The organism is Massilia sp. (assembly GCF_031995545.1).
Lineage (GTDB): Bacteria > Pseudomonadota > Gammaproteobacteria > Burkholderiales > Burkholderiaceae_D > Telluria.
This window is the reverse complement of sequence record NZ_DAMAGA010000010.1, coordinates 57317-152410: the sequence shown is the minus strand read 5'-3', so window position 1 is coordinate 152410 and position 95094 is coordinate 57317. Positions and strand designations below refer to the sequence as shown.

The 95094-nt window shown below is 66.3% G+C and carries 89 protein-coding genes, 1 tRNA gene and 1 pseudogene (1 of these 91 running past the window's edge); 47 read left to right on the top strand and 44 right to left on the bottom strand.

Annotated features, from left to right (window positions below):
- Both RTQ83_RS10230 and RTQ83_RS10225 read left to right on the top strand, forming a co-directional pair.
- Window positions 1–1375, top strand: a 1375-nt coding sequence (locus tag RTQ83_RS10230) for an alkaline phosphatase PhoX (RefSeq protein WP_312514022.1), incomplete at its 5' end; no start/stop codon positions are given.
- A 132-nt stretch (window positions 1376–1507) separates the two neighbouring features.
- Window positions 1508–1972 carry a hypothetical protein gene (locus RTQ83_RS10225; RefSeq protein ID WP_312514020.1) on the top strand — a complete coding sequence of 155 codons (465 nt, stop codon included), beginning with the start codon at window positions 1508–1510 and terminating at the stop codon, window positions 1970–1972.
- Here the strand turns inward: RTQ83_RS10225 and RTQ83_RS10220 are convergent.
- On the bottom strand, window positions 1932–2828 hold the full coding sequence (locus RTQ83_RS10220; RefSeq protein WP_312514018.1) for a LysR family transcriptional regulator ArgP: 897 nt from the start codon (window positions 2826–2828) through the stop codon (window positions 1932–1934). The genes RTQ83_RS10225 and RTQ83_RS10220 overlap by 41 nt on opposite strands.
- 94 nt (window positions 2829–2922) lie before the next feature.
- On the opposite strand from RTQ83_RS10220, the gene RTQ83_RS10215 reads away from it, so the two are divergent.
- Window positions 2923–3534 carry a LysE/ArgO family amino acid transporter gene (locus tag RTQ83_RS10215; RefSeq protein WP_312514016.1) on the top strand — a complete coding sequence of 204 codons (612 nt, stop codon included), beginning with the start codon at window positions 2923–2925 and terminating at the stop codon, window positions 3532–3534.
- A 3-nt stretch (window positions 3535–3537) separates the two neighbouring features.
- On the opposite strand, the gene RTQ83_RS10210 is transcribed toward RTQ83_RS10215, so the two are convergent.
- From RTQ83_RS10210 to RTQ83_RS10190, 5 genes are all read right to left on the bottom strand, one after another.
- Window positions 3538–4245 (bottom strand): glycosyltransferase, encoded by a 708-nt coding sequence (locus tag RTQ83_RS10210; RefSeq protein ID WP_312514014.1) that lies wholly within the window; start codon window positions 4243–4245, stop codon window positions 3538–3540.
- Window positions 4242–4835, bottom strand: a complete 594-nt coding sequence (locus tag RTQ83_RS10205) for a class I SAM-dependent methyltransferase (RefSeq protein WP_312514012.1) — start codon at window positions 4833–4835, stop codon at window positions 4242–4244. The genes RTQ83_RS10210 and RTQ83_RS10205 overlap by 4 nt, the downstream gene beginning before the upstream one ends.
- A complete protein-coding gene (locus tag RTQ83_RS10200; RefSeq protein ID WP_312514010.1) occupies window positions 4828–5607 on the bottom strand; it encodes a PIG-L family deacetylase in 780 nt (259 codons plus the stop codon). The genes RTQ83_RS10205 and RTQ83_RS10200 overlap by 8 nt, the downstream gene beginning before the upstream one ends.
- Window positions 5595–6632 (bottom strand): acyl-CoA dehydrogenase family protein, encoded by a 1038-nt coding sequence (locus RTQ83_RS10195; RefSeq protein WP_312514008.1) that lies wholly within the window; start codon window positions 6630–6632, stop codon window positions 5595–5597. The genes RTQ83_RS10200 and RTQ83_RS10195 overlap by 13 nt, the downstream gene beginning before the upstream one ends.
- Before the next feature lie 100 nt (window positions 6633–6732).
- On the bottom strand, window positions 6733–7656 hold the full coding sequence (locus RTQ83_RS10190; RefSeq protein ID WP_312514006.1) for a LysR family transcriptional regulator: 924 nt from the start codon (window positions 7654–7656) through the stop codon (window positions 6733–6735).
- Window positions 7657–7765: 109 nt separating this feature from the next.
- On the opposite strand from RTQ83_RS10190, the gene RTQ83_RS10185 reads away from it, so the two are divergent.
- The 3 genes from RTQ83_RS10185 to RTQ83_RS10175 all read left to right on the top strand — a co-directional run bounded on the left by RTQ83_RS10185 (window position 7766) and on the right by RTQ83_RS10175 (window position 10583).
- The gene (locus RTQ83_RS10185; protein ID WP_312514028.1) at window positions 7766–8773 is read left to right on the top strand and encodes a zinc-binding alcohol dehydrogenase family protein; all 1008 of its coding nucleotides are present in this window, start codon (window positions 7766–7768) and stop codon (window positions 8771–8773) included.
- Window positions 8774–8833: 60 nt separating this feature from the next.
- Complete coding sequence (nfsB, locus tag RTQ83_RS10180) at window positions 8834–9487, top strand: oxygen-insensitive NAD(P)H nitroreductase (protein WP_312514004.1); 654 nt, start codon at window positions 8834–8836, stop codon at window positions 9485–9487.
- A gap of 334 nt (window positions 9488–9821) precedes the next feature.
- Complete coding sequence (locus RTQ83_RS10175) at window positions 9822–10583, top strand: SDR family NAD(P)-dependent oxidoreductase (protein ID WP_312514002.1); 762 nt, start codon at window positions 9822–9824, stop codon at window positions 10581–10583.
- Here RTQ83_RS10175 and RTQ83_RS10170 read toward each other — a convergent pair.
- On the bottom strand, window positions 10543–11067 hold the full coding sequence (locus RTQ83_RS10170) for a GNAT family N-acetyltransferase (RefSeq protein ID WP_312514000.1): 525 nt from the start codon (window positions 11065–11067) through the stop codon (window positions 10543–10545). The genes RTQ83_RS10175 and RTQ83_RS10170 overlap by 41 nt on opposite strands.
- A 110-nt stretch (window positions 11068–11177) precedes the next feature.
- Here RTQ83_RS10170 and RTQ83_RS10165 point away from each other — a divergent pair, with 110 nt between their 5' ends.
- The gene (locus tag RTQ83_RS10165) at window positions 11178–11528 is read left to right on the top strand and encodes a DUF6152 family protein (protein WP_312513998.1); all 351 of its coding nucleotides are present in this window, start codon (window positions 11178–11180) and stop codon (window positions 11526–11528) included.
- Between the two features lie 53 nt (window positions 11529–11581).
- The gene (locus RTQ83_RS10160; protein ID WP_312513996.1) at window positions 11582–12004 is read left to right on the top strand and encodes a DUF6644 family protein; all 423 of its coding nucleotides are present in this window, start codon (window positions 11582–11584) and stop codon (window positions 12002–12004) included.
- An 18-nt stretch (window positions 12005–12022) separates the two neighbouring features.
- Here RTQ83_RS10160 and RTQ83_RS10155 read toward each other — a convergent pair whose 3' ends face one another.
- A complete protein-coding gene (locus RTQ83_RS10155) occupies window positions 12023–13174 on the bottom strand; it encodes a YdcF family protein (RefSeq protein ID WP_312513994.1) in 1152 nt (383 codons plus the stop codon).
- Between the two features lie 5 nt (window positions 13175–13179).
- Complete coding sequence (locus RTQ83_RS10150; RefSeq protein ID WP_312513992.1) at window positions 13180–15699, bottom strand: TonB-dependent receptor domain-containing protein; 2520 nt, start codon at window positions 15697–15699, stop codon at window positions 13180–13182.
- A gap of 117 nt (window positions 15700–15816) precedes the next feature.
- Here RTQ83_RS10150 and RTQ83_RS10145 point away from each other — a divergent pair, with 117 nt between their 5' ends.
- The 3 genes from RTQ83_RS10145 (at window position 15817) to RTQ83_RS10135 (ending at window position 19240) form a co-directional block, all read left to right on the top strand.
- Window positions 15817–16938 carry an ROK family protein gene (locus RTQ83_RS10145; protein WP_312513990.1) on the top strand — a complete coding sequence of 374 codons (1122 nt, stop codon included), beginning with the start codon at window positions 15817–15819 and terminating at the stop codon, window positions 16936–16938.
- Window positions 16939–16984: 46 nt separating this feature from the next.
- Window positions 16985–18358: an MFS transporter gene (locus RTQ83_RS10140; RefSeq protein WP_312513988.1), complete on the top strand. Its 1374-nt coding sequence runs from the start codon at window positions 16985–16987 to the stop codon at window positions 18356–18358.
- Between the two features lie 72 nt (window positions 18359–18430).
- Window positions 18431–19240 (top strand): glutaminyl-peptide cyclotransferase, encoded by an 810-nt coding sequence (locus tag RTQ83_RS10135; protein ID WP_312513986.1) that lies wholly within the window; start codon window positions 18431–18433, stop codon window positions 19238–19240.
- Here the strand turns inward: RTQ83_RS10135 and RTQ83_RS10130 are convergent, their stop codons facing one another.
- Genes RTQ83_RS10130 through RTQ83_RS10120 form a run of 3 tightly spaced genes read right to left on the bottom strand, consistent with a single transcriptional unit; the run spans window position 19241 to window position 22088 of the window.
- Window positions 19241–20263 (bottom strand): NAD(P)-dependent alcohol dehydrogenase, encoded by a 1023-nt coding sequence (locus tag RTQ83_RS10130; protein WP_312513985.1) that lies wholly within the window; start codon window positions 20261–20263, stop codon window positions 19241–19243.
- A gap of 43 nt (window positions 20264–20306) precedes the next feature.
- Window positions 20307–20786 carry a DUF2269 domain-containing protein gene (locus tag RTQ83_RS10125; protein WP_312513983.1) on the bottom strand — a complete coding sequence of 160 codons (480 nt, stop codon included), beginning with the start codon at window positions 20784–20786 and terminating at the stop codon, window positions 20307–20309.
- Window positions 20787–22088 (bottom strand): SDR family oxidoreductase, encoded by a 1302-nt coding sequence (locus RTQ83_RS10120; RefSeq protein ID WP_312513981.1) that lies wholly within the window; start codon window positions 22086–22088, stop codon window positions 20787–20789.
- 35 nt (window positions 22089–22123) lie between these two features.
- Here RTQ83_RS10120 and RTQ83_RS10115 point away from each other — a divergent pair, with 35 nt between their 5' ends.
- Window positions 22124–22597, top strand: coding sequence for a hypothetical protein (locus tag RTQ83_RS10115; RefSeq protein ID WP_312513979.1), 474 nt, complete (start codon window positions 22124–22126; stop codon window positions 22595–22597).
- An 87-nt stretch (window positions 22598–22684) separates the two neighbouring features.
- On the opposite strand, the gene RTQ83_RS10110 is transcribed toward RTQ83_RS10115, so the two are convergent.
- Window positions 22685–23626: a DUF808 domain-containing protein gene (locus tag RTQ83_RS10110; RefSeq protein WP_312513977.1), complete on the bottom strand. Its 942-nt coding sequence runs from the start codon at window positions 23624–23626 to the stop codon at window positions 22685–22687.
- 210 nt (window positions 23627–23836) lie between these two features.
- On the opposite strand from RTQ83_RS10110, the gene RTQ83_RS10105 reads away from it, so the two are divergent.
- The 7 genes from RTQ83_RS10105 to lipA all read left to right on the top strand — a co-directional run bounded on the left by RTQ83_RS10105 (window position 23837) and on the right by lipA (window position 29477).
- Window positions 23837–24073, top strand: coding sequence for a BrnA antitoxin family protein (locus tag RTQ83_RS10105; RefSeq protein ID WP_312513976.1), 237 nt, complete (start codon window positions 23837–23839; stop codon window positions 24071–24073).
- Between the two features lie 89 nt (window positions 24074–24162).
- On the top strand, window positions 24163–24447 hold the full coding sequence (locus RTQ83_RS10100; protein WP_312513974.1) for an HU family DNA-binding protein: 285 nt from the start codon (window positions 24163–24165) through the stop codon (window positions 24445–24447).
- Between the two features lie 127 nt (window positions 24448–24574).
- Window positions 24575–25210 carry a LysE family transporter gene (locus RTQ83_RS10095; protein WP_312513972.1) on the top strand — a complete coding sequence of 212 codons (636 nt, stop codon included), beginning with the start codon at window positions 24575–24577 and terminating at the stop codon, window positions 25208–25210.
- 152 nt (window positions 25211–25362) lie between these two features.
- Window positions 25363–27342, top strand: coding sequence for a DUF6600 domain-containing protein (locus tag RTQ83_RS10090; protein ID WP_312513971.1), 1980 nt, complete (start codon window positions 25363–25365; stop codon window positions 27340–27342).
- Window positions 27343–27401: 59 nt separating this feature from the next.
- Window positions 27402–27668 carry a DUF493 family protein gene (locus tag RTQ83_RS10085; protein ID WP_312513969.1) on the top strand — a complete coding sequence of 89 codons (267 nt, stop codon included), beginning with the start codon at window positions 27402–27404 and terminating at the stop codon, window positions 27666–27668.
- Between the two features lie 91 nt (window positions 27669–27759).
- Window positions 27760–28461, top strand: a complete 702-nt coding sequence (gene lipB / locus RTQ83_RS10080) for a lipoyl(octanoyl) transferase LipB (RefSeq protein WP_312513966.1) — start codon at window positions 27760–27762, stop codon at window positions 28459–28461.
- Between the two features lie 23 nt (window positions 28462–28484).
- A complete protein-coding gene (lipA, locus tag RTQ83_RS10075; protein ID WP_312513964.1) occupies window positions 28485–29477 on the top strand; it encodes a lipoyl synthase in 993 nt (330 codons plus the stop codon).
- Window positions 29478–29971: 494 nt separating this feature from the next.
- On the opposite strand, the gene ftrA is transcribed toward lipA, so the two are convergent.
- Window positions 29972–30961 carry a transcriptional regulator FtrA gene (gene ftrA, locus RTQ83_RS10070; RefSeq protein ID WP_312513962.1) on the bottom strand — a complete coding sequence of 330 codons (990 nt, stop codon included), beginning with the start codon at window positions 30959–30961 and terminating at the stop codon, window positions 29972–29974.
- A gap of 94 nt (window positions 30962–31055) precedes the next feature.
- On the opposite strand from ftrA, the gene RTQ83_RS10065 reads away from it, so the two are divergent.
- The 3 genes from RTQ83_RS10065 (at window position 31056) to RTQ83_RS10055 (ending at window position 34097) form a co-directional block, all read left to right on the top strand.
- Window positions 31056–31460: a rhodanese-like domain-containing protein gene (locus RTQ83_RS10065; RefSeq protein WP_312513958.1), complete on the top strand. Its 405-nt coding sequence runs from the start codon at window positions 31056–31058 to the stop codon at window positions 31458–31460.
- Window positions 31461–31560: 100 nt separating this feature from the next.
- Window positions 31561–33588 carry a helicase-related protein gene (locus RTQ83_RS10060; protein WP_312513956.1) on the top strand — a complete coding sequence of 676 codons (2028 nt, stop codon included), beginning with the start codon at window positions 31561–31563 and terminating at the stop codon, window positions 33586–33588.
- 86 nt (window positions 33589–33674) lie between these two features.
- Entirely contained in the window at window positions 33675–34097 is a 423-nt protein-coding gene (locus RTQ83_RS10055) for a PaaI family thioesterase (RefSeq protein ID WP_312513954.1), read from the top strand.
- A gap of 15 nt (window positions 34098–34112) precedes the next feature.
- Here the strand turns inward: RTQ83_RS10055 and RTQ83_RS10050 are convergent, their stop codons facing one another.
- The 5 genes from RTQ83_RS10050 to RTQ83_RS10030 all read right to left on the bottom strand — a co-directional run bounded on the left by RTQ83_RS10050 (window position 34113) and on the right by RTQ83_RS10030 (window position 37648).
- Complete coding sequence (locus RTQ83_RS10050; RefSeq protein WP_312513952.1) at window positions 34113–34628, bottom strand: TlpA disulfide reductase family protein; 516 nt, start codon at window positions 34626–34628, stop codon at window positions 34113–34115.
- 76 nt (window positions 34629–34704) lie between these two features.
- A complete protein-coding gene (locus tag RTQ83_RS10045) occupies window positions 34705–35340 on the bottom strand; it encodes a BON domain-containing protein (RefSeq protein WP_312513950.1) in 636 nt (211 codons plus the stop codon).
- On the bottom strand, window positions 35333–35929 hold the full coding sequence (locus RTQ83_RS10040; RefSeq protein ID WP_312513949.1) for a phosphoheptose isomerase: 597 nt from the start codon (window positions 35927–35929) through the stop codon (window positions 35333–35335). The genes RTQ83_RS10045 and RTQ83_RS10040 overlap by 8 nt, the downstream gene beginning before the upstream one ends.
- Before the next feature lie 56 nt (window positions 35930–35985).
- Entirely contained in the window at window positions 35986–36345 is a 360-nt protein-coding gene (locus tag RTQ83_RS10035) for a YraN family protein (protein ID WP_312513947.1), read from the bottom strand.
- A gap of 1 nt (window position 36346) precedes the next feature.
- Window positions 36347–37648, bottom strand: a complete 1302-nt coding sequence (locus RTQ83_RS10030; protein ID WP_312513945.1) for a penicillin-binding protein activator — start codon at window positions 37646–37648, stop codon at window positions 36347–36349.
- 11 nt (window positions 37649–37659) lie between these two features.
- Between RTQ83_RS10030 and rsmI the strand changes: the two genes are divergently transcribed.
- Both rsmI and RTQ83_RS10020 read left to right on the top strand, forming a co-directional pair.
- Window positions 37660–38565, top strand: coding sequence for a 16S rRNA (cytidine(1402)-2'-O)-methyltransferase (gene rsmI, locus RTQ83_RS10025; protein WP_312513943.1), 906 nt, complete (start codon window positions 37660–37662; stop codon window positions 38563–38565).
- Window positions 38566–38655: 90 nt separating this feature from the next.
- Window positions 38656–38732, top strand: a tRNA-Pro gene (locus RTQ83_RS10020).
- 101 nt (window positions 38733–38833) lie between these two features.
- Here RTQ83_RS10020 and RTQ83_RS10015 read toward each other — a convergent pair.
- The 10 genes from RTQ83_RS10015 to RTQ83_RS09970 form a co-directional block, all read right to left on the bottom strand.
- A complete protein-coding gene (locus RTQ83_RS10015) occupies window positions 38834–39754 on the bottom strand; it encodes a hydroxymethylglutaryl-CoA lyase (RefSeq protein ID WP_312513941.1) in 921 nt (306 codons plus the stop codon).
- Window position 39755: 1 nt separating this feature from the next.
- Entirely contained in the window at window positions 39756–40685 is a 930-nt protein-coding gene (locus RTQ83_RS10010) for a glyoxylate/hydroxypyruvate reductase A (RefSeq protein WP_312513939.1), read from the bottom strand.
- A 45-nt stretch (window positions 40686–40730) separates the two neighbouring features.
- Window positions 40731–42764, bottom strand: coding sequence for an acetyl/propionyl/methylcrotonyl-CoA carboxylase subunit alpha (locus RTQ83_RS10005; RefSeq protein WP_312513937.1), 2034 nt, complete (start codon window positions 42762–42764; stop codon window positions 40731–40733).
- 82 nt (window positions 42765–42846) lie between these two features.
- Entirely contained in the window at window positions 42847–43881 is a 1035-nt protein-coding gene (gene bioB, locus RTQ83_RS10000; RefSeq protein WP_409456099.1) for a biotin synthase BioB, read from the bottom strand.
- 12 nt (window positions 43882–43893) lie between these two features.
- Window positions 43894–44721 (bottom strand): dethiobiotin synthase, encoded by an 828-nt coding sequence (bioD, locus tag RTQ83_RS09995; protein ID WP_312513936.1) that lies wholly within the window; start codon window positions 44719–44721, stop codon window positions 43894–43896.
- A complete protein-coding gene (gene bioF, locus RTQ83_RS09990; protein ID WP_312513934.1) occupies window positions 44718–45920 on the bottom strand; it encodes an 8-amino-7-oxononanoate synthase in 1203 nt (400 codons plus the stop codon). Before bioF ends, bioD begins: the two co-directional genes overlap by 4 nt.
- Window positions 45921–45922: 2 nt before the next feature.
- Complete coding sequence (gene bioA / locus RTQ83_RS09985; RefSeq protein WP_409456098.1) at window positions 45923–47263, bottom strand: adenosylmethionine--8-amino-7-oxononanoate transaminase; 1341 nt, start codon at window positions 47261–47263, stop codon at window positions 45923–45925.
- A gap of 26 nt (window positions 47264–47289) precedes the next feature.
- A complete protein-coding gene (locus RTQ83_RS09980) occupies window positions 47290–48078 on the bottom strand; it encodes an enoyl-CoA hydratase/isomerase family protein (protein ID WP_312513932.1) in 789 nt (262 codons plus the stop codon).
- A gap of 14 nt (window positions 48079–48092) precedes the next feature.
- Complete coding sequence (locus RTQ83_RS09975; protein ID WP_312513930.1) at window positions 48093–49700, bottom strand: carboxyl transferase domain-containing protein; 1608 nt, start codon at window positions 49698–49700, stop codon at window positions 48093–48095.
- A 17-nt stretch (window positions 49701–49717) separates the two neighbouring features.
- Complete coding sequence (locus RTQ83_RS09970; RefSeq protein ID WP_312513928.1) at window positions 49718–50188, bottom strand: YchJ family metal-binding protein; 471 nt, start codon at window positions 50186–50188, stop codon at window positions 49718–49720.
- 162 nt (window positions 50189–50350) lie between these two features.
- Between RTQ83_RS09970 and RTQ83_RS09965 the strand changes: the two genes are divergently transcribed.
- The gene (locus RTQ83_RS09965; RefSeq protein WP_312513926.1) at window positions 50351–50659 is read left to right on the top strand and encodes a HigA family addiction module antitoxin; all 309 of its coding nucleotides are present in this window, start codon (window positions 50351–50353) and stop codon (window positions 50657–50659) included.
- 24 nt (window positions 50660–50683) lie between these two features.
- Here RTQ83_RS09965 and RTQ83_RS09960 read toward each other — a convergent pair whose 3' ends face one another.
- Window positions 50684–52000 (bottom strand): D-amino acid dehydrogenase, encoded by a 1317-nt coding sequence (locus RTQ83_RS09960; RefSeq protein WP_312513924.1) that lies wholly within the window; start codon window positions 51998–52000, stop codon window positions 50684–50686.
- Between the two features lie 51 nt (window positions 52001–52051).
- Between RTQ83_RS09960 and RTQ83_RS09955 the strand changes: the two genes are divergently transcribed.
- The 8 genes and pseudogenes from RTQ83_RS09955 to RTQ83_RS09920 all read left to right on the top strand — a co-directional run bounded on the left by RTQ83_RS09955 (window position 52052) and on the right by RTQ83_RS09920 (window position 60350).
- Window positions 52052–52786: a GntR family transcriptional regulator gene (locus tag RTQ83_RS09955; RefSeq protein ID WP_312513921.1), complete on the top strand. Its 735-nt coding sequence runs from the start codon at window positions 52052–52054 to the stop codon at window positions 52784–52786.
- Window positions 52787–52891: 105 nt separating this feature from the next.
- On the top strand, window positions 52892–53824 hold the full coding sequence (murQ, locus tag RTQ83_RS09950) for an N-acetylmuramic acid 6-phosphate etherase (RefSeq protein WP_312513919.1): 933 nt from the start codon (window positions 52892–52894) through the stop codon (window positions 53822–53824).
- 59 nt (window positions 53825–53883) lie between these two features.
- Entirely contained in the window at window positions 53884–55149 is a 1266-nt protein-coding gene (locus RTQ83_RS09945) for an MFS transporter (RefSeq protein WP_312513917.1), read from the top strand.
- 43 nt (window positions 55150–55192) lie between these two features.
- Window positions 55193–56779, top strand: a complete 1587-nt coding sequence (locus RTQ83_RS09940; protein WP_312513915.1) for a family 10 glycosylhydrolase — start codon at window positions 55193–55195, stop codon at window positions 56777–56779.
- 23 nt (window positions 56780–56802) lie between these two features.
- Complete coding sequence (locus RTQ83_RS09935; protein WP_312513913.1) at window positions 56803–57732, top strand: BadF/BadG/BcrA/BcrD ATPase family protein; 930 nt, start codon at window positions 56803–56805, stop codon at window positions 57730–57732.
- A gap of 19 nt (window positions 57733–57751) precedes the next feature.
- Window positions 57752–58522: pseudogene (locus RTQ83_RS09930) on the top strand (N-acetylmuramoyl-L-alanine amidase); the annotation flags it as partial.
- A gap of 314 nt (window positions 58523–58836) precedes the next feature.
- Complete coding sequence (locus RTQ83_RS09925; RefSeq protein WP_312513910.1) at window positions 58837–59742, top strand: LysR substrate-binding domain-containing protein; 906 nt, start codon at window positions 58837–58839, stop codon at window positions 59740–59742.
- Window positions 59739–60350 (top strand): M15 family metallopeptidase, encoded by a 612-nt coding sequence (locus tag RTQ83_RS09920; protein ID WP_312513908.1) that lies wholly within the window; start codon window positions 59739–59741, stop codon window positions 60348–60350. The genes RTQ83_RS09925 and RTQ83_RS09920 overlap by 4 nt, the downstream gene beginning before the upstream one ends.
- 12 nt (window positions 60351–60362) lie before the next feature.
- Here RTQ83_RS09920 and RTQ83_RS09915 read toward each other — a convergent pair whose 3' ends face one another.
- The 3 genes from RTQ83_RS09915 to RTQ83_RS09905 all read right to left on the bottom strand — a co-directional run bounded on the left by RTQ83_RS09915 (window position 60363) and on the right by RTQ83_RS09905 (window position 64456).
- Entirely contained in the window at window positions 60363–61496 is a 1134-nt protein-coding gene (locus RTQ83_RS09915) for a GGDEF domain-containing protein (RefSeq protein ID WP_312513906.1), read from the bottom strand.
- Window positions 61497–61705: 209 nt separating this feature from the next.
- Window positions 61706–63199: a D-alanyl-D-alanine carboxypeptidase/D-alanyl-D-alanine-endopeptidase gene (dacB, locus tag RTQ83_RS09910; protein WP_312513904.1), complete on the bottom strand. Its 1494-nt coding sequence runs from the start codon at window positions 63197–63199 to the stop codon at window positions 61706–61708.
- A gap of 18 nt (window positions 63200–63217) precedes the next feature.
- Window positions 63218–64456: a nucleoside recognition domain-containing protein gene (locus RTQ83_RS09905; protein ID WP_312513901.1), complete on the bottom strand. Its 1239-nt coding sequence runs from the start codon at window positions 64454–64456 to the stop codon at window positions 63218–63220.
- Between the two features lie 172 nt (window positions 64457–64628).
- Here RTQ83_RS09905 and RTQ83_RS09900 point away from each other — a divergent pair, with 172 nt between their 5' ends.
- The 3 genes from RTQ83_RS09900 to RTQ83_RS09890 all read left to right on the top strand — a co-directional run bounded on the left by RTQ83_RS09900 (window position 64629) and on the right by RTQ83_RS09890 (window position 70532).
- Window positions 64629–66365 (top strand): ABC transporter substrate-binding protein, encoded by a 1737-nt coding sequence (locus RTQ83_RS09900; protein WP_312513898.1) that lies wholly within the window; start codon window positions 64629–64631, stop codon window positions 66363–66365.
- Window positions 66366–66565: 200 nt separating this feature from the next.
- A complete protein-coding gene (locus tag RTQ83_RS09895; RefSeq protein ID WP_312513896.1) occupies window positions 66566–69412 on the top strand; it encodes a TonB-dependent receptor domain-containing protein in 2847 nt (948 codons plus the stop codon).
- A gap of 163 nt (window positions 69413–69575) precedes the next feature.
- Window positions 69576–70532: an LD-carboxypeptidase gene (locus RTQ83_RS09890; protein WP_312513894.1), complete on the top strand. Its 957-nt coding sequence runs from the start codon at window positions 69576–69578 to the stop codon at window positions 70530–70532.
- Between the two features lie 4 nt (window positions 70533–70536).
- Here the strand turns inward: RTQ83_RS09890 and RTQ83_RS09885 are convergent, their stop codons facing one another.
- The 6 genes from RTQ83_RS09885 to RTQ83_RS09860 form a co-directional block, all read right to left on the bottom strand.
- On the bottom strand, window positions 70537–71088 hold the full coding sequence (locus RTQ83_RS09885) for a GNAT family N-acetyltransferase (RefSeq protein ID WP_312513892.1): 552 nt from the start codon (window positions 71086–71088) through the stop codon (window positions 70537–70539).
- Window positions 71085–72212, bottom strand: coding sequence for an acyl-CoA dehydrogenase family protein (locus RTQ83_RS09880; RefSeq protein ID WP_312513890.1), 1128 nt, complete (start codon window positions 72210–72212; stop codon window positions 71085–71087). Before RTQ83_RS09880 ends, RTQ83_RS09885 begins: the two co-directional genes overlap by 4 nt.
- Before the next feature lie 77 nt (window positions 72213–72289).
- A complete protein-coding gene (locus RTQ83_RS09875) occupies window positions 72290–72958 on the bottom strand; it encodes an SDR family oxidoreductase (protein WP_312513887.1) in 669 nt (222 codons plus the stop codon).
- A gap of 82 nt (window positions 72959–73040) precedes the next feature.
- Window positions 73041–74240 (bottom strand): acetyl-CoA C-acyltransferase, encoded by a 1200-nt coding sequence (locus tag RTQ83_RS09870; protein WP_312513884.1) that lies wholly within the window; start codon window positions 74238–74240, stop codon window positions 73041–73043.
- 24 nt (window positions 74241–74264) lie between these two features.
- Complete coding sequence (locus tag RTQ83_RS09865) at window positions 74265–75449, bottom strand: isovaleryl-CoA dehydrogenase (RefSeq protein WP_312513882.1); 1185 nt, start codon at window positions 75447–75449, stop codon at window positions 74265–74267.
- Window positions 75450–75565: 116 nt separating this feature from the next.
- On the bottom strand, window positions 75566–75967 hold the full coding sequence (locus RTQ83_RS09860; protein WP_312513879.1) for a MerR family DNA-binding transcriptional regulator: 402 nt from the start codon (window positions 75965–75967) through the stop codon (window positions 75566–75568).
- A 128-nt stretch (window positions 75968–76095) separates the two neighbouring features.
- On the opposite strand from RTQ83_RS09860, the gene RTQ83_RS09855 reads away from it, so the two are divergent.
- The 3 genes from RTQ83_RS09855 to RTQ83_RS09845 all read left to right on the top strand — a co-directional run bounded on the left by RTQ83_RS09855 (window position 76096) and on the right by RTQ83_RS09845 (window position 78129).
- Window positions 76096–77160 (top strand): MBL fold metallo-hydrolase, encoded by a 1065-nt coding sequence (locus tag RTQ83_RS09855; RefSeq protein ID WP_312513877.1) that lies wholly within the window; start codon window positions 76096–76098, stop codon window positions 77158–77160.
- Between the two features lie 253 nt (window positions 77161–77413).
- On the top strand, window positions 77414–77830 hold the full coding sequence (locus RTQ83_RS09850; RefSeq protein ID WP_312513875.1) for a hypothetical protein: 417 nt from the start codon (window positions 77414–77416) through the stop codon (window positions 77828–77830).
- Window positions 77831–77955: 125 nt separating this feature from the next.
- Window positions 77956–78129, top strand: coding sequence for a hypothetical protein (locus tag RTQ83_RS09845; RefSeq protein WP_312513873.1), 174 nt, complete (start codon window positions 77956–77958; stop codon window positions 78127–78129).
- A 21-nt stretch (window positions 78130–78150) separates the two neighbouring features.
- On the opposite strand, the gene RTQ83_RS09840 is transcribed toward RTQ83_RS09845, so the two are convergent.
- Entirely contained in the window at window positions 78151–78759 is a 609-nt protein-coding gene (locus RTQ83_RS09840; protein ID WP_312513871.1) for a UbiX family flavin prenyltransferase, read from the bottom strand.
- Between the two features lie 6 nt (window positions 78760–78765).
- A complete protein-coding gene (grxD, locus tag RTQ83_RS09835) occupies window positions 78766–79080 on the bottom strand; it encodes a Grx4 family monothiol glutaredoxin (protein ID WP_312513869.1) in 315 nt (104 codons plus the stop codon).
- A gap of 140 nt (window positions 79081–79220) precedes the next feature.
- On the opposite strand from grxD, the gene RTQ83_RS09830 reads away from it, so the two are divergent.
- Window positions 79221–79526 carry a hypothetical protein gene (locus RTQ83_RS09830; protein ID WP_312513867.1) on the top strand — a complete coding sequence of 102 codons (306 nt, stop codon included), beginning with the start codon at window positions 79221–79223 and terminating at the stop codon, window positions 79524–79526.
- A 70-nt stretch (window positions 79527–79596) separates the two neighbouring features.
- On the top strand, window positions 79597–79884 hold the full coding sequence (locus RTQ83_RS09825) for a hypothetical protein (protein WP_312513865.1): 288 nt from the start codon (window positions 79597–79599) through the stop codon (window positions 79882–79884).
- On the opposite strand, the gene RTQ83_RS09820 is transcribed toward RTQ83_RS09825, so the two are convergent.
- Both RTQ83_RS09820 and RTQ83_RS09815 read right to left on the bottom strand, forming a co-directional pair.
- Window positions 79881–80342: a GNAT family N-acetyltransferase gene (locus RTQ83_RS09820; RefSeq protein ID WP_312513862.1), complete on the bottom strand. Its 462-nt coding sequence runs from the start codon at window positions 80340–80342 to the stop codon at window positions 79881–79883. The two genes, RTQ83_RS09825 and RTQ83_RS09820, sit on opposite strands and share 4 nt — an antisense overlap.
- A gap of 4 nt (window positions 80343–80346) precedes the next feature.
- Window positions 80347–82701: a Tex family protein gene (locus tag RTQ83_RS09815; RefSeq protein ID WP_312513859.1), complete on the bottom strand. Its 2355-nt coding sequence runs from the start codon at window positions 82699–82701 to the stop codon at window positions 80347–80349.
- Between the two features lie 332 nt (window positions 82702–83033).
- Here RTQ83_RS09815 and RTQ83_RS09810 point away from each other — a divergent pair, with 332 nt between their 5' ends.
- Window positions 83034–86150 (top strand): DEAD/DEAH box helicase, encoded by a 3117-nt coding sequence (locus tag RTQ83_RS09810; RefSeq protein ID WP_312513857.1) that lies wholly within the window; start codon window positions 83034–83036, stop codon window positions 86148–86150.
- Between the two features lie 65 nt (window positions 86151–86215).
- On the opposite strand, the gene RTQ83_RS09805 is transcribed toward RTQ83_RS09810, so the two are convergent.
- Window positions 86216–86464: a DUF3297 family protein gene (locus tag RTQ83_RS09805; protein ID WP_290417760.1), complete on the bottom strand. Its 249-nt coding sequence runs from the start codon at window positions 86462–86464 to the stop codon at window positions 86216–86218.
- A gap of 168 nt (window positions 86465–86632) precedes the next feature.
- Here RTQ83_RS09805 and RTQ83_RS09800 point away from each other — a divergent pair, with 168 nt between their 5' ends.
- From RTQ83_RS09800 to RTQ83_RS09780, 5 genes are all read left to right on the top strand, one after another.
- The gene (locus RTQ83_RS09800; RefSeq protein ID WP_312513855.1) at window positions 86633–87814 is read left to right on the top strand and encodes a HAMP domain-containing sensor histidine kinase; all 1182 of its coding nucleotides are present in this window, start codon (window positions 86633–86635) and stop codon (window positions 87812–87814) included.
- Between the two features lie 102 nt (window positions 87815–87916).
- Window positions 87917–88597 (top strand): response regulator transcription factor, encoded by a 681-nt coding sequence (locus tag RTQ83_RS09795; RefSeq protein ID WP_290417758.1) that lies wholly within the window; start codon window positions 87917–87919, stop codon window positions 88595–88597.
- A 290-nt stretch (window positions 88598–88887) separates the two neighbouring features.
- Window positions 88888–89598: a transposase gene (locus tag RTQ83_RS09790; RefSeq protein ID WP_312513853.1), complete on the top strand. Its 711-nt coding sequence runs from the start codon at window positions 88888–88890 to the stop codon at window positions 89596–89598.
- Between the two features lie 252 nt (window positions 89599–89850).
- On the top strand, window positions 89851–94566 hold the full coding sequence (locus RTQ83_RS09785) for a glutamate synthase-related protein (RefSeq protein WP_312513850.1): 4716 nt from the start codon (window positions 89851–89853) through the stop codon (window positions 94564–94566).
- 38 nt (window positions 94567–94604) lie between these two features.
- Window positions 94605–95094 carry the start of a glutamate synthase subunit beta gene (locus RTQ83_RS09780; RefSeq protein ID WP_312513847.1) on the top strand. It continues 974 nt past the right edge of the window, so 490 of the gene's 1464 nt are visible here — the first part of the coding sequence; it begins with the start codon at window positions 94605–94607; the stop codon falls past the right edge of the window.

Sequence of the window (95094 nt, the reverse complement as noted above, 5' to 3'; positions counted from 1 at the left end):
CAACGCCGCGCGCGGCGACAAGAGCGTCACCTCGCTCAACCGCTACGGCGTGTCGCAGGGCGCGGCCTCGCGCCACGGCTGGGAAACCGGCGGCGCCGACGACAAGTACCAGCGCTGGAACATCAGCAAAAAAGGCACCTCCACCGACGGTACCGACGACTACCGCAACGAACTCAATGGTGAAGGCTACATCGTCGAGATGGACGCCTACGACAAGACCCGTCCGCTGAAAAAACGCACCGCGCTGGGCCGCTTCGCCCACGAAAGCGCCTCGTTCGGCAAACTCGTCGCCGGCCAGCCGCTGGCCGTGTACATGGGTGACGATTCGCGCGGCGAATACATCTACAAGTTCGTCTCGACCGCAGTCTGGAACGCGGCCGACGCCACCGCCGCCGACCGCATCGCCACCGGCGACAAATACCTCGACAGCGGCAAGCTGTACGTCGCCAGGTTCAACGCCGACGGCAAGGGCCAGTGGATCGAGCTGAACATCGCCAACGCCGCCATCGCCGCCTACGCCAACTACAAGTTCGCCGACCAGGCCGACGTGCTGGTCAACGCCCGCCTGGCGGCCGACGCCGTCGGCGCGACCAAGATGGACCGTCCGGAATGGTGCGCGGTGAACCCGGCCAACGGCGAGATCTACTACACGCTGACCAACAACAGCAACCGCCGCGTCGAGCCGAGCAGCTCGAGCCAGGTCGCTCCGGACGCCGCCAATCCGCGCTCGTACACCGACATGAAGGGCTCGACCGCGCAGCTGGGCAACTCGAACGGCCACATCATCCGTGTGGCGGAAGACGCCGCCGGTTCGACCGCCACCAGCTTCTCATGGGACGTCTACCTGTTCGGCGCCGAAGCCGCGGCCGATGCCTCGCGCATCAACCTGTCGGGTCTCACCAACGACCAGGACTTCTCGAGCCCGGACGGCCTGGCCTTCAGCACCTCGACCGGCATCTGCTGGTTCCAGACCGACGACGGCGCCTACACCGACGTCACCAACTGCATGATGGTGGCCGGCCTGCCGGGCAAGGTCGGCGACGGCAAGAAAGTCACGCTGAGCTATCCGAAGACCGACGGCTCGACCCTCTCTGTCGATACCTTTGTCGGCAAGGCCGCCAGCGCCGACACGCTCAAGCGCTTCCTCGTCGGCCCGGTCGGCTGCGAACTGACCGGCATCACCGAAACCCCGGACGGCAAGGCGCTGTTCGTCAACATCCAGCACCCGGGCGAAACCACCGCCGCCGCCAACATCGGCGACGTGTCGAAGTACACCAGCCAGTGGCCGGCCAACGCCGGTTACGGCGCCGGCAAGCGTCCGCGTTCGGCGACCCTGGTCATCACCAAGAACGACGGCGGCCGCATCGGGTCTTGATGTAAAAGCTCTCTCCCGGCCGCAAGGCTGAACGGGCCGGTTGCGCAAGCAGCTGGCCCGTTTTTTCATTGGCGCGCAAGACGGCCGGTGCCGGATCGTGCCAGCATCGGGCATGCCCACCGAGGATCCATCATGCCCCTGCCCGCGCTGCCCCACACCAGCTACCTGCGCCTGATCCGCGCCAGCGCCATCCATGACATGGTCCAGATCCTGCCGTTCGCCACGCCCTGGACCTTCGCCCTGCTGTATGCCCAGCTCTCGCGCCTGAACGTCTGGTTCGGCGCGGCGCCGCTGCCGGCATTCCAGACCGTGCACCTGCTGCTGGCCACCCTGCTCGGCACCCTGGTGCTGACCTGGACCTCATGCCGCCTGTGGGCACCCAGCCTGCGCCTGGGACGCTTCGATGCCGGCGCGCGCCTGATCTTCGCGGTCTGGATCGGCTGGGCGATGCTGGTTGCGGACATGCCGATGCTGTGGGTGTTCCTGATGCCGGAGATTTTCTGGGGCTGCGCGCAGTGCTGGCCGGTGGCGCTACCCTCCGCGCCACGCGCCGCTGTTACCCGCCAATCGGCAGCAGCACCGCACGCGCAGCCTTGACCAGCGCCGCACCCATGCGCTCCAGGCGTGGCGGCTGGATGCGCCAGGCGTGCCAGTACAGCGGCACGTCGACGTGCAGGTGCGGCGTCAGGTCGACCAGTTCGCCGTCCGCCAGCAAATCGCCGCACTGCTCCTGCGGCAGCAGGCCGTAGCCCAGGCCAAGGCGGATCGCATTCACATACGGGTCGCTCGCCGGCACGTAGTGGAACGGATAAGCGCCCTCTGGCAGGTCGAAGTGGCGCAGCAGGAAGTGCGATTGCAGCGCATCCTTGCGGTTGAAGACCATCACTGGCGCATGGCGCGCCGCCTCGCGCGTCATGCCGCCGGCAAACCAGCGCTGGCGGAACGCGGGCGAGGCCACCAGGCGGTAGCGCATCACGCCCAGCGCGCTGGCGCTGCAGCCGTGCATCGGCTCCGGCTCGCCGGAGATGCCGGCCAGCGCCTGGCCGGCCTCCAGCAGGGCGAAGGTGTGGCCCTGGTCGTCGAGGATGAATTCGGCCAGCAGGCCTTCGGCTTCCAGGATCGGTCCCAGCACCGGCAGCAGCCAGGTAGCCAGCGTGTCATTGGTGACCGCCAGCGTGACCCGCGCCGGGCCGCTGTCCATGCCCATCTCGTTCAGGAACTCCGACTCCAGCAGGCTGGAACGGCGCAGGTACTGCAGCAGGCGCGTGCCGGGCACGGTCGGACGGCAGGGACGGCTGCGTACCAGCAGCGGCGTGCCCAGGTCCTGCTCCAGCGCCGAGATGCGCTGCGACACCGCGGATGGCGTGATCTTCAGTTGGGCGGCGGCCAGCTCCAGGCTGCCGGCATCGACGGCGGCGAGAAAGGCGGCGCTGCGGCGCGGGTCGAGTTTCATGGATTAGCGCGGCTTAAGTGGGCTGAATAATCATGAATATAATTGAAGATATCTCCATCCGCTGGGATAGTGGCGTCTTTCCACGGAGGGGCGCATGTTCTCGCATCAGGTTTTTCTTCAGGGGCTCGGGCTTGGCGCCAGCCTGATCATGGCGATCGGCGCCCAGAACGCGCACGTGCTGCGCACCGCCGTGCGCGGGCAGCACGTACTGCCGACGGTGGCGGCGTGCATCGTCATCGACGTGATCCTGATCGTGCTCGGCATGAGTGGACTGGGCGCGCTGGTCGAGGCCTCGCCGGTGCTGCTGGCGCTGGCGCGCTACGGCGGCGCCGTGTTCCTGGTCTGGTATGGCCTGCGCTGCTGGAAGAGCAGCCTGCGCGGCGGCGCGCTGCTGGCACTCGATGCCGGCGGCCAGGCGCAGACGCTGGGCGCGGCGCTGGCGACCGTGATCGCGCTGTCGCTGCTCAATCCGCACGTGTACCTGGACACCGTGGTGCTGCTGGGCGCGGTCGGCAGCAGCCTGGCCGAAGGCAGCCGCACCTCGTTCGCGCTGGGCGCGATGAGCGCCTCGGTGCTGTGGTTCACGGCGCTCGGCCTGGGTGCGCGCCGCTGCGCCTCGGTGCTGGCGCGGCCCACCGTCTGGCGCGTGATCGAGGCGCTGACCGGCACCATGATGCTGGTGCTGGCGGCGCTGCTGGTCATGTAGGTCTCAGAGCGCTGCCGCCTCCAGGCCGACCGTCATGGCCAGCAGCGTGTCGCCGAAGCCGCCCCTGGCGCGCGCATCGACGCGGGCGCTGGTGAACACGCGCGGCAGCGCGCTCCAGGCAAAACGCGCCCCAATCCTTTCCAGCGTGCGCACCAGCAGCACGTCTTCGTGGCAGGCCACGGCGGCGAATCCGCCCGCCGCCTGGTAGGCCGCCGCGCACACGCCCAGGTTGGCGCCGTGGATGTGGCGGTGGCCGTCGCGGTCCTGGTAATGGCCGGCGAAGTGGGCGCGCAGCGGCGCCGCGTTGCCGCCATGCGGCGACCAGTCGTCCACCGCCACCGAGCCGCACACCACGTCGACGCCGAGCGCCAGCTGGGCCGCCAGCCATTGCGGCGAGACGCGGGTATCGGCATCGGTAAAGGCGAGCCAGCGTGCGCCGCGCGCCAGCAATTGACGGGCGCCGGCCGCGCGTGCGGCGCCGACCTGGCGCGCGCGGATCTCGATGCCCTCGAGCGTGCAGCCGGCGGCCGCGAACAGGGCGGCATGACGGCGCACGATGGCATGCGAGCCGTCGTCGCAGGCATCGAGTACCACGCACACCGCCACCGCTTCGCCCTGCAGCTGCGGGTGCAGGCAGGCCGCCAGCAGCGCGCGCAGGCAGGCGTCGAGGCAGGCCTGCTCGTTATGGGCGGGAATCGCGACGCCGATCATGGCCGCTCTCCATCGGCGCGCCAGATATCCAGCACGAAGTCTTCGTCCAGGTGATGTACGGTGCGGCGCATGCCGGGCAGGCGCGCGGCGATCGCGTGCACCTCGGCGGTCGGCGTGACGCGGTCGTCGAAATCGCGCAGGTAATGGCACAGCACCAGTTCGCCGCCCGGGACCAGGCCGGCGCGGGCGCCGGCCAGCATCGATGCGACCACGCCTGGATCGAAGTAGTAGGCCAGTTCGCTGATGACGACCAGGTCGAAGGTCTGGTCGCGCGGCCATTCCTGCGGCAGGCGGCGCTGTTCGAAACGCACCCTGCCTTCGTGGGCATCGGGCAGCCGGCGCGCCGCCGCCAGCAGGGCGTTGGCGGCGCCGTCGCAGGCCAGCAGTTGCTCGCAGCGCTGCGCCAGCGCGGCGCTCATCTCGCCGTTGCCGCAGCCCGGCTCGAAGGCGCTGCGGTAGTGCGGCTGGCCGAGGCTGGCCAACAGGATGGCGCGCTTGCGCTGCTCGTACCAGGCGCCGCGCACGTCCCAGGGATCGTCGCTGGCGGCATACAGGGTCTCGAAATGCGCCAGGCCGTGGGAATCACTCATGATCGGCTCCGATGAAGTACAGTTCGAACGGATGCAGCACGCGCTCGATCGCGAAGGCGGGCAGGATCGGCGCCGCGCCGGTGCCGGCATCGGCTTCGATCTGGCTGTGGAAGCACCCCAGGGCGGCGCGCTTGCGCGCCAGCGCAGCCGCCGGAAGCAAGAGCTTGCGCGCCTGCGCCAGCGGCAGCGCGCCATCGCCCGGCGCGCTCCAGTGCCAGCCCCACACCGGCGCCTGCAGCAGGCGTGCACCGCTGCGCCGCGCGGCTTCGATGCAGGCGCGCGCGGTGGCTTCGTGATCAGGATGCCCGTCGAAACGCCAGGTGGTGATCACCACGTCGCCCGGCTGCAGGATGTCGGCCAGGCGCTGCGTGAGTCCGGCTTCGGCCGCCGTCACGCCGCCGTCTGGAATGGCAAGCCGCTGCACGCGCTCGCTGCCGATGCCGAGGCAGGCCAGGGCGGATTCGGTTTCGCGAGCACGCTCGTGGCGCAGGCGTTCGGGCGGCCATGCCTGCGAACCGGGATGACTGGCTTCGCCGTCGGTCACCGCCACGACCAGGGGCGCAGCGCCCTGCTGCGCCACCAGGTGCAGCAGGGCGCCGCAGGTGAGAATTTCGTCGTCCGGGTGCGGCGCCACCACCACCACGCGCGACCCTGGCGGCACCAGGGCGTCGAGCGCGATCGCCGGCACCGCCGCCAGCGCCGCATCCCCGGCCCAGGCCTGGGCCGACGGGCCGCTGCCGGAGATATGACGCGAACGGTTCACAGCGTCCATGGCGCGCGCTCCTGTGTGGCGACCAGGCTGCCCACCGCCTGCTGATCGCGTTCGGCGTGGCTCTGGCGCAGGAACACCGGCAGGTCGGCATACATCCGCGCCAGCGCCGCATCCTTGCACAAGGGACCGGCGCCGAGCGCGCGGCCGACCGCGTTCAGGACCACGTTGGCGCCCGCCTCCACGCCAAGTCGCACCGACAGCGCCGCCAGCATGGCGTCGTCGTCCGGCGCCCGGTCGATGGCGCTTGCCGTTTCGCGCAGCATGGCGGCGCATCCCTGCAGCGCGACCGTGACTTCACCCAGCTGCGCCAGGCGATGCGGATCGGCGCGTCCGCCCGATCGTTCGCGCAAGGCATTGGCCAGGCGCGTGGCGGCGCCGAACCAGCAAGCCGCGACGCCGGCGCCGCCGTGCCAGAAGCCGGCGCGCTGCACGTAGAAATCGGGGCCGCCAAGCGGCGTCGCAGGCACGTCGTCGAAATGCACGTCGACACTGAGCGTGGCCGCCATCCCGACCGCATGCCAGCCATCGTCCGTGACGCTCACGCCGGGCTGGCGCAGGTCGACCGCGGCGAGCAGCGCCGCGCCATCGGGACTCCAGCAGCTCACCACCGCATGCGACACGTCGCGCGCGCCCGAGCACCAGGCCTTGCGTCCACGCAGCACCGGCTTGCCGCCCGCGCCTTTCGCCATCAGCAGACGCGCATCGGGCGGCTCGGCGCACCAGGTGGCCCACAACGCCGCTTTTGCCGCAGCCAGCTGCACCGCGCCGGCTTCGTGCAGGATCGCCAGCGCATCGGTATGCCCTTCGAACAGCTTGGCCAGGCTCAGGTCACGGGCGCCGACCGCGGCCAGCGCGCGCCAGCGTTCGAGCGTGGCGCCGTGGCCGGGCAGCGGCAGGCGATCCAGGCCGTTGGCCACGAGCGCGCGCAGCGTGTCGGCGGGAGCGGCGGGAGTGGCATGGGCATGCGCAGCCAGGCCGGCGCGCAGCGCAACGAGAGAGGCGGTGTCGGCGACTTGGTGCGTCATGGGCAGGATCGGTGAGTGCGAAAATGTGATCCTAGCTTTTAATGCTGAGCTCTCATGTACGGCATTCAACACAGCCGGAGCGCAACGCGTCAATGGCGTGTCATAGCCGGGACAAGCCGGCCAGCTGCTCCAGCAGCGGTGCGCAGCGCGCGCTCACCAGCGCATGCAGCAGCTTCACCGCCGGCGAGAACTGCTTGCGGTGTGGGCACACCAGGTTGAGCGGCGTGCTCTGGCCTTCAACCGCGGGCAGCAGCACTTCGAGCCGGCCGGCCAGCACGTCGCCGCACACGTCGAGCCAGGATTTGTAGGCGATGCCCTCGCCCGCCAGCGCCCAGCGCCGCACCACGTCGGCATCGTCGCTCACCAGCGGGCCGGCGATCTGCACCAGCCGCTCGCCATCCTCGGTCGGGAAGCACCAGCGGTCGTAGACCCGGCCGCGCAGGCGGTAGGCCAGACAGCGGTGCGCGGCCAGCGCGTCGAGCGATGCCGGCCGGCCGTGGCGCGCGAGGTAATCGGGCGAGGCCACCAGCACGCGCCGGTTGGCCGGCGCCACCGGCAGCGCGATGAAGCTGGCGTCGTCGATCTGGCCGTAGCGCAGCGCGATGTCGACCGGATCGCGGAACACGTCGGTCACCTGGTCCGACACCAGCAGCTGGATGTCCAGGCTCGGATGGTCATGGCGGAATTCGGCGATCCACGGCAGCAGCACGTTGCGCCCGAAGTCGGACGGCGCCGCGATCTGCAGGGTGCCGGTGAGTTCGGTGCCGGGGCCGCGCAAGCCTTCGTGGCCGGCGCGCAGCGCCTGCAGCGCTTCCTCGGCGAACGGCAGGTAGCGTTTGCCTTCTTCGGTCAGGCGCAGGCTGCGCGTGGAGCGCGCGAACAGGCGGATGTCGAGTTCGCGCTCGAGCCGCTGGATCGCGGCGCTGGCCTGGCCGGGCAGCAGGTTGACTTCGCGCGCGGCCTGCGAAAAGCTGCCCAGGGCGGCGCTGCGCACGAACAGCGCCAGGTCGTCGAGGCGGATCATTTTCTTCGCAGCCGTGAAAGTGAAACTCTGCCGTGGCGCTGTTTCGGCGCGGCGCGGGTCACTAGAATCGTCGCCAGACTCAATTCACGCATACGTTCAGGAGAAAATGATGAAAGCGATAGTGTATACGCAACACGGTTTGCCGATCGACGACCCCAAGGCGCTGGCCGAGATCGACCTGCCGATGCCGCTGGCCGGCCCGCACGACCTCTTGGTCGAAGTGCGCGCGGTGTCGGTCAATCCGGTCGACACCAAGATCCGGCGCGGCGTGGCGGTGACCGAGCCGCGCGTGCTGGGCTGGGACGCCAGCGGCATCGTGCGCGCCGTGGGCAGCGAGGTGACGCTGTTCGCGCCGGGCGACGAAGTGTTCTATGCGGGCGACCTGACCCGTCCCGGCTCGAACAGCGAGTATCAGACCGTGGACGAGCGCATCGTCGGGCGCAAGCCGGCCAGTCTCGGTTTCGCCGAGGCGGCGGCCCTGCCCCTGACCTCGATCACCGCATGGGAACTGCTGTTCGACCGCCTTCGCGTGGAAGAACATGGCGGCGCCGGTAAATCGCTGCTGGTGATCGGCGCCGGTGGCGGCGTCGGCTCGATCCTGGTGCAGCTGGCGCGCACACTGACGGGCCTCACCATCATCGGCACCGCCTCGCGCGACGTCACCCGCGACTGGGTGCGCGAGCTGGGCGCGCATCATACGGTCGACCACACGCAGCCGCTGCAGCCGCAGTTGAAGGCGCTGGGCTTCGACAACGTCGACATCGTGATCAGCCTGACCCACACCGACCAGCACTTTGCGCAGATCGTCGAGGTGCTGGCGCCGCAAGGCCAGCTGGCGCTGATCGACGACCCCGCAACGCTGGACGTGGTGCCGCTCAAGCGCAAGTCGATCTCGCTGCACTGGGAACTGATGTTCACGCGCTCGATGTACCAGACCGCCGACATGGTGGCCCAGCACCACTTGCTCAACCGCGTAGCCGGGATGATCGAGGCCGGCACGCTGAAGAGCACGCTGAGCGAGCATGCCGGCGCGCTGAACGCCGAGAACCTGCGCCGCGTGCACGCGCTGATCGAAAGCGGCCGCGCCCACGGCAAAATCGTGCTCGAGTACGAATAAGGCCGGGATCGCTTAACATCGAAGATTGCATCCGACCTCTAACAACCTGAAAGGACCAGCATGGATATTCTGTCGGCCGCCAAGAAGCGCCACACCGCCAAAGCCTACGATGCCGAGCGCCGCATCCCCGAGGAAGTGATGCAGCAGGTGTACGACCTGCTGCGCAACAGCCCGTCGTCGGTCAACTCGCAACCGTGGCACTTCATCGTCGCCAACACGCCGGAAGGCCGGGCGCGCGTCGCCAAGGCGGCGCAGGGCGGCTATGCCTACAACGCGGCCAAGATCAACGACGCCTCGCACGTGATCGTGCTGTGCTCGCGCATCGACATGGACGACGCACACCTGAACGCGCTGCTGGAACAGGAAGCGCGCGACGGCCGCTTCCGCGACGACGCTGCGCGCGCCGGCCAGGACGCGGCGCGCCGCGGTTACGTCAGGCAGCACCGCTTCGGCGGCAAGGACGTGGCGCAGTGGCTCGAGAAGCAGGTCTACCTGGCACTCGGCACCGCGATGCTGGGCGCGTCGGCGCTGGAGATCGATGCCACGCCGATGGAAGGCTTCGACCAGCAGATCCTGGATGCCGAATTCGGCCTCAATGAAAAGGGGCTGGCCAGCCTGGTGCTGCTGAGCCTTGGCTACTCGTCGCAGGCCGACTTCAACAAGGCGCTGCCGAAGTCGCGCCTGTCGCAAGAGGCGACCTTCACCTTCATCTGATCCGGCCGCCATCGACCATGATGGCGAACGAATCCAGCCACGGCGTGCAGCAATGCACGCCGTTTCCGTTCCCGGCGCCTTTGCCGGATTATTCGTTTATATCTTTTATTCTGTTTATTTCATATATTTCGTTTGTTTCTTTTGTTGTGAATTCATGCACTTTGCATGAAACTATTGATTACAACGGCCGAAAAATGCCCGCCTTGCACCCGATACATGTATTTCCAGCCACGTTCATGATGTCTTAAAACGAGGGAAATACGACCAACAAGCCATGCCCTGCCTCCGTAGACTGTTCACATCGACAAGGCACCACGAACCCAAGGAGAGCATCATGCAAATGACCGACAACACCATCCTCATCACCGGCGGCACTTCGGGCATCGGCCGTGGCCTGGCACAAGCCTTCCACAAGCTGGGCAATACCGTGATCGTCGCCGGCCGCCGCAAGGCCCTGCTCGACGACGTGGTGAAGGCCAATCCCGGCATGCACGCCGTCGAACTCGACATCGCCGACCCGGATAGCATCAAGCAGGCCGCCGCCCAGCTGATCCGCGACTTCCCGACCCTGAACGTACTGATCAACAACGCCGGCATCATGCCGTTCGACGATGCCGCCGGTGCGATCGACGAAGCCACCATGCTGTCGACCGTCACCACCAACCTGCTCGGCCCGATCCGCCTCACTTCGGCCCTGATCGAGCACCTGAAAGCCCAGCCGCGCGCCACCATCGTCAACAACACCTCGGTGCTGGCCTACACGCCGCTGGCGCAAACCGCGGTGTATTCGGCCACCAAGGCCGCCCTGCACTCGTACACGCTGTCGCAGCGCTTCATGCTGCGCGACACCTCGGTGCGGCTGCAGGAAATCGCCCCGCCATGGGTGAACACCGACCTGATCAAGAAGGGCGACGACCCGCGTGCCATGCCGCTGGACGCCTTCATCGCGCAGACCATGGCCGGCCTGGCGGGCGACAAGGAAGAAGTAGTGGTCGAATCGGCCCAGCCGATGCGCAACAACGCCGGCCCGAACGAGCACAAGTGGGTCAATGAGTTCAACGCCTATCTGGCGGCGAATCCAATTTCGACGCATTGAAACCTGAGCTGCCCCGGGTCAGCTGCTTCTCCATGAAGACCGACGCGAGGGCGATACCGCTGCGATGCGGGTGCAGCTCTTCACGTACCCGCGCGAAGCCGGCACGCTCATAGACCGGCACCGCGTTGAGCGAGGCCGACAGGAACAGGCGCGGCAGCTTGCGCCCGGCTGCCAGCGCTTCCAGCCGCGCCAGCAGCTGCAGGCCGATGCCGCGTCCCTGCCACTCCGGCGCCACGAATACCGCCTCGACTTCGCCGCTGGCGCCGTCGAGCACCGCGTAGCCGACCGGATAGCCGTCTTCTTCGGCGACGATGGCGGCGCCGGCCGCGAGCAGGCCGGGCATCGACGGCGGCGGCGGGCTGGCGCACAGTACCGCGAGCGTCTCTGCCGGATAGTGTGCGGCGCAGCCGATTTGCAGCGCGCGCGTGCGCAGCGCCCAGCAGGCATCGAGGTCGGCGGACGTGGCGCTGCGGTAGCTGGGCATGTGGCTGCTTCCTGGACAGGGTGGAGACGGTGAGCCGTGCGACGGTCCGGCGCGCGGCGCGATAAGCTGAGTATCGCATTCGTCGCCGATTTCTTCACCTGGAGCAGATCATGAAGCGCATGCTGTCCCTTTCCATCCTGGCCGCCACCCTGGTGACCACGGGCGCCCTGGCCCACCACGGCTGGAGCGAGTACGACGCCTCCAAGCCGCTGCAGCTGTCCGGCACCATCGAAGAGTCCGGTTACCAGCAACCGCACGGCTACGTGCGCCTGAAAACGGCGGACAAGACCTGGCTGGTGGTGCTGGCCCCGCCCGGACGCATGGAAAACCGCGGCCTGGCCAAGACCATGCTGGCGCCCGGCGGCAAGGCCAGCGTCTATGGCTATCCCAACCGCAGCAAGCCCGATGAGCTGCGCGCCGAGCGCATCACGGTCGGCGACAAGGTCACGGAGCTGCGCTGAGCCTGCTGCACGACGCTGCCGCGTGGGCCGTATCCACCGCAGTGGCGCAGGCCATGCGCGACGATCCGTGGTTGTACCCGGTCGTCGAGATCGTCCACATCGTCGGTTTCAGCGTGCTGGTGGGCGCGGTGGCGATGTTCGACCTGCGCCTGCTCGGCCTGGGCCGCACATTGCCGGTACGAGATCTGGCGCGCCACCTGCTGCTATGGTCGTGGCTCGCCCTGCTGCTGATCGTGCCCAGCGGCCTGCTGATGTTCTCGACCCAGCCCGAGCTGCTGGACAACCGCGTGTTCGTGCTCAAGCTGGCGCTGATCGCGGCGGCGGGCCTCAATGCCCTGGCCTTCCACGCCGGCCCGTGGCGCCGCGCGCAGCACTGGGGCGCGGCACCGCCGGCATCGGCGCGGCTGCATGCGGGCGTGTCGCTGCTGCTGTGGATCGGCGTAATCGCCTGCGGGCGCCTGCTGGCCTATGTCTGAGCGGCTGGGCACCGCCGTTCAAGGATCCAGCGGATCCCAGGGGTCGACGCGCAGCGATCGCAGCGACGGCGTGAATTCGACCTCGTAGGGCGAATGGCGCTGTCCGACAGTGCCTGGATCGTAGCCCAGCTCGGCCGGGTTGCGGGCGGCAAACTCGGGGCTCGAGATGTAGCGGCTCTGACTGGAGTTGGCGACGATCAGGGTCGGTTTGTCCAATGGCGCGCCCATTGCATGCAATCGCCTGGTGGCGTTGCGCAGGTTGGTCGTAGTGTGGCGCGCGTAGGGCTCGATCACGATGCGCTCGGCGGGAATCCCGAACCGCTCGATCAGCGTCTTGCGCATTTCGACCGCCTCGACGAACTGCGATCCCTTGGGATGCACGGCGGCGCCGCTGGTGATGATGAAGGCCACGTCCCCTTGGGCGAAGCGGCGCGCGGCCAGTTGCAGGTGCAGCTTGCTGCGCGCACTGATCGAGAGCGCCGGATTGTCGGGGCCGACGCCCGGGATGATGATCGCCGAATAGCGGTAACGTCCCCAATCGGTCTGGCGCGCCAGTGCCAACGGTGCCGCGTTGTGGGCCTGGTCGAGCGGCTCGAACAGCACCGCGTCGCGCCGTTCGTTGGCGTCGATCAGGGCGATGGCCAGGGCAATGCTGGGGTCGAGCCGTACCGCCGGATCGTTCCTGCCGGCGTCAGCCAGCCAGATCGCATCGGCCACCAGCGCCTTGAAGCCGGCGCCGTCGACCTTCTCGACCGGGCCGTCGATCATGGGATAGCGCGACTGATTGCCGAAGCCGTAGATCTGCAGCACGGCATTCAGACCGCGCAGCTCGCGCACCACCTGGGCCCGGGGACCGTCGTCGGCGAGCCCCGCCGGCTTGCCCATGGCCGACACGGCAGCGGCCACTGCATCCATCTCGGTGTCGGTCCAGGTCGATGCCAGCAGCAGGCACTTGGGGGCCAGTTCGCAGGCGTCGATGCGTTTGCGGCGCCCTTCCAGCACCGCGGCCAGTGGCCCGGGCGCGCGCTCGGACTGGAGCGCGGACACCAGCGGGAACATGCGCCCGGCCATCAGCGACCAGTGGCGGTCGGCCACCGGGGCGGCGCGCAGGGGAAGCGCCGTGGCCAGAGTCGCGGCGAACGCCGCGGCGAGCGTGACATGCTTGATCATCGCGCTCACCATGCCTTGCTGATCGAGAAGCGTGCGCTGCGCCCGAACAGCGGACGGCCGTAGATCGCCACGCTGTTGCCCTGGCCATCCAGCGCATCGGTACGGGTATTGCCTTCGGTAAGACCTTTTTCGTTGCTCAGGTTGTCGCCGCTGAGCTGGAATTGCCAGTCGCCGCGCGTCACGGTCACGCCGGCACCGACGGTGTGGAAGGAAGGCAGCTCGGTTGCGTTGAAAAAGTCGACGTAGCGCTTGCCCATGTAGGCGATGCTGCCGTAGACGTCGATGTCGTTGCCGCCGGCGCTGAAGCTGTAGCTGGGGCGGATATTGCCGAACACTTTCGGCTGGCGAATCAGCTGGTTGCCAATGATGCGCGACGGATCGGCGCCGGTGGCACTGGCGAAGTCGCGGTACTCGGGCTCTTGCAGGGTCAGCGAGCCGTTCAGCACCAGGCGGTCGGTGACATACCAGGCGCCGTCGGCCTCGGCGCCCTGCACCACGGCCTTGCCGTAGAACGGCACGGTCTGGTCGTTGCGGCCGGTGACCGGGTTGAAGGCGACGAAGGAGGCGTTGAGCGGATCGAAGTTGGTGCGGAAGGCGGTCACGTACAGGTAGGAGCGGCCCAGGGTGGCCTTGATGCCGACCTCGTACTGGTCGGCCTTGGTGGTCAGCACCAGCGGGTCGACCGAGGAGGCCACGTTCATCGTCGGCGGCACTTCCAGGTGCGATACGCGCAGGTAGCCGCCCAGGCGCGCGCTGAAATCGTAGTTGGCGCCCAGCGTCCAGTTGGTGGTGCGCGGCTTGAGGAAGTGCGCCTGGCGCGCGCCGGTGAAGCGGCGCGTGGTGTCGTCGGCCAGGGTGGTGCCGTCGCCCAGGTTGGCCTGGGCGGTCAGCAGCGCATAGCCGTCGTAGCGGTAACGCTCGGTGCGCACGCCGGCGTCCAGGCGCAGCTGGTCGTTCACGGTCCAGGTGTCGTTCAGGTACAGCGCTCCCATGCGCGCTTCGACGTCGCCCTGGTTCAGCGTCGTGGTATAGCGCAGCACGCCGTTGTCGGTAACCGAGCCGAGCACTGCGCCGGAGGCCGAATACGCCACCAGGTCGAGGGTGCGCGGCTGTCCCTTCACTTCGATCAGCATGTCGTTGTAGACCGACTTGCTGGTGGTGCCGTAGGCGCTGGCGTAAAAGCCGCCCTTCACGTCGTGGCTGCCGAGGGCGGACTCGAAGGTGCGCGTCAGGTTGACATCGGCCTGGTGCGAATAGAAGGTGGCGCCCAGCGCGCGGTACTGGCCCTGCATTACCAGGCCCGAATCCGCAGCCGGGTCGTAGGCCTGGGCCCCGTTGCTGCCGGCAACCGCATAGCCCAGGCGCGCGACCGGGCCGAAGGCGGTCCTGGCTGCGGGCAGGAAGCCGTTGGCGAAAGCAGCGGCGTCGGCCGGGTTCGAGGTCGAATAGAAGGCGTCGAAATCGAGCTTGCCGCGGGTCATGCCTGCCTTTGCCGACAGCTGCCAGGCGCCCAGGTCGCCTTCGTACTGCAGTCCCAGGTTGCCGAATTCGAGATGGCGGCCATTGGCCAGGTCGCGCGTTTCGGTCTGCAGTTGGCCTGCGCCGTCCAGGTATTGCTGCGGAACGCTGCGTAGCGCGGGCGAATTCATGGTGCCCTTGAAATAATCGATGTAGGGGTCGAGCGACACGGCAGGATTGCGCGGGTCCGACACCGGGATCGGCAGGTAGAAGGTGTTGTGGTCGTTCAGGTAGTTGGCGCTCAGTTTCCAGGTGCCGCTGTCGGTCACGCGCTTGATGTTGGCGCGGATCTGGCCGCCGCGGTCGTTGGGGAAGCCATTGTCGCGATGGCCGTCGTCCTCGCGGATGAAGCCGCCGATGGCATAGTAGGTGCGGTCGTCGAGCTTGCCCGATTGATAGGCGTCCAGGCGTTTCAGGCCAGTGGTACCGACGCTGACCCGCGCCTTGCCCATGGTTTTCTCGGAACCGGTGACGGTGGTATTGTTGACCAGGGCGGCGGCCTGGCTGGCATAGATCGGCGCCGGGCCGCCACGCACGATTTCCACGTTTCTGGTCATCAGGTCGTAGCGGTTCATGCTGTCGCCGCGGAAGAAGAAGCCGTTAATTTCGGTCATCAAGGGCAGCCCGTCCTGCTGGAACAAGGCGTAGCCGTCATCGGTAGGAATGCCGCGCACGCGCGTCACGTTCTGTACTTCGCCGCCGGTGGCCTCGACCTGGATGCCTGGCATCTTGCCCAGCAGGTCGGCCATGTTCAGGGGGGCCAGTTTCAGGATGTCGCCTTGCGACAGCGAGTTGACCGCGTACGACACGTCGAAGCGGCGCTGCGGCCGCGCCGAACCGGTGACCACCACCACCTGCGAATCGGTGACGGCTGCGGCGTCCTGGCCTGCAGCCGACGCGGTCGCTGCAGTGGTTGCGCCGGCTTCCTGGGCGTTGGCGCAGGCGCCGGACATGGCGAGGGCGCCGAGCGCGCACTGCAGTGCCAGGGTCATTCTTGTCTTGATCATGAGCTAGTCCTGAAGGATGAAAGTGAACCCGCTCAGCTTATTGGGCCTTTTTGACCGTATTATTTATTACTCGTAAAATAAATATAAAAGCTCCGATCCCATCGAAAGGTCCGCACCTTGAAAGCCGCACGCCTGCATCTGCTGTCAGAAGAAAAGCGCCTGTTGTGGCATTTGCGTGCCAAGGGACCGCTGCCGCGCACCGAACTGGCGCTGTCGCTTCAGGTAAGCAACTCGGCACTGACCAAGCTGTCGCATAACCTGATCAGCCTGGGCCTGGTCGAAGAGCGGCCGGCAACCGACATGCCGACGCGTGGCCGCCCCACCATCCCGCTGGGCATTTCGGCGCAAGGCGGCTTCGCGGCCGGCGCGACGGTGCACAAGGGTGTGCTGGAAATCGCCCTGGTCGATTTCTCGGGCGAGATCATCGCACTTGCCAAGGAACAGATCGGGACACCCGGCCCGGCCGAATTCGCCGCGATCGTGCAGGGCCACCTGGACACGCTCAGCGTGCGCCACCGCCTGCTGGGCCAGCGCTTCTTCGGCATCGGTGTCGGCCTGCCGGGGGCGCCGCGCACGCGCAAGGGCGATGCCTGGCATACGGTGAAAGAACTGCCTGGGTGGAATAACGTCGCGCTGGGCCCGATACTGGGCGACGCGCTCGCGACCACGGTCCTGCTCGAAAACGATGCCAACTCGGCGGCGCTGGCCGAGTACTACCTGAGCAGCGCCGGGCGCACCGCGTCCACGGTCGTGGTGATCCTGCTCGGCTATGGCATCGGCGCCGGCGTGATCGAGGATGGGCGCCTGGTCAAGGGCGGATTCGGTGGTGCCGGCGAAATCGGGCTGCTGTATCCAGGCCACCTGCCGCGTCCGAGCACGCTCGACCTGCTGTCGGTGCTGGCGGACGCCGGCTGCCGTATCGAATCGGTGGCCCGCTTCGACGAACTGACGGCCGGTTTCGAAACAGTGGTCGAGGGTTGGCTCGACCGCGCCGCCGGCCAGCTGGAGGTGCTGGTCAACAGCGCGATCGCCTGGTTCGATCCGGAAGACATCGTGTTTTCCAGTCCCTTGCCGGCCTCGGTGGTGGCGCGCCTGGCCGAACGTCTGAACGCCATGTCCTTGTGCTGGCCGGCCGAGCGGCCCGGACGAATCCGCATCTCGGCGCTGGGCGGAAGCGCCATCGCGCTGGGGGCCGCGCTGCTGCCGATCCATGCGGCGACGACGCTGGTGGCGGGCTAGCCGCGGCTGACATCAAGCTGTCATCGGTGGCGGCTATCCTGGCGGGATGCCAGACTACCGCGCATGTGCTGCCCAGCTCGACGAAGACCGTTACGTGGTCGGCTATGCATCGGGTAACTTCGGTAAGGCGATCTTCCTCGGAAGCATCGACCTTACCCTGCTATTTTTGCTGACCGACATCGTCGGCATGCCCGCGCGCGACGTCAGCCTGCTGATGCTGATCGTGTTCCTGGGCGACCTGGCGTTCGACATCGGCGCCGGCATGCTGGCCGCGCATGCCGACCGGCGCGGCATCGGCTACCCGCGCCTGATCGCCCTGTGCGTGCTGCCGTGCGCTCTGGCCTTCGGCGCGCTGTACATGCTGCCGCTGCTGCAGGCGGCCGATTTCGCCCTTGTCGCGGCCTTGTTGCTGGTACTGCGCGCCAGCTACGCCCTGATCGACGTGCCGCACAACAGCCTGCTGGCGCGGGTAACGCAGGACAGCCACGCGCGCGGCCGCGCTTCCGGCTACCGCACCCTGTTCAGCGCCGCCGCCAGCATCGTCGTCGCCACCGTCGTCGCGCCATCGGTGAATGCCTCGGCAGCGCATGCGGCCCCGCTGCGCATGGCGTGGCTGGGCGCCGGCGCCGGCCTGCTGTTTTGCACCACTCTCCTGATCGCTGCATGGTCGGCGCAGGGTGCCGGCCGGGTGCATGGTCCAGCCCCGCGCCAGGCCACGGCCATCGGCTGGCGACCGAAGCCCGACCGGTTGTTCGGCGCATTTGCCGTGGTGGCCATGGTGACCGGTTTCGCACTGCCGATGTTCGCCAAAACCCTGCTCTACCTGTGCACCTATGTGCTGCACGATGCCGGCTTCGCCGGTCGGGTGCTGCTGATGCTCGCCCTGAGCGGCATCGCCGGCGCCATCTTGTGGATCGCTCTGGTGCGGCGCCATGACAAGACCACCCTGTTGGCGCTGAGCCATGGCGTGGCCGCCATCGGCATCGTGCTGTTTGCCTGTGCCGGCGAGCAGCGCACGCTGCTGCTGGCATGCGCGGCGGTCGCCGGTGTCGGCCTGGCCGGCGTGGCCATGCTGCCCTGGGGGATCCTGGCCGATATCGTCGATTTCTCCGAGTTCCGCTACCGCGAGCGCCGTGAAACCGTGGCCTTCGCCCTCACCCTGGTGCTGCTCAAGGCCGGCGGCGCGGCAGGACTGGCGACGATCGGCTGGGTCCTCGGGCAGCTGGGCTATTTGCCGGGCGCGGTCCAGCCGCCGGCGGTGGTGCTGGGACTCAAGGCGCTGGCATTCGGCGTGCCAGTGCTGGGCGCGGCACTGGCAATCGTGATTCTGCTACGCCTGGATATCGGACACGCGCTGCATGCGCGGGTGCGCCGGGTCAACGGCATGCGGCGCATGGCCTCTGCAAGCCACACTGCCTGAGCCGTCACCTGCGTTGCGCGTGGCGGCCGCGCAGCGGTCGCGCGGCGGTGCGGCTGCGCGGCGCCGGCCTTCGTGCTACAGTCTCTTGCCACTTTTCATCCGACCGAGATGCTCAAACAGTTCACCACCTTCGCCGTCACACTCGCGATCGCCGGCAGCGCCCAGGCCGCGCTCCCGGTATACGGTTTCATCGTCAAGAACACCTATCCACACGACCCGAAGGCCTTCACCCAGGGCCTGTTCTACCGCGACGGCCACCTGTACGAAAGCACCGGCCAGTACGGCCAATCGACGATCCGCAAGGTGGAACTCAAGACCGGCAAGGTGCTGCAGAAGGCCGATCTGCCGGCCGACGTGTTCGGCGAAGGCTCGACGCCGGTGGGCAATAACCTGGTCGGCCTGACCTGGACCTCGCAGGTCGGCTACGTGTTCGATCTCAAGACCTTCAAGCTCAAGCAGAGCTTCAAGTACGAGGGCGAAGGCTGGGGCCTGGCGGGCGATACGAAAAATCTATACATGAGCGACGGCAGCTCCTTCATCCGCATCCTCGATCCGAAGACGATGAAGGAACTGCGCCGGGTGCAGGTGACGGCCGAAGGCCGCCCGGTGGACCGCCTGAACGAGCTGGAAATGGTCGATGGCGAACTGTATTCGAACATCTGGGGCAGCGAGCTGATCGCCCGTATCGATCCCGACAGCGGCAAGGTGCTGGGGGTGATCGACCTGACCGGCCTGCTGCCGCCGGATCAGCGCGGCACGCGTGAGGTCGATGCCGTCCTGAACGGCATCGCCTGGGACAGCAAGGGCAAGCGCCTGTTCGTCACCGGCAAGCTGTGGCCCAAGCTGTTCGAGATCGAACTGGTGCCGAAGCTGCGGCGCTGATCACCTCGCCGTGACGTCGATCACGACCTTGCCGAAGTGTGCGCCCGACGCCATGTAACGGTACGCTTCCTGCGCCTGCCCGAACGGGAACACACGGTCGATCGCTGGCTTGACCCCGGCCACGTCGGCGAAGCGCATCACGTCTTCCAGCATGCTGCGGCTGCCGACATAGATGCCGACCATGCGCTTGGCACTCGACAGCAGCGTGGCCGGATTGACCTCGCCGCCGAAGCCGCTGACGCCGCCGATGATGGCGACCGTGCCGCCCATCGCCGCCGACGCCACCGAGCGGTTCACCGTTCCTTTGCCGCCCACTTCCAGCACCACGCTGGCGCCCAGATTGCCGGTCAGGTGCAGCACTTCATCCTGCCATTCGGGAATAGTCGCGTAGTTGATCGTGTGGTGCGCACCCAGTTCGCGCGCCCGTGCCAGTTTCTCGTCGCTGGACGAGGTGACGATGGTGCGCAGCCCGGCCGCGCGTGCCAGCTGCAGGCCCAGGATCGACACGCCGCCGGTACCCAGCAGCAGCACGGTGTCGCCCGGCTTCACGTTGTTGCTCGACACGAAGATCGCATTCCACGCCGTCACCGCCGCGCACGGCATGGTGGCCGCCTCGACAAACGACAGCGACGGTGGCACGATCGCCAGCGCGTCCTCGTGCAGGATGACTTCTTCGGCCAGCATGCCGTCGATGTCGCCGCCCAGGCCATGCCGCACCTTGTCCGGCGTGGGCGCGCCGTCGATCCAGTGCGGGAAGAACGAGCCGGCCACGCGGTCGCCGACCTGTACCCGGCTCACGCCCGGCCCCACGGCCAGCACTTCGCCGGCGCCGTCCGAGCACGGGATGATCGGGTCGTCCACCGTCACCAGGTAGTTGCCGCTGGCGACCATCAGGTCGCGGTAGTTGAGCGAGACGGCGTGCACGCGGATGCGCACTTCGCCCAGGCCGAGCGCGCGCTCGGGATACTCGATGCATTGCAAACCGTCGATGTTTGCGCCGGGAAGGATTTGATAGGCCCGCATGCGGTGTTCCTTTCAACAGAATGTGGATGGATGCCGGGTGGCCCTACATCGGCTTGGCCACCATCAGCCAGAAGATCACGATGAAGGCGGCGAATGCCGGCACCCCTAGCGCGACCCAGATCTTGAAATAGCGCCAGTACTGCGGCGCCAATGGCGCGTCAGTGCGCACCGCCTGCGCCGCCAGGTCGCGCATGCGGATCTGCAGCCACACCACCGGCAGCCAGCAGGCGCCGGCCAGGATGTAGATCGCGATCGACCACATGATCCAGGGGCTGTGCAGCGGATAGCCGGCCAGGTGGATCATGTAGAAGCCGGTGGCGGGCTGCAGCACGGCGGTGGTGGCGGTGAACAGCCAGTCGGCGGTGACGACGTTCCGGGTCACCACGGCGATGGCGCGCACGTCGCGGCTGATGCTGGCGAACAGCATGTACCAGGCCGAACCAATGCCGGTGCCGAACAGCAGCGTCGACGACACGATGTGCAGCCATTTCACCACCACGTAATCGACGACAGGGTCAGCCATCTATTTTTCCTCGAGTTGATACAGCAGCCAGATCGCCGCCAGCATCGGCAGGTTCTTGGTCAGCGGTCCGTACGGATGCAACAGAAATTCAGGCAGCTTGAACGCTATCACGAGCGTATAAAACCCGATCAGGCCCAATTGTGCGAGCCACAGCCAGCGCCGCCGCGCCAGGAACAGGATGGCCAGGCCGAACAGCAGGTCGAGCGTCGCCGCGCCGTACAGCATCAGCGGCTGTAGCTCGGCCGGGATGCCGGTGCGGCCCAGCAGCTCGTAGCTGTCCTCGACCGGGTACAGGCCGAACGAGACCAGCGCGGTCAGGAGCCAGACCAGGGCGATGCTGCCGCGCAGGACCGGCAGCAACCAGCCGAGCTTGGCGCTGGCGCGTTCGCTGAGCGGGTCCTGGATGAAATGGTCCACCGGCCTCGGCAAGTGGCCGATCAGCTGCGCGGTAGGGCCGACGTCAGCCGTGTTGTCGCGCTCGAGCATGCGCAGCGTGTCGCGGTTCAGGAGCGAACCGGGCAGCAGGCCGCCGATGCCGGCCGCCAGCCGCGCCAACGGTCCCGGCAGCGGCAATACGCGCTGGCGCCCCAGGCCCATGGCGGCGCGCAGCTTGCCCAGGTAGTCGGTGAACGGCATTGCCTGAGGACCGACCAGCGGCACGCGCAGGCAGGTGCCGTTGAGGTTGCCGCTACCGGGATGCATCGGCAGCCGGTGCCGCAGCAGGCCGACGATCGCCGCCACCACGTCGTCGACGTGGATCGGCTGCACCAGCTGCGGCGCGGTGCCGAAGCGCACTGTGAGCGGCATGCTGGCCAGGGTGCGGAAGGCGCGTGCGCTGGCGCCGTCGCGGCCGTACACCAGCGACGGCTGGACGATGTAGGAACGCAGCGGCAGCGCGGCCAGGTAGTCGTCGGCGGCGCGCTTGGACAGGTGGTACGGCGTTTGCGCGTCGCGGTCGGCGCCCAGTGCGGACACCTGGATCACCTTTTGCACGTCGTGCGATTCGGCGCAGGCGGCGAACAGGGCGCGCGGCGCTTCTACGTGCAGACGAGCAAAATCCTGGCGTCCTTTTTCCTTGAAGATACCGACCGCATTGATGACGGCGTCGATGTGGTTAAGGCGCGCCAGCCACGTGGATTTGTCGGTATCGTTGGCGAAGTCTGCATGGATGTAGCTCAGGCGTGGATCGCTGCTGCTGCCGGGTTTCCTGACCGCGCACACGACGTGGTGGCCTTCGGCCAGCAGTGCCTGCAACAGGTGTTGTCCGATGAAACCGCTGGCGCCTGTCAGCAAGATCCGCATCCGTGCTTCCTTCACAACATGTAAAAGAGGATTGTATGGAAAATTCGGCATTACAGCGCGCACTCATCTCCGGCGCCGCGTCCAGCATCGTCTCGACGGCGGCGCTGGCGCTCACCGGCAAGAAGGAAACCGGCAGCGCGTTCGGGCCGACCAATGCCGTCAGCCACTATGTGCACGGTAAGAAGGCAAGCCGCCGCCAGGGTTTTTCGCTGCGCTACACGATTCCCGGCTATCTGATCCACCACGCCAGCGCCACGTTCTGGGGTTTCATTTTCGAGAACACGCTGGGACGCGTGCTGGACAAGAAGAGTCCGGTGACCACGCTGGTGGCGGCCACGGCGACTTCGGCCATGGCGGCATTCACCGACTATCAGCTGACGCCCAAGCGGCTGCAGCCGGGGTATGAGCGCAAGCTGTCGAAGAAGTCGCTGACGGTGGTGTATGGGGGCGTGGCGCTCGGGCTGGCGCTGGGAGCGCTGCTGGCGCGCAAGGATCAGCCGCCGAAGTGAGTTTTGCTGGCTGCCATGTGCATCGGCCCGTCATTCCTGCGGCAGGAATGACGGGCCGAATTCAAGCAGACATGGCGCCGACGCGTTTCAGTGTGCGGCGCCCTTCTTGCCGCGCATCTTCTGCACCAGCATCACCACCGCCAGCACCGCCGCCCCCACCAGCACGCCGACCACCGCATCGACCAGCGTTGGCGCGATCGCCGCCAGCACGCCGCCGATCGCCGGCACGCCCGCCACCGATGCCGCCACGCTTTCCGACACGTGATGCACCGCCGGAATCGCGTGCGCGATGATGCCGCCGCCGACCATGAACATGGCCGCGGTGCCGACCACCGCCAGGATCTTCATCAGGCGCGGCGCCGCCGCCAGCAGGCCGCGGCCGATGGCGCGCGCCAGGCCGTTGGCCTTCTGGCTCAGGTACAGGCCGACGTCGTCCATCTTGACGATGCCGCCCACCAGGCCGTACACGCCGACCGTCATCAGGATCGCCACCGCCACCAGCGTCGCCGCCTGCTCGATGAACGGTTCGCCGTTCATGGTGCCGATCGAGATCACGATGATCTCGGCCGACAGGATGAAGTCGGTGCGCACCGCGCCCTTGATCTTTTCCTGCTCCAGCGCGCACACGTCGACCGCCGGATTGGCCACTGCCGCCCGGTGCTCGGCCTTGTGCGCCGCCTCTTCCTGCTCGCTGTGCAGGTATTTGTGGGCCAGCTTTTCAAAGCCCTCGTAGCACAGGAAGGCGCCGCCGATCATCAGCAGCGGCTGGATCAGCCACGGCACGAAGGCCGAGATCGCCAGCGCCGCCGGCACCAGGATCGCCTTGTTCTTCATCGAGCCCTTGGCCACCGCCCACACCACCGGCAGTTCGCGATCGGCTTTCACGCCTGACACCTGCTGCGCATTCAGTGCCAGGTCGTCGCCCAGCACGCCCGCCGTCTTCTTGGCGGCGACCTTGCTCATCGCCGCCACGTCGTCGAGGATGGTCGCGATATCGTCCAACAAGGTAAATAAACTTGCTCCAGCCATGAATTACTCCGTGATGTCAGTTTCGCATCATCTTAACCGAGGCCCATTCCGCCAGCCACACGGTTCAGCGCGGCTGTATGCGTTTCATCCCCGGAAATCTGCAGCTTGTCGCTTTTGCCGCCAGGCTTGGCAGAGGCATACGTATAGTGGACGCTAGAAGGTTGCGGTACTGCAGCCTCGTCCCAGCGAAGTCGCCCTGAAGGAGAAGCCATGAACATCGATCCTACCCCGGTTGCAACCATCGTCCCTGCCGCTGTTGCAGCGCATCCTGTACGCCGCACCCGCGCACCGAAGCGCAAGACCCGCATCACGATCTATCTCGACGACGAAGTGCTGGACGAATTCCGTTCGCTGTCCGAGCGCTGCGGCACCGGCTACCAGACCCTGATCAACGCCGCCTTGCGCAAGCGTCTCGGTGCCCCGGTGCTCGAAACCGGCGTCGTATAAGGCTTCCTTTCAAATTTCCCTCTGGGAGCGAGATTACACTTAGCAATATTTATGCTAATCTTCCCGCTCTTTTAACCCCGGAGGGATTTATGAAAAAAGGCGAACTGATCGCAGAATTCGCGAAGCGCACCGAGATGTCCGGCGCTGCCGCTGGCGACGCCGTGAACACCATCATCGACATCATCACCGAGCGCCTGAAAAAGGGCGACACGGTGGGTATCACCGGTTTCGGCACCTTCTCGATCACCAAACGCGCCGCGCGCAAGGGCCGCAACCCGGCCACCGGCGAAGTGATCAAGATCGCTGCGTCGAAGTCGCCACGCTTCTCGGCTGGCGCGACCCTGAAGGCCGCTGTCAATCCGAAGAAGAAGTAAGCAGCCCGCACTACCAGCTGACGCGTCATCCGACAGCAGCTGGCACCGGCCGCGCGCCGCGTCCTCCGGGGCGCGCGCCGGCCGCTTTCTCTCCCCGCCCTACCGTTTCCATCCCTGATTTCCTGCCATGAGCTTCGCTACCTGGATCGCCTTCGTCATCGCCGGCTCGCTGATCGCCATCTCTCCTGGTTCCGGCGCGGTGCTGTCGATGTCGCATGGCCTGGCCTACGGCCTCAAAAAGGCCAGCGGCACCGTGCTCGGCCTGCAGCTGGGCCTGATCGTGGTGCTGATCATCGCCGGCGCCGGCGTCGGCTCGCTCCTGCTGGCCTCGAGCACCGCGTTCACCGTGGTCAAAGTGATCGGCGCGCTGTACCTGATCTGGCTCGGCATTGCCCAGTGGCGCGCGGCGCCGGTCGGCCCGCAAGCCTCGACCGCCGGCCTGGAAGCGCATCCGTCGTTCGGCAAGCGCGTGCTGACCGGCTTTCTGACGAATACCACCAATCCCAAGGGCATCATCTTCATGGTGGCGGTGCTGCCGCAATTCATCTCGAAAGACGCGGCGCTGCTGCCGCAGCTGGCGATCCTGGGCGTGACCATGGTGGCGATCGATTCGACCGTGATGCACGGCTACGCCGCGCTGGCGGCCTCGATGCAGCGCTACCTGCGCGACCCGCGCGCGATGCGCCTGCAGAACCGCTTCTTCGGCGCGGTGCTGATCGTGATCGGTTCGATGCTATTCTTCGTCAAGCGCCAGGCCGCCTGACCCGAGGGCAGACGCGTGTGTTTCCGTCTGCCGCCAGTTGCAACTTTCTGTAACCCGCGTTGTCCGCTGGACAGCTCGTGCGTTGTAATGGAAACGACCGCTCCTGCGCATCCATCTCGGCCGCGCCCGGTCGTCCTTCTGCGGAGTCCGCCATGAACCACCGTTTCGCCAAGACCGCCACCGCGCTCGCGCTGGCGGCGCTTTCCACGTTCGCGCAGTCGCAATCGACATTGTCGACGGAAGACGTCGACGGGATGGCATTGCAGACCGGCGACGCCGCTTCGCAAGAGGCGGAAGCGCCGGGCCGGGTCGGCCGGGTCTCGCTGGTCGAGGGCAAGGTCACCATCAGCGGCGACGTCGGCGACGCCAGCAGCGACGCCCTGCTCAACTGGCCGGTCACCACCCGCAACCTGATCACCACCGCCCCCGGCGCGCGCGCCGAGCTGCGGATCGGCTCGACCGCAGTCAGGCTGGACGCCGACAGCTCGCTCGAAATCACCGAGCTGGACGACGACAGCATGCGCCTGCGCCTGCACTACGGCAGCGCCAGCGTGCGCGTCGCCAACGCGGAGGTGGCGTCCGAATTCGAGCTGCACACGATGCAGGCGCGGGTCACCCTGCAGGGCCCGGGTCGGCTGCGGGTGGATGCGGAAAAGGTCGCCGACACCAGCCTGGTGAGCGTGTTCGACGGCGCCGCCACGGTCGATGGCGCCGGCGCCAGTCTGACGGTGCGCGCCGGCCGCAGCGCCGAGGTACGCGACGAGGACGTGCGCACCCTGCAGGCGCAGCGCGACGCCTTCGACGACTGGTCGCTCAGCCGCGACAGTGTCGGCGACAACTCGCGCACGGCGCGCTACGTCACCACCGAAATGACCGGCTACGAAGACCTGGACCGCCACGGCAGCTGGAGCGAGGACGCCGAATACGGCAGCCTGTGGACGCCGACCGTGGTGGCCGGCTGGACGCCCTACCGCGACGGCCAGTGGACCTGGATCGCGCCCTGGGGCTGGACCTGGGTCGACAACGCGCCGTGGGGCTACGCGCCGTTCCACTACGGGCGCTGGGTGCAGGTCAACCGGCGCTGGGCCTGGGCCCCGGGCCGCCATGTGCGGCGTCCGGTATGGGCGCCGGCGCTGGTGGGCTGGGTCGGCGGCAGCAACTGGAACGTCGGCTTCCAGGGCCACGGCGTGCATCGTCCGCTGCCGGCCACCGGCTGGTATCCGCTCGGTCCGCGCGACCGCTTCGTGCCGGGCTACCGGCTGTCGCAGGAGCGCCTGCAGCGCATCAACGCCTGGCGCAACGACAAGGGGCACGACGAAGGCCGCGACCGCGACCGCGACGGCCGTCCCGACTTCCGGCGCGCCGGCCTGACCGTGGTGCCGAACGGGCACTTCGGCGGTCGTGCCCCGGTCGTGGTGTCGAACCTGCCGCGCGCGAACGGTAACGCGCTCACCGCGCCGGGGGCGCCGGGCGTGGCCCCGCCGCCGCCGCAGGGCTGGCGCGACCGCAACACGCGCAACCGGGTCGAGATCCTGCGTCCGGGCAGCGACAGCACGGCCGTGCGCGGGCGCGACGCCTGGGAACGCGACCGCGACCGCATCGACCGCAACCGCCCCGACCGCGGCCGTGAAAACTTCGATCCGGACCGCTTCAACCGCGAACGGGCGCAGCGCGACCGTTTCAACGACGAGCGCAACGAACGCTTCGAACGCGGCCAGCGCGAACGCCAGCCGCAGCTGTCGACCGAGAACCCGGTATCGACGTTCCAGCCGGGCCGCATCACCCCTGGCGTGCAGCCCGGCCTGATCGGGACCGCGCCGCAGGCTGGCTGGCAGCGGCCGGAGCGCGACGCTCAGCGCGAACAGTGGCGTGACCGCGGCGGCGACCGGGGCATGCGTCCCGAGCGCGGCGAGCGCAACGACTATCGTCCGCGTCCGCAAGCGCAGGCGGCGATGCCGGCGCCCACGCTGCAGGCCGCGCCACCCGCTCCCGCGCCGGATCGCTCGCCGCCGCCGGTGCGCCAGTTCACGCCGGCGCCGAACGTCGGCGCCGCGCCGTCGCGTGGACCGGGCCGCCCGGACTCGCCGCGGTCGATGCGCGGCGGGCGCAGCGATATGCAGGACTCCCGGTAGACGGCGCCGGCATTGGCTACAATGCGCATTTACACCAGCATTTACACAGGATCTCAGCCATGGACCCGAAAGAATCCCTCATCGAATACCCGAGCGACTTCCCGATCAAGGTGATGGGCGCGACCCACATCGATTTCGCTCCCACCATCATCGCGCTGGTGACCCAGCTCGATCCGACTTTCCATGAAGGCAAGCTGGAAACCCGTCCTTCGACCAAGGGCAACTACACCGGCCTGACCGTCACCATCCGCGCCACCAGCCGCGAGATGCTGGACGAGGTGTACCGCACGCTGTCGACCCATCCGATGGTCAAGATGGTGCTGTAAGGACAGTTAGCCGCCCCCGCGTGCCGGGACCGGCTGACTGTCTTATAATGACGGGGTCCAACCTGCGGGCACGGAGCCCCGTCCTTCATTCATGTCCCTGAACCGCCCTGCCACGCCGCTCATCCGCGATCTCGGCCGCGCCGACTACGAACCCACCTTCGCCGCCATGCGCGCCTTCACCGACGCGCGCACGCCCGAGACGCGCGACGAACTGTGGATCGTCGAGCATCCGCCGGTGTTCACGCTCGGCCTGGGCGCCGACGCCGGCCACGTGCTGGCGCCGCACGACGTGCCGGTGATCCAGACCGACCGCGGCGGCGAGGTGACCTACCACGGTCCCGGCCAGGTGGTGATCTACCTCTTGATGGACCTGCGCCGCAACAAACCGGGCGGCAAGCTGTATGCGCGCCAGTTTGTGGAAAAAATCGAACAGGCGGTCATCGACGTGCTACGGGCGTATAATCTCGCGGGTGAGCGGATCGCCGGCGCGCCCGGCATCTATATCGCGGACGGTGCGCGCAAGGGCGCCAAGATCGCCGCGCTCGGCCTCAAGGTGCGCGGCAACGGCTGCACCTACCATGGCGTGTCGCTGAACGTGGCCATGGACCTGGCCCCGTTCACCTGGATCAATCCGTGCGGCTACTCGGGACTGGCGACGGTCGACATGCGCACGATGGGCATCGAACCGCCGCTGGCGGACGTGCAGGGGGCGCTGGCCCATGCACTCATCGAGCAGCTGACTGCCGCCGTCGAGCGCGACCCGGCCCCGCAGGAACCGAACAACTCCAACTGAAAGCCCGTCAGGGCACGAGCCAAATGACTTCCGAAATCGATACCGGCATCGCCTCCGCAGCTGCATACAACGCATCCGACAAGCAGAAGGGCGCCAGCAAGACCTCGCGCATCCCGATCAAGATCGTGCCGATCGCCGATGCCGAACGCCTCAAGAAGCCGGACTGGATCCGCGTCAAGGCCGCCACCGCCTCGTCGCGCTTCTACGAGATCAAGGAAATCCTGCGCGCCAACAACCTGGTCACCGTGTGCGAGGAAGCCAGCTGCCCGAACATCGGCGAATGCTTCGGCAAGGGCACCGCGACCTTCATGATCATGGGCGACAAGTGCACCCGCCGCTGCCCGTTCTGCGACGTCGGCCACGGCCGTCCGGATCCGCTGGACGTGAACGAGCCGGGCAACCTGGCCAAGACCATCGCCGACTTGCGCCTGTCGTACGTCGTGATCACTTCGGTCGACCGCGACGACCTGCGTGACGGCGGCGCCGGTCACTTCGTCGAGTGCATCACCAAGACCCGCGCTTTGTCGCCGAACACCAAGATCGAAGTGCTGGTGCCGGACTTCCGCGGCCGCCTGGAAAAAGCCCTGAACATCTTCGCCGACGGCTTGCCGGACGTGATGAACCACAACCTGGAAACCGTGCCGCGCCTGTACAAGGAAGCGCGTCCGGGCGCCGACTACCAGCACTCGCTGACCCTGCTGCGCGACTTCAAGCTCAAGTACCCGAGCGCGGTCACCAAGTCGGGCCTGATGGTGGGCCTGGGCGAGACCGACGAAGAGATCCTGGAAGTGATGCGCGACATGCGCGCGCACGACATCGACATGCTGACCATCGGCCAGTACCTGGCGCCGACCAATTCGCACCTGCCGGTGCGCCGCTACGTGCACCCAGACGTCTTCAAGATGTTCGAAGAGAAAGCCTATGAAATGGGCTTCGTGCACGCCGCCGTGGGCGCGATGGTGCGTTCGTCGTACCACGCCGACCAGCAGGCGCACAACGCGGGCGTCGCCGCCTGATTGTCGCAACGCTGTTGATTGCCGCCCGCTGACCGCGGGCCATGACAGGCGCCTTCGGGCGTCTGTTTGTTTTTCTAACTACGTTCCGGTCGCTTCCGCGCACACTTTTGTCGGCTATTTCTGCGCCAGCTTTGCGCTGCGCCATGAAGTGCGCGCTTTCATCCTCCTAAGCTCGAACGGTGCCTTGTTCGGCATCATCGCGCGAAGAGCATTCGAACCGGCACGCCAATCGACGAGGAGGAGACCATGCATACGACAATGGGGCAACATCGCGGGCAACATCGGTCCATCACGCCCTGGCGGCGGCGCGGCTGCACGCTGGCGGTGCTGGGTGGGCTGGCGGGATGCGGCGGCGGCGATGCTTCATCGCTGATCGGGGCCGCGGTGGTGACCTCCAGCACGACGCAGGCGGTGCCGGCAGAAGCCACAGGGCAGGCCGGCACGCCGGCTGCTGCACCTGCTACCGCTGCAGCTACCACCGCGGCAAGTGTTGCTCAGACTGTCGTTGCATCCGGGCCGGCATCCGATACCGCCACCGCCGGACCCAACCGCCGGTAGCGTCCCGGCGGCGGCAGGCCGTGGCTGCGGAAATGGCGCCGCAGGGATGCGCTCGAACCCAGTCCGGCCAGGTCGGCGACGGTGTCGATCGCCAGTGCCGGCCGCGTCTCGAGGATGCGCGCCGCCAGCGTCACGCGTTCGCGCACCAGCCATGCGGCCGGCGTGAGTCCAGTGCCGTCGCGAAAGCGGCGCTGGAAGGTGCGCGTGCCCATGCCGGCGCGCGCCGCCATCGATTGCACGCTGTGTTCGGCGCGCAGGTTTTCACGCACCCAGTCCATCAACCGCGCGACCGCATTCTGTTCGAGCGAGGGCAGGGGACGCGCCACCAGCTGCGCCTGGTCGCCGTCGCGGTGGGCCGGAATCACCAATCGCTGCGCCACGCGGCTCGCCACGTCGAGGCCGAAGTCGCTGCGCACCAGGTGCAGCAGCATGTCGAGGCCGGCGGCCGAGCCGGCCGAGGTGATGAGGTTGCCGTCCTGCGCATACAGCACGCCTTGCTGCACGCGGACCGCCGGGAACGCCGCCGCCAGCCGCTCCAGGTAGCGCCAGTGCGTGGTGGCCTTTTTGCCGTCGAGCAGGCCGGCATGCGCAAGCACGAAGGCGCCCGAGCAGATCGCGCCGATGCGCGCGCCGCGTGCCCGGGCCCTGCGTAGCGCATCGAGCAGGGCCGGCGGCGGCGGTTCATCGACGTCGCGCCAGCCGGGGATGATTACCGTGTCGGCGGTGTCGATCGCTTCCAGTCCGTGTTGCGCCTGCACCGACAGGCCGCCCATCGCGCGCAGCGGACCCGGCTCGGCGGCGCACACCGCGTGCGAATACCAGGTCACGCCAAGCTCCGGCCGTTCGAGCGCGAACAGCTCGACGGCGCAGCCGAATTCGAAGGTGCACAGGCCGTCATAGGCCAGGATGGCGACGTGGTGAGGCATGGCGCGATGTTACCAGTTTCTGTCACGCAAACCCCTGCCGGCGGGACGGCTCAGCCGTCACACTGGGGCTTCATTCAACTCGGGAGCAGACAGCATGGCATCGATCGTTTCGGCAGTACCCGCAGCGTCCAGCGACAGCGCGCTCGCACATTTCCGTTCGGCCTTCGCATACGAAACCGATTGTGCCGACGTGCACGCGGCCATCGCGTCGGGGCAACAGGATTTCGTCCTGTTCGACGTGCGCAGTCTTGACGCCTATGCGCAGGGCCACGTGCCGGGCGCGCTCCATATGCCGTATAGAAAAATGGTCGACATCAAGCTGCGCGATTTTCCGGCAGACACCCTGTTCGTCGTGTATTGCGCCGGCCCGCACTGCAATGGCGCGCATCGTGGCGCCGAACGCCTGGCCGGCCTGGGGCGGCCAGTCAAGCTGATGATCGGCGGCGTGACGGGCTGGCGCGACGAAGGGTTTGCGCTGGCTGTGGGCGACGCACCATGAGGCCTGGTCGCGGATGAGCGGGCACGGTAGGCGCAGCGTGGGCAAATCGGTTTTCTGTTCCGCGATATAGTGGCGGCAACGAGACATTCAGCCTGCATTCATGAGCGACCACCGAGATTTTCCCCCATCCGACAATACTCAAGACGACGACGCTTTCCTCGAACGCGAGCTTGGCCTGGACCGGCGCGGCATCGAACTGGTCAAGATGGAAGGGCGCGTGTTCCTGCGCTTTTCCGGCGAAGTCCGCTACGAGGGCTTGCGCGTTCCCTACCGCCTGGTGCCGGCGCGCGGCGTGCTGGCCAAGCCGAGCAAGTGGCGCAAGATGGACCTGCTGGCACGGCGCGAGCTGATCGAGGAACGCACGCTTGACGCCGATCTGCAGCGCCTGCACCAGGAGACCGAAGAATTCGTGCGCGACATCGCCGAGGATGCCGACGACTTCGGCTGGGATCCGATGCTGTTCCTCGATGTGCTGGACGAGCTGGAAACCTCCGAGCCGGCCGAGTACGTGTTCCAGCGCATCTCGCAGCGCCTGACCCACGCGGTCGAGCGCGAAGAGGAAGAGCGGCACGCGGCGCGCACCAAGGAAAGCATCAACCTGGCCGAGTATCCGCAATCGTTCGAGGTGGCCAGCCGGATGCAACGCAAGTTCATCGCGCTGCTCGGGCCCACCAATTCGGGCAAGACCCACCGCGCGATGGAAGCGCTGGCCAAGGCCGCCAGCGGCGTCTACCTGGCGCCGCTGCGCCTGCTGGCGCTGGAAAACTACGAGCGCCTGCAGGCCGCGCGTCCACACGGCGAAGAGATAAAGGTCAGCCTGATCACCGGCGAAGAACGCCGCATCGCCGAAGGCGCGACCCACGTTGCCAGCACGGTCGAGATGCTCGACACCAAGACGCCGGTCGAGGTGGCCGTGATCGACGAGATCCAGATGCTGGCCGACCGCGACCGCGGCGCGGCCTGGACCACCGCCGTGTGCGGGGCGCCGGCGAACGTCGTGTACCTGGTCGGCGCGCCGGAAGCGCGGCGCGCGATCGAGGCGCTGGCCGAGCGGCTCGAAGTGCCGCTCGAGGTGCATGTGCTGAAACGCATGGCGCCGCTGGCGATGGAAACGCAGGCGGTGCGCAAGCTCTCGAACCTGCGCCGCGGCGACGCCGTGATCGCGTTCTCGCGCCGCGAAGTCCTGATGTGGCGCGACATGATCACCGAGAAGGGTTTTTCGGTGGCCACCGTGTATGGCAACCTGTCGCCCGAAGTGCGCCGCGCCCAGGCCGAGCGCTTCCGCGAAGGGCAGGCCGATATCGTGGTCGGCACCGATGCGCTGGCGATGGGCCTGAACATGCCGATCGCACGCATCGTGATGACCACCACGGTCAAGTACAACGGCTATGAAGAGGAAGAGATCCCGGCGGCGCTGGCCAAGCAGATCGCCGGCAGGGCCGGGCGCTACGGCGTGCACGAAGAGGGTTTCGTGGCCGGCTACGACGACGACACCCATTACGTGATGCGCGCGCTGATGAAGGAGAAGATCCCGCCGGTGGCGGCGACCGGCTTCGCGGTGGCGCCGTCGCTCGAGCAGCTGCACCGGATCTCGGCGGTGACCGGCGAGACGTCCTTGGTAAAACTGTTAAAACGGTTTGTCCATAATATCGACGTGCCGGACGGCTTCTTCTATCCGCGCATCACCGAGGAACAGAACGAGCGCGCCGAATGGCTCGACACGCTGCCCTTGTCGGTGGCGGAGAAGTTCATGCTGTCGCTGGTGCCGATCTCGAGCCGGGTGCCCGTGCTGCAAAGCGCATGGGAACACTGGTCGCTGTCGCTGGCCAAGAAGCGCGTCACCAAGCTGCACGAGAGCGACAACCCGCAGCAGCTGTTCTACATGAACCTGCAGGAGGTCGAGGATACCTGCCGCCTGTATTCGGCCTATGCGTGGCTGGGCTACCGGCTGCCGGAGTATTTTCCGAGCATCGAGCTGGCGCAGCAGCTGGCGCGCGAGGCGTCGGAGCGGGTGGATGCGATGCTGCAGCAGCAGAACACGGCGGCGCGCAAGAAGGGCGGCGGGGCAGGTGGCAGGGCAGGGGGTAAGGCGGACAGTGCGCGGCGCGGCGGCAAGCGCGGGCGCTGAGACGCGGTGCGAATAGACGCTCCACTCGAACGCAAGCCGGGGCACTCGGTGTACGATTCGCTTTCAATAACAACACCGAGACGCTCGTGAACACCAAGCACAACCCCGACAGCTTCAACCAATTCGGCGCCACCTACCTGCCGGGCCACCTGGGCATCCGCATTACCGAGGTTGCCCCCGGCAAGCTGGCCGCCGAGATGAAGGTCGAAGCGCACCACCTGGCCCCCAACGGCTATCTGCACGCCGGCAGCGTGGTCACCCTGGCCGACACCTGCGCCGGCTACGGCTGCATCAGCAACCTGCCGGAGGGCGCGCACAGCTTCACCACCATCGAACTGAAATCGAACCACCTCGGCACCGCGCGCGACGGCACCATCTCGTGCGTCGCCACCGCCGTGCACCTGGGCCGCACCACGCAGGTGTGGGATGCGACCGTGATCGATGCGGCCAGCGGCAAGACCATTGCGCTGTTCCGCTGCACCCAGATGATCCTGTATCCGAAAGCGTAAGCTTTACACAGCGGGTCAGCCGGCCAGCTCTTTCGCGATCAGCTTGTGCACGGTCGCGAAATCCGGCTCGCCGACATACTTCTTGATGATGTTGCCCTGCTTGTCGATCAGGAAGGTGGTCGGCGTCAGCGACACGTCGCCGAACTGGCGCGCCAAGTCGCCGCTCGAATCCAGGGCCACCTTGAACGGCAGCGCGCGCTGCTCGGTGAAGTTCAGCACGTAGTCGGGGCGGTCGTACTGCATCGCCACCGCGACGAACTCCAGCCCCTGGTCCTTGAACTTGTTGTAGGTGTCGACCATCGCTGGCATCTCCTTGACACAGGTGACGCACGACGTGGCCCAGAAGTTGATCATCACGACTTTGCCGCGCAGCGCTTCGGTGCTGACCTTTTCGCCGGCGATGCTGATGAAGGTAACGTCGGGCGCCGGCGTGCTGCGGAAGAACGAGGCATAGCCGGCGCCGGCCAGCGCCAGCACCACGGCGGCAGCGGCGGCGGGCTTGATCCAGGGGCGGGAAGTGGAAGCGGTCATGATCGATAGGGACGAAAAAAAGGCAGGACCATTATAGTCCTGCCTTTCCCTTCCTACCGCGCGCCGGCTGAAACGATCAGCTGCGGGTCGGATTGTTCTGCGTCGCGCGCGGATCTTCTTCGCTGATGTATTCGAAGATCTTCACCACCCGCGTCACGCCCGACACGCCCTTGGCGACGTCGGCCGCGATATTGCCTTCGCGCGGAGTCACGACACCCATCAGGTAGACCACGCCGCGTTCGGTGGTGACCTTGAACGACACCGCCGACACGGTCTTCATGTCGACCAGGCTGGTCTTGACCTTGGCGGTGATCAGGGCGTCGCTCGAGCGCGAGGTGTAGCTCGACGCGCCGGAGATTTCCAGCTCGTTGATCACCGACACCACGTTCTCGATGGCGCGCACTTCGCGCTCGGCCTGCTGCTTCATCGCCTCGTCGCGCACTTCGCCGGTCAGCAGCACCTTGCGGTTGAAGCTGGTGACGTTGATGTGGCCGTTGCTGCCGGCGACCTGGTTCATCTTCAGCTCGGCCTTGACGTTGATCGCCTTGTCCTCGGTCTGGGCGCCGATGGTGCGGCGGTCGACGGTCGACATGGCGCCGGCGACACCGGCGCCGACCACCAGGCCGAAACAACCCGACAGCGATGCCAGCAGGGCGGAACCCAAAACAACTTTTACCAACAAACCGGCCATTGGCCGGCGGGTGTTACGCATTCTCGTCTCCTCCGAACAGCGCGACGTCGATGCCGTCGCAAATAGCGTGAATCGCGCACAGGTGGACTTCCTGGATGCGCGCGGTGCGCGCATGCTGGACGTTGATGTGCACGTCGGCATCGGTCAGCAGTTTGCCCAGGGCGCCGCCGTCCTTGCCGGTGAAGGCCACGATGCGCATCTCGCGTTCCAGCGCTGCCTCGACCGCCGCCAGCACGTTGCCGGAATTGCCCGAGGTCGAGATCGCCAGCAGCACGTCGCCGGCCTGGCCGAACGCCTGCACCTGCTTGGAGAAGATCTCCTTGAAGCTGTAGTCGTTGCCGACCGCCGTCAGGATCGAGGTATCGGTGGTCAGCGCGATGGCCGGCAGCGGGAAGCGTTCGCGTTCGAAGCGACCGACCAGCTCGGCAGCAAAGTGCTGGCAGTCGGCGGCGGAACCGCCGTTACCGCAGGCCAGGATCTTGTTGCCGTTGGACAGGGCGCCGAACATCAGTTCGACCGCCTGCGAAATGTGGGGGGCGAGGAGTGCAGCCGACTTCATCTTCAGGTCGGCGCTCTCCTGGAAGTGAGCGAGGATGCGTTGAGTATTCATAGCCGACGATTATAGTGTAGTAGCAACGGGTACTGGGCAACCGCGGTAAAAATTGCTTACACTTCAATAGCGTTGCGCAGCCACTCGATCCGCTCGCCGTCAATGGCGATCACGTCGAAGCGGCAGGGTGGAGTGACGGGAAAACGCAACAGGTAAGTCTGGGCCGCGCGGATCAGGCGCCGGATCTTGGCCGGGGTGATGCTGGCGGCGGCGCCGCCGTGTTCCGTATCCGCGCGCTGACGGACCTCGACGAACACCAGGGTGTCCCGGTCACGCATGATCAGGTCGATCTCGCCGCCCTTGCAGCGGAAGTTCGCTTCGACCGGACTCAGTTTTTGACGCTTCAGGTAGGCCAGCGCGGCCCGTTCCCAGTCGCGGCCCAGGGCCTGCCGTGCCGACAGGCGCCCGGACCACATCTCATTGCCCCAGGAGTGGCCCCGGCGCGGCGTCGAACACGCGGCCGTCGACGGCCGCCGACGCGCCGTCGCGCACCACGGCGCCGGTCTCGATGCGGCGGAAGGCCGGCGTCGGGCGGCTCATGTCGACCGACAGGCGGCCGGTCACGCCGTCCAGCTCGAAGGTGCCGGTAGGACGCGCCGCCAGTTCGCGCGCCACGCGGTAGGCATCGATGCCGAGCGCATACAGGCGCTGCATGTCGAGGCCCTCGCCGGCCAGGCCGGAGCGCGGATATTGGCCCACCGCCGGATGATCCGGCTGCACCGTCCACGGCAGGTCGAGGATGCGCACGCCCGCCAGTTCCTGCGGCACGGTGGCCGCGTCGCGCCCGGGGTTCGCGGTGGCGGTGGCATAGGTCGGCAGCGAGGTGCCGAGCGAGCTGCGCACCTGGCGCAGCTGGCCGGCATCGAGCGCGGCATACATCAATTGCGGCGTCTCGCTTTGCAGACGCGCGCGCAGTTCGGCCAGCGCGTTGCCGTCCACATAGCCGTCCATGATCGGCAGTTCGACCGTCGTCTGCTGGCGCCCCAGCTCGCTCCAGCGCGCGCTGAAGGCACCCGACAGGCGCTGCTGCCAGGTGGCGCGGCCGGTGACGATCAGCGCATTGCCGGCCGGCTGCTCGCCGTTGGCCCAGTCGGCCACCTGGCGCGCTTCGTCCTCGAGCGACAGGCCGATCACCAGCAGCTGTTTCGGCAGCACGCCGCCGACCTGCGGGTGGTTCAGGGCGACCGTCGGTTTGTTGACCATGCCGCTGGTGGCCAGCGCCGCCACGGCGGGACGCGCCAGCGGGCCGACCACGATGTCGTTCGCATCAGCCGCACGGCGATAGGCGTCCAGTGCCGCCTGCGACGAGTCGCCGGTCGGCACCAGGTTGACGGTGATGCCGGCGCGGTCGCGCTCATGGCCGGCCATGAAACCGGCGCGCACCGCTTCGGCCGGCTGGGCCAGCGCCTGCGATTCGAGCGGCAGCAGCAGCGCGATGCGGACGTTGGCGCTGGCCGGTAGGGCGGAAGCGGACGGCATGCTGCCGTCGGCGTTCGGCGGCGCTTCGACCGGCATGGTACGTACGCCGCTCTCCGCTTGCGGGGCAGGGGTATAAGTGGGTTGAACCGGCGTTGCACTTGTCACCGGCGTCGCGGGCGCGCAAAATCCGCCCGGTACGCCACAACCGGTATCGGGTGGCAACGGCGTGCTGCCGCAACCGGCCAGCAGCGTCATGGTGGCTGCGGAGAGCAGCCCCGTGAGATTTTTTTTCTTCAGCATCGGAACCCTTTATGACAGAACAGCAGACCATCGACATCGCCCGACTTCCCGTCATGGGCGAGGCGGCCCAGCAGTCCTATCCTACCGCAACGCTGTATGTCGTGGCTACTCCGATTGGCAACGTGACCGACATCACCCTGCGCGCGCTGCACCTGCTGGCGCTCGCCGACGTGGTCGCCTGCGAGGACACGCGCAAGACCGGCGCCCTGCTGCAGCGCTTCGGATTGAATAAACAGACCATCGCCGCGCACCAGCATAACGAGCGCGAAGTGGCCGACAAGATCGTCGAGCGCCTGCGCGCGGGACAGCGTGTGGCGCTGGTGTCCGACGCCGGCACGCCGGCGGTGTCCGATCCGGGCGCGCGCATCGTCGATGCGGTACGGGAGGCCAGGCTGAACGTGGTGCCGCTGCCGGGCCCGTCGGCGGCGGTGACGGCGCTGTCGGCCAGCGGGTTGGTGAACGACCGCTTCCACTTTGTCGGCTTCCTGCCGGCCAAGGCCAAGGGACGCGAGGCGGCGCTGGCGCCGTTGGTGCGCGAGACCTCGACACTGGTGTTCTATGAGGCGCCGCACCGGATCGTCGATTGCGTCGAAGCATTGATGGCGGCGTTCGAGCCGACTCGCCAGGTGGTATTCGCCCGCGAATTGAGCAAGCTGTTCGAGGAAGTGCACCGTTGCCGCCTGGACGAGGCGCTGGCCTGGGTCAAGGCCGACCAGCATCGCGAGCGCGGCGAATTCGTAGTGCTGGTGGAAGGGGCGGTGGCGGCGACGGATGCCGAGGATGCCGAGGCGGAGCGGGTGCTGCAGATTCTGCTGAGCGAATGCAGCGTCAAGCAGGCGGCGAATCTGGCGGCGCAGATTACCGGGCGCAAGAAGAATGCGCTGTATGAGAGGGCATTGCAGATCAAGGGCGAGTGAGGTGCCGGCGCCGGCAAACGCCACTCGGAAATTGTTTTTTTTCACCAACCCTTGACCGAGTAGCGCCAAGCCGGTATTATCTTGCTTCTTCGGAGTGTAGCGCAGCCCGGTAGCGCACCTGGTTTGGGACCAGGGGGTCCAAGGTTCGAATCCTTGTACTCCGACCAGCATTAGTGAGAAAAGCCGACAACGCAAGTTGTCGGCTTTTTTCTTTTCCGCGTAGGGTTGGTCTCGGCGGCCCCGCGCTCCGCCGCCAACCCTACGTCTGTCAGCCGGCCCGTTTGGCCGCGATCGCATTCCCAGCACGGCTGATGCTCTTGCGGCCCAGCTGCTGCGAAATGAACAAGCCCGCATCGACCACCTGGTCCAGATCCACCCCGGTTTCGATCCCCAGCCCCTGCATCAGATACAGCACGTCTTCGGTCGCCACGTTACCGGTCGCACCCTTGGCATACGGACAGCCCCCCAGCCCCGCCACCGACGAGTGGAAGATCGCCACACCCACCTCCAGCGCCGCATAGATATTGGCCAGCGCCTGGCCATAGGTATCGTGGAAGTGCCCGGCCAGCTGCGTCACCGGGAATTCCTGCGCCGCGCGCAGCATCACGGCTTGCGTCTTGCGTGCGGTCGAGACGCCGATGGTGTCGGCGATGTCGATCTCGTCGCAGCCAAGGTCGCGCATGCGCGCCACCACGTCGCCCACCGCATCGAGCGGCACCTCGCCCTGGTAGGGGCAGCCGAACGCGGTGCTGATCGAGCCGCGCAGGCGCAGGCCATGTTCTTTGGCCGCTTTCGCCACCGGTTCGAAGCGCGCGATCGATTCGGCGATCGAGCAGTTGATGTTCTTCTGCGAGAACGCTTCGGAGGCGGCGCCGAACACCACCACCTCGTCGGCCTTGCCCGCGAGCGCGGCCTCGAAGCCCTGCATGTTCGGCACCAGCGCCGAATAGATGGTGCCGGGACGGCGCTCGATGCGCGCCAGCACCTCGGCGCTGGTCGCCATCTGCGGCACCCACTTGGGCGACACGAAGGCCGCCGCCTCGACGTTGACGAAGCCGGCGCGCGCCAGGCGCTCGACCAGTTCGACCTTCACGTCCGCGCTGAGCGCTTCCTTTTCGTTCTGCAGGCCGTCGCGCGGGCCGACTTCGACGATCTTGACCTTGGTGGGCAGGGTAGGTTGGTGGTTCATGTCAGTATCCAAGTTGACGGTCGACCAGCTCGGTCACCGCTTCGCCGTTCTCCAGCGTCTGTATCTTGTCGGCGATCTGGCGCACGGCGTCGTGGCGCATGGTCAGCGCCGAGATGTGCGGAGTGAGGGTGATGCGCGGCTCGTTCCAGAACGGGTGCGGCGCCGGCAGCGGCTCGTGGCGGAACACGTCGAGCGTGGCGCCGGCGATCTGGCCCGAGCGGATCAGGGTCATCAGATCCGGTTCGTTGAGAATGGCGCCGCGCGAGACGTTGATCAGGTAGGCGCCGGAGGCCAGCCGGCCCAGGTTGTGGCGGTCCAGCAGGTTGGTGGTCTCTTGTGTGAGCGGCAGCATGCACACCAGCACCCGGATGCCGTGCAGAAAGTCGCCCAGTGCTTCCATGCCGGCGAAGGTTTGCACGCCCGGCACGTCCTTCGGGCTGCGGCTCCAGCCGCGCACCGGGAAGCCGAAATGGCGCATCGCCTCGACCACCGGCATGCCCAGCCGGCCCAGGCCCATCACGCCGATGGTGAAGTGTTCCTTGGCGTGCTGCGGTAGCGGATTCCAGGCGCCGTGGCGCGCCTGCTGTTCGTATTCGTCGAAGCGGCGGAAGTAACGCAGCACCGCATGCGCCACATACTCGGCCATCTGCACGCCCATGCCGGCGTCGCCCAGGCGCACCAGCGGCACGTCGGGCAGGGCGTCGCCGAACTTGAGCACGGCGTCGACGCCGGCGCCCATCAGGAAGATGGCCTTGACGTCACCCAGCTGCGCCAGCAGCGCCGGCGCCGGGTTCCACAACACCGCGTAGTCGCACGGCGCCAGCAGCTCGCCTTCCTTCCACGTGACCGTCTGGACGTCCGGCATCACGGCGTGAAATTCGCGTTCCCACGGCTCGATGACGCCATCGCCCCGGTACAGGACAATGCGCATGTCTCCCCCTCGTTGTTTGTCAGGGTGGTTTTGTTGTTGCCGCGCTTACGCCGCCTTGAACGCCAGCAGCGGTGCGCCGTCGGCGACCTGGTCGCCGACGCCGTACAGCACTTCCTCCACCAGGCCGTCGCTCGGAGCGGAAATGGTGTGTTCCATCTTCATCGCTTCCATGATCACCAGCGGCTCGCCCTTTTTCACGTCCTTGCCGGACTGAGCCAGCACGGCAACCACCTTGCCCGGCATCGGCGCCGTCAGGCGTCCGCCGGCGGCTTCTGCCTCACCGGCATGTGCCATCGGGTCATTGTACGCCAGCGTGAAATGGCGGCCGGCGGTGAACACGTGGAACACGTCGCCGTCGCGGCGTACGCAGCCGTGCAGGGCGGTGTCGCCCAGACGCAGCGACAGTTCGGCGCCGTCGCGTTTCACCAGTTCCAGGCGCTGGCGCTGGCCGTCGAGATCGATTTCCCAACCGTCGTGACGGTAGGTGAGGCCGACGCGGTAGGCGCCGCCTTGCTGGCCGGCGCTGTACTCGTCCGAGAAGGAGAGCACGCGGCGGTAGTCGCCGTTCATGCGCCAGCCGCTTGCGCGGCTCCATGGGTCGGATTCGTTTGCTGCCTGGCCGGCTTCGCTCAGGGCCAGCGCCGCCAGCGCCAGCGCACCCAGCGGGGCCGGGGCTGCTGGCGGGAACAGCGTCGCGCCGTGACGCTCGATCAGGCCGGTGTCCAGGTCGGCACTGGAAAACGCTTCGCCTTCGACCAGGCGTTTGAGGAAGGCGATATTCGTGGCCAGGCCGACGATGCGGAACTCGCCCAGCGCCTGCGCCAGGCGCGCCAGTGCCTGCGTGCGGTCGGCGCCCCAGACGATCAGCTTGGCGATCATCGGATCGTAGAACGGCGAGATGGCGTCACCTTCGCGCACGCCGGAATCGACGCGTACTGCGGCGGGCTCAGTTGCCCCACCCTTGCCGTCGGCGCCGAGTTCGAATTCGACCGCGCGCGGCACGTCCATGTGGCGCAGCGTGCCAATCGACGGCAGAAAGCCCTTCTCGGGATTTTCGGCATACACGCGCGCTTCGATCGCGTGGCCGTGGATGGTCAGTTCATTCTGTTTCTTCGGCAGCGGTTCGCCAAACGCGACGCGCAGCTGCCATTCCACCAGGTCGGTCCCGGTGATCATTTCCGTCACCGGATGCTCGACCTGCAGGCGGGTGTTCATCTCCATGAAGTAGAACGAGCCGTCCTGGTTGGCGATGAATTCCACCGTACCGGCGCCGACGTAGCCGACCGCGCGCGCGGCGTTCACCGCCGCTTCGCCCATGGCCGCGCGGCGCTCGGGCGGCATGCCGGGGGCCGGCGCTTCTTCCAGCACCTTCTGGTGGCGGCGCTGCACCGAGCAGTCGCGCTCGTGCAGGTAGACGCAGTTGCCGTGGCTGTCGGCGAATACCTGGATCTCGATGTGGCGCGGGCGGATCAGGTATTTCTCGACCAGCACCTTGTCGTCGCCGAAGCTGCTGATCGCTTCGCGCTTGCACGAGGCCAGCGCGGCTTCGAAATCTTCCGAGCGCTCGACCACGCGCATGCCCTTGCCGCCGCCGCCGGCGCTGGCCTTGAGCAAGACGGGATAGCCGATGCGGTCGGCCTGCTGGCGCAAGAATGCCGGATTCTGCTCGTCGCCATGGTAGCCCGGCACCAGCGGCACATTGGCGCCTTCCATCAGCTGCTTGGCGGCCGACTTCGATCCCATCGCGCGCATCGACGATCCCGGCGGGCCGATGAAGACCAGGCCGGCGGCGTGCACGGCCTCGGCGAATTCGGCGTTCTCGGACAGGAAGCCGTAGCCGGGGTGGATTGCTTGCGCGCCCGTGGCCTTGGCGACCTCGATGATCTTCTGGCTGCGCAGGTAGCTGTCCTTGGCTGCAGCAGGGCCGATCAAGACCGCTTCATCGCACACCGCGACGTGCTTGGCCCCGGCATCGGCTTCGGAGTACACGGCGACGGTCTTGATGCCCATGCGACGTGCGGTGGCGGCAACGCGGCAGGCGATTTCGCCGCGGTTGGCGATGAGGATCTTGGTGAACATGCGCTTATCTTTCGCTTATGGTTGTTCAATGTGATGGTGCGCGGCCGTGTCTCCCCGGCCGCGCGGTACTACCGGGACAGCATCAGCAGCCGCAGGCTTCCTTCTGCACCGATTGCAGCGTCGACGCGCGGGTTTTCAGGCCCAGTTTCTCGAGCAGCACACGGTCATCGTCCGCTTCCGGATTGTCGGTGGTGAGCAGCTTGTCGCCGTAGAAGATCGAGTTGGCGCCGGCCATGAAGCACATCGCCTGCACCGCTTCACCGAGTTCACGACGACCGGCCGACAGGCGCACGCGCGCTTCCGGCATGGTGATGCGCGCCACCGCGATGGTGCGCACGAATTCGATCGGGTCCAGCTTGTCCATACCGTGCAGCGGCGTGCCGGCCACCTGCACCAGGTGATTCACCGGCACCGACTCCGGATACGGATTCAGGTTGGCCAGCTGCGCGATCAGGCCGGCGCGCTGCTCGCGTGTCTCGCCCATGCCGACGATGCCGCCGCAGCAGACCTTCAGGCCGGCCTGGCGCACGCGGCCCAGCGTGTCCAGGCGGTCCTGGTATTCGCGAGTCGAAATCACGTTGTTGTAGAAGTCGGGCGCGGTGTCGATGTTGTGGTTGTAGTAGTCCAGGCCCGCGTTTTTCAGCTGTTCGGCCTGGCCTTCTTCCAGCATGCCCAGCGTGGCGCAGGTTTCCAGGCCCAGCGCCTTCACTTCACGCACCATGGTCTCGACCTTTTCCATGTCGCGCTCTTTCGGGCTGCGCCATGCGGCGCCCATGCAGAAGCGGGTGGCGCCGCTGGCCTTCGCCGCGCGCGCTGCATCGAGCACGGTGTCGATATCGAGGATCTTCTTGGCTTCGACGCCGGTGTCGTAGCGCGCCGCCTGCGGGCAGTAGCCGCAGTCTTCCTCGCAGCCACCGGTCTTGATCGACAGCAGGGTCGCCAGTTCGACGTCGCCGTCGGGGAAGTGGGCGCGGTGCAGGGTCGCGGCGCGGTGCATCAGCTCCGGAAACGGCAGCTCGAACAGCGCCAGCACGTCGGCCAGCGGCCAGGTGGCGTTCTCGCGTTCCTTGATGGCGGCCACTGGACGGTGCAGGGCGACGGTATTCATATCGGACATGTTTTGATTCCTTCAGGACTGGACCCGCGTGGACGGCCATCCCGGCAGTCCAGCGAGGTCGATAAATGCGGCCGCTTGGGCGGCCGTGGGTTCTTGCAGGCGCGGCACGCGGCCCAGCAGCGGGGCCGGGATGCGCTGTGCCAGCGCGTCGATGTTTTCTTGTTCGAAGCGCATATCCGGATCGGCCGTGTTGGCGACCCAGCCGGCCAGCACCAGGCCGCGTGCGACGATGGCTTCCACCGTCAATAACGCGTGGCTGATGCAGCCCAGGCGCATGCCGACCACCAGGATCACCGGCAGATTGAGTTGCGCGGCCAGGTCGGCGCTGTCGAATTCGTCGTTGAACGGGACCCGGAAGCCGCCCACGCCTTCGACCACCACCGCATCGGACGCGGCCTGGATCTCGGCGAAGGCGGCGATGATCGGTACCGCCTCGATGGTCACGCCTTCCAATGCGGCGGCGATGTGCGGCGCTGCCGGTTCGCGCAGCATGTAGGGTGTGGTGATCGACGACGGCAGGTGCACGTTGCCGGCCGCGATCAGCATGTCGGCGTCTTCGTTGTGCAGGGCGCCGTCGATCATGGTGGCGCCGGCCGCCACCGGCTTCATGCCGCAGGCGCGCTGGCCGCTGGAGGCCAGCTTGTACAGGATCGCGCTTGACACCAGGGTCTTGCCCATCTCGGTGTCGGTGCCGGTGACGAAGCACGAGAAGCGCGTCGGCACGCTCTCGAGGGCTTGCAGTTCGGGTTCGAGCACCGGCTCCGGCGCGTCCAGCTCGGGCTGCGCAACGCTTGGCGGTGGCGCGACCACCGGTTCTTCGTTGTCGTTCAGGTTCTTCATGGTGCGGCCTTTTCCAGTTCATTGAGCGCGTGCGCCAGGCGCGTCACGTCGTCGGGCGTGTGCGACGCGCACAGGGTCACGCGCAGGCGCGCCGTGCCCGGCGCCACCGTCGGCGGCCGGATCGCCGGCACCCACAGCCCCTGTTCATGCAGGCTGGCGCTGGCGCGCAGGGCGTCGTCGTTGCTGCCGATGATGACCGGCTGGATCGCGGTGTGCGAGACGGGCAGCTGCCAGCGTTCGAAACGCAGGGCGCCGCGCAGGGTGTCGATCAGCTTCGCCAGGTGCGCGCGGCGCTCGGCGCCTTCTTCGCCGCCAATGATAGCAAGGCTGGCGAGCAGGGCATGCGCCAGCGCCGGCGGCGCGGCCGTGGTGTAGATGTAGGGGCGGGCGCGCTGGATCAGCAGTTCGATCACGCTGGCGTGCGCCGCGACGAAGGCGCCGCCGACGCCGGCGGCCTTGCCCAGGGTGCCCATATAGATCAGGTTCGGCGACTTCAAGCCGAAATGCTCCAGCGCGCCGCGTCCGTTCTGGCCCAGCACGCCGAAGCCGTGGGCGTCGTCCACCACCAGCCAGGCGCCATGGCGCTCGCACACCGCCAGCAGTTCTGGCAGCGGGGCCAGGTTGCCGTCCATGCTGAACACGCTGTCGGTGACGACGATCTTGGTGGCGGCGCTGCTGGCAACCAGCATGGCTTCCAGCGCGGCCACGTCGCCGTGCGGATACACGCTGACGCCGGCCTTTGCCAGACGCGCACCGTCGATCAGCGAGGCGTGGTTCAGCGCTTCCGAGAAGATCATGGCGTCGGCGTCCTGGCCCAATGCGGTCAGGATCGCCAGGTTGGCCATGTAGCCGGTGCACAGGCTCAAGGCGCGTGCTTCGACCAGGTTCGGCGCCATCCATTCGGCCAGTTTATCTTCGAGCAGTTGGTGGGCGCGGCTGTGGCCCGAGACCAGGTGCGAAGCGCCGCTGCCGGCACCATACAAGCTTGCGCCTTCGCGCAGCGCTTCGATGACCTGCGGATGCGCCGCCAGGCCCAGATAGTCGTTGCTGCAGAAGGCGAGCATGTCGCGTTCGTCCACGGTCTGGCGCGGCGCGCAGGCGCCGTCGGTCACGCGGCGGCGGCGGATCAGGCTGTGCGCGGCGAGGGCGTCCAGCTTGCGGCGGACGTTGGCAATGAGGTCATTGGCGATCAGGTCCATATTCAACCCGCGATCACCGATTCGAACACCTTCTGCGTGCGTGCAGCCAGGCCGGCGACTTCCTCATCGTCCAGCACGTACGGCGGCATCAGGTACACGGTGCGGCCGATCGGGCGCAGCAGCAGTTCGTTCTCGACCGCGGTACTGAAGAAGCGGCGCGAGAAGGTCGACGCGCGATCGGTATCCGGCTCGATCGCATCGAACGCGAAGATCATGCCGCGCTGGCGGAAGTGGCGCGTGCGTTCGTGTTCGGCCAGCGGGGCCAGCGCGATGGTCAGCTTGGTCGCCAGCTCGCGGTTGCGGTTCAAGACGTCGTCTTCTTCGAAGATGTCGAGCGTGGCCAGCGCCGCGCGGCAGGCCAGCGGATTGCCGGTGTACGAGTGCGAGTGCAGGAAGCCACGCGTGATGTCTTCGCTGTAGAAGGCCTGGTAGATGGCGTCGGTGGACAGCACCAGCGACAGCGGCAGGTAGCCGCCGCTGATGCCTTTCGACAGGCACAGAAAATCTGGCCAAATGGCGGCCTGTTCGCAGGCGAAAAAGGTGCCGGTGCGTCCGCAGCCGACCGCGATCTCGTCGGCGATCAGGTGCACGTGGTGCTGGTCGCACAGCTCGCGCAGCAGTTTCAGGTACAGCGGGTCGTACATCGCCATGCCGGTGGCGCACTGCACCAGTGGCTCGACAATGATGGCGGCGATCTTGTCGCAGCGTTCCTCGAACAGCGCCTTCACTTCGGCGATGGCGCGCCTGGCCACGTCCTGCGCGGTTTCACCTTCGCCGGCGTTGCGCGCGTCCGGTGCGCTCACCACGTGCGAAGCGCGCAGCAGCGGGCCGTAAGCGTCCTTGAACAGCGGCACGTCGGTGACCGACAGCGCGCCGATGGTCTCGCCGTGGTAGCTGCCTTGCAGGCAGACGAATTCCTGCTTGGCCGGGTAGCCGGCGTTGCGCCATGCATGGAAACTCATCTTCATCGCGATCTCGACCGCTGACGCACCATCGGAGGCGTAGAAGGCGTGGCCGAGCGCGTGCCCGGTGAGGGCGGCCAGACGCTCGGACAGTTCGACCACCGGCTCGTGGGTGAAGCCGGCCAGCATCGCGTGTTCGAGCTTGTCGAGTTGGTCCTTCAGCGCGGCGTTGATGCGCGGGTTGGCGTGGCCGAACATATTCACCCACCACGAGCTGATGCCGTCCAGGTAGCGCCGGCCTTCATGGTCATACAGCCACGGACCCTTGCCGTGGCTGACCGCGATCAGCGGCACCTCCTCGTGGTGCTGCATCTGGGTGCAGGGATGCCAAACGCTGCGCAGGCTGCGCGCGATCCAGTCGAGGGAGGTTTGTTGCTTCACTTTGATTCCAATATCTACTAACTATATTAACTGTTTAGCCAGTTCGGCTTGCGTTTTTCCAGGAACGAGGTCACGCCTTCGCGTCCTTCATCGGATGCGCGGATGGCGGCGATGCGGTTGGCGGTGTCGATCAGGAGCGTGTCGCCGAGCGGCTGCCCGACGACGTCGCGCACCAGCTTCTTCGCTTGCGCCACCGCGTGCGGGCTGTTGCCGGCCAGAGCGCGCACGATGGCGCCAACCTTGTCATCCAGTTCGTCCGCAGCGACTACTTCGTGCGCCAGGCCGATGCGGTGCGCCTCCGCTGCAGTGAATCTCTCCGCGGTCAGGAAGTAGCGGCGCGAGGCCTGTTCGCCCATGGCCTTGATCACGTAAGGCGAGATGGTAGCCGGAATCAGGCCCAGCTTCACTTCGGACAGGCAGAACGCCGCATGCTCGCTGGCGACGACGATGTCGCAGGCCGCCACCAGGCCCATGCCGCCGGCGTAGCAGTCGCCGTGCACGCGCGCCACGACCGGCTTCGGGCACAGGTAGATGGTGCGCAGCATGTCGGCCAGGCGCATCGCATCCTGCTGGTTCTCCTCTTCGGAGTAGCCGGCCATCTTTTTCATCCAGTTCAAGTCGCCGCCGGCGCAGAAGGCCGGGCCGTTCGCGGCCAGCACGATGGCGCGCACGTTGTCGGTGCCGCCCAGCGCGGCGAAGGCGACCGCCAGTTCGTGGATCGCTTCTTCGTTGAAGGCGTTGCGCAGCTCGGGGCGGTTCAGGGTGACGGTGGCCACGCCTTCGGCGATCGATACGGTGAGAGTCTGGAAGTCCATGGTAGCTTTCTACGTTACATGCGGAATACGCCGAACTTCGTGTCTTCGATCGGCTTGTTAAGGGCGGCGGACAGGCCCAGGCCCAGCACGGTGCGGGTGTCGGCCGGGTCGATCACGCCATCATCCCACAGCCGCGCCGACGCGTAGTAGGGATGGCCCTGGTGCTCGTACTGGTCCTTGATCGGCTGCTTGAACGCGGCTTCTTCTTCCGGCGACCACTGGCCGCCTTTCGATTCGATGCCGTCGCGCTTGACGGTGGCCAGGACGGAGGCGGCCTGGTCGCCGCCCATCACCGAGATGCGCGCATTCGGCCACATCCACAGGAAGCGCGGAGAAAAGGCGCGGCCGCACATGCCGTAATTGCCGGCGCCAAAACTGCCGCCGATGATGACGGTGAACTTCGGCACCGAGGCGGTGGCGACGGCGGTGACCATCTTGGCGCCGTTGCGGGCGATGCCTTCGTTTTCGTACTTGCGGCCTACCATGAAACCGGTGATGTTCTGCAGGAAGACCAGCGGAATCTTGCGCTGGCAGCACAGCTCGATGAAGTGGGCACCTTTCAGGGCCGACTCCGAGAACAGGATGCCGTTGTTGGCGATGATGCCGACCTTCATGCCGAAGATGTGGGCGAAGCCGCAGACCAGGGTCGTACCGTAGCGTGCCTTGAATTCGTCGAATTCGCTGCCGTCGACCACGCGCGCGATCACTTCGCGCACGTCGAACGGTTTTCTCGTATCCACCGGGATCACGCCATACAGTTCTTCCGGGGCGTACTTCGGCTCGACGCTCTCACGCAACGCGCCCTGCTGCGGCTTGACGCGGTTCAGGTTCGACACGATGGTGCGCGCCAGAGCCAGCGCGTGCGGATCGTTCTGCGCCAGGTGGTCGGCCACGCCGGACAGGCGGGTGTGGACATCGCCGCCGCCCAGGTCTTCGGCGCTCACCACTTCGCCGGTCGCGGCCTTCACCAGCGGCGGGCCGCCGAGGAAGATCGTGCCCTGTTCCTTGACGATGATCGATTCGTCGCTCATCGCCGGCACGTAGGCGCCGCCGGCGGTGCAGGAACCCATCACCACCGCGATCTGCGGGATGCCTTTGGCGGACAGATTCGCCTGGTTGTAGAAGATCCGGCCGAAGTGGTCGCGGTCGGGGAACACGTCGTCCTGGTTCGGCAGGTTGGCGCCGCCCGAGTCGACCAGGTAGATGCAGGGCAGGTTGTTCTGCTCCGCGATCTCTTGCGCGCGCAGGTGTTTCTTGACCGTCATCGGGTAGTAGGTGCCGCCCTTGACGGTGGCATCGTTACAGACGATCACGCACTCCTGGCCGGCGACGCGGCCGATGCCGGTGATGATGCCGGCGCTGGGCGCCGCGTTGTCATACATCTCGTAGGCGGCCAGCTGGGAAAACTCGAGGAACGGCGTGCCGGGATCGAGCAGGTGTTCGACGCGCTCGCGCGGCAGCAGCTTGCCGCGTCCGACGTGCTTGGCGCACGCCGCTTCGCCGCCGCCCTGCGCCAGGCGCGCGACTTTGTCGCACAAGTCGTCGACCACCGCCTGCATCGCTGCGGCATTGGCCTTGAAGTCTTCGCCGCGCGGGTTGAGTTTGCTCTCGATCTGGGGCATGTGCCGTCCTTCTGTTCTCAGCTGGTTTTCTTCTCAGGGAAACTGCCGTCCAGATAGAACCAGCGTGGCACGCCGTCGGGGCCTGAGCTTGGGTCGACCTCGCGCACGAAGCGGCTCACCTCGTGCAGGCGATGCGCGCGGCCGCCGGTCTTGAAGCGGGCGACGAATTCGACGGTGTCGCGGTCCGGGTCTTGATCTGGAGCGTCCGGCAATTCTGCTTTACGTTGACGTAAACGTAAAGCAGATTTTATCTCCAGGCCGAGCCAGCGCATCGGCTCGCCGTCGTCGAACAGCGGTTTCTGAGGACGGGTGCTGGGATGCCACGTGGCAAGAAGATACGGCTCGTCCTTGCGCGTGAAGGCAGTGTACCGCGAACGCATCAACGTCTCGGCAGTCGGCGGCAGGGCGGTGCCGGCCAGGTAAGGACCGCAGCAATGCTCGAAGTCGGGGCCGCCGCAAGGGCAGGGGGAGGTGGGACGGGGGGACATGGCGGCAATTATCCGCGATTTTGCAAGTGCTTGAGGTTTGTGCGAGATTAATCCTGCTTGTGTCGATGGAATAAATGCTGAGCTAGCAAACAACGCTCGCTATGCTGTTTATCGATAAGCGATATACAATCTTGTTTGAGCTTCGATTCTGATAGAGACTATATGTTCGTGAATAAAATGCGCCCGATTCATCCCGGCGAGATCCTGCGCGAGGAGTATCTCGAGCCCTTGGGAATGTCGGCCAACGCCCTGGCAGGTGCGCTGCACCTGACCGCAGCCCGGGTGAACGAAATCGTGCGCGAGAAGCGCGGCATCACGCCGGACACGGCACTGCGTGTGTCCCGCTATTTCGGCACTACTGCCGAATTCTGGCTGAACCTGCAAATGATGTACGAACTGAGAAAGACGATCGAAACCGAAGGCAAGGCGATCATCGAGGCCATCCAGCCGCGTGATGTCGAAATGGCGTAAGCGCCGATTCCACGTTCTTATTCATCACCGCCGCAGCGTCAGCCCATCCAGCGCAAACGGCGGCGCTTTGCCCTGCACCAGATCCGTCAATACACTGGCGCTGCCGCAGGCAAAGGTAAACCCGAGCGGCCCATGCCCCACGTTCAGCCACAGGTTGCCATAGCGCGTGGCGCCGATAATCGGGGCGCTGCCCGGCGTCGCCGGCCGCAGCCCGGCCCAGGCCGCGACCTGCGAATAATCGGCGGCTCGCGGCATGGTCTCGCGCACCAGCCGCAGCAAGCCATCGACCCGTTTCGGCTCCAGCCGCAGGTCTTCGCCCACCATGTCCACCATCGCCGCCACCCGCAGGCGGTCGCCGATGCGCGCGTACAGCACCTTGCGCTCGAAATCGGTGACGCTGATCTCGGGCGCGACGTCGTCGAGCCGGATCGGCGCACTAAGGCTGTAGCCCTTGAGCGGATACAGCGGCAGCTTGATGCCGGCGCTGGCGGCCAGCGTGCGGCTTTGAATGCCGGCCGCCAGCACGTAGGCGTCGGCAGTGAGCAGGCCGGCGCCGGTATCGATGCTGGTGATGCGTCCCCGCGCGGCGCGCAAACGCAGCGCCTCGCCGTGCACGATGCCGCGAAAGCGTGGGTGCACGCGCAGGCGCTCGGCCAGTTCAAGACAGAACGCGTGGCAGTCGGCCACCGCCTCACCGGCGTTGTAGATGCCGCCCGCCAGCAGGTGCTGGGCCGCGGCCAGCGCCGGTTCGCGCGCGCCGCACTGTTCGGGCGACCAGACCTCGCCGGCGCCCGGTTTACCTGCCGCCTGCTCGAACACGTCGCGCGAGCGGTAGACCACCAGCTTGCCGGCGTCGCGCCAGCCAAACGAGTCGAACGGCACGGCCAACGCCAGCTGCGCCATGGCCTGGCGCGACAATTCGCCCAGCTGCAGCAGCTTGGTGGTGGTGCGGCGGTTGACGTCGGCGCGGCAGTGGGCCAGGAAGCTGGCCAGCCAGCGGTATTGGTGCAGGTCGGTCTCCGGCTTGAAGCGCAGCGGCCCGTCGGCCTGGAACAGCCAGCGGACCGCCTTCAGCGGGATGCCCTGGTCGGCCAGCGGCGACACGTAGCGGTAGCTGAGCTGGCCGCCATTGGCGTAGCTGGCGCCGCTGCCGACGTCGGGCGCGCGCTCGAGCAGGGTGACGCCGTAGCCGGCCTGCGCCAGCCACCAGGCCGACGTCAGGCCGACGACGCCTCCGCCGATCACGATGATGTGCTGCATGCAAACTCTTTTTTCGGGTATGGAGGTGGAGCTTAGGTGCTTGGCGTCCGTGTCGCCAATGAATGGTGAGCGGCCGGGCATAACCGGCATCTATGTGCATGAGCGGCTGGCCGCAAATGGTATCCTCGGGCCATGCACACCCAAACCCGCGGATTCCGGCTCGACCAGGACGACCATTCGCCACTCTACATGCAGCTGGCGCGCAAGCTCGCACAGGACGTGCGCGACGGCCGCTACCAGGCCGACCAGGCCTTGCCGTCCGAGCGCGTATTGTCCGAGCAGCTGGATGTCTCGCGCGTCACCGCGCGCAAGGCGATCGACCAGCTGGTGGAGCAGGGCCTGGTGGTGCGCCGGCGCGGTTCGGGCAACTACATCGCGCCGCGCATCGAGCAGCCGCTGTCGAACCTGTCGAGCTTTTCCGAACAGTTGCAGCAGCGCGGCTATACCCCGCGCTCGCGCTGGCTGCGGCGCGATCTGGTCGCCGCCGACGCCGACGAGCAGCTGGCGCTGGGCCTGTCGCCGGGATCGAAGGTGGCGCGCCTGGAGCGCCTGCGCCTGGCCGACGACATCGTCATGGCGTATGAAGTCAGCGTGCTGCCGGCCAGCGTGCTGCCGCGTCCGGAAGAGGTCGACGCTTCGCTGTATGCCCATTTATCGGGCAGTGGCAACCTGCCGGCGCGCGCCCTGCAGCATATCCGCGCCATGAACGCCGACGCCGTGCTGGCCGGGCGCCTGGAAGTGCCGGAAGGACGCGCGGTGCTGTTCATCACCCGCGTCGGTTATCTGGAATCGGGCGCACCGGTCGAGCTGACCCATTCGTATTGCCGCAGCGACCATTACGACTTCGTTGCTGAGCTCAGGCGATAACTCAGGCGGTAACACCGCGCTGAGCTGCATCACATCACCGCGCTGACCTGCGCCGCATCGCATAACCTCTGGGCATAATGACGCCCGATCCTTTCATGGAAGGGCTTGTCGAATTGGTACTACACTGATTCGACCCCTTCAGCGCGGAGCAATACGGCGATGCTCAATACCGAAACCCCGTCCCAGGCCCATGCCGCCCTCGACCAGTACCCGACCGCCGAACTGGTCAACGTCTTCGTCGATGACCAGTTGAAAGCGGTGCAGGCGGTGCGTGCTGCCGGCCCGCGGATTACTGCCGCCGTCACCGCCGCATTGCCGCGCATGGAAGCGGGCGGACGCCTGATCTACGTCGGCGCCGGCACCTCGGGCCGCCTGGGCGTGCTGGACAGCGTCGAGCTGTATCCGACCTTCTCCTGGCCGCACGAACGCGCGGTGGCGCTGCTGGCTGGCGGCGACGGCGCCATGTTCGTGGCGGTCGAGGGCGCCGAGGACGACCATGAGCAGGGCATGGCCGACCTGGCCGGCGTGGATGTCGGCCCAGACGACGTGGTGATCGGCATCGCCGCTTCCGGCAGCACGCCCTATGTGCTGGGCGCATTGAAAACGGCGCGCGCGGCCGGCGCCCTGACGCTGGGCTTCGCCAACAACCCGGGCGCTCCCGTCATCGAGCAGGCCGAGATCGGCATCCTGCTCGACACCGGCCCCGAAGTCGTCTCCGGCAGCACGCGCCTGAAAGCCGGCACCGCCCAGAAGATCGCGCTGAACACCTTTTCCAGCGCTTTGATGGTGCGTTTGAACAAGGTCTACGGCAACCTGATGGTAGACTTGAAAGCTACCAATGCCAAACTGGTACGGCGTGCGATCCGCCTCACCAGCTTCGCCACCGGCGCCGACGAGGATGCCGCGCGGGCGACGCTGGAAGCGTGCGGATTCCACGTCAAGACCGCGATCGTGGCCTTGTCCAAACAAACCAGTGTCGAGCAGGCGCAAGCGCTGCTGGAAGCGGCGCGCGGCAGCGTGCGCCAGGCGCTCGCCTGAGGCATCGTCCCCGGGCGGCGCGCTCCAGCGCAACCGCCGGTCCGGCGCACGAAAGAACCATGCAAAAACCGCAAGCGAACAGCCCGTGGCTGTGGGTGCCGTCCCTGTACTTCGCCCAGGCCATCCCCTACGTGGTGGTGATGAGCCTGTCCGTCATCATGTACAAGGACATGGGCGTGTCGAATTCCGACATCGCCTTCTATACCAGCCTGTTGTACCTGCCGTGGGTGATCAAGCCATTGTGGTCGCCGATCGTCGACATGTTCGGCACCAAGCGCCGCTGGACCGTGCTGCTGCAGCTGGCGGTGGGTGCTTCCCTGATCGCGGTCGGCACCGTGCTGCACACGCCCGCCTTCTTCGCGGTCAGCCTGGCCGTCATGTGGATCATGGCGTTCAGCTCGGCGACGCACGACATTTCGGCCGACGGCTTCTACATGCTCGGCCTGCGCCAGCAGCAGCAGGCCGCCTTCGTCGGCGTGCGCAGCACCTTCTACCGTCTCGCCACCCTGTTCGGCCAGGGGCCACTGGTGGTGCTGGCCGGCTACCTCGCGGTCAGCCTGGGCGACGTGCGCCAGGCCTGGTCGATCGTGTTCTACGTGCTGGCCGCGGTGTTCTTCGCCGCCTTCGTCTGGCACGGGTTCATGCTGCCCAAGCCCGAAGCCGACCACGCCGCGCCATCGAGCGACAACCCGCTGCGCGACTTCTTCGGCACCTTCGCCGCCTTTTTCAAGAAGCGCGACATCTGGCTCATCGTCGGCTTCATCCTTACCTTCCGCCTGGGCGAGGCCCAGCTGCTGAAACTCGTGGCGCCGTTCCTGAAGGATCCGGTCAGCGCGGGCGGGCTGGGGCTGACGACCGCCGAATATGGCATCGCCTATGGCACCGTCGGCATCATCGCGCTCACGCTCGGCGGCCTGGCCGGCGGCTGGCTGATCTCGCGCGTTGGTCTCAAGCGCTGCCTGTGGCTGATGGTGTTCGCGATCCACCTGCCGGACCTGGTGTTCGTGTTCCTGTCGCAGGTCCAGCCGACCGGCCTGGCGACGGTGTCGGCTTTTCTCGCGCTGGAGCAGTTCGGCTACGGCTTCGGCTTCACCGCGCTGATGATGTACATGATCATGGTGGCCGACGGCCCGCATAAAACCGCGCACTACGCGATCTGCACCGGCCTGATGGCGCTGGGGATGATGGTGCCGGGGATGTGGAGCGGCGACCTGCAGGAATACCTGGGCTACAAGAACTTCTTCATCTGGACCTGCCTGGCGACGATCCCCGCCTTCATCATGGCGGCGCTGGTGAGAATCGACCCGGAGTTCGGGAAAAAATAAGCACCGTAGCCGCACCAGAAACGACAAGATTTAGGAATCCGAATTGCTGCCCGACTTTACCAAACGTGACTTCACCCTCGGCGGCCTGACCGCCGCTCTGGCGCTCGGCGCCCTGCTGGCCGGCTGCGCCACCAAACCCGTGGTGCCGCTGCAGGCCGCCGACGAACCGCCGCCGGCGCCGCGCGAGCTGCGCGCCGCCTGGGTCTCCACCGTCGCCAACATCGACTGGCCGAGCCGTCCCAACCTGAACGCTGCCCAGCAGCAGGCCGAAGCCGTCGCCATCCTCGACCGCGCCAAGGCCCTCAACCTGAACGCCATCGTGCTGCAGGTGCGCCCGTCGGCCGACGCCATCTATGCCTCCAAGATCGAGCCATGGTCCGAATATCTCGCAGGCGCCCAGGGCAAGGCGCCGCAGCCGTGGTACGACCCGTTGAAATTCTGGGTGGCGCAGGCGCACGCGCGCGGCATCGAGCTGCACGCGTGGTTCAATCCCTACCGCGCGCGCATGGACGCGGCGCGTTCGCAGACGGCGCCGAACCACATCACCAACACCAATCCGGCGGTGGTGAAACGCTACGGCAAATTCCTGTGGATGGACCCGGGCGAGCCGGCGGCGGCCAAACAGACCATGGACGTGATCCTGGACGTGGTGCGCCGCTACGACATCGACGCGGTCCACATCGACGATTATTTTTATCCTTACCCGATCGACGCCACGCCGGAAGTGGCCGGCAACGCCGCCGCCCTCGACGGCCGCGGCGTAAAGGCGCAGCTGGAATTCCCGGACGACCCCGCCTGGCAGCGCTATCTGGCCGGCGGCGGCAGGCTCGATCGCGCTTCCTGGCGGCGCGACAACGTGAATCGCCTGATCGAAGCCATGTACAAGGGCATCCACGCCGAGAAGAGCTGGGTGCGCTTCGGCATCAGCCCGTTCGGTATCGGCCGCCCGGACCGCCGCCCGCCCGGCATCGTCGGCTTCTCGCAGTACGACCAGCTGTATGCCAACGCCGAACTGTGGCTCGAAAAAGGCTGGGTCGACTACTTCACGCCGCAGCTGTACTGGCCAATCGGCCCGCGTGGCCAGGCCTATCCGACCCTGCTCGACTACTGGATCGCGCAGAATCCGAAGGGCCGCCATATCTGGCCGGGCCTGTTTACCAGCCGCATCGGCGCCCCGAGCCGCGATTACCAGCCCGATGAAATCGTGCAGCAGGTGGCCGTCACCCGTTCGCGCCCGCTGGCGACCGGCCACATGCACTTCAGCATGGTCGCCCTGATGCAGAACCGCAAAGGCATCGCCGACCAGCTGCGCAACACCAGCTACACCGGCCCGGCACTGGTGCCGGCCTCGCCGTGGCTGGGCAACGAACGTCCCGGCACGCCGCAGGTGAGCGCCGTGCGGCGCGCCAAATCGGTCGATCTCAAGCTCAAGGCCGGCAGCGCCAATGCCCTGTATGCGATCTGGTCGCGCTACGGCAGCGAGTGGCGCTTCGCGGTGGCGCCGGCGGTGCGCGTGGACTGGTCGATTCCGGACGACGCCAAACTCGGCGCGGCCGATGCGGTGGTGGTGAGCGCGGTCGACCGCCTCGGCAACGAAGGCCAGCGCGTGCGTGTGTGGCCAAAACCATAATGCGGGTAGCATAGCTCTGGCATATGGACACCCACCATCACCATCCTGAGGCGCCAGGCCTGGGCATCGACGCCGGCGGCACCGAAACGCGCTGGGCGCTGGCCGCGCCCGGCGGCCGCATCGTGGCCGAAGGCACCGTCGCCGGCCTGTCGGCGCTACAGATGGCGACCGAGGCCGGACGCGCATCCGTGCACGCCACCTTCGCCGAACTGGCGCGGGCGGTGCTGGCACATGGCCGGCCGTCGCATGTGCAGGCGGGCCTGACCGGCTTCGGCGGCGACGGCGCGCAGATCGGCGCCTGGCTGGCCGAATTGCTGAACGTCGCGCCCACGGCGGTAGCGCTGTGCAACGACATCGAGATCGCCTACCGCGCCAGCTTCGCACCGGGCGAAGGCTATCTCGTGTACGCCGGCACCGGCTCGATCGGCGCCTTCATCGACGCCGACGGCCGGTTCCACCGCGCCGGCGGACGCGGCGTGGTGCTGGACGATGGCGGCGGCGGCTTCTGGATCGCGCGCGAAGCGCTGCGCCAGATCTGGCGCCGTGAAGACGAAGACCCCGGTGCCTGGAGCGCGTCGCCAATGGCGCATGCCGTGTTCGAGCACATCGGCGGTGACGACTGGGCCCTGTCGCGCCAGTTCATCTATGGCGGCGAGCGTGGCGCGGTCGGGCGGCTGGCGCTGGCCGTCGCCGCCAGCGCCGAACGCGATCCGGCAGCCAGCGCGATCCTGCGCGAAGCCGGGCGCGAACTGGCCCGCCTGGCGCAGGCATTGATCAACCGCTTCGGCCCGCGTCCGGTGGCGCTGGCCGGACGCGCCGCCGAACTGCATCCGTCGATCGTCGACACCATGCGCGCCGCGCTGCCGGCCGATATCTCGCTGAGCCGCACCGGCCTGCGCTCGCACCACGCCGCCGCGCGCCTGGCGCTGAGCGCCCGCGCGCCATCCCATTAACCCATTTTCAGGAACCGACATGAAATCGCTCGCCGCCGTTCTCGCCCTGTCCGTGCTGGCCGGTTGTACCACCACCGCCACCAAACCCTACGACGACACCTACACCGCCAAGGGCCAGTCGAGCCGGGCGCGCTTCCTGGTGCTGCACTACACGGTGGCCAACACGCCGAGTTCGATCAAGATCCTGACCGAGCAGGAAGTCAGCGCCCATTACCTGGTCACCGACGAAGCGCGCCCCAAGATCTACCGCCTGGTCGACGAGAACCGCGCCGCCTGGCATGCGGGTAACTCGAGCTGGAAGAACTTCACGCAGCTGAACAACAGCTCGATCGGCATCGAGATCGTCAACGCCGGCTGGAAGGACACGCCGCAGGGCCGCGTCTACGCGCCGTTCTCGCAGACCCAGATCGACGCCCTGGTGCCGCTGGTGAAGGACATCGTGCAGCGCCACGGCATCGCGCCCGAGAACATCCTCGGCCACAGCGACATCGCGCCACTACGCAAGCAGGATCCGGGTCCGCAATTCCCGTGGCAGCGCCTGGCCCAGGAAGGCCTGATCAAGTGGCCGGACGCGAACCGCGTGGCGGCCGTGCGTCCGGTATTCGACGCCACGCTGCCGGACGTCGCCTGGTTCCAGCGCAAGCTGGCCACCCACGGTTTCGGTTTCGTGCAGAGCGGCGTGCTGGACGTGCAGACGCGCACCGTGCTGTCGGCATTCCAGATGAAGTACCGCCCACGCGACATCGCCGGCATGCCGGACGCCGAGACCGCGGCGCTGCTGGAAGTGCTGACCACGCCGCCGGGCACGCCGCTGCCGGTGATCGTGCCGCCGGTGCCGCCGGTACCGATGCCGGTTCCTTTGCTGCCGGGACAGGTGCCGCCGCCAGCGCCGGGCCAGCCGGTGCCGCCACCTTCCGCACCGCTGACCGCACCGCCGGTTGCGCCGGTGCCGGCGCCTGCCGCGCCAGTGCCGCCGGTGCCGGTGCCGGAAACCGCGCCGGTGCCGCCGGTTCCGCCGGTCCAGCCGGCGCCTGTTCCTGTACTCTCACCGGCTGCAGGTAACACGCTGTAAGCCGCGCTGGTCTTACTGAAGGGGGTGAAGCGATGCGCCTGCGCCATATCGAAGTCTTCCACGCCATCATGCAGGTTGGCACCATCAGCGGTGCCGCCCAGGTGCTGCACATCTCGCAGCCGGCGGTGACCAAGGTGCTGCAGCACGCCGAGCTGCAGCTGGGCATGCCGCTGTTCGAGCGCGTGCGCGGCAAGCTGTATCCCAAGCCCGAGGCGCACCGCCTGTTCGCCGAGACCGAGAAACTCAACCGCGACCTGCAGGGCATCCGGCGCCTGGCCGCCAGCCTGAAAAGCCGCGCCGTGGAGACCGTGCGCCTGGTCTCGACCCCGACCATCGCCACCAGCGTGCTGCCAAGCGCGGTCACCGCATGGCGGCGTGAGTTTCCGCAGACGCGCTGCGAACTGGCCACCCACCACACCGGCGAGATCGTCAACGTGCTGCGCCTGGGCGAAGCCGACCTGGCGCTGTCGCTGCAGAACCCGCGCCACCCCGGCATCGTGGCCGAGCCGATCGCGCACGGCCTGTTGACCGTGGTGGCGCCGGCCGGCACCTGGAGCGACGAGGAATGCGCCACGCCGGTATCCGCTGGCGGCTTGCGCGGAGAGCTGATCGGCCTGGCCGGCAACGATCCGCTGGGCGAGATCATGGTCGCGGCCTGCGAAGCGCAGGACCTGCAGCCGGTGTTCCATACCGTGGTGCAGACCTACCAGATCGCGCGTTCGCTGGTCGAAGCCGGCGCCGGCAGCGCCGTGCTGGACCCGTTCACCGCCGCATCCGGCGACCGCTCGAAGGTGCAGTGCCGCCAGTGGGCGCCGCCGATCCCCGTGCACCTGTACCTGCTCACCGCCAGCCACGCGCCGCTGTCGCACGGCGCGCGCCAGCTGGCCGACTGCATCGGCGCCGCCGCGCGCGCCTGCCTCGAACCGCATACGCCATGAACCACACCGTGGCCAGCGAAGACGTCGCGGCCAGCCCCGAATTTCGCCACCTGGACAGCATCGACGGCATCCGGGTCGACCTGCGCTATGCCTCCGCCAACAACTTCGTCGGACGCGACCTGTACGCGCCGTACGACTGCGCCTGGCTGCACGTGCAGGCGGCCGAAGCGCTGGAACGGGTGGTGTCCTGGCTGAAGGAGCACCATCCCGACCTGACGCCGCTGGTGCTGGACGCCCTGCGCCCGCAGCGGGTGCAGCAGCAGTTGTGGGATGCGCTCGAGGGCACCGGCCTGCGCCTGTACCTGGCCGACCCGGCGCGCGGCTCGATCCACTCCTACGGCATGGCGCTCGACATCACGCTGCTCGATGCGGCCGGGCGCGAACTGGACATGGGCACCGGCTTCGACGACATGACCGAACTGTCGCATCCGGCGCTGGAAGAGGGCTTCCTGCTGGCCGGGAAGCTCAGCGACGAACAGGTAGCCAACCGCCGCCTGCTGCGCGAAGCGATGCTGCAGGCGGGCTTTCTTGGCATCCGCACCGAGTGGTGGCATTTCGATTGCGGCGACCGCGAACTGGTGCGCTCGACCTTCCGCCGCGTGATCTAGCAGCGCGGCGCTTCAGGCCAGCTCGATCGTCTCGACCCGGTTGCGGCCATTGCGCTTGGCGTCGTACAGGCGCTTGTCGGCAGCCAGGATCAGGTCCGACAGCGTGGTGTGTGAGCCGGGCCGCGCGAAGTCGGCGCCGGCGACGCCGAAACTGGCAGTGGCCTGCAGCGGCTCGCGGCTTTCTTCGACCGTCATGCAGCTGGCGGCGAAGGCAGCGCGCAGGCGCTCGGCCAGCTGGCGGCCGCCGGCCAGGTCGGTATTAGGCAGGATCAGCAGGAATTCTTCGCCGCCGTAGCGCACCACCGAATCCACCTCCGCGCGCACCGTGTCCTGCAGCAGCTGGGCGAAGCAGCGGATCACGGCGTCGCCCTGGTGGTGGCCGAAGGTGTCGTTGATGCGCTTGAAGTGGTCGATATCGCACAGCACCACCGCCAGCGGACCGCAGCGGCGCGCCCGCGCCAGCTCGGCGCCGAGCAGGTGTTCGTGCAGGTAGCGCCGGTTGTAGCAGCCGGTCAGGTGGTCGCGCTCGGCGTTGCGCTTGAGGTCGAGCTGCAGCCGGAACTCTTCGCGCGCCACCTGGTTGTAACGGCGCGCGCCCAGCAGGCCGAAGGTGTTGACCAGCACCAGCAGCATGCTCATGGTGAGCAGGTCGGCGGCCTCCATCGGCGCCAGGTTCAGCACCAGCCCGATGAACACGATCGTGGCGCAGCCGGCCAGCGCCAGCGCGTACGTCAGCCGGTTGGGGATGTACAGGTAGATCACCATCAGCATGATCGACAGCGACATCGCATGCCAGTGCGCTTCCTGCGGCCGGTGCTGCACGATGAGCATGAAGCTGCCCAGCGCGGTCAGCTCGGACAGCGACGCCGCCAGCCGCGTGGCGAACACCGACAGCGCGCGCCGGTAGACGAGCCAGGCGCACACGCCCGCCACCAGGCCGACCGCGAGGCGCGGCAGCAGGGTCAGGTCGAGCGCCGCTTGCAATCCCAGCACGGCGACATCGGTGGCGAAGAAGCTCAGGAAAAACACCACGCAGAACAGCAGCGTGAAGCCGAGCAGGGAGCGGGTACGTTCGAGCTGGTGGGTGAGGAATGCGCGTTCGCTCGTGGGAGAGACGAACTCCCCGGTCAATGAATACATGCTCATGGAGACGGCAGGAATGGGCGCCGGCATCGGGGCCGGCGAGACGACAAGACACCTTCCAGACCAGGTCCAGGGTGACACCATTACCCACGATGGATGGTTATCCGTTCGGGGTAGGACTAGTGTCGCAGGATGAGCTTACAAAAAACTAACACTTCGTAACTAATAAGCAATTTTCGCGGGACGAAGGCGGGTCAGTTTGAGGTGAGTATTCACTGCTGAGGTGCTGGTGCGGCCGCCGTTGGCACCACAGTACCGGAGCGCGCGACCCAGTCGGCCAGCGCATCGAGCACCGCGCGTCCGCGTCCTTCGCCGGCGCGCTCGCTGTTCACGAATGCTACGAGCACGCACGGCGTGCCGCTCGCATCCGGCACGTAGCCGGCCAGCGCCACCACATTGCGCAGCGACCCGGTCTTCAGGCGTGCGCGGCCCGCTGCGGGGCTGTTCTGCAGGCGGCGGCGCATGGTGCCGTCGACCGCGCCGATCGGCAGGCTGGCCTGGAATTCCGGCGCCCATGCGCTGCGCAGGCCGGCCTGCAGCACTTGTCCCATTTGCTGCGCGGTGATGCGTTCGATGCGCGACAGGCCGGAACCGTTCTCGATCACGAAGCCGGTGTCATCGATGCGCTGGCTGCGCATCCAGTCGCGGATCGTGGCGTCGGCGCGCGCGAAGGTGGTGACGCCATCCTGAGGCGCGGGCAGTGGCAGGCTGCCTTCCAGCGGGTCGGCCTGCAGGCTGCCCAGGCTCAGAAGCAGGGTGCGCGCCAGCGCGTTGTCCGACAGCTTGTTGGTGTCGCGGACGATCTCCGGTAGCGCACGCGCGGCGTGCGCCGCCAGCAGGCGCGCGTCCGGCGGCGTGGTGCCGGCCACGGTGCGGCCCCCGATCGTACCGCCCAGGTCGTGCCAGCTGCGGCGCACCAGGGCGCCGACGTAGTCGTCGCGGTCGAGCACATTGATGCCGTAGCTGTGCACGCAGTTTTTCGGGAAGGTGCCGCGCAGGACCACGCGCACGCTGCCGTCGGGCTGGCGGCGCGCTTCCGGCAGCTTCCAGCCGGCCTCCCACTTGGCGCAGTCGGCATCGATCAGGGTCATTTCGGATGTCACTTCGACGCGGTCCAGGTCCGGCTGCATGCGCAGCGTCAGCGAGCGCGCGTTGGAGCGCATGTCGACCTGCAGCATGTTCTTGTTGACCAGCAGCGCGTCGGGGATCACGTTGTAATAGGCTTCGGGCGCTTCGTCGAACGGCGCCACGCCGACATCCTGGCGCGCCGGCTGGAACAAGGTCCGGTCCAGCACCAGGTTGCCCTCGATGCGTTCGATGCCGGCGTAGCGCACCGCGCGCAGCATGTTCTTCAGCACATCTCCATCGAGATCGGCATCGGCGCCGCCTTTCAATACCAGGTCGCCGCGCAGCACGCCGCCCTCGACCTGGCCATTGGTGCGCAATTCGGTACGGCCGCGGAACACGGGACCGAGGCGCTCCAGGCTCACCAGCGTGGTCACCAGTTTCATGGTGGACGCGGGCTGCATCGCCACCCGTTCGCCGTGCGCCAGCAGCGTCGTATCGCCGCGCAGCACCAGCACCCCGACTTCATTGGCGCCGATGCCGTTCAGTTTCATCGTCTCTGCCACCGGCGCCGGCAGCTGGGCGTGGGCGAACGAGAAGCTGGCGAACAGCGCGGCGGCGAGAGTCAGGCGACGAAACATGCTGGTCCTTTACAAGCGTTAACCGAAGAACAGATAGGCCACGAACACCGCGGCGACGATGCCGACGAAGTCGGCCAGCAGGCCATAGCTGACCGCATAGCGTGTCTTGCGGATGCCGACCGAGCCGAAATACAGGGCGATGATGTAGAAGGTGGTGTCCGACGCGCCCTGCAGGATGCTGGCCAGGCGGCCGACGAAGGAATCGACGCCGTAGGTGTTGATCGCATCGATCATCATGGCGCGCGCGCCGCTGCCCGAGAGCGACTTCATGAGCGCGGTCGGCAGCGCGCCGACGAAATCGGTCTGCAGGCCGAGCGCGCCGAACACCCAGGCGAAGCCGTTGACGATCTGCCCCAGCACCCCCGAATTGCGCACCACGCTGATCGCCACCAGCATCCCGACCATGTAGGGAATGATCTTGATCGAGGTCTCGACGCCGGCCTTGGCGCCTTCGATGAAGGCCTCGAACACGTTCACCTTTTTCAGCATCGCCGTCGCCATGAACGCCGCGATGACGCCGAACAGCGCCAGGTTGGCGACCACGTTCGACACCAGCTGGATCTGCGCCTTGTCCAGGAAGTAGGTGAAGCTGAACACCATCGACGCGATCAGCGCCGTGGTGCCGCCGATCCATGCGAACACCACCGGGTCGAGCAGGTTGATGCGCTGGCGGATGCCGACCGCGATGATGCTGGCGATGGTCGCGGTATAGGTGGCGATCAGGGTCGGGATGAAGATGTCGGCCGGATTGGCCGCGCCCAGCACCGCGCGCTGCGCCATCACCGCCAGCGGAATGATGGTCAGGCCCGAGGTCTGGATCACCAGGAACATCAGCTGCGCGTCGCTGGCCTCGTCCTTGTTCGGGTTGATCGACTGCAGCGACTCCATCGCCTTCAGGCCGAACGGGGTGGCGGCGTTGTCCAGGCCGAGCATATTGGCCGAGAAGTTCATCACCATGTGGCCGTTGGCCGGGTGGTCCTTCGGCACGCCGGGGAAGATGCGCGAGAAGAAGGGCGAGATGACGCGCGCGAATACGTTGATCAGGCCCGCCTTTTCGCCCACGTTCATGACGCCGAGCCAGAACGTCATCACGCCGGCCAGCGGCAGGGCGATGTCCATCACCGCCATCTTGGCCGAGTCGAAGGTACCGTCGATGATGCGCTTGAAGATCTCGGTGTCGCCCAGGAAGAGCCATTGCGCCAGCGCCGCGATGAAGCCGACGAGGAAGAAACCAGTCCAGATATAGGTAAGTGCCATAGTGTGTCTGCGGGATGAGGCCTGATGTGCAGGGGAGAGTATAGGCCGAGAGCAAGCTGCACAGATGAAAGAATGCACCTGCGCCATGTTCAAAAGTGTTAAGCAGCCCGCTTCGGTTGCCTGGTCCGGCAGGCGGCGCATATGATAGGCGTCGCCCGAAAGAACCTGCTCGATGACATTTCGCTACGCCGCCACCTTGTTGTTGTCCCTGTCCTGCCTGTGCGCCCAGGCTGCCGACGCCGCTCCGCAGCGCGAGGATAAGGTGCTGCGCATGTTCCTGTCCACCAGCGAAACCGGGCTCGATCCGGCGGTGGCGTCCGACAATGCCACGCTGTCGCTGCTGGAAAACCTGTTCGATCCGCTGCTGCGCTACGACTACCTGGCGCGTCCGGCCAGATTGCGCGGCAATACCGCCGTCGCCATGCCGGAGGTCAGCAAGGATGGCTTGAACTACACCTTCCGCATCCGTCCCGGCATTCACTTCACACCCGACCCGGCCTTCAAAGGCGTGAAGCGCGAAGTCACGGCCGCGGATTATGTCTACAGCCTCAAGCGGCTGTCCGATCCGGCGCTCAAGTCGCCATGGGCGTACATGTTCGACGGCGTGGCCAGTATGCAGGCACTGGACCGCACCACGCTGCGCATCACCTTGAAGGCGCCAGATAACAACTTCCTGTTCTACCTGGCGACACCGGCCACCGGCGTAGTGGCGCGCGAAGTGATCGAGGCTTATCCGGGCCAGGCCGGCAACCATCCGGTCGGCACCGGTCCTTTCATGATTGGCGAGTGGAAGCGCAGCGACCGCATCGTACTGCTGGCCAATCCCGATTCGACGGCGGTGTTCCATGCCACGCCGGGCGACAACGATGAAGACCGGGCCATCGCCGCCGCATTGAACGGCAAGCGCCTGCCGCGCGTGGACCGCGTCGAGGTGCGCATCGCCGAGGAATTCCAGGGCCGCATGCTGGGCTTCCTGAACGCCGAATACGATTACCTGGAGCAGATCCCGGAATCGATGACCGACATGGTGGTGCGCGACGGGGCGCTGAAGCCGGAGCTGGCCGCGCGCGGCATCGTGCTGTCGCGCTTTCCCGTGCTGCAGACCTACTACATGTGGATGAACATGAACGATCCGGTCGTCGGGGGCTACGGCAAGGACAAGGTGGCGCTGCGGCGCGCGATCGCGCTGTCGTACAACAGCGCCGAAGACATCGCGCTCTTGAAGAAAGGCTTTGCCATCAAGGCCGAATCGCCGCTGCCGCCGAATGTACTCGGCTACGATCCGGCTTACCGCAGCCCGGTGCCGTACGACCCCGCATTGGCCAATGCGCTGCTCGATCGCCACGGCTACAAGGTGCGCGACGCCGATGGATTCCGACGCGCGCCCGGTGGCAAGCCGCTGACCTTGACCATGCACAGCGAAGCCACCGTCGGCGGCCGCCTGCGTGACGAGTTGTGGCGCAAGTGCCTGAATGCGATCGGCTTGCGCGTGGTATTCAAGTCGGACAAGAAGACCGAGATCATCAAGGCTTCGCGCCTCGGCACGGTGCAGATGTTCGAGAGTAACTGGATCGCCGACTTCCCCGACGGCGACAATTTCTATCAGCTGCTGTACGGTCCGAATGCCGGTCGCGCCAACTATGCGCGCTTCGATCTGCCGGCCTACAACACACGCTACGAGCAGGCGCGCCGGCTCACCGATGGACCGGCGCGCAGCAAACTTTATTTCGAGATGAACCAGCTGCTGCACGCCTACAACCCGTGGGTGCCATTGACCCATGTGCTGTCGGGCGATCTGCGTCATCCGTGGTTGAAACACTACAAACGCCATCCGGTCGAGTTCACGACCTGGCGCTACCTCGACGTCGATGTTGCGCAAAGAGCACGCACAGCGCAAGGCGCACGCTAGCACCGTTGTGTTTTTCCTAAATTAAACATTCCTGCTGGTTATACTGGGTTCCACATAATTCATTGGATAGCGCCATTTTTGTCGGCGTACTCTGAATTCAGAACATAAGGGTATGCCAACAATTGGCGGACATTACCCACAGCACAGACCTGCTCCAGCGAGAGCGGGCTGCGGAAACACCAAGGGAACAGGAGAAACACGTGAAATTGAAGAAACTGGCAGGGCTGATGGCCCTGATGGGCGCCATCGCCCCGAGCATGGCGCAAGCCCAGAACGACGGGCAAATGCAGCGGGTGGAAATCACCGGCTCGAGCATCAAGCGCATCGCCAAGGAAGGCGCGCTGCCGGTGGAAATCATTTCGCGCAAACAGCTCGAAGACCAGGGCATCGTCACCGCCGAACAGCTGATCGCGACGCTCAACATCAACGGCAACGGCTCCGACAACCTGGCCTCGAACGCCGACGTCACCTCGGGCGCCCAGCGCGGCAACAACGGCGCTTCGTCGGCCAACCTGCGCGGCCAGGGCGCCGACTCGACCCTGGTGCTGCTCAACGGCCGCCGCGTGGCGACCCACGGCATGAAGGGTTCGGCGGTCGACCTGAATTCGATCCCGATGGCGGCGGTGGAGCGGGTGGAGGTGCTGAAGGACGGCGCCTCCGCAGTGTACGGCACCGACGCCATCGGCGGCGTGATCAACTTCATCCTGCGCAAGAACTACAAGGGCCTGGAAGCGCAGGCCTTTACCGACGTGGCCGAGGAAAGCGGCGGCGAGATCGGCCGCGTGTCGCTGACCGGCGGCTGGGGCGACCTCGATACCCAGGGCTGGAACGTGCTGGTGACCGCCGCCCACAGCGAGAACAAGGCACTGCGTGGCGACCAGCGCGATTTCGTCAACACCTTCCAGTCGAACCGCGGCGTCTCGGTCGATACGCGCGGCACGCCGCACGCCAACATCTTCGCCACCACGCTCGGCCCATCGCTGCTGTCGCCGACCGGCACCGGTCCGACCCTGCCGGGCGGTTCGGTCGCCTACAACGGTATCAGCCTGCTCGACCTGCCGGGTGGCGCCGGCTGCAACAGCTTCGACGGCATGGCCGCCTACGACGAACTGCTGTGGGACACGCCGGGCGCCGCCTATGGCTGCGCCTGGGACACCGGGCGCGCGGCCGTGCTGCAGCAGCCGGTCAAGAACAGCAACGCGCTGGCGCGCGCCACCTTCAACGTCGGCCAGCACCAGCTGTTCGCCGAAGCCGTCGGCTCGCGCGTCGAAGTGGCCAAGCGCTTCTCGCCGAACCAGGTGTCGCCCTCGAGCTCGACCTTCGGCCCGAACTCGTTCTACCCGAGTACCGGCGCCGCCTATAACGACGTGTATAACCAGCTGGTGGCGGTGTTCCCGTCGGTCGCCGCCAACTATGGCTTGCCGATCGCGTATCGCTGGCGCTGCATGGAGTGCGGCAACCGCGAGATCCAGACCGAGACCGAAGCCGGGCGCGTGCTGGTGGGCGCCGACGGTCCATTGACCCTGTTCGGCCGCACCTTCGACTATCGCGTCGGCCTGTCGCGCGCCACCAGCGAATCGAAGTCGCTGCTGGGTAACGGCTACAACTACACGGCGCCGCTGGCCGAAGCGCTGGGCAGCGGCATCATTAACCCGTTCCTGCTGCCGGGCCAGAACCAGAGCCAGCAGGCGCTGGACCTGATCGCCTCGACCAGCGCCGCCGGCGTCACGCTGTACGGCGGCACCACCACCATGACCCAGCTCGATGGCGCGGTGTCGGGCGAGATCTTCAAGCTGCCGGCGGGTTCGGTGATGGCCGCGGTCGGCATCGACCTGCGCCGCGAAGAGTACAAGTTCAACGGCGACGAGCGCAGCATCGCCGCACGGCGCGCGATCCTGAACGCGCCGTTCGACGACGTCAATGCGCTGGACAAGGTCAGGCGCGACATCAAGGCGGTGTACGCCGAAGTGCTGGTGCCGGTGACCAGCGCGCTGGAACTGACCTTCGCGATCCGCCGCGACGACTACACGGGCTTTGGCACCACCACCAATCCGAAGGTGTCGTTCCGCTACCAGCCGCTGGCGTCCCTGATGTTCCGCGGCTCGTACAACGAAAGCTTCCGCGCGCCGTCATTCAACCAGCTGTTCAACGGCATCACGGTCACGCCGTACGCCGGCAAGGACCTGGCCGACCCGGCCACCTGCCCGGGCGGCAAGGTGGATAGCACCCGCCCGGGCTGCGAGGCGGTCAATCCCGAGACCTACAGCGGCGGCAAGCCGGATCTGGGACCGGAGACCGCCAAGCAGGCCAGCCTGGGCGTGGTGTTCGAGCCGTCGAACTTCTTCTCGGCCAGCGCCGATCTGTGGGAGATCCGCAAGGAGAACACGATCGACTCGTTCAACCTGGCGACGATGCTGCAGAACTACGCCTACTTCCAGGGATCGTTCCTGCGTGACCCGGCCACCAACGCTCTGGTCGCGGTCGACCAGCGCTGGATCAACACCGGCGAGCGCAGGACGCGCGGCGTCGAAGTCGGGGCACGCTTCAACGGCAAGTTCAGCACCGGTTCGCTGTGGAGTCTGGGCATCGACGGTTCGCGCCTGCTCGAGAAGAAGTCGCGCGCCACCACCGATGCGCCGTTCGGCGAGAGCGAAGTCGGACGCTTCCTGTTCACTGGCGACCTGGGCCTGAAGTGGAAGCACAGCGCCTACGCCACCTACAAGTACGGCAACTGGAGCGGCATGCTGCAGAACATCTACCGCTCGGGCTACACCGACCAGGTGCTGCCGGGCGTGGCCAGCGGCCGCGTGACGCCGCCGGACTACAACGCCAAGGTGGACGCCTACTCGATCTACAACCTGTCGGTGAACTACACCGGCTTCCAGAACCTGACCCTGACGGCGGGCGTGAAGAACCTGATGGACGAAGACCCGCCGTTCGCGATCACGTATGACAGCAATACCGGCGCCGGCAGCAGCTGGGAACCGCGCGTGGCCGATCCGCGCGGGCGTTCGTTCACGTTGATGGCGACGTATAAATTCTTCTGACCGGCGCCATGCACATCGTCATCGCTGCGAAGGCAGGGGTGACGATGTTATAAATGTGGTTATGAACATCAACCGTCGCGGCTTCGGCGCATTGGCCGCCGCTGCCTTTTCCGCCATCGCCCCGGGAGTCGCTGCCGCTGCCCGGCGCCCGGTGTCAAACCCCATGCCCCAGTTGATCAAACCCGCGCGCCTGCGCCCGGGCGATACCGTCGGTCTGATCGCCCCCGGCGGCTACACGAGCGCGCGCGCGATCGACAAGGCGCTGCGCAATATCGAGTCGCTCGGCCTCAAGGTCAAGCAGGGCCGGTATCTGCGCGAAGTGTTCGGCAACTACGCCGGTTCGGTCGAGCAGCGCGTGGCCGACCTGCATGCTATGTTCCTTGATCCCGAGGTGAGCATGATCTGGCCGATCCGCGGTGGTTCCGGCTGCATCTCGCTGCTGGCGCATCTGGACTACGACCTGATTCGCCGTCATCCGAAGATACTGCTCGGTTATTCCGACATCAGCGCGCTGCACCTGGCGCTGCACAAGCACGCCGGCCTGGTGACCTTCCACGGCCCGGTCGCCTCGTCGACGCTGACGGATTATTCACGCGAGCACATGATGGCGGTGCTGGCCGACCCGCGGCCGCAGTACACGATCCCGATGTCGCAGGAGAATGCCAAGCAGGCCTTGAGCCAGCCGCATTTCGGTATCCACACGCATACCCACGGCGCGGCGAGCGGCACGCTCATGGGCGGTAACCTGTCGATGGTGGCGGCGCTGGCCGGCACGCCGTACGCCGCCGATATCGGGGGCAGCATCCTGTTCCTGGAAGAGGTGAACGAAGCACCGTACCGCATCGACCGCTGGATGACCCAGCTCGACCTGGCGGGTGGCTTCAGGAACGCGGCGGCGCTGGTGGTGGGCATCTGCGAGAACTGCGGCCCGGAGCACGAAGACCTCTCGCTCACGCTCGAACGCACGCTCGGCCTGCACCTGCATCCGCTGACGATTCCGGCGGTGACGGGTTATTCGATCGGCCATATCCGCAATCAGTGCACGCTGCCGATCGGCGTGCGCGCCACGCTCGACACCAACGCGCAGACGATCACGCTGCGCGAAGCGGCGGTGGCGTAGCGCCTTACCTGATCCGGCGGCTCATCGTGACCGAGCCGTGCGATTCGCCATCGATGCGGTACAGGTCCGGCTCTTCGCCGGTGACGACGAACCCGGCACGTTGGTACAGCCGGCGCGCCGCGTGGTTCCCGGCCAGCACATCGAGGTCGACCCAGTCCAGCATCGGCGTCCCGGAGGCCCAGGCCAGCGCGGTATCGACCAGCATCCGGCCCAGGCCAAGCCGCCGGTACGCATGGTGCACGCCCATTCCCAACATGGCGCGGTGGGTGGACAAGGGCTCCGGCCGCGCGCGCAGGTCGATATGTCCGGCAATCGCGCCATTGGCGTCGAGTGCGACCCAGACCCGGCGCCAGCCCGGCTGGCCAAGGGCGATCGACAGGCCGCCGGCAAACGACGCCGCCTTCTCGGGCGGCAGGCGCGCCTGCGAACGTGACAGCGGCTGGAACAAGGGCATGCCATCGCGCCCGTTTTCCTGCAGCTGGTCGTCCAGGTACATGAACAGCTGCGGCAGGTATTCCGGTTCAAGCGGTACGACTTGCAGCAGCGGTACGTTCATAGAGCCCTTGCGATCAGGATTTTCTGGATGTCGCTGGTGCCTTCGTAGATCTGGCATACGCGCACGTCGCGGTAGATGCGTTCGACCGGGAAGTCGGCCACATAGCCGTAGCCGCCGAAGACCTGCATCGCATCCGATACTACACGCTCGGCCATCTCGGACGCAAACAGCTTGGCCATCGCCGCTTCCTTCAGGCACGGCAGGCCGGCGTCCTTCATCGCCGCCGCGTGCAGGATCAGCTGGCGCGCGGCCTCGATCTTCATTGCCATCTCGGCCAGGCGGAACTGCACCGACTGGTGCTCGAAGATCGGCTTGCCGAAGCTTTCGCGTTCTTTCGCATATGCCAGCGCTGCCTCGTACGCCGCACGCGCCATGCCGACCGATTGCGACGCGATGCCGATGCGCCCGCCCTCCAGGCCGGACAGGGCGATCTTGTAGCCCATGCCCTCTTCGCCGATCAGGTTCGCCGCGGGGATGCGGCAGTTGTCGAACACGATCTGCGCCGTGTCGGACGAGTGCTGGCCCATCTTCTGTTCGATACCGGCCACGATGTAGCCGGGCGTATCGACCGGCACCCAGAACGCGCTGATGCCCTTCTTGCCGGCGGCTTTGTCGGTGACCGCCATGACGATCGCCACGTCGCCGTACTTGCCGCTGGTGATGAACTGCTTGCTGCCGTTGATGACGTAGTCGTCGCCGTCGCGCGTGGCGGTGGTACGTAGCGCCGCGGCGTCGCTGCCGGTGTGCGGCTCGGTCAGGGCGAAGGCACCCAGCAGTTCGCCGCTGGCCAGGGGCCGCAGCCACTGTTGTTTCTGCTCCTCGCTGGCATACATCATGGCGATGCTGCACACCGGGCAGTTGTTGACCGAGATGATGGTCGAGGTGCCGCCGTCGCCGGCCGCGATCTCTTCCAGCACCAGCGCCAGCGCCACGTAATCCAGGCCCGCGCCGCCGTATTCTTCCGGCACCGCCACGCCAAAGGCGCCCAGCGCCGCCAGCTCCTTCAGTTCGTCCCGGGGAAAGACGTGCTCGCGATCCCAGCGCGCCGCTTGCGGCGCCAGGCGCTCCTGCGCGAAGGTGCGCAGGGCGTCGCGGATCATCTGGTGTTCTTCGCTCAGAATCATGGTGTCTCGACTATTCTCGTGATGCGGCGCCTCGTCTTGCGATCGGGAGCCGCTTATCACATAAATTATTTAGTTTGTTACCACGCGATCGGCGCGCCGTCGTGGTTCAGGAAGCTGCCGTTGGCGCTGGCGCCGACCTTGGCCAGCGTGGTGCGCAGGTCGCGTACGCTCTGTTTCGGCGTCAGGCTGGCGCCACTGCCGCCCATGTCGGTCTGGACCCAGCCCGGATGGAAGGCGACGCAGGTCACGCCCTGGGCGCCGTAGGTAATCGAGGCATCCTTCAGCACCGAGTTCAGCGCCGCCTTGCTGGCGCGGTACAGGGTGCCGTCGGTGCCGCTGCGTTCACCGATCGAACCCATGCGCGAAGACAGCACCGCCAGCTTGCCGCGGGTGTCGGCCAGCAGCGGGGCGACGATCGGGATCAGGCGCATCGCGCTCAGGACGTTGGTATGCATCACGGCGTCGAATTCGGGGCCGGTGGGAAAGCTGCCGTGCGAGGGGCCGTAGACGCCGGCCACCAGCCAGGCGCTGTCGATCTTCTCGTCGTCCAGGCGCCAGCCGAGGGCGGCGATGGAATCGGCGCTGGTGACGTCGAGCTGGTGGGCGGTGGCGCCGATAGCGGCCAGCTCGTCGCAGTCTTCCTGCTTGCGCGCGGTGGCGATGACGCGCCAACCATCGGCGCGGTACTGCTGCACCATTTCGTGGCCGATGCCGCGCGAGGCGCCGATGATCAATACGGTAGGCATGAAGAACTCCTTGTGAATGGATTGACGACAGAAGCCGTCAATGGTCGCATGGATCGTTTATCGTTGCCGCGCGCGCCGATGCTTACACCAGTTCGACCGCCATCGCCGTCGCTTCGCCGCCGCCGATGCACAGCGAGGCCACGCCGCGCTTGCCGCCCGTTTGCTTGAGGGCGCCGAGCAGGGTGACGATGATGCGCGCGCCCGAGGCGCCGATCGGGTGGCCCAGCGCGCAGGCGCCGCCGTGGACGTTCACCTTGTCGTGCGGGATGTCGAGGTCGCGCATGGCGGCCATCGGCACCGCGGCGAAGGCTTCGTTGATCTCGAACAGGTCGACGTCGGCCGGGGTCCAGCCGGTTTTCTGGAACAGCTTCTTCATCGCGCCGATCGGGGCGGTGGTGAACAGGTTCGGTTCCTGGGCGAAGGTTGCGTGGCCCAGCACGCGCGCGATCGGGGTGAGGCCCAGTTCTTTCGCCTTCGACTCGCGCATCATCACCAGCGCGGCGGCACCGTCGTTGATCGACGACGACGACGCGGCGGTCACGGTGCCGTCCTTCTTGAAGGCGGGCTTCAGCGACGGGATCTTGTCGACCTTGGCCTTGAGCGGGCCTTCGTCCTTGTCGATCACGGTTTCACCAGCGCGGCTGGTGACGGTAACCGGCGCGATTTCCCAGTCGAAGCCGCCACCGGTGGCTGCTGCCTGGGCGCGCTTGACCGAGGCGATAGCAAAGGCATCCTGCTCTTCGCGCGTGAATTGGTAAGTGGCCACGCATTCTTCGGCGAAGGTGCCCATCGAGCGGCCTTCGCCGGTCTTTTCGTTGCGCGAGTAGGCGTCTTCCAGGCCGTCCATCATCATGTGATCGAACATCGGCGCGTGGCCGATGCGGTAGCCGCCGCGCGCTTTCGGGATCAGATAGGGCGCACCCGTCATCGATTCCATGCCGCCGGCAACCACGATGTCGGCACTGCCGGCCACCAGCTGGTCATGGGCGAAGATCGCGGCCTGCATCGCCGAACCGCACATCTTGGACAGGGTCACGGCGCCGGTCGACAGCGGCAGGCCGGCCTTGATCAGCGCCTGGCGCGCCGGGGCCTGGCCCTGGCCGGCCATCAGGCAGTTGCCGAAGTAGACGTGTTCCACAGCGTCGGGCGCCACACCGGCGCGTTCGACCGCGGCCTGGATCGCCACGGCACCGAGGTCGCTCGCGGTTTTGGAGGAAAAATCGCCCTGGAAGGCACCCATCGGGGTGCGCGCTGCGCCGACGATAACGACTGGATCGTTCATGATGGTCTCCGAAATAAATACGGTTTATACGGTTTCGCCGAACAGCTCGCGCCCGATCAGCATGCGCCGGATCTCGCTGGTGCCGGCGCCGATCTCGTACAACTTGGCGTCGCGCCACAGGCGGCCGACCGGGTATTCGTTGATGTAGCCGTTGCCGCCCAGCGTCTGGATCGCCTCGCCCGCCATCCAGGTGGCTTTCTCGGCGCTGTACAGGATGGCGCCGGCGGCGTCCTTGCGCAGGGCGCGCACCGCTTCCGGCGAGGTGGCGCGGTCGCAGGCCTGGCCCACCGCATACACATAGGCGCGGCACGCCATCATGGTCGAATACATGTCGGCGATCTTACCCTGCATGAGCTGGAACTCGCCGATCGCCTGGCCGAACTGCTTGCGCTCGTGGATGTAAGGGACGACGACATCCATGCAGGCCGACATGATCCCGAGCGGACCGCCCGACAGCACGGTGCGCTCGAAGTCGAGGCCCGACATCAGCACGTTGACGCCCTTGCCGACGCCGCCCAGCACGTTCTCCAGCGGCACTTCGCAATCCTGGAACACCAGCTCACCCGTGTGCGAACCGCGCATGCCCAGCTTGTCGAGCTTCTGCGCGATCGAGAAACCTTTGAAACCCTTCTCGATCAGGAAGGCGGTCATGCCGCGCGGGCCGGCCTCGAGGTCGGTCTTGGCATACACCACCAGGGTGTCGGCGTCGGGACCGTTGGTGATCCACATCTTGGTGCCGTTCAGAACGTAGCGGTCGCCCTTCAGGTCGGCGCGCAGCTTCATGCTGACCACGTCGGAACCGGCGTTCGGCTCGGACATCGCCAGCGCGCCCACGTGCTCGCCCGAGATCAGCTTGGGCAGGTACTTGCGCTTCTGCTCTTCGCTGCCGTTGCGCTTGATCTGGTTGACGCACAGGTTCGAGTGGGCGCCGTACGAGAGGCCGACCGAGGCCGAGGCGCGCGAGATTTCTTCCATGGCGACGATGTGCGCCAGGTAGCCCATGTTGGCGCCGCCATATTCCTCGCTGACGGTAATGCCGAGCAGGCCCAGTTCGCCCATCTTCTTCCACAGGTCCATCGGGAACTGGTCGCTGCGGTCGATCTCGGCGGCGCGCGGCGCGATTTCGGCGGCGGCGAACTGCTGCACCGCTTCGCGCAATGCGGCGATGTCCTCGCCATGGTCAAAGGTCAAGCCTGGAAGGTGCAGCATGTCGTCCTCACGATGAACGGTGTTGGGGCAGGGCGCCGATGAGCGATCATCATACTCGCCTGTGACGTTAACGTAAACGTCAAGCAGAACCGTGTTGCGAAACGACTTTCGGTCGGTCAGGCGGCGTTGCGGCCGGCCTCGTCCTCGGCCAGCAGGCGCCGGCATTCTTCCTCGTGGGCGGCGATTTCTTCCAGCGCCATCTCGATGTCGGCGCGCTGCTGCTCGAGCGTCAGGCGCTGCTGCGCCAGCACGCCGAGGAAACGGTCGATCTGGGCCGCGGTGTCCTTGGGTGACTCGTACATGTCGACGATGCTCTTGATTTCGGACAGCGTCAGGCCGAGGCGCTTGCCGCGCAGCGTGAGTTTCAGGCGGGTGCGGTCGCGCGGCGTGTACACGCGGTTGCGTCCGCCCACGCCTTCGCGCATCGGGCTGAGCAGTCCCTGATCTTCATAAAAGCGGATCGCCCGGGCGGTGATGTCGAATTCGCGTGCCAGTTCGGCAATGGTGAAAGTGGCCATGGATGTGAAATGAATAGCAATAGACAAACAAAATCGCTAAAATCAGAACGTAGTTTCCGTTTACGTTAACTGTCGGTAGCAGTCGCATTGTAGCGCGACGATTTGGCGCCGGCACACGAAAGATTGCCATGAACCCGCTCGAAGCCCAGCTGGACTATCCGCTCGCGGACTTGATACCCGCGCCCGGCGCCCTGCACGAGATCGTGCCCGGCCTGCGCTGGGCACGCATGCCGCTGCCGTTCGCGCTCGACCATGTGAACCTGTGGCTGCTGCAGGACGAGGTCGACGGCCGCGCCGGCTGGAGTGCGATCGACACCGGGGCCGGCACCGATGCCAGCCGCGCCGCCTGGGAGCAGGTGCTGGCCGACGGCCTGGAGGGTGAGCCGCTGGTGCGCGTGATTGCCACCCATTGCCACCCGGACCACGTCGGCCTGTCCGGCTGGCTGTGCACGCGCTTCGGGGCGCCGTTCTGGATCACCACGGGCGAGTTCGGCTTCGCGCGCATGATGGCGGCCGCGCTGCCGGGCGTGGACGGGCCCTCGGCGATTCCGCACTTCGAACGCCATGGCCTGCGCGACGCGGCGCTGCTGGACCAGATGCGCAGCCGCCGCAATTATTATCCGTCGCTGGTGCCGGCGGTGCCGGATGCCTACACCCGCCTGCAGGACGGGCAGCAAGTGGCAATCGGCGGGCGCAGCTGGCGCGTGATCACGGGTTTTGGCCACTCGCCGGAACATGCATCTCTGTATTGCGAGGCCCTGAACGTGCTGGTCTCGGGCGACATGGTGCTGCCGCGCATCTCGACCAATGTCTCGGTATTCGCGGTCGAGCCGGATGGCAACCCGCTGCAGCTGTACCTGGATTCACTGGACAAGTTTGCGGACTTGCCCGACGACGTGCTGGTCCTGCCGGCGCACGGCAAGCCGTTCCGCGGCCTGCATACCCGGATCGGACAGCTGCGTGCGCATCACGCGGCGCGTCTGGCCGAAGTGTTGCAACTTTGCAGCACTCCACAATCGGCGATGGACATCGTGCCGATCATGTTCCAGCGTGCCCTGGACGCCCACCAGCTCAGTTTCGCGCTGGGCGAGGCTTTGGCACATTTACATCAACTTTATTACGATGATGTAATAATAAAGTTACAAAGTAACGACGGGATTTTCCGTTTCACCCGTCGTGACACACAATTGTAACTACCGAGTACATATATTTTGGAATGTATATTCTTTACGCAGGGCTAAGTAATTGTACGTAAAGTAGAGATATTCAGATGAAATGGTGATTTTGAACAAAAAATCTTTCGGTGACTTGCTGTTGGGAATTGATTAACGCTGTTCGTAAAAACTATTAAAAAACCACATCATTGTTACATTTTAGAGGTATGATTTAGGACTCATGCTTCTCAACAGAAGAAGTTACCCGTCCGTATCAATAACTAGTATCACGATGAACTCAACGAATGAACGGGAGAGCTTCAGCGAGCGACTGCAGCAGGCCCTGAAGAACGCACATTACTCCCCCGATAGCCCGACCCGGCTGGCCCGGGAATTCAACATCCGCTTCGAAGGACGCCCGATCACGGTGCACGCCGCCCGCAAGTGGCTGGTGGGCGAAGCCATTCCGACCCAGGAAAAGCTGCGCATGATCGCGCAGTGGCTGGGCGTGCCTGCCGACTGGCTGCGCTTCGGCGGCGCCGAGCAGGCTGCCAGCGCCGATGCCGCCAGTGGCGGCGCGCGCTTCGAGTCGGCCGACGTCAAGCTGATCGCCGATCTGCAGCGCCTGGACGAGCATCATCGCCAGCTGGCGCGCGAATTCATCCGCATGCTGGTGCGCATGAATCATCAGAAAGCAGAAGTCAAGTAATTCCGCTCAGCACTCAGCGTTGTACTTTTCGTCATGCCGTGCAGCACAAACAGCCGCAGCTGGTTCATAATCAGCTTCGGTGGCTGCGATCGCCGCCACCGGATCCATCGAGGAGCAGCTGACGCATGCGAAACAATTACGCCAACACCGCCCAGCTCAAGGAATTGATGACCGCGCCGCCGATGACGGCTGCGCGTCATGCCGAGGTACTGCGGGAACGCAATGCCCGGCGGCGGAAGCTCGAAGAAGCACGCGAAGCGAAAAAGGCCGACGACAGCCTGTACGACGACAAACGCTGAACCCTCAGCGGGCGCAGTAATCTATTCTGCCGCCGGGTCGTCTTTCGGGCCGCCCTTCATGCCGCCCCAGCGGGCGGCCTGGGCATTCTCTATCCCCAGCAAATCCAGCACGCGGTCGACCGTGTGCTCGACCATGTCCTCGATCGACGCCGGCCGGTGATAAAAGCTGGGCAGCGGCGGGAACACGATGCCGCCCATCTCGGTCACGGCGGTCATGTTGCGCAGGTGCGCCAGGTTGAACGGGGTTTCGCGCACCATCAGGATCAGGCGCCGGCGTTCCTTGAGGATCACGTCGGCCGCGCGCGTCACGAGATTGTCGGACAGGCCATGGGCCACCGCCGCCAGCGTCTTCATCGAACACGGTGCGATCACCATGCCGTCGGTCGGGAACGAGCCGCTGGCGATGGTGGCGCCGATGTCGCGGTTGCGATGGACGACATGGGCCAGCGCTTCGGCATCGCGCCGCTGCAGGCCGAGTTCCTGGTGCAGGGTGAGGGAGGCGGCGTCGGAAATGACCAGGTGGGTCTCGACGCCGGGAGTGGCGCGCAGCCGTTTCAGCAGCTGCACGCCATAGGTTGCGCCGGTCGCGCCGGTGATGCCGACGACGATGCGACGCGGACGGTCAGTCATGGTCGATCAGCGCGCCTGCAGCAGGGTCTGCAGTTCGCCGGAGTCGTACATCTCGTTCATGATGTCGGTGCCGCCGATGAACTCGCCGTTCACGTACAGCTGCGGAATGGTCGGCCACTGCGAGTAGTCCTTGATGCCCTGACGCACTTCGGCGTCGTCCAGCACATTGACGGTCGCGACGTTGTTCACGCCGCAGGCCTTCAGGATCTGGATCGCACGGCCCGAGAAGCCGCACTGCGGGAACTGGGCGGTGCCCTTCATGAACAGCACGACCGGGGTGGAGGTCACGGTTTCTTTGATCCAGGTTTGCACGTCGCTCATTTGGTTCTGCCTTTGGAAAAATAGGTTGGATGGCGACATTCTATAAGAATTCGACAGGGCAGGCAGCAGCCCCAATCGGTCATCGTTGCTTTGTGCCACCTGCTGCTATCATCGACCGGATTTGAACTCCCGGATGCACCATGCACAACACTTTCGCCACCCTGCCGCCACTGGCCATGTGGATCTTCGCCGCCCTGCTCGGACTGCCGGCCCTGTACGACATCGGCATCGGCGTCGCCATGCACCAGCCGGCGCGCCTGTTCTTCGCCATCGGCCCGCTGCTGATGGCCGGCTTCCTGGCCTACTGCGCGCTGCAGAAACGTGCCGGCCGCGAGGCCAAACTGGCTTCGCGCGAAGTGACGCTGGCCGGCTATATCTGCTTCGGCCTGTTCGCCGGCGGCTTCGTGGTCAAGCTGGTGCTGCAGGGCATGCAGGCCATCGGCTGATCAGGCGCTGGGGTTGCACCCGGCCTTGCGGTATGATCGCGCCAATTTGACAAGCCGACCGGAGAACCCGATGCAAGAACAACCCCGTCCCCGCGTACCGTCGCCGAATGCGAACCTGGTGATCGCAGCCCTGCTGGGCATTCCAGGCATCCTGAACATCTACAGCGGCATCGTGCGCCAGCTGCCGGGCGACATCATCTCGGGCCTGGCGGCGCTGGTGTATGCGGTGCTGTTGGTGCGCGACGCCGTGCATATCAAGAAGACCGGCGTGCCGGCGATCCCGCAGGCGAAGATGCTCCTGATCGGTTTCGGCTGCCTGGCGGTGTACCTGATCGGCATCCTGATCAAGCACAGCTAAACCAGTTCGCGTCCCAGGCAGACCGACGCATTGCGGCCGGTATCGCGGCCGATATAGCGGCCATACGGCGGCACCGGTGAATAGCCGTGCCGCTCGTAGAAGCTGACCGCGCGCGCGTTCACGCGCCGCGTCGACAGCCATAGCCGGCGATAACCGAAGGCGGCCGCGCGCCGCTCCAGTTCCGCCAGGATGACCGCGCCGGCGCCGCTGCCGGGCCGCGCGTACATCCGCTTCAGTTCCGCGACGTCACCCTCGATCGAACGCAAGGCTCCGCAGCCGAGCGCTTCGCCTTGCTCGTCGTAAGCGATCACGAAGGCCGTGCCTTCTCCGATCACGTCGCGCGGGTCGAACGACGAAGCGCCGCTGTCACCCGTGATCGCCAGCAGCGCCGCATCGAGCTGCGCGATCAGTGCCAGTGCCTCGGCACTGGCCGGGTCGGCGGCGGCGACGCGCAGCATCGGTTTACTTTTTCAGCTTGGCGAAGGCGGCCGCCATCGCGTTGCCGGACGGTGGCGCCGAACGCTGTTCCTGGCGCTGATGCTGGGCCACGCGCTTGGCGTCCGTACGGTCGCCGCGCTGCTCGGGCCGCGATCCGGGCTGCGGCGCGCTGTCGGTCAAACGCATGGTCAGCGCGATACGCTTGCGCTTGGGGTCCACTTCCAGCACCTTGACCTTGACCACCTGGCCGGCCTTGACCACCGTGTGCGGATCTTTCACAAACGTGTTCGACAGCGCCGAGATGTGCACCAGGCCGTCCTGGTGCACGCCGATGTCGACGAACGCGCCGAAGGCGGCGACGTTGGTCACCACGCCTTCCAGGATCATGTCCGGACGCAGGTCCGAGATTTCTTCCACGCCTTCCTTGAAGGTGGCGGTGGTGAATTCCGGACGCGGGTCGCGTCCCGGCTTTTCCAGTTCCTTCAGGATGTCGCTGACGGTCGGCACACCGAACTTCTCGTCCGCATACTTGGCGGGGTTGAGCGACTTGATCAGGGCGCCGTCGCCAATCACCGCCTTCATGTCGCGCTTCACGTCCGCCAGGATTTTTTCAACCACCGGATAAGATTCCGGGTGCACCGCCGACGCATCCAGCGGATTGGCGCCGTTCATCACGCGCAGGAAGCCGGCCGCCTGTTCAAAGGTCTTGTCACCCAGGCGCGGCACTTTCTTCAGCGCCGCGCGCGAGGCAAAGGCGCCGTTGTTATCGCGGTAGGCCACGATCCCCTGCGCCACCGTGTTCGACAAGCCCGACACGCGCGCCAGCAGCGGCGCCGAGGCGGTATTCACATCGACGCCGACCGCGTTCACGCAGTCTTCCACCACCGCGTCGAGCGAGCGCGCGAGCTGGGTCTGCGACACGTCGTGCTGGTACTGGCCGACGCCGATCGACTTCGGATCGATCTTCACCAGTTCGGCCAGCGGGTCTTGCAGACGGCGCGCGATCGACACCGCGCCGCGCAGCGACACGTCCATGTCGGGCAGTTCGCGCGAGGCGAATTCGGACGCCGAATACACCGAGGCGCCGGCTTCCGACACCACGATCTTGGTCAGCTTGAGTTCCTGGTTTTGTTTGATCAGGTCCTGGGCCAGCTTGTCGGTCTCGCGCGAGCCGGTGCCGTTGCCGATCGAGATCAGCGACACATTGTGCTTGGCCGCCAGCTTGGCCAGCGTGTGCAGTGCGCCGTCCCAGTCGTTGCGCGGCTGGTGCGGATACACGGTGGCGGTATCGACCACCTTGCCGGTGGCGTCCACCACCGCCACCTTGACGCCGGTGCGCAGGCCCGGGTCCAGGCCCATGGTGGCGCGCGGGCCGGCCGGTGCCGCCAGCAGCAGCGCTTTCAGGTTGCGTGCGAAGACCCCGATAGCATCGAGTTCGGCCTTGTCACGCAGGGCGCCCATCAGGTCGGTCTCGAGGTGCATGAAGCTCTTCACGCGCCAGGTCCAGCGCGCGCTGTCCTGCAGCCATTTGTCGGCCGGGCGGCCCTGGGCCTTGATGCCGAAGCGCGCCGCGATGCGGCCTTCGCAGGGATTCAGTGGCGCGTCCCACTTCGGCTTCTCGGGTTCGGAATCCAGGCGCAGCGTCACGTCGAGGATGCCTTCGCGGCGGCCCCGCAGCAGCGCCAGCGCGCGGTGCGACGGCACCGCGGCGAGCGGCTCGTTGTAGTCGAAGTAGTCGGCGAACTTCTCGCCTTCGTCTTCCTTGCCGGCGACGACTTTCGACTCCACCACACCGTGCTCCTGTACGTACTCGCGCAGCGACTGCAGCAGCTCGGCGTCTTCGGCGAAGCGCTCCATCAGGATCTGGCGCGCGCCGTCCAGCGCTGCCTTGGTGTCGGCCACGCCGGGGTTGGCGCCGCCCTCTGGATTGGTGAAGGCTTCACGCAGGTAGCCGCTGGCCACCTGTTCCGGATCGAGCGTGGGATCGGCCAGCAGCGCCTCGGCCAGCGGCTGCAGGCCGGCCTCGATCGCGATCTGGGCCTTGGTGCGGCGCTTCTGTTTATAGGGCAGGTACAGGTCTTCGAGGCGGGTCTTGTCTTCGGCCAGCGCGATCGCCTGCGCCAGCTCGGGCGTCATCTTGTTCTGCTCCGTGATCGAGGCCAGGATCGCGGCGCGCCGGTCTTCCAGTTCGCGCAGGTAGCGCAGGCGCTCTTCGAGCAGGCGCAGCTGGGTGTCATCGAGGCCGCCGGTGGCTTCCTTGCGGTAGCGGGCGATGAAGGGCACGGTGGCGCCTTCGTCGAGCAGGGCGACGGCGGCGGCCACCTGGGCCGGACGGGCGGCGAGTTCTTGGGCGAGGCGTTGTTCGATGGAAGGCAGCATGGATGATGAAAAGCGCAAGGCTGGAAAGCGGGAGACGCGAAGTGAACGAAGTGGTGCAAACGTGGTGCTCACAAAACAGGCACGCGCGTCGTGATGATTTTGTGGCGCATGTTGTCGCACAAGCGCCAAGCGATCAATGATACGCAAACATGAACGATACGCCAGTCTTGACAGCGTTACCTGAACATGAGAGAACAACCGGTTGAGATAAGAACACGTGGGCCAGCCACGGATGAGATTTGCCTGCTGCGTGCGATTCCGAACAAAACGGAAGTGTTCGCATGCGAGATAATGCCCGTTATTGCCTTTTTTGTTACCAGCCACGAGACCCAATGACAACAGTCGATTATCTTCGCGAGAAAGCCAGCGAGCTACCCGCGGCCCGCGCTCCAGCACGTGCTCCCGCCCTGCCAGCGCCGGTGGTGAGCTGGCTGCAACGGGTCGAAGCGGCGGCGCACCCGCAGCCGAAGCTGACCGACGAGGTCGCGGATCCGAAGGCCGCGCAGTACAAGTTCGTGTACGTGATGGCGCCCACCAGCGGCGGCCGCCACGTCGCGGTCTGCCTGTGCAAGGCGCGCCTGCGCGCCAACGGCGAAGTGGCCGCGGCCAGCCCGGTGAGCGAAGTGTTCTCGCTGCTGTCGGCGCCGCCCGCCTACCTGGAAGGCGATGACGTCGACCTGGTGCGCTTCTTCATCGCGATGCGCAGCGGCTCGTCGCAGGGCACCAGCGCCACCGAGCCGAAAGGCAAAGTCGGGGCCATCCTGCTGCAGATGCTGCTCGAACAGGGCAAGCTGCTGTGGGCGAACTCGTGGTCCGACATGGCCAATGGCCTGGTCTATCCGCTGCAGGCCGGCCCGACCCGCCTGGCCAGCCTGGCCTGGCGCGACGAAGGCCGCAGCGCCAAGCTCGGATGGTCGGTGGAGCCGGTCAATGGCGCCGCCACCCACAGCGCCGCCGACCAGATCGACTACATGCTGCCGACCGATCCGCCGTGGTACATCGACAACCTGTCGTGCGGACCGCTGGACCTGAATCGCGGCGGCATCGACATTTCGCTGGCCGAACTGCAGGCACTGGTGGCGCAGGCGCCGCTCCTGACCGGCACCGACAAGAAGCGCGTCTCGCAGCTGCTGCTGGCGCACGGCCTGCAGCAGCTGATGCCGCTGCCGCAGCCGCTGACGCAGCGTCTGCGCAATGACGTCAAACCGATTCCGCACCTGCTGCTCGATTCGGTGCAGCTGGCCGACGGTGGCGTCACGCGCTGGCACGACTTCGCCGTGCTGGCCTACGACTACGACGGCCAGCGCGTCTCGTTCGATCCATCGCAGCGCGTGGTGCGCCAGATCGGCGACGTCACCGAGATCATCGAACGCGATCCGAAAGCCGAGAGCGACGCCCTCGATAAGCTGGGCGAACTGGGCTTCCGCAAGCCGGCCACCGCGCCGTTCAACGCCATGGCCGGCGCGCTGCAGCTGGAAAGCCAGGCGCACTGGCTGCGCTTCGCCGAGAGCGACCTCGATGCGCTGTCCGACGCCGGCTGGCATGTGCAGAAATCGAACAAGTACCGTTACGACGTCGTGGCCGTGGAAGACTGGTACGCCGACATCGACGAACCGGCAGAAGCAGGCAATGCCTGGTTCGAGCTGGAACTGGGCATCGTGGTGGCCAAGAAGCGCGTGCCGCTGCTGCCGGTGCTGGTGCAGCTGATCCGCAGCGCGCCGCTCGAATTCGATCCGAGCGTGCTGGCCGCGCACCAGGAAGCCGACCAGATGCTGGCGGTGCTGCCGGACGGCGTGCGGGTGGCGCTGCCGTGGGGCCGCCTCAAACCCATCCTGGCCACGCTGGGCGAGCTGTATTTCAACGACAAGATCAAATCCCGGGTGCGTCTGTCGACGCTGGACGCGGCGCGCCTGGAAGAACTGGCGCGCGGCGTCGAACTGAACTGGACCGGCGGCGAGCGCCTGCGTGAGACCGGCCGCAAGCTGAGCCAGTTCGGCGCGGTCAAGAAGGTCGAAGCGCCCGCGGGCTTGCAGGCGACCTTGCGCGACTACCAGCTCGATGGCCTGTCGTGGATGCAGTTCCTGCGCGAGTACGACCTGGGCGGCATCCTGGCCGACGATATGGGCCTGGGTAAAACCGTGCAGACGCTGGCCCACATCCTGACCGAGAAGGAAGCCGGCCGCCTGACCAGTCCCGCACTGGTGATCGCGCCGACCAGCCTGATGGCCAACTGGTGCGACGAAGCCGCGCGCTTCGCGCCGAGCCTCAAGGTCCTGCTCCTGCAGGGCAAGGAGCGCATGGACCAGTTCGACCAGATCGACAATGCCGACATCGTCCTGACCACCTACGCGCTGCTGCCGCGCGACGAGGAAGAGCTGCGTAAGCACCACTATCACCTGGTGATCCTGGACGAATCGCACTACATCAAGAACACCCGCTCGAAAGCGGCGCAGACCGCCGGCTCGCTCGACGCGCGCCATCGCCTGTGCCTGTCGGGCACCCCGCTCGAAAACCACCTGGGCGAACTGTGGTCGCAGTTCCACTTCCTGCTCCCGGGTTTGCTGGGCGACGAAAAGACCTTCAATACCCAGTTCCGCCATCCGATTGAACGCCAGGACGATCCGGTGCGGCGCGCGCTGCTCAATCGCCGTATCCGCCCGTTCCTGCTGCGCCGCACCAAGGACCACGTGGCCAAGGAACTGCCGCAGAAGACCGAGATGGTGCGCCGTATCGAGCTGTCGGGCCCACAGCGCGACCTGTACGAAACGGTGCGCCTGGCGATGGACAAGAAGGTGCGCGAAGAGATCGACCGCAAGGGCGTGGCGCGCAGCCAGATCGTGATCCTGGAAGCGCTGCTCAAGCTGCGCCAGGTATGCTGCGACCCGCGCCTGGTAAAAGCCATGCCGGCCAAGAAAAACACCGCGGCGGTGTCGGCCAAATTGACCGACCTGATGCAGATGGTGGAAGACCTGCTGGGCGAAGGCCGCCGCATCCTGGTGTTCTCGCAGTTCACCAGCATGCTCGGTTTGATCGAGGAAGAACTCGACGCGCGCGGCATCCGCTACGCGCTGCTGACCGGCGAGACGCGCGATCGCTCGGCCCAGGTGGCCGCCTTCCAGCAGGGCGCGGTGCCGATCTTCCTGATCAGCCTGAAGGCCGGCGGTGTCGGCCTGAACCTGACCGCGGCCGACACCGTGATCCACTACGACCCGTGGTGGAACCCGGCGGCCGAGAACCAGGCCACCGACCGCGCCTGGCGCATCGGGCAGGATAAACCGGTGTTCGTGTATAAATTGATCGCGAAAGGCACGCTGGAAGAGAAGATCCAGCAGCTGCAGCTGAAGAAGTCGGAGCTGGCGCAGTCGATCCTGTCGGAAGGCGAGTCGCAGAAGATGGCGCTGACGCAAGAGGATCTGCAGGCGATCTTCGCACCGCTCGAAGAAGGCTGATGGTGGATTGAAAAACAAACAGGGCGCAGATTGCGCCCTGTTTGCTTATTAACTGGTTTAAATATTTACTTGTAGAACGCTTCGACCTTGCCCTTCAGCTTGATCAGCATCGGCTTGCCCTTGCGGTCCAGGGTCTTGCCGGCAGCGACCTTGATCCAGCCTTCGCTCAGGCAATACTCTTCGACATCGTAGCGATCCTTGTCGTTGAAGCGGATGCCGACTTCATGCTGGAACACGTCACGGTTGTGGAAAGGGCTGCTCGGATCGATCGAGAGCCGGTCTGGGAGTGGGGGGAGGGTTGCGGTATCGGTCATAGTGGCCGAATTATCGCGCATCTCCCGCCAGCGTGGCGCATTTGTTTCCAAGCCGGCCGTGCCGCACCTGAAATGTTATTGATACACATTAACTCTGCAAATCTTGTTCAGCAGGGATATACTTGGCAGTAAACATAACATAATTTACAGTTGGTTAAGAATTTCTCCATGACGTCCAACCCGCTCACCGCTTCGCTCAGCACACTGGATTCGTCCAGCAGTGCGGGCTTGCCGTCGCCGGAACAATTCCGGACGATGGCCGAGCTGGGCGGTGCCGTGGCCTTCAGCGTGGCCTTGCCGGAAGGCCGCCTGGCCTACCTGAGCCCAACCTTCGCCGAGCTGAGCGGCCATAACGCCGCCGCCCTGCAAGGTGCGCTGGACGGTACCGGTCCGGCCGCGCTGGCGCCGCTGGGCGCCTGGCTGACCGAGGCCTCGTATGGCGCGCCGGGACAGCGCTGCACGCGCGAGTTCGACCTGCAGCATGCCGAAGGCCGGCCGCTGGCGCTGGAAGCGATCGCGACGGTGGTACCGGGCGCGCCGGGCATCGGCGGCGCCCCCGACACGCGTGCCGCGCTGGTGGGACTGCTGTGCGACCTGTCCGAGCGGCGCACTTACCTGGCCGAGCAGAAGCGCTTCGCCAGCATGCTGAACCACGAATTCCGTACCCCGCTGGCGACCATCGACGGCGCCATCCAGCGCCTGGAAGCGACATCCAGCCAGGCCGACGACGCCACCCGCCAGCGCTACCGCAAGATCGGCGCCGCGGTCGACCGCCTGATCGCGATGCTGGACGAATACCTGTCGCCGGACCGCATGGCGGCGCTGGGCCGCGCGCGCCAGCCGAACACGATCACCGTGCGCGACCTGGTCGAGACCGGCGTGCAGCAGGTGCGCACGGCGCATCGCCAGGCGATCCTGGAAACCGAAGACCTGCCGCTGCTGTTGCGCGGCGAACCGGAAGGATTGCGGCTGGCGCTGAAAGTACTGATCGACAACGCGCTGGCCTTTTCGCCGCCCGGCAGCCCGGTCACGCTGCGCGCACGGCGTAGCGGCGGCGGGGTCGAGCTGGCGGTACTGGACGGCGGCGAGGGCGTGCCGCCGGAAGATGCCGAGCGGGTGTTCGACAAGGGGTACCGCGGCAAGAATGCGCTCGGCATGGCCGGCAGCGGACTGGGCCTGTACATGGCGCGTTCGATCGTCGAGGTGCACGGCGGTATGCTGAGCCTGGTGCCCGACGCGGAGCGCAGGCACGAACTACAAGAACAACAGCAACAGCTCCAGCAAAAGCAACGGGAGCAACAACGGGGAGGCGCCGAATTCCGCCTCTGGATGCCGGCGCTTGGAATGTAGAGTAAGCACTCCTTGCCTCAGCCAGCCTCAACAGTGATAATCGGGAGCGCCCTGGTCCGATAACGCTAACACGGCTGGGCAAAGAGAAAACATGGCCAACGCATGACGCAGATATTGATTGTTGAAGACAATGGCGAGTACGCCGACGACATGGCCGAGTTCTTGACCGAACTCGACCATGAGGTCACGATCGCCAGGACTGCCAGCGAAATGTGGGCGGCCTTGACGCGCACGCCCGCTGCGGTGGTGGTGCTCGACCTCGGCCTGCCGGACGAGGACGGTTTCAACGTGATCCCGCGCATGCGCCAGCTGTACCCCGAGATCGGCCTGCTGGTATTGACCGGCCGCGTCGCCTTCGACCACCGCATCCTGGGCCTGCGCCTGGGCGCCGACCACTACCTGACCAAGCCGATCAAGTTCCCCGAACTGGCCGCCCACATCGAGGCGCTGGACCGCCGCGTACGTCCGCCCGATCCCGCCCCGGCGCCGAGCAAATGGACACTGCGCGTCAGCGCGCGCCAGCTGCAGCTGATGGACAAGACGATCGACCTGACCGAAAAGGAATGCAATTTCCTGCACCTGCTGACGATCAACACCCGTCCGGTGCCGCGTCACGTGATCGTGGCCGGCATGGGCGGCGAAGATCCCGACGCCAGCCGCCGCGTCGACATGCTGGTCTACCGCCTGCGCAAGAAAGCCCGCTCCGGCCTCGGCCAGGACCTGCCCCTGCGCAGCGCCTACGGCGAAGGCTACAGCCTCTCCGCCGGCTTCACCCTCGCCTGACCCCCGCGCCACCCCGGCGCTTTTCACCCCTTCAATTAGGGTCAGAGTAAAATTGTTGGCCAATTTCCACCTAGATAATTAGGGTCAGAGTCGAATTATTGGCCAATTTACTCGTTTCCATGGCTTCCACGATCCGATTTCGCTAAAAAGGGACAGAGTCAATAGTCTCTGAGCTGTGTTCAGGAATAATTGGGGACAGAGTCGCGCCTTTTTTGGCCGAGCTTGCGATTAATGAGGGACAGAGTCATTATCAGGCGTTAGAATTGCTGCTCGACATTGAAGCAGACGCCATGGCCCGCCAACCCCGACTCATCGTTCCCCAGCAACCGCACCACGTGATCCAGCGCGGCAACGACCGCCAGGTGATTTTCCGGGAGCAGGCCGATTACCAGAAATTCATGGTCTGGCTCAAGGACAGCGCGCGCTTCTACGAAGTGGCGATCCATTCCTATGTGCTGATGCCGAATCACCTGCACCTGCTGGCCACTCCGGCCGACGCCACCGGCCTGGCGCTGATGATGCAGAAAGTCGGCCGCCTGTACGTCCCCTGGTTCAACCACAAGTACGAACGCACCGGCGGCCTGTTCGAAGGGCGCTTCCGCACCTCGCTGATCGATACTGACCGCTACTTCATGACCTGCAGCCGCTACATTGAGCTCAATCCGGTGCGTGCCCAGATGGTGGCGGGGCCGGGCGACTATCCCTGGTCCAGCTATGCGCACCACGCCGGGGCCAAGACCGATACCCTGGTGGCCGACCATGCGCTGTTCTGGGCGCTGGGCAATACGCCGTTCCAGCGCGAAGCCGCCTATATGGATATGTTGCAGCAGGGCCTTACCACGGAAGAGGTCGAATTCATCACGCTGTCGATCCTGAAGAACCAGCCGCTGGGCTCGAATACCTTCAAGACCGACCTCGAGCGCAAAACCCAGCGCCAGATCCTGCCGGCCAAGCGTGGACGGCCATTTGCGCGCACTTTGCCACCGCCTCCGCAAGCCTGAACGCGGCTCATTCCCCCTTTGACGGCACGGTTATCCGTGCCGTTTTTGCATCTATACATCCTTTAAAATCAAGGGCTTAGCCCAGCAGTCATGGCTGCATGGAGCACGCGATTGACTCTGTCCCCATTTATTCGCTTTCTCAAAAAGTTGTCAAACAATTCGACTCTGACCCTAATTATTCTGGTTGACGGTTGATTTTGCATTGCACTATTCTCGGCGTTCGACCCTCGAAAAAGCTGTGGAGAACGCCTCATGATTGCCCAAGGTTTGTATGACCCCGCCAATGAACACGATGCCTGTGGCGTTGGTTTCATCGCCCACATCAAGGGCAACAAGAGTCACTCGATCGTGGAACAGGGTCTGCAGATCCTGAAGAACCTCGATCACCGGGGCGCCGTCGGCGCCGATGCGCTGATGGGCGATGGCGCCGGCATCCTGATCCAGATCCCGGACCAGTACTATCGCGACGAGATGGCCAAGCAAGGCGTCGAGCTGCCGCCACCGGGAGAATATGGTGTCGGCATGGTGTTCCTGCCGAAAGAGCACGCCTCGCGCATCGCCTGCGAGCAGGAAATCGAGCGCGCCGTGCGCATCGAAGGACAAGTGGTGCTGGGCTGGCGCAACGTGCCGGTCGACGAGACCATGCCGATGTCGCCGTTCGTGCGCGCCAAGGAACCGGTGATCCGCCAGATCTTCATCGGGCGCGGCCCGGACATCATGGTCACCGACGCACTGGAACGTAAGCTGTACGTGATCCGCAAATCGTCGGGCCACGCGATCCAGGCCCTGAAACTCTTGCACGGCAAGGAATTCTTCGTGCCGTCGATGTCGGCGCGCACCGTGGTCTACAAAGGCCTGCTGCTGGCCGACCAGGTCGGCGTGTTCTATAAAGACCTGCAAGACCCGCGCTGCATCTCGGCCCTGGCCCTGGTGCACCAGCGCTTCTCGACCAACACCTTCCCCGAGTGGCCGCTGGCCCACCCCTACCGCCTGATCGCGCATAACGGCGAAATCAACACCGTCAAGGGCAACTTCAACTGGACCCGCGCGCGCGAAGGCATCCTCAAGTCGGCGGTGCTGGGCGAAGACCTGCAAAAGCTGTTCCCGCTGATCTATGAAGGCCAGTCCGACACCGCCTGCTTCGACAACGCGCTCGAACTCCTGATCATGGCCGGCTACCCGATCGGCCAGGCGATGATGATGATGATTCCCGAAGCCTGGGAAAACCATCCGGCGATGGATGACAACCGCCGCGCCTTCTACGAATACCACGCCGCGATGATGGAGCCGTGGGACGGCCCGGCCGCGATGGCCTTCACCGACGGCCGCCACATCGGCGGCACCCTGGACCGCAACGGCCTGCGTCCGGCGCGCTACGTGATCACCGAGGACGACCTGGTGGTGATGGCGTCCGAATCGGGCGTGCTGCCGATCCCGGAATCGCGCATCGTCCAGAAGTGGCGTCTGCAGCCGGGCAAGATGTTCCTGATCGACCTGGAAGCCGGCCGCATCATCGACGACAAGGAGCTGAAGGACACCTACGCCAACGCCAAGCCGTACAAGGCGTGGATCAAGTCGGTGCGCATCAAACTGAATGAAATCAAGCTGGCCGAGGGCCAGCAGGCTGCTGCTCGCGGCAAGGATGCGCAGGGCGAAAAGCCGGCGCTGACGCTGCTCGACCGCCAGCAAGCCTTCGGCTACACCCAGGAAGACCTGAAGTTCCTGATGGCGCCGATGGCAGTGCTGGGCGAGGAAGCCACCGGCTCGATGGGCAACGACTCGCCGCTGGCCGTCACCTCGAACAAACTCAAACCCCTGTATAACTACTTCAAGCAGCTGTTCGCCCAGGTGACCAACCCGCCGATCGACCCGATCCGCGAAAGCATGGTGATGTCGCTGGTCTCGTTCATCGGCCCCAAGCCGAACATCCTCGACACCAACAACGTCAACCCGCCGATGCGCCTGGAAGTGTCGCAGCCGATCCTGGGCTTCGACGACATGGCGCGCCTGCGCGGCATCTCGCAGCACACCGGCGGCAAGTTCAAGGCCTATGAGCTGAACATCTGCTATCCGGTCGCCTGGGGCAAGGAAGGCATCGAAGCCTCGATCGCCTCGCTGTGCGCGGAAGCGGTGGACGCCGTCAAATCGGGCCACAACATCCTGATCGTGTCGGACCGCCGCCTGTCGCCCGACCTGGTCGCGATTCCCGCGCTGCTCGCCACCTCCGCCGTGCACCAGCACCTGGTGGGACGCGGCCTGCGCGCCTCCACCGGCCTGGTGGTCGAAACCGGCTCGGCGCGCGAGACCCACCACTTCGCGCTGCTGGCCGGCTACGGCGCCGAAGCCGTGCACCCTTACCTGGCGCTGGAAACCCTGGCCGAGCTGGCCCATGGCCTGCCGCACGAGATGTCGGCGGATACCGCCAGCTACAACTACATCAAGGCGATCGGCAAGGGCCTGATGAAGGTGATGTCGAAGATGGGCATCTCCACCTACATGTCTTACTGCGGCGCCCAGATCTTCGAAGCCGTGGGCCTGAACAAGTCGCTGGTCGACAAGTACTTCAAGGGTACCGCCTCGAACATCGAGGGCATCGGCGTGTTCGAAGTGGCCGAGGAAGCGCTGCGCCTGCACACGCTGGCCTTCGGCGCCGATCCGACCCTGGCCAATGCGCTGGATGTGGGCGGCGAATACGCCTTCCGCGTGCGCGGCGAAGACCACCTGTGGACGCCGGACGCGATCGCCAAGCTGCAGCACTCGACCCGCGCCAACAACTACTCGACTTATAAAGAGTATGCGCAGCTGATCAACGACCAGAGCAAGCGCCACCTGACGCTACGCGGCCTGTTCGAATTCCGCATCGAGCGCGAAAAGGCGATCCCGCTGGAAGAAGTGGAACCGGCCAAGGACATCGTCAAGCGCTTCGCCACCGGCGCCATGTCGCTCGGTTCGATCAGCACCGAGGCCCACGCCACGCTGGCGATCGCGATGAACCGCATCGGCGGCAAGAGCAATACCGGCGAAGGCGGCGAAGACCCGCTGCGCTACCTGAATGAGTTCAAGGGCATCGCCATCAAGAAGGGCGAAACCCTGGGTTCGGTGCTGGGCGCCGACCGCGTGGTCGCCGACATTCCGCTGGAAGAAGGCGACTCGCTGCGCTCGAAGATCAAGCAGGTGGCATCGGGCCGCTTCGGCGTCACCGCCGAGTACCTGAACTCGGCCGACCAAATCCAGATCAAGATGGCGCAGGGCGCCAAGCCGGGCGAGGGCGGCCAGCTGCCGGGCCACAAGGTGTCCGAATACATCGCCAGCTTGCGCTTCTCGGTGCCGGGCGTGGGCCTGATCTCGCCGCCGCCGCACCACGATATCTATTCGATCGAAGACCTGGCGCAGCTGATCCACGACCTCAAAAATGCCAACCCGCGCGCCTCGATCTCGGTCAAGCTGGTGTCGGAAGTCGGCATCGGCACCGTCGCCGCCGGCGTCTCGAAGGCCAAGGCCGATCACGTGGTGGTGGCCGGCCACGATGGCGGCACCGGCGCTTCGCCGCTGTCGTCGGTCAAGCACGCCGGCACGCCGTGGGAACTGGGCCTGGCCGAAACCCAGCAGACGCTGGTGCTCAATGGCCTGCGCAGCCGGGTCAGAGTGCAAGCGGACGGCCAGATGCGCACCGGCCGTGACGTCGTGATCGCCGCCATGCTGGGCGCCGACGAAATCGGCTTCGCCACCGCGCCGCTGGTGGTGGAAGGCTGCATCATGATGCGCAAGTGCCACCTGAATACCTGCCCGGTGGGCGTGGCCACGCAAGACCCGGTCCTGCGCGCCAAGTTCCAGGGTAAACCGGAACACGTGGTCAACTATTTCTTCTTCGTCGCCGAAGAAGCGCGCCAGATCATGGCGCAGCTGGGCATCCGCACCTACGATGAGTTGATCGGCCGCGCCGACCTGCTGGATAAATCCAAAGCGATCGGGCACTGGAAGGCGCAGGGCCTGGACTTCTCGAACATCTTCTACCAGCCGAAGGTCGAGAGCCCGCGCGCCCTGTTCCACACCGAAGAGCAGGACCATGGCCTGGACAAGGCACTCGACCACAAGCTGATCACGCAGGCCCGTGCCGCGTTGGAAAAGGGCGAACGGGTCTCGTTCATCTCGCCGGTGAAGAACCTGAACCGCACCGTCGGCGCCATGCTGTCGGGCGAAGTCGCCAAGCGCTATGGCCACGCCGGCCTGCCGGACGACACCATCCACATCCAGCTGCAGGGCACCGCGGGCCAGTCGGCGGCGGCGTTCCTGGCCGGCGGCATCACGCTCGACCTGGTCGGCGAAGGCAACGACTACGTCGGCAAGGGCCTGTCGGGCGGGCGCATCATCGTGCGTCCGAACACCGAGTTCCGCGGCCGCGCGGTGGACAACATCATCGTCGGCAATACCGTGCTGTATGGCGCGATCTCGGGCGAAGCCTATTTCAACGGCGTCGCCGGCGAACGCTTCGCGGTGCGCAACTCGGGCGCCACCACGGTGGTGGAAGGCTGCGGCGACCATGGTTGCGAATACATGACCGGCGGGACCGTCGTGGTGCTGGGCGAGACCGGGCGCAACTTCGCGGCCGGCATGTCGGGCGGTGTGGCCTATGTGTACGATCCGAAGGGTGACTTCGCGGGCCGCTGCAATACCACCATGGTGAACCTGGAGCCGGTGCTGGCATCGCGCGACCAGACCGATCCTGCCGCATGGCACAGCCAGGGTCGGGGCAGCGAGCGCGAGGCGGACGAAGTGATCCTGCGCCGTTTGATCGAACGCCACTTCAAGCACACCGGCAGCACCCGCGCGCGCAACCTGCTCGACGACTGGGCCAACAGCCGCGCCAAGTTCGTCAAGGTGTTCCCGACCGACTACAAGCGCGCGCTCGAAGAGATGCATTTCTCGAGCATGGAAGAAGCGAACGACAAGATCGAGCTGGCGGCGTAACGCTCTTGCATCGCCGACCAACTGACAAGGAAAACAACGTGGGCAAAATCACCGGCTTCATGGAATTCGAACGGCAGGAAGAGGATCACCTCGAACCTGCCGCCCGGCTCAAGAACTACAAGGAATTCACGATCACCCTGACCGATGCGCAAGCCAAGGTCCAGGGCGCGCGCTGCATGGATTGCGGCATCCCGTTCTGCAACACGGGCTGCCCGGTCAACAACATGATCCCGGACTGGAACGACCTGGTCTTCCACAACAACTACCGGCACGCGCTGGAAAACCTGCACTCGACGAATAACTTCCCCGAGTTCACCGGCCGCATCTGCCCGGCCCCGTGCGAATCGGCCTGCACCCTGGGCATCAACAACGATCCGGTCGGCATCAAGTCGATCGAGCGCAAGATCATCGACACCGGCTGGGAGCACGGCTGGGTGGTGCCGCAGCCTCCCGCCGTCAAGACCGGCAAGAAGGTCGCCATCGTCGGCTCCGGCCCGGCCGGCCTGGCCGCGGCCCAGCAGCTGGCGC

Coding starts and splice junctions, on each gene's coding strand:
- RTQ83_RS10225 (WP_312514020.1), top strand. CDS start 1,508: ATGCCCCTGCCCGCGCTGCCCCACACCAGCTACCTGCGCCTGATCCGC.
- RTQ83_RS10220 (WP_312514018.1), bottom strand. CDS start 2,828: ATGAAACTCGACCCGCGCCGCAGCGCCGCCTTTCTCGCCGCCGTCGAT.
- RTQ83_RS10215 (WP_312514016.1), top strand. CDS start 2,923: ATGTTCTCGCATCAGGTTTTTCTTCAGGGGCTCGGGCTTGGCGCCAGC.
- RTQ83_RS10210 (WP_312514014.1), bottom strand. CDS start 4,245: ATGATCGGCGTCGCGATTCCCGCCCATAACGAGCAGGCCTGCCTCGAC.
- RTQ83_RS10205 (WP_312514012.1), bottom strand. CDS start 4,835: ATGAGTGATTCCCACGGCCTGGCGCATTTCGAGACCCTGTATGCCGCC.
- RTQ83_RS10200 (WP_312514010.1), bottom strand. CDS start 5,607: ATGGACGCTGTGAACCGTTCGCGTCATATCTCCGGCAGCGGCCCGTCG.
- RTQ83_RS10195 (WP_312514008.1), bottom strand. CDS start 6,632: ATGACGCACCAAGTCGCCGACACCGCCTCTCTCGTTGCGCTGCGCGCC.
- RTQ83_RS10190 (WP_312514006.1), bottom strand. CDS start 7,656: ATGATCCGCCTCGACGACCTGGCGCTGTTCGTGCGCAGCGCCGCCCTG.
- RTQ83_RS10185 (WP_312514028.1), top strand. CDS start 7,766: ATGAAAGCGATAGTGTATACGCAACACGGTTTGCCGATCGACGACCCC.
- nfsB (WP_312514004.1), top strand. CDS start 8,834: ATGGATATTCTGTCGGCCGCCAAGAAGCGCCACACCGCCAAAGCCTAC.
- RTQ83_RS10175 (WP_312514002.1), top strand. CDS start 9,822: ATGCAAATGACCGACAACACCATCCTCATCACCGGCGGCACTTCGGGC.
- RTQ83_RS10170 (WP_312514000.1), bottom strand. CDS start 11,067: ATGCCCAGCTACCGCAGCGCCACGTCCGCCGACCTCGATGCCTGCTGG.
- RTQ83_RS10165 (WP_312513998.1), top strand. CDS start 11,178: ATGAAGCGCATGCTGTCCCTTTCCATCCTGGCCGCCACCCTGGTGACC.
- RTQ83_RS10160 (WP_312513996.1), top strand. CDS start 11,582: ATGCGCGACGATCCGTGGTTGTACCCGGTCGTCGAGATCGTCCACATC.
- RTQ83_RS10155 (WP_312513994.1), bottom strand. CDS start 13,174: ATGATCAAGCATGTCACGCTCGCCGCGGCGTTCGCCGCGACTCTGGCC.
- RTQ83_RS10150 (WP_312513992.1), bottom strand. CDS start 15,699: ATGATCAAGACAAGAATGACCCTGGCACTGCAGTGCGCGCTCGGCGCC.
- RTQ83_RS10140 (WP_312513988.1), top strand. CDS start 16,985: ATGCCAGACTACCGCGCATGTGCTGCCCAGCTCGACGAAGACCGTTAC.
- RTQ83_RS10130 (WP_312513985.1), bottom strand. CDS start 20,263: ATGCGGGCCTATCAAATCCTTCCCGGCGCAAACATCGACGGTTTGCAA.
- RTQ83_RS10125 (WP_312513983.1), bottom strand. CDS start 20,786: ATGGCTGACCCTGTCGTCGATTACGTGGTGGTGAAATGGCTGCACATC.
- RTQ83_RS10120 (WP_312513981.1), bottom strand. CDS start 22,088: ATGCGGATCTTGCTGACAGGCGCCAGCGGTTTCATCGGACAACACCTG.
- RTQ83_RS10115 (WP_312513979.1), top strand. CDS start 22,124: ATGGAAAATTCGGCATTACAGCGCGCACTCATCTCCGGCGCCGCGTCC.
- RTQ83_RS10110 (WP_312513977.1), bottom strand. CDS start 23,626: ATGGCTGGAGCAAGTTTATTTACCTTGTTGGACGATATCGCGACCATC.
- RTQ83_RS10105 (WP_312513976.1), top strand. CDS start 23,837: ATGAACATCGATCCTACCCCGGTTGCAACCATCGTCCCTGCCGCTGTT.
- RTQ83_RS10100 (WP_312513974.1), top strand. CDS start 24,163: ATGAAAAAAGGCGAACTGATCGCAGAATTCGCGAAGCGCACCGAGATG.
- RTQ83_RS10095 (WP_312513972.1), top strand. CDS start 24,575: ATGAGCTTCGCTACCTGGATCGCCTTCGTCATCGCCGGCTCGCTGATC.
- RTQ83_RS10090 (WP_312513971.1), top strand. CDS start 25,363: ATGAACCACCGTTTCGCCAAGACCGCCACCGCGCTCGCGCTGGCGGCG.
- RTQ83_RS10085 (WP_312513969.1), top strand. CDS start 27,402: ATGGACCCGAAAGAATCCCTCATCGAATACCCGAGCGACTTCCCGATC.
- lipB (WP_312513966.1), top strand. CDS start 27,760: ATGTCCCTGAACCGCCCTGCCACGCCGCTCATCCGCGATCTCGGCCGC.
- lipA (WP_312513964.1), top strand. CDS start 28,485: ATGACTTCCGAAATCGATACCGGCATCGCCTCCGCAGCTGCATACAAC.
- ftrA (WP_312513962.1), bottom strand. CDS start 30,961: ATGCCTCACCACGTCGCCATCCTGGCCTATGACGGCCTGTGCACCTTC.
- RTQ83_RS10065 (WP_312513958.1), top strand. CDS start 31,056: ATGGCATCGATCGTTTCGGCAGTACCCGCAGCGTCCAGCGACAGCGCG.
- RTQ83_RS10060 (WP_312513956.1), top strand. CDS start 31,561: ATGAGCGACCACCGAGATTTTCCCCCATCCGACAATACTCAAGACGAC.
- RTQ83_RS10050 (WP_312513952.1), bottom strand. CDS start 34,628: ATGACCGCTTCCACTTCCCGCCCCTGGATCAAGCCCGCCGCCGCTGCC.
- RTQ83_RS10045 (WP_312513950.1), bottom strand. CDS start 35,340: ATGCGTAACACCCGCCGGCCAATGGCCGGTTTGTTGGTAAAAGTTGTT.
- RTQ83_RS10040 (WP_312513949.1), bottom strand. CDS start 35,929: ATGAATACTCAACGCATCCTCGCTCACTTCCAGGAGAGCGCCGACCTG.
- RTQ83_RS10035 (WP_312513947.1), bottom strand. CDS start 36,345: ATGTGGTCCGGGCGCCTGTCGGCACGGCAGGCCCTGGGCCGCGACTGG.
- RTQ83_RS10030 (WP_312513945.1), bottom strand. CDS start 37,648: ATGCTGAAGAAAAAAAATCTCACGGGGCTGCTCTCCGCAGCCACCATG.
- rsmI (WP_312513943.1), top strand. CDS start 37,660: ATGACAGAACAGCAGACCATCGACATCGCCCGACTTCCCGTCATGGGC.
- RTQ83_RS10015 (WP_312513941.1), bottom strand. CDS start 39,754: ATGAACCACCAACCTACCCTGCCCACCAAGGTCAAGATCGTCGAAGTC.
- RTQ83_RS10010 (WP_312513939.1), bottom strand. CDS start 40,685: ATGCGCATTGTCCTGTACCGGGGCGATGGCGTCATCGAGCCGTGGGAA.
- RTQ83_RS10005 (WP_312513937.1), bottom strand. CDS start 42,764: ATGTTCACCAAGATCCTCATCGCCAACCGCGGCGAAATCGCCTGCCGC.
- bioB (WP_409456099.1), bottom strand. CDS start 43,881: ATGTCCGATATGAATACCGTCGCCCTGCACCGTCCAGTGGCCGCCATC.
- bioD (WP_312513936.1), bottom strand. CDS start 44,721: ATGAAGAACCTGAACGACAACGAAGAACCGGTGGTCGCGCCACCGCCA.
- bioF (WP_312513934.1), bottom strand. CDS start 45,920: ATGGACCTGATCGCCAATGACCTCATTGCCAACGTCCGCCGCAAGCTG.
- RTQ83_RS09980 (WP_312513932.1), bottom strand. CDS start 48,078: ATGGACTTCCAGACTCTCACCGTATCGATCGCCGAAGGCGTGGCCACC.
- RTQ83_RS09975 (WP_312513930.1), bottom strand. CDS start 49,700: ATGCCCCAGATCGAGAGCAAACTCAACCCGCGCGGCGAAGACTTCAAG.
- RTQ83_RS09970 (WP_312513928.1), bottom strand. CDS start 50,188: ATGTCCCCCCGTCCCACCTCCCCCTGCCCTTGCGGCGGCCCCGACTTC.
- RTQ83_RS09965 (WP_312513926.1), top strand. CDS start 50,351: ATGTTCGTGAATAAAATGCGCCCGATTCATCCCGGCGAGATCCTGCGC.
- RTQ83_RS09960 (WP_312513924.1), bottom strand. CDS start 52,000: ATGCCCGGCCGCTCACCATTCATTGGCGACACGGACGCCAAGCACCTA.
- RTQ83_RS09955 (WP_312513921.1), top strand. CDS start 52,052: ATGCACACCCAAACCCGCGGATTCCGGCTCGACCAGGACGACCATTCG.
- RTQ83_RS09945 (WP_312513917.1), top strand. CDS start 53,884: ATGCAAAAACCGCAAGCGAACAGCCCGTGGCTGTGGGTGCCGTCCCTG.
- RTQ83_RS09935 (WP_312513913.1), top strand. CDS start 56,803: ATGGACACCCACCATCACCATCCTGAGGCGCCAGGCCTGGGCATCGAC.
- RTQ83_RS09925 (WP_312513910.1), top strand. CDS start 58,837: ATGCGCCTGCGCCATATCGAAGTCTTCCACGCCATCATGCAGGTTGGC.
- RTQ83_RS09920 (WP_312513908.1), top strand. CDS start 59,739: ATGAACCACACCGTGGCCAGCGAAGACGTCGCGGCCAGCCCCGAATTT.
- RTQ83_RS09915 (WP_312513906.1), bottom strand. CDS start 61,496: ATGAGCATGTATTCATTGACCGGGGAGTTCGTCTCTCCCACGAGCGAA.
- dacB (WP_312513904.1), bottom strand. CDS start 63,199: ATGTTTCGTCGCCTGACTCTCGCCGCCGCGCTGTTCGCCAGCTTCTCG.
- RTQ83_RS09905 (WP_312513901.1), bottom strand. CDS start 64,456: ATGGCACTTACCTATATCTGGACTGGTTTCTTCCTCGTCGGCTTCATC.
- RTQ83_RS09900 (WP_312513898.1), top strand. CDS start 64,629: ATGACATTTCGCTACGCCGCCACCTTGTTGTTGTCCCTGTCCTGCCTG.
- RTQ83_RS09890 (WP_312513894.1), top strand. CDS start 69,576: ATGCCCCAGTTGATCAAACCCGCGCGCCTGCGCCCGGGCGATACCGTC.
- RTQ83_RS09885 (WP_312513892.1), bottom strand. CDS start 71,088: ATGAACGTACCGCTGCTGCAAGTCGTACCGCTTGAACCGGAATACCTG.
- RTQ83_RS09880 (WP_312513890.1), bottom strand. CDS start 72,212: ATGATTCTGAGCGAAGAACACCAGATGATCCGCGACGCCCTGCGCACC.
- RTQ83_RS09875 (WP_312513887.1), bottom strand. CDS start 72,958: ATGCCTACCGTATTGATCATCGGCGCCTCGCGCGGCATCGGCCACGAA.
- RTQ83_RS09870 (WP_312513884.1), bottom strand. CDS start 74,240: ATGAACGATCCAGTCGTTATCGTCGGCGCAGCGCGCACCCCGATGGGT.
- RTQ83_RS09865 (WP_312513882.1), bottom strand. CDS start 75,449: ATGCTGCACCTTCCAGGCTTGACCTTTGACCATGGCGAGGACATCGCC.
- RTQ83_RS09860 (WP_312513879.1), bottom strand. CDS start 75,967: ATGGCCACTTTCACCATTGCCGAACTGGCACGCGAATTCGACATCACC.
- RTQ83_RS09855 (WP_312513877.1), top strand. CDS start 76,096: ATGAACCCGCTCGAAGCCCAGCTGGACTATCCGCTCGCGGACTTGATA.
- RTQ83_RS09850 (WP_312513875.1), top strand. CDS start 77,414: ATGAACTCAACGAATGAACGGGAGAGCTTCAGCGAGCGACTGCAGCAG.
- RTQ83_RS09845 (WP_312513873.1), top strand. CDS start 77,956: ATGCGAAACAATTACGCCAACACCGCCCAGCTCAAGGAATTGATGACC.
- RTQ83_RS09840 (WP_312513871.1), bottom strand. CDS start 78,759: ATGACTGACCGTCCGCGTCGCATCGTCGTCGGCATCACCGGCGCGACC.
- grxD (WP_312513869.1), bottom strand. CDS start 79,080: ATGAGCGACGTGCAAACCTGGATCAAAGAAACCGTGACCTCCACCCCG.
- RTQ83_RS09830 (WP_312513867.1), top strand. CDS start 79,221: ATGCACAACACTTTCGCCACCCTGCCGCCACTGGCCATGTGGATCTTC.
- RTQ83_RS09825 (WP_312513865.1), top strand. CDS start 79,597: ATGCAAGAACAACCCCGTCCCCGCGTACCGTCGCCGAATGCGAACCTG.
- RTQ83_RS09820 (WP_312513862.1), bottom strand. CDS start 80,342: ATGCTGCGCGTCGCCGCCGCCGACCCGGCCAGTGCCGAGGCACTGGCA.
- RTQ83_RS09815 (WP_312513859.1), bottom strand. CDS start 82,701: ATGCTGCCTTCCATCGAACAACGCCTCGCCCAAGAACTCGCCGCCCGT.
- RTQ83_RS09810 (WP_312513857.1), top strand. CDS start 83,034: ATGACAACAGTCGATTATCTTCGCGAGAAAGCCAGCGAGCTACCCGCG.
- RTQ83_RS09805 (WP_290417760.1), bottom strand. CDS start 86,464: ATGACCGATACCGCAACCCTCCCCCCACTCCCAGACCGGCTCTCGATC.
- RTQ83_RS09800 (WP_312513855.1), top strand. CDS start 86,633: ATGACGTCCAACCCGCTCACCGCTTCGCTCAGCACACTGGATTCGTCC.
- RTQ83_RS09795 (WP_290417758.1), top strand. CDS start 87,917: ATGACGCAGATATTGATTGTTGAAGACAATGGCGAGTACGCCGACGAC.
- RTQ83_RS09790 (WP_312513853.1), top strand. CDS start 88,888: ATGGCCCGCCAACCCCGACTCATCGTTCCCCAGCAACCGCACCACGTG.
- RTQ83_RS09785 (WP_312513850.1), top strand. CDS start 89,851: ATGATTGCCCAAGGTTTGTATGACCCCGCCAATGAACACGATGCCTGT.